Genomic DNA, 115343 nt, shown 5'->3' with positions numbered 1-115343 from the left:
CATTGTAATTCCTTCATTGAAGGAAGGTGCGTAGCAAACTGGCGACAGGAGGGGACGGATTGGGGCGCAGGCGGCGGGTGCCACATGCGGCATTGCCGCTGTCACAATGAGCCACTCTGGCGGCCTCCCTCAATCCTGAATCTATTGGAATCCTTTCTGTGCGCGGTCCTGAAATCTAGGCTGAAAGGAGACGAAGTCTATGCGCCAGATTGGCATCGGAGTCATTGGAACCGGCTTTATGGGCAAGGCGCATGCCTTTGCCTACCGGGCCGTGTCGAGCACCTTCCCGGGGCTGAGGCCTGAACTAGAGATCGTCGCGGACGTCAACGAGGCCGCTGCTGAGCGTGCGGCCACCCAGCTCGGCTTCCGGCGCTATACGGACAATTGGCAGGATCTTGTCGCTGACCCGGCGATTGGTATCGTTTCAATCACAACACCCAACATCTTTCATCGTGAGATGGCCTTGGCTGCAATCGCTGCTGGAAAGCACATTCATTGTGAAAAGCCGCTTGCCCCGTCCACGGCAGAGGCCCGTGACATGATGGAGGCTTCCGAAGCAGCTGGTGTGGTCACCCAGGTTGGCTACAACTACATCAAGAACCCTCTGCTCGGCCTCGCCCGTGAAATGATCGCGAGCGGTGAACTCGGAGAAATCACCGGCTTCCGCGGCATCCATGCCGAAGACTATATGGCCAATCCGGATGAGCCTTACAGTTGGCGTGTTGATCCAACGGGGGGTGCAGGCGCCATTGCTGATATCGGCAGCCACATTATCGGCATGGCACGTTTTCTCCTCGGTCCCATTGACGAGGTCATTGCCGATCTCGAAACCGTTGTTAAGAGCAGACCTATCGCCCCCGGAGCCAGCGAGCGACGCACGGTCGAGGTCGACGATATTGCCCGCCTGACGGTCCGCTTTGCGCGGGGCTGCCGTGGCACGATTGAAGCGAATTGGGTCGCGACCGGCCGTAAGATGCAACTCGGGTTTGAGATTAACGGCACAAAAGGTACGCTGGTCTTCAATCAGGAACGTTTAAATGAGCTGCACTTCTACCAGGCCGGCCGCGACCGTCGTCACGAAGGCTTCCTGAAGATCGAAGCCGGCCCTCAACATCATCCTTATGGCCTCTTCTGCGTCGCGCCTGGTCACCAGCTCGGCTTCAACGATCTGAAAACAATCGAAGTTGCGGATTTCCTGACAGCCATTGATGGCGGCGAACATCATGGACCGGACTTCCGTGAAGCTTATGAGATTCAGAAGATCGTCGATACGGCCGTCGAGTCATCGCGTGAGCGCCAGTGGAAAGCCGTGTCTTAGAGCAAAAGGCGTAGACGGGTCGGATGAGGTCCAGTGCATCGAGTGACTGCAGTGGACCGTACACTTGCGTCTGGCTGAATCTTTGATCACGCTTTCGAATGGAAGTGTGTAGTGATAGCTTCATGCGCACTTGAAGCTCCCGTCACCGGAATAGCAAAGCGCCTCTGTCCCATTCCTGTCCGCTAAAGTTCCCATGCTTCATGAGGTTCTTGCAACCGTGCTACCGAATCCTGGACCCAGTCCCGCCGAGTAGATACTCCAAGCAAAAAAGGGCCCTGCCAGATTGGAGAATTCCAGCAGGGCAGGCGGAGGATCACAGAGTTGTCAGAGAGGGGCAGCTGGTCTCGGGGCTGCATCATATGCCCCCCAGATCGATTGATCGTAATTGATCACGGAACCGGTCATCAGGCCTGACTCGTCACTTGACAGAAACGCCACGGCACGAGCCACCTCCTTTGGGTCGATCAGGCGTCCAAAGGGCTGCCGCGCGGCTGCCTCGGCAAGCCAGTTTGGATTGGCGTCATGGTACTGCTTCTGAGTGCGATCCTCGCCCTCGCTGGCCATCCAGCCAATGTTGAGGGCATTGACGCGGATGCGGTTCATGAGAAGGGCGTAAGCTGTGTTCTCGGTGAGGGTTGCAAGGGCCCCTTTGGAGGCGCAATACGCCGCGATGAAAGGCTGCCCGGCCTTTGCCGACATCGAGCAGATATTCACGATCGTGCCCTCAACGTGATCCCGGCGCATGAGCTTGATCGCGTCCTGCATCAGAAAGAAGGGAGCTCGCACGTTGACCGCAAACATGGTGTCGAAGAGATCCGGTGACGTATCGATGATCGTGCCGCGGTCCGTGATTGCCGCAGCATTGACAAGTGCGTCGACGCGTCCGAACTCGGCGTCCACTTTGGCAATGACCGCCCGGCAATCATCAACCCTGCTCAAATCGGCGGGCACAAACACGACGCGGGCATCGGTTTCTTCCTGAATGGCACGTGCCTTCGCTTCTCCCTTCTCGCGCGACCGGCCGCAGATGACGATGCCTGATGCCCCGCGTTTCGCGAACAGTTCAGCAATGGAAGCTCCAAGGCCTTGCGTCCCGCCGGTCACAACAGCGATCTTTCCTTCCATCTGAGTCATACTGGTGCTTCCTCGATGCGGTAACCGGCTTTGGTGAGCGCCGCGGTCAGGGCGCGGTAGCCGATCTTTGCGTACTCTGCAGGTGGGGCTTTGGCAGGATCCTGCTCGGCCTCGACGACGAACCAGCCTTCATATCCCACATCGGCGAGGCGCTGGATCACAGCTGCGAAATCAATCGCCCCATCACCGGGAACCGTAAACGCACCTTCCAGCACCGCATCCAGGAAAGATTGGCGGTTGCGATCAAGGCCTTCAATGACAGGGCCACGGACATCCTTCGCGTGGACGTGAATGATCCGGCTCCCGTGCTTGTCGATGACGCGAAGAACATCGCCGCCGGCAAAGCGCATGTGCCCGGCATCAAACAGCAGACCCACGGCCTCGCCGGTGTGCTTCATCAGCCAGTCAAGGTCCTGCTCCGTCTCAATGGCCGTTGCCATATGATGGTGGAAGCCCAGCGGCACGCCAGCATCGGCGCAATGCTCGGCAAAGCGCGTCAAACGTCGTCCATAGACCTTGATCTCGTCTTCAGAGAGCCGGCGCCGGGTGGCCAATGGAGCATTGCGCTTGTTTTGAATGGTTCCGGCCGTCTCACCGTAGGCCAGACAGGCGGCGCCGAGAGAGCGAAACAGCTCAAGCTGCGACGCCACCTTGTCCTTTTCCTCGGCGAGATCGTCGGGCGCATCAAGAACAGTGCCGGAGTACCAGCCGGATGCGAGTTCAAGGCCGAACGTCTCAAGCTCAGGGCGCAACTCGGCGGCGGATTTCGGGAACTTGCCTCCTGTCTCCACACCTGTGAAGCCGGCCTCTCTGCTTTCTCTTAGACAGGTCTGAAGGCTGGTGTCTCCACCCAGCTCCGGCAGGTCATCATTGGACCAGGCGATGGGCGCTATTCCCAACTTGGCTCTCATCGTTGTCTCCGGAGGCTGCAGTCAAATCTTGGCCTAGATGTGGAGTCAGACGCCGACACGCTGGCGCTTGCGACCATCCAACTGTGCTTTGGATGCCTCGATCACCTCGTCTCGGCTGCTGACCTGCGGCACACCGACATCCCACCACGCGTCACCAGGGGTCCAGGTAAAGGCGTCCGAGACAATGGTGATGACGGTCGTCCGGTCGGTGGTTTGTGCCCAATCCACAGCTTGGCCGAGATCCGCCAAACTCTCGACGCGTCGCGTCAAGGCGCCCATCGCTTCCGCATGCTTTGCAAAGTCCACCGGGAAGGGCTCCTTCACGCGACAGTCTCGGATCAGATTATTGAACGATGCGCCGCCTTTGGCATTCTGCAGGCGGTTGATGACCGCATAGCCGCCATTGTCACACACGATGATAATCATCTTGTGACCAGCCAAGACTGACGAGTAGATATCGGAGTTCATCATCATGTAGGTGCCGTCACCGATCATCACGATCGGCGTGCGGGTCGGATCCGCCATGGCAGCGCCCCATCCGGCAGCTATCTCGTACCCCATACACGAGAAGCCAAACTCACAGTCAAAGGTATTGGGCTCCTTGACGCGCCAGTTCTTCATCACCTCGCCCGGAAGCCCGCCTGCAGCGGCGATGAGGAGATCCCGTTCGCCTGCCTTGGAATTAACGATGCCCACAACCTGGGCGTAGGTCGGAATTGGATCGTTGGTCGGACGCTGGAAGCCGTCGAGCATCGAGTTCCATCTTGCGAACTCGACGCGGCCCCGTTCCGTCCAGGCCGCATCAGCCTTCCAGTCCTGCACGGCTTCCCCAAGTTCCAGGATCGCTTCGCGTGCGTCGGCGACAACGGCTAGGGCACGGTGCTTGGTCGCATCGTAACGGGCCGCATTGATGGAGATGAACCGCGCGTCAGGCGAGAAACAGGTCCACGAGCCCGTGGTGAAATCCATGAGCCGGGTTCCCACTGCAAGGATCACGTCGGCCTCAGCGGCCAGAGCATTGGCGGACGTCGATCCAACGATGCCGATCGGCCCAACATGGGCTGGATGATCGTGCGTGACGGCGCCCTTGCCGGCGATCGTCTCCGCAAGCGGAATGCCATGTTCTTCAGCAAAGCGTCCCAGCACAGCTTCGGCGCCGGAATAGCGCACTCCGCCACCGGAAATAATCAAGGGACGCTTGGCCGACTTGAGCAGTCGGATGGCTTCGGCGAGCCGTTCCCGGTCCGCCCGGGGGCGCGGGATCGTGTGGACGGTCGGCTCGAAGAACGCGGTCGGATAATCCCAGGCAATCTCCTGCACGTCCTGGGGCAGACCGATAAAAGCCGGACCGCAATCGGCCGGGTCAAGCAGGGTCGCGACCGCCTGCGGCAGGGACGAGATGAGTTGTTCGGGGTGAACGATCCGATCCCAGTAGCGCGTGACGGCCTTGAACGCGTCGTTGACGTTGATTGTCGGATCGCCGAAATGCTCAACCTGCTGCATGACGGGGTCAGGCCGGCGGTTGACGAAGGTGTCGCCGGCGAGAAGCAGAACCGGGAGCCGGTTGGAATGGGCCACACCGGCCGCCGTTACCATGTTGAGAGCGCCCGGTCCGATCGACGTAGCGGCTACCATGATCTGGCGTCGCCGCTTGGCCTTCGCAAAGCCGATAGCGGCGAGCGCCATCGATTGTTCGTTCTGTCCACGCCACGTCGGCAGGGTGTCCTGGACCGCTTCCAAAGCCTCCGAGAGGCAGGTAACGTTGCCATGTCCGAAGATTGCGAAGACACCGGGAAACAGTGGAACCTGCTCGCCATCGACGATGGTGAACTGGTTGCACAGATAGCGAACCAAAGCCTGGGCCATGGTGCAGCGAACGGTCGACATGCAATCTCCTCCCAATCAGCAGGCGCTTTTATGGCAGCGCATCCGGTTTCGGAAAAGATTATTGCAGATTAATAAAATCTGCAAGATAAATTGCTAAAATTGCTGCGCTGCCTGATTACGGCTTGGCCGGAGCCTTTCCGCGCCGCTTGGGTTCCGTGCTTCTGTCACGGGCTATTCCGGTGACGGTTGGAATGCGCGGGGCCTCGTCGCGACTGGGCTGGAGGAGCGCTGCCGTTGCCACCGCAATGCACTGGACAAGGCACATGGGAGCAGCCAGTGAGCGCGAGAACGTGTACTCGTCCTCCGGGACCGTAAACAACACCCGAGCATCCTTCGCCAGGGGCGACAACTGACTATCGGTGATGGCGATGATCGGAGCCCCGCTGCCCACCGCCACGTCGGAAATCGCCACAACCTCCTTTGCATAATGTCGGAAGGCGATCGCAACGAGCACATCGCGCTCGGATATGGTTGCAGCCATTTCCTGAGCTAAGCCGCCGGCTGGATCAAGGAGGACGACCCGCCGACGCAACATTGTCAGAACATAGCGAAGAAACGATGCAATCGGCTCTGACCGGAGTTGCCCAGCGATATAGATCGTTTCCGCTTTTGCCAGCAGCTGCGCTGTAGCCGCGAGTTCTTCCTCGGCGACTCCTTCGAGAAGGTCTTGGAGGGCCGCAATGTCGCGCACGACCAGTTGCCGCAAGTAGCCAAGGTTGCCGCGCTCCTCATTGCGAGACAACTCGCTCTCAAGCGCGCTCAAGCGCTCGCGAAAGCCTGGAGCAGCGGTCGCCAGACGGGTCTGAAATACCGCCTGAAGCTCCTTGAAACCTGAGTAGCCAAAGTTCTGGGCAAAACGAACGAGACTCGAGGGGTGAGTGCCGCATTGGGCCGCAATGGCATTAATCGACTCAAGCGCAATGACGTTCGGGTTTTGGGTGAAGAACCGCGCAATCTGCTGGAACCCTTGGGACAGGTTCGGGTATTCCTGGGCAATCAGATTGACGATCCCCTCATAGTTTTTCGGGGTCGGGTCTGTCTGCCGGTTGTCCTTTCCTGGCATTTTGGCTCCGCTCTTCTTTCTTGTCTGTGGCGCCACTGGTTCTCGATCCTTCCTGCTGCTCAGCCTGACTTGCGGCTCGGATGCCGGGCAGGTCTTGCCCGATGGTCTCTCACAGACTGTCCTCATCTGCCCAAGCGGAGCCGTCAATGCCTGGGCCTTGTGCTCTTGACATACAATTTTTATTGCGCAAAATATCAATAAGCAATAATAATTGCAAAAGACGTTGGTACAAGCGCTGTGCGCAACGATGACAGGGAGAGGATCTTGCTGAACCAGCAAAGCCCAGCTGCCCGAGCCCAAAACCGACATGGTGGTCCTTTGCTCATCACCGCGCTCAGATGAGCACCTGGTCCTATGGTTAGCATGCTTACGCCAGCAATCTCCTCAGCGTCTGTTGCAACGATTGTTGCAGCAAACATCATAGCCAAGCAAGGGATCGCGTCTGATGTATGAAAATTTCGGCCTGTTCATCGACGGCGACTGGCGTGCTCGCGGCGGGCACGGCGCCCTGGACATCGTGGATCCGGCCACCGGGGAGACCCTCGGGGAGGTTCCCGCCGCCGCCGAGGCCGATGTGGATGACGCCATTGCGGCGGCCGACCGAGCCCTGAAGCGCTGGCGGTCAACCCCGGCCTGGACGCGGGCGGATCTTTTGCACGCCGCGGCCGATCGCATGCAGGAGCGAACAGAAGAGGCGGCACGCCAAATCACCCTCGAGGCGGGCAAGCCCCTGGCTCAGGCCAAGCGGGAATGGGCCCTCTCCGTCGACCAGTTCCGCTGGAATGCGGAAGAAGCGCGCCGGATCTATGGCCGCATCGTTGAAAGCCGGGCGCCCGGCGGGCGCATCGAGGTGCTGCATGAGCCCGTGGGCGTTGTCGCTGCATTCACGGCCTGGAACTTCCCTGCCGTTCTCATTGCGCGCAAGGTCGCTCCTGCCTTAGCGGCAGGATGTTCCGTCATCGTACGCCCGTCGAGTGAAGTTCCTGGGGCCGCAATGATCATGGTGGATTGCCTGAGGCAAGCGGGTGTGCCCCAGGGAGTGGTAAATCTCGTCATCGGACCGACGGCGACAACCTATACGCGCCTTATGGCGTCGCCCGTGGTGCGTAAGATAACGCTTACCGGATCCACGGCAGTCGGGCAGCAGATGATCCGGGATGCTGCCGCGACAATGAAGCGGGTCAGCATGGAACTCGGTGGTAATGCACCGATGATCGTGTTCGACGATGCCCACGTCGACACGGTGCTTGATCTGGCGGTTCCAACCAAATTCGCAAATGCCGGACAGGTCTGTGTCACACCAGATCGCTTCTATATTCATGAGTCTCTGCACGACGCGTTTGTATCCGGATTCACGAAACGGGCGAGTTCCCTCAAATTGGGACATGGCCTCGATGAGGCATCCCAAATGGGACCTCTGATCAACCAGCGCCGCATTGACGCGATCGAGGGGATCGTTGCCGATGCAAAGAAGCGCGGTGGACGCATTGAGACTGGAGGCGGGCGACCGCAGGGCCAAAATAAGGGCTTCTTCTTCGAACCGACAGTGATCTCCGGCCTTCCCGATGAGGCTATGGCTCTCGCGCAGGAGAATTTCGGGCCCGTCGCGGCGATCACTCCCTTCTCGGACAAGGACGAGGTGTTCCAGCGGGCCAATGCGGGCGATTTCGGCTTGTCTGCGTACGTCTTCACCCGTGATCCGGCCCGCATGCGAGAGGCGGTGTCGCGGATTGAGTCCGGCATGGTGGGTGTCAACAGCTTCGCTCTTGCCGCAGCCGAAGCGCCCTTTGGCGGGATCAAGTTGAGCGGGATGGGGCGCGAAGGCGGATCGGAAGGAATTCTCGATTTCCTCAACGTCAAACTATCCCAGATTGTGGTCTAACGCGGCGAGGCAACATGCTACCCAACGGAATTCGCGCGCAGTGGAGCGCGGGCAAGCCAGTGATCAACGGATGGTTGTCCATTGCGTGTCCCTTCACGGCCGAGATCATGGCCGCGCAGGGTTACGACTCGATCACGATCGATCTTCAACACGGGCTCGTTGGCTACGAGGTCGCCACCACCATGCTTCAAGCGATGCGGGCGAGTGCCGTCACCCCGCTTGTCAGGGTGCCTTGGCTCGATCCGGCGGCAATCATGAAATCCTTGGATGCCGGTGCCTACGGCGTGATCTGCCCGATGATCAACACACGCGAGGAGGCCGAGCGTCTGGTCTCTTACGTCCGCTATCCTCCCCATGGCGTGCGGAGCTTCGGTCCAACACGGGCCAATTTCTCGGCAGGCGCCGATTATGGTCAGCACGCGGACGCCGAGGTTCTGTGCTTCGCCATGATTGAGACGGCCGATGCTGTCGCCAATCTTGATGACATCGTGTCAACGCCTGGTCTCGATGGTGTCTATATTGGGCCCGCCGATCTGACGCTAAGTTTGACGGGACGACGCTACCCGACCGGGTTTGACCGTGAGGAGCCCGAGGTCGTCGAGGTCATTCAGACCATTCTGCACAAGGCCCATAAGGCCGGAATCCGCGCTTGCCTCCACAATGGCACCCCGACCTATGCCGCGAAAGCTATTGGCTGGGGATTCGATCTTGTCACCATCTCAAATGACGTGCGGCTGTTAGCCGGCGCGGCTCAGGCAAGTGTTGCCACGGCTCGCAAGCTGATCGCCGACCAGGAATCGTCGCCTGCCGCAACCGCCACGGGAGGATACTGACATGCCCCATGTACTCGTCGCCGGGCGCATCCACGATGCGGGTCTGGCCCTCCTGCGGTCGGCGTCCGGCGTGACGTTCGATCTGGTTGAGGAGGTCTCAACCGAGTCCTATTCCCCTCTTGTTGAGCATGCGGATGCCGTACTCATCCGGACCCAGCCAATGCCGGCGGCCGTGATCAATGCAGCGCCCCGTTTGAAGATCGTATCACGGCACGGCGTTGGATTCGACGCGGTGGACATTGCGGCCTTGAACAAGCGTGGAATCCCGCTGGCCGTTGTCGGTGATGTTAACTCCCAATCCGTGGCCGAGCATACGATGATGCTCATTCTGTCCCTTGCCAAGCGGACGCTCACTTATGACGCCAAGACACGGCGGTCCGAGTGGAACTATCGTAACAGTTTCGATGCCACGGAGTTGGCTGGCAAGACGCTTCTTTTAGTCGGGTTCGGCCGTATCGGGCGCTCTGTTGCCAAGCTTGCTGAGGCCTTTGGCATGGAGGTTCTGGTTCACGATCCCTTTGTTGATGAGACAACGATCAGAAGTACTGGCGCCATTCCCGCTCCGGACATGAATTCAGCGCTTGCGCAGGCAGATGTGATCTCCGTGCACATCCCATTATCCGCAGGTGGCGCCTTGATTGGGGCTCCGGAGCTTGCCAAGCTGAAGCCGACGGCCGTGGTGGTGAACACCGCCCGTGGCGGTCTCATTGACGAAGAGGCCCTCGCCACCGCTCTTGAGGAGGGTCGGTTGGCCGGCGCTGGGCTCGACGTGTTCACGGCAGAGCCGCCTCAGCGCGATCACCGGCTGTTTGGGAATGATCGCGTGATCCTCAGTCCCCATTCGGCCGGCCTGACACTGGAGAGCGCTATCCGCATGTCGGAGTCCGCCGTCCAGAACATCCTGGATTTCTTTGCCGGAAGCCTCGATCCGAAGCTTGTGGTGAACGCAGCGAGTGTGTCGCCGTCGGCTAAGGAACTGCTGAGAGCATAACGATTCCTGTGGCCACTAGGCTACGACACCGACAGGAGCTTTACCGATGTTGCGCGTTGCAGTGCTCGGTGCCGGACGGATCGGCAAAATCCACGCCGCCAATGTGGCGATGAACCGAAACGCGAGGCTGGTCGCCGTGGCCGATCCGTTCGGCAGCGCCGCATGTTCTCTCGCAGATCTTCTCTCGTGCGAAGCCTCACTGGACCCAATTTCGCTCATTGAGCGCGAAGATGTCGATGCCGTCGTGATCGGTACGCCGACGGATACCCATGTGAGCCTCATGCTCCATGCCGTCAGGCTGGGAAAAGCCGTTCTGTGTGAAAAGCCGATCGATCTCGATATCGCCAAAGACGATGAGGCGCTGACGGAGATCGAGCGCCAGAATGGTCGTGTCATGCTGGCCTTCAATCGCCGCTTCGATCCAAGTGCCCAGCGACTTCGCCGCGCCATCGATTCTGGGGAGATCGGGGACGTCCGGCAGGTCATTATCACCAGCCGTGACCCGGGGTTGCCCTCGCGCGAGTATCTCAAGCATTCCGGGGGCATTTTTCGGGACATGGTCATCCATGATTTCGACATGGCCCGCTGGTTGCTGGGCGAAGAGCCCACTGACGTGCTGGCCACCGCGAGCCGCCTAGTCGATCCGGCACTGGCGGAGGTTGACGATTTCGACACCGTGATGGTGCAGATGCGAACCGCATCGGGGCGTCAATGCCATATCAATTGCTGCCGCGAGGCTGTGTACGGTTACGATCAGCGTTTCGAGATCTTCGGATCGGCAGGGATGCTGCAGAATGAGAACTTGCGGCCAACGACAATCCGCCGCTGGACCCGCCATGAAACCGAGGCAGCTGAGCCACTTCTGAACTTCTTTTTGGAGCGCTACGCTGATGCGTATCGTCACGAACTCGACGCTTTCATTTCCGCGGTTCGAGCGGGCTCGCCCATGCCGGTCACTCCCTTCGACGGCCGCCAAGCGCTGCGGCTTGCGGATTGCGCCTTGGAGTCGGCTTTGAGCGGCCGATCTGTCAGCGTTTGAATCACGAAGTGAGACGCCACATCGACGAGCCAAAACTCGTCGACACGATGAACCTGTGGCGAAAGGTCCTGTCAAGAACCGCACTGTCTACAAGCGCTCCGACAAGAGAGCGATTGACATTAGCAACGTTCGTTGCAAATATCGAATATAAGCAACATAAATTGCGAACGTGGGACCCTGAGAGTGGATCCTGAACATCCGCCGCACGAGGAGGACGCCGATGAAACGCACCACTGGTCCGTTCGTATCTGAAGCCCGTCACCTGGCTGCAGCTGAAGCCTGAATCATCGATCCATGGCGAGGCGGACATCATGTACTCAACCACAATCCCGCACAGGATCGGGCGAACGACACCAGCATTGGCGCAGGGCGCGGCACAAGTGGGGCGCCAGGGCATGACGCTGCTCCGCACGAACAGTATCCGTAAAAGCTTCGGGCCGGTTGAGGTGCTGAAGGAGATCGATTTTGCTGTGTCGCCCGGTGAGGTGACAGCGCTGGTCGGTGAGAACGGCGCTGGCAAGTCAACGCTCATGAAGATCATTGCGGGTTATGAGAAGCCTTCGTCCGGCCATCTGCTCGTCGACGGGTCTGATGTCTTCTTTGAGACCAATGTGGATGCTGAAGCATCCGGCATCGTCCTGGTTCACCAGGAGTTTTGCCTCATCCCGCATCTCACCGTCGCCGAGAACATCTTTCTCGGTTACGAGCCGACCCGCCGCCGCGCCCTCGACTACGCTGCGATGGAGCAACGTGCCGCCATCTTGCTGGAGGAACTCGGATCCACGATTCATCCGCGGACGCTTCTGTCGAAGCTCGCCGTGTCGGACTGGCAGATGATCGAAATCGCCAAGGCTCTGTCCCGCCGGCCACGCCTCTTGATTATGGACGAGCCGACGGCCGTTCTCGGCCATCACGAGACGGATCACCTGTTCGAGCGCGTGGATCGGTTCAGGCAGGATGGGGGAGCCGTTATTTTCACGTCGCACAAGCTCGACGAGGTGAAGCGGCTCGCGGACCAGACGGCCATTCTTCGCGACGGCCGGATAGTGATCGTTGCTCCGACGAGTTCGCTTACCGAGGACGAAATGGCGAGTCTGATGGTCGGGCGCCCACTGTCCGACCTTTACCCGACCAAGCACCCGAAGCCTGACCAAACGGCTGTTCTGTCGGTGCGCGAGCTTGAAGTGCCGGGTTACGTGGAGCGCGCGAGCTTTGACCTCAAGAAGGGAGAGATCCTTGGTTTCTCAGGTCTGGTCGGTTCGGGCCGTACGGAACTCTTCGAAGGGCTCTTCGGCCTACGACCTGCGCACTGCAAGACCTTTGCTTACCAAGGGCGGGGGCGCCATCTTCCGACGCCGCGGGAAGCCTACCAGATGGGAATGGCGTATCTCACAGAGGACCGCAAAGGACACGGGCTCCTGTTGGAGAAGTCCCTGGGCGAGAACCTGACGCTCCTCAAGGGGGCATTAGTAGGCGGTACGGTCATCGATCTCAAGGCCGAACGGGCTGAACTGGATCGTGCGATCACAACATACGAGATCAAGGCACCCAAGCCGTCAGCCCGTGTGGGCACGCTCAGCGGGGGCAACCAGCAAAAGCTTCTGATCGCAAAAACCCTGCTCGCAGAGCCCGACGTGATTGTCTTCGATGAGCCGACCCGCGGCATCGATATCGGGACCAAGCAGCAAATCTACCGTCTGATTCAATCGCTTGCTGCTGCAGGGAAAGCCTGCGTGGTGATCTCGTCAGAGATGCAGGAAATCATCGGTCTTAGCCACAGGGTGATGATCATGCGTCAGGGCCGCATCGTCGGCGAGGTGGCAGGCGACGCAATGAACGAGGACGAAATCGTCCGGTATGCCGTGGGCCTGAAGGAGGCACCGATCCATGTCTGATACGATTGCCGTTCCAAACAAGCTTCCTGCCACAAGCGGCCGGTACAGGATCAGTGATCATCTGACATCCTTTGGCCCGTTGATCGCGTTGGCCGCATTGCTGCTCATCGGCGGACTCATCAATGAATCATTCCTGAGTTCGGCAAATATCAGCAATGTGCTGACACGCAGCGCGCTCATTGGCATCATTGCGATCGGAACGACGTTCGTGATCACGGCCGGCGGTCTCGACCTGTCCGTCGGCGCCATGTCGGCGCTCGTTGCAGGCCTCATGATCATGTTCATGAACGCTGTTGCCCCGACGCTCGGCACAGGTTGGGTCACCGTGCTGGCCGGCATTCTGTTCGCGCTGCTCCTGGGAACGATGGCAGGGCTCGTCAATGGCGTGTTGATCACCCGGTGGCGCATTGAAGCCTTCATTGTCACGCTCGGCACGATGGGGATCTTTCGTTCCCTTTTGACCTACCTTTCAAATGGCGGCGCGATCTCCCTGGAATCGGGTCTTCGTTCGACGGCAAGACCGATCTACTACGGAACCCTGTTCGGGATCGCCTATCCGATCATTGCCTTGGCCATCCTGGCCATCGTTGGTGAGTTCGTTCTCTGGCGCACCCGCTTTGGCCGCCACTGTGCCGCCATCGGTTCCAATGCCGCGGTCGCCAAGTATTCGGCCATCAATGTAAGCCGAGTCCGGATTGCAACCTACATTCTCCAAGGGCTGTGCGTGGCCGTGGCGACTCTTATTTACGTGCCACGTCTTGGCGCGGCGACGCCATCCACCGGTGTCCTTTGGGAGCTCGAAGCCATCGCGGCCGTCATCATCGGTGGAACGGTTCTGTCGGGGGGCTATGGGAGGATTTGGGGAACCATCGTCGGCGTCCTCATCCTCGGCCTAATCCAGAACATTCTCAATCTCACGTCTTGGTTCAGTCCGCATCTGAACGGCTCCATCCAGGGCGCGATCATTATTCTGGCTGTTCTCATGCAGAAGGGACGAGCGGCCCGATAACAAGGCTCAGCAGTTTACCCGAAGAGAGGAAGATATGTTATCAAGCCTACGTTCATTTCTAGGTATCGGCGCCATGGCCCTAGCGACGGTCGCGGCTTCATCATCCATAGCACTGGCAGAGAAGGCGAAGATCGGCGTCTCCATTCCGGCCGCAACTCACGGCTGGACAGGTGGCTTGAATTACCACACCAAGCGCACTGTGGACGCCCTGAGGAAGGCCTATCCCGACCTCGAGTTCGTGATCACGACGGCTGACAGCGCAACGAAGCAGGTGAACGACATCGAGGATCTCGTTGCGGTTCAAAAAATCAATGCTCTTGTCGTTCTCCCCTTCGAATCCGATCCGTTAACGGAGCCGGTCAAGGAGGCGAAGAAGCAGGGCGTCTTCGTGACAACTGTTGACCGTGGCCTGTCGGAGGAAGGGATCGAGGACCTGTATGTCGGCGGCAACAATCCCGAGTACGGGCGCATTGCCGCCGAGTATTTCAAGACGAAGCTGAAGGGCAAAGGCAAGGTCGTCGTCATGCGCGGCATTCCCACCGCGATCGACAACATCCGCATTGATGCATTCAAAAAAGCCCTGGATGGCACGGGCGTTCAGGTTCTGGACATGCAGTATGCGAACTGGAATCCGGACAAGGGCTTCGAGGTGATGCAGGACTATCTCCAGCGCTTCCCCCAAATCGATGGCGTGTGGGCGGGCGATGACGATGCCGCCCTCGGCGCCATCGAGGCCATCAGCCAAGCCGGCCGCGATAAGGGCATGATCGTGCTTGGTGGATCTGGCATGAACAAGGTTTTCAAGCGCATTATGGATGGCGATAAGCTGATCGACGCGGACATCTTTTACCCGCCGACCTTGATCATTCCCGCTATCGGAGCAACCGCCATGAAGTTTGCCACCGGCGCTCCCGTCAGCGGCCGGTGGGTTCTGGGAAGCCCGCTGATCACCAAAGAGAATGCCGAGCAGTACTACTTCCCCGAGTCGCCGTACTAGCAACAACTCAGCCTCCGTGCAGACAAGCGATGAAGGCGAGGGCAAGTCCTCGCCTTCATTTTTGCGTCTTGAGATGTACTCCCTCGTCGGTCGCTGTTTGATAACCCCCGTCGTTACTACCCACGGGCTCCACGTCCCGGTTTGGGCATCTACAGCGAACATCCACGGCATATAGGAGGATACCAGTTCCGCCCATTCCCTGCGTGCGACGAGACAAGCGGTATTGCCAAAAATCACTTTCGCAATATTCGTTGCAGTGTTTGACATAGCGCAAATAAACTTGTAGGATTTTGCGAATAGGCCACAAAAATCGGCTGCAATGGGAGGAATGGATGGTGCATACGACGCAACAGTTCCCTTACCACTTTGAGCACCGGCAGCCTTTGGCGTCCGGTCGTCAGCGACCAGAGGCTCGGCTGGCCACGCCGCCGCTGCTTCCGTATCGGCCACGCTTGGGGCGCGTCTCACCTGAATCTCAATAGTGTTCCGGCCACCTGGAAGGGCCGGCTTGGTGATGAGCCTTCGGCATCCTCGCGGCCCAGCGGAGAGTGCCATGAGCCAGTTGGGCAGAAGATCATCATCGGTGCCGAGGACATAAGAAAATCGGGAGAAGGTCCATGCCGTGGAGCAGTGCGCCGTTTCGCAAACACTCCTTATCCATCAGCACCGGACGGCGCATCACACCGCAAGGGAGCCCGGCGCGTCCAACGTGACTGGTGCGTGGCTGCCAAAGGCATGGCCTAGACAAAGGAGAGAGCCGTCAATGCCACTCTTGGAACTCAATGGAATTGCTAAACACTTCGGTGCAATCGAGGCCCTTAAGGGTGTCGATCTAACGATTGAGCCCGGTGAGGCCGTTGGCCTGATGGGAGACAACGGCGCCGGCAAATCCACGCTCGTCAGAGTAATTGCGGGCAACTTCCGTCCCTCAGAGGGGGAGATCCGCATCAACGGCCAGGTGCAGCACTTTCACAAGCCCGTTGACGCCCGGGTGGCTGGGGTCGAAGTTGTCTATCAAGACCTTGCCTTGTGCGACAATCTCACGGCAGCGGCGAACGTTTTTCTTGGCCGCGAGCTCAAGCGCCAGATCGGTCCGCTCAAGATCCTGGATTACCCAGCCATGTACGCCAAGGCTGCTGAATTGTTCAAGGAACTCAAGTCGGAGACCCGTCCCCGTGATCTCGTGAAGCAAATGTCCGGTGGTCAGCGGCAAGCCGTCGCGATCGCCCGGACCCGGCTTGCTGACGCCAAACTCGTTCTCATGGATGAGCCGACAGCCGCGATCAGCGTGCGTCAGGTGGCCGAGGTGCTGGATCTCATTCACCGCCTCAAGGACCGAGGCATTGCTGTCGTGCTGATCAGCCACCGTATGCCGGACGTATTCGCGGTTTGCGACCGCGTCGTTGTGATGCGCCGCGGTCGAAAGGTCGCTGACAAAGCCATTACCTCTAGTTCGCCCGAAGAAGTGACCGGACTCATCACCGGTGCGATCCACGTTGCCTGACGGTTGCATAGGAGCGTTCCATGTCAACAACCCAACTCCCGACCACACCGAGCAGCGTCGAGATAGAGGACATCACTGGGCTCAAGGAGCGCAGCCTCTCGCACAAGCTCTTCGCAAGCCAGCCGTTCTGGGTCACGGTCGCCCTGGTCGTCATGTGTGCCGTGATGACTTGGGATCAGCCCGACGCTTTTGCCTCCGCCGATAACTTTTACAACATCACGCGCAACTTTGCCTTCGTGGGCATCATGGCCATCGGAATGACCGCCGTTATTCTCACCGGCGGCATTGACCTGTCGGTCGGCTCGATCATGGGACTTGTCGGCGTCATTTGCGGTCTTGTGCTCCAGGCTGAAGGGCATTGGGGAATTGCGGTCCTCGCCGGACTGGCAGCAGGTGCTCTTGCAGGGGCCGTGAACGGCGTCCTGGTGGCCTATGTCGGGCTTCCGGCGTTCGTTGTGACCCTCGGCATGTTGTCGATCGCCCGCTCGCTGGCGATCGTTTTGTCTGAGAACAAGATGATCTACGAGTTCGGTCCTTATGGCGATACGTTCATTGCGATTGGCGGCGGAGCGATCCTGGGCGTGGCCAATCCAGTTTGGGTGCTGATGATCCTCGCCCTGATCTTTGGATTCATCCTGAACTTCACGAGCTGGGGCAACTACTTGTACGCCATCGGCAGCAACGAGAATGCCGCCCGCCTCACAGGCGTGCCCACCCGTCGTATCAAACTCCAGGCGTACATCGTTTCAGGCCTCACGGCGGCTCTGGCATCTGTGCTCATCGTCGGCTGGCAAGGATCCGCCATCAATGCTCTCGGCCAAGGCTACGAGCTGCGGGTAATCGCCTCAACCGTCATCGGAGGCGCCGATCTGATGGGAGGGCACGGCAGTGCTTATGGGGCTGTCATCGGCGCTGCCTTGATCGAAGTCATCCGAAACTCGCTGCTCATGGCCGGCGTCGATGCAAACTGGCAGGGCGCCTTTGTCGGCCTGTTCATCGTGTTAGCGGTTCTGCTGCAGCGGATCCGCGGCAAGCGTTCGGCTTGAGGGAAGCCGGACATCACAAGGAGGAAGCCCAATGAAAGTTCTAGCTTACAGTGTCGCCGCGGTAGCCTTGCTTGCGACTGCAGCCGGCGCCCAAGCCCAGGGCAAGAAATATACACTCGCTCTGGTTCCCAAGAACATGAATAACCCGTTCTTCGATCAAGCGCGGGATGGTTGCAAGAAGGCGGAGAAGGAGCTCAACGGTGCGATTGAGTGCCTGTATATCGGACCCGGTGAGCACGGAGGTGGCGAAGAGCAGGTCCAGGTGATCAATGACCTGATCGCCAAAAAGGTTGATGGCATCGCCGTTTCGCCGGCCAACGCCGCCGCTGTCGGCAAGGCGCTTGAAGGCGCAAAGAAGGCCGGCATCCCAGTCCTCACCTGGGACTCTGATCTTCTGGAGAAGGATAAAGGCCTTCGCGCCGCCTATGTCGGAACCTACAACTATGACATTGGCGTCAATCTTGCCAAGCTCGCACAGCAGATCAAGCCAAAGGGTGGGACTTTGTGCATCCAATCGGGGGGAGCCGCCGCCGCAAACCACAACGAGCGGATGCAGGGTATTCGCGATACTCTCTCCGGTGCGAAGTCAACGGCGGCTCCTGGAACAAAGCTGACCGGTCAGAACGGCTGGACGGAGGTAGCCGGCTGTCCACTGTACACCAACGACGATTTCCCGCTCGCCGTGCAACAGATGGAGGATACACTCGGGAAGAACCCGAAGCTGGATGCGTTCATTCCAACCGGCGGCTTCCCACAGTTCATCCCACAGGCTTACCGGAAGGTTGCGGAGAAGTATAAGGCCCGTATCGATGACGGTTCTTTAGCTCTTGTCGTCGCTGATACCTTGCCGGCCCAGATGGACCTTCTCAAAGCCGGCCTGTCCAAGGGGCAGGTGGGACAGCGTCCCTTCGAGATGGGCTACAAGTCTATGATGTTCCTAAAGGACATGAAGGACGGAAAGCCCGCTCCTAAGGATCCAACCTATACCGGTTTGGATGTCTGCACTCCGCAGAATGCGACAAGCTGCGTGGGATCGGGCACCTAGACGAGTAGAGCTAGGCTCGCGGCCAAGTCCATTAAGGGGAACAGGGGCATGCGATCCAGAGGAGAGCATGCCCTTTCACCTAGCTCCGGAATGGTGTTCGGCCAGCCCGGAGCACACCATGCCCGGTTCACGAAGAGGGGTGGAGATCTGAGAGGTTGACCGGGACACCTTGAGGATTCTCGCTTCCCTTGCGGTAGCGATGAACGCTTGTGCCTGTCGCAAGCACTGAGCCGTTGAGGTCGAGGATCTCGGATTGGGCAAAGTAGATGTTACGCCCTCCGGCCGTTCGCCGGCCTGTAGCCACGATACTTCCACTTCTCGATTGACCTACGAAGTTGCATGTGAGGGAGAGAGTGACGCAAAAGCGTGCGTGAGCGGGGGTGGTACAGTACAACCCAGAAAAGCTGCCAACGTGATCGAGAAGCGTTGTCAGAATGCCGCCATGGACCACACCTGAACGATTTTGATGATCCGGACGGAGGTCAAGGCGGGTGCGAATATAACCGTCTTCCCAGTGTTCATGCTGAACACCCAACAGATCGATGAACGGGTTGTTGATGAGGGATTCTGACATAGCAACCTATCCGCTGAGTTTGATCAGCAAAGCTCGGGTGACGGTGTCGGGTTCGTCCGTAACAATGCCATACCATTCACGCAGACTATAGATTGATCACAGGAATTGGTCCGGAAGGAATAACGATATGGTCGCAACCTACAGTGATCTGAAGAACAAGGTTGTGCTGGTCACCGGTGGAGGATCAGGCATCGGTGAAGCGATCGTTCGACGCTTTGCCGACCAAGGATGCAAGGTCGCGTTCATTGATATCGCGACCGAACCATCCGTGAAGCTTGCCGGCGAATTATCAGAACGCGGTCTTAGCGTACGGTTTGAACACGCGGATCTCACTGATATCAGCGCCTTACAGTCTGCCGTTGCCCGGGTCCGGGAAAGCCTCGGGCCAGTCGAGATTCTCATCAACAACGCCGCTCATGATGAGCGGCATCCGACACCGGATGTCACATCGGAATACTGGGACGACCGCTTTGCGGTAAACCTTAAGCACCAGTTCTTTGCTGCGCAAGCGGTGCTGCCTGACATGCAAGCCGCGAGTGCTGGCGTGATCATCAACTTCGGATCATTTTCGTGGATGATCGGTCAAGGAGGCATGGCGGCCTACACGGCGGCAAAGTCTGCCATTCTCGGGCTGACCCGCTCTCTCGCACGCGACTATGGCCTGTACAATATTCGCGTCAATGCGATCGCGCCCGGTTGGATCATGACTCAGCGCCAACTGGAGAAGTGGCTCACCCCGGAGGCGGAACGAGAACTGATGCAGCGTCAGTGCCTGAAGCGGAAGCTCGTGCCTGACGAGATTGCGCGGTTCACCGTCTTTCTCGCGTCCGACGAGGCGTCGGCTTGCACCAATCAGCAGTATGTCGTGGATGGAGGCTGGTCCTAACCGATACTCACTGACGACGCACGGTGTTGATGGGAACCGCACGCGAATCGGCACCGGCTTTTTAGGGAATGTGAGATCCGGGATCGAAAGCCGGCGCGTCGTTGACGCCAAACCGAAGCCAGACTTAGTACTGCCAGCAATCCACGTCAGTTCCCAAGGAGTCAGCGTGCCTGCACTGCTGGGACTTTGATAGTGGAAGAAACTGAATTTGACGGTCTGAGACGGGTGGCAAGGGTGATCCTCGCCACTCTCCATATCTGGAATAAAAGTTGACGATTTGGCAGTGGCTGCAATAATTATTGCATTGTCCAAAGGCAATGGACCTCAATGGTCAAGCAAGTTGTGCCCTTAGGGGCGAGCGGCTCATCATCGGGAGATCGGCGTCGGCATCCGATTGCCCTCGACGCCGAGGCAATCTCGGCCTCAATCAAAGCACACGCCACCTGTATTGCCCTATAGGGAGGGAGCATTGAAAAAGGTTCGTTATGCCGTCGTTGGGGCAGGTTGGATCTCACAAGAGGCCTTCATGCCCAGTGTCGACCAAACCGGAAACTCGGTCATAACGGCTATTGTGACCGGAAGCAGGGCCAATGCACTCAAGCTGGCTGACTTTTATGGCATAGAGCATGTCTTTGGCTACGATCAGTACGAGGAGATGCTCGGCACAGGGGTAGTGGACGCTGTCTATATTGCGCTCCCAAACTCGATGCATGCTGACTACGCGATCAGAGCTGCTAATGCAGGCGTACACGTCTTGGTCGAAAAGCCCTTGGCGACGTCAGTCGCGGAGTGCGAGGCCATGATCGCCGCTGCCGATCGGTCGGGGGCCAAATTGATGACCGCATACCGCCTTCATTACGAACCGGGGACTGTTGAAGCCTTGGAGGCGATCCGCCGTGGTGACATCGGCGACCCACGGGTGTTCATCTCCGTGTTCAGCTTCCAATCAGCCGAGTCGAACCACCGCTTGAAAGGCGAACATTGGGGAGGCCCATTGCAGGACATTGGCGTCTATTGCCTCAATGCTGCCCGCCATGTCTTCAACAGCGAACCTTGTGAGGCGGTCGCTATCGGAGGGCACGGCGACAAGGATCTGCGGTTCGCCGAGGTGGAAGAGACGATCTGTGCCACGCTCAGATTCCCCGGAGACCGGATCGCCACGTTCGTTGCAAGTTTCGGTGCGGCCCCTCTCGATATGTACCGCGTCATCGGCTCAAAAGGGGAACTCGAAATGTCGCCGGGTTTCAAATTCGAAACTGCGACGCGGATGAGGCTGACCAGGGACGGCCAGGTTACGGAGAGATCCTTTCCGCAGGTTGATCACTTCAGTGGCCAAGTCGCATACTTCTCTGATTGCATTCTTCAGGACAAACCGCCTGAAGCGGATGGTCAAGAAGGGTTGGCAGACGTTCGAGCTCTTCTGGCGATCGAGGCTGCGGCTCGAACAGGACAGTCACAGCGGATTGAGTCACCGCCGAGCCTCTCACAAGTGGTACAAAGCGCGGTTCGCGCATTTCCGCCGGTGGAACGAAGGCTCGTTTTATGAACAGGGCGGCGTCTCGGCGTCTTGAGGTCAGCACAGGATATCGTGCCGCTATGCATCCAATATGAAGGCCGGTTTGACCGTTTCAGGAAGGGTCAGTTGACGAAAGTCGGCATTGGACCTGAACCATAGGCACTGGCCAGCAAACTGTATGTGGAAGGACATGCTATGAGTATTGGGGTTGGAGTCATTGGTGCTGGCGTGATGGGTTCGGATCACGCCCGCCTTATCCGCAGCCATGTATCCGGGGCACATCTCGTGGCCGTGGCAGATGCCGATCCAGCTCGGGCCAGGGAAGCCGCAGGCGACGCACTGGTTGAGACTGATCCACTTAAGTTGATCGACAGTTCAGACATTCAGGCTGTCATCATTGCCTCGCCTGATCATACGCACGGCGATTTTGTTCTCGCGGCTATCCATGCTGGAAAGCACGTCCTTTGCGAAAAGCCCCTCGCTGCAACGTCCGAAGATTGTCTTCGCATCGTCGATGCTGAGCGCGCTGCTGGTCGGAAGCTCGTTCACACCGGCTATATGCGTCGGTATGACCCGACCTACAGAGAACTAAAAGCTACTCTGCAGGCGGGAGCCCTTGGCAAGATCCGCATCCTTCACAATCAGCATCGCAATCGGGCCGCGCCGGACTGGTTTACCGCAGACATGGCGGTCACAAATTCATTCGTGCATGAAATCGACATCAGCCGCTGGTTGCTCGGCACGGAGTTCAAGGCTGTAACTGTTGTGGCGTTCACCAGCGACCGGTCCGAGGCTGCTGCCGACCCGCTCCTGATTACATTGGAGGCCGAGAATGGCGCGATTGTCTCGACAGAAGTCTTCTTGAATGCGGGCTACGGCTACCACGTCCATGCAGAAGCGGTGTGCGAACGGGGAGGGGCCCGCATGGGCCAACCCGCCCTGACGTCCGTCCTCTACGAGGGATCTGATAGGGCAGCCTTCCCAGCGAACTGGATACCCCGTTTCGCGGATGCGTATCGCCTGCAGGATCAGGCGTGGGTCAATGCTATTCATGCCGGTTCCCTCGACGACAACGCATCGTCGTCTTGGGACGGCTATATGGCGAGCTACATTGCTGAGAAGACTTTGGAGGCATTGAAGACCGGTCGGCGTACCGAGCTGCAGGTGCCTCAGCAGTCAGGATAGGGGCCTATGATAAAGACGTCTCCAAGAATTTCTATCCATTTACCCGTGAGCCTTTGAAAGGTCAGCGTGATCGATGGTTTGAGCTTGGAAGGTATCCCGTTGGCACATGAGCGAAGTAGAGACCGAATGTCCGCATCAGGCGGGAGGACCGGACGTTCCGGACGGACCGGATTCATCCTTTCCTGACCGAGAGTGTGTCAAAACGCGAACGGGTCGGTCCGTAGAGCAATTTAATTTCTTGCAAGCCTCGATAGACAGTGAAGTCTCCGGTACACGGGGGCGAAGTTGTACAAATACTTCGTCGAAGTGGGACTTGTTCGAGTTTTGACACAGCCTCGACCCTATGCAGCCCTTCGAGGGCTGGAAGTAGTTGGGCAGAATTGAACAGCGGCTACATACCGCAAATTCTCAGGCTGAGAGGTGGAAAACAAGGATGCCCTCAAGACCACCCTCGGCCGCTCCCACGAGCCGGGCGCCCGTCCGGCGATGGTCCTCGTTGTTCTGGTAGGCCTCCAGGGCGGCCGACCATCGAACTCTACGATGAACCCGTGTCGGAATCCCTTCTCGAATTTCTCGAGCTCAAGGCTTTGTCCGAAGACAACCCGGAGCATGCCCGGGACGCGCGGCTGGAGAGCTTCGATTTCGCCGAACAGGGCCGCGATCTGGTGCTCATCGACCTCTTTCCGAAACTGGACGAGTACGATGTGTCGGATCATGGGTTGAAGTCCGGACCTGCGATCTTGCGGGGAATGCTATGCGGTCAGTCGGGTGATCGTCTCCCGGATTGCCTCGGTCACAAGGCGATGGTCTTCGAGTTGGGGAAGGCCACTGACGACGACCGCACCGATACAACCGGTCTCCCCGACGAATATGGGGAACCCACCGCCTGCTGCCGCATACTCCTGCTCGGACAGCCCGTAACGCTGCAAGAACGGGCGCCCCTTCACCTCTGCCTCGACGGACATGTAGAGGGAGCTGTGGTGGAAGCGTTGTACGACCGCCCGTTTCCGGCGAATCCACTCGGCATTGTCCGGCGTTGCTCCAGGCAGTGCTGCAAAGAACAGTTGCTGGCCATTCCTCGAAACCTCGATTGCGATCGGAAGGGAGGCGGCTTTCGCACGCTGGTAGATGTGGCTGCCGAGTGTCCAGGCGACATCGGCGCTGAAAGACGGAAACTGTAACTCCTGTTCCTCTGCCAGGAGAGCATCAAGACTATTGCTGTCGTTCATCGTAGGTCTCCAAGCCCCTGAGGCCGATCGTTCTTGCCCTCGAATGCAATCACCTGATCAAGATGGCACGAAAGTCGTTGACGTTGGTCAAGGCGGGTCCGGTCATGACGAGTTGGTCGAGCCTCGAAAAGTACCCGCAGGCATCATTGTTTGCCAGGAACGCGGAGGCGTCTAGGGTCGGGACGGCGGGAGATGGACTGCTATGGTCGAGCTGACGAAATACCGGGGCTGACGCAGATCCATTGATATGTTTAGTCAATCGTAAAACCTAGAACAATATATTGGACCCAGGTAAATTCGGCAATGTATGCACTGGTGGCAGGCCACATGGATGCGGAGACCAGAATGTTGCTGCAACCTAACCGCTTGATGCTGACCGGCATTCTGCCGATGGGCTATCGCAGCGAGGTCACATTAAACGAAGAGCTTGAGGCCCGGTCGGTCCGCACGATCACTCACATTGTCAACCGATCGCGGACAGCGCCGTGGGTTCGCGCGGTGGCAGCGGCCACAAGCCATTGAGGCGAAGGAACACCTGCCATGAACATTCAAGTCCAACCACATCTAGCGGCCGCCAACCGACACCTCCCGTTCGAATGCGTCGCATTGGTGTTGCAGGGTGGCGGTGCGCTCGGGGCCTATCAGGCCGGCGTCTACGAAGCTCTCGCGGAGGCCGGGATCGATCCCGACTGGGTCGCCGGCGTCTCGATCGGCGCCATCAACTCTGCAATCATCGCGGGAAACGAGCCGACCGAGCGTGTCGCCAAGCTGCGCACATTTTGGCAGGAGATCTCTGCCAACCCGCTGCTCGACTGGTCCAGCGCCCTCCATACCATCACCCCCAAAGGTGACCTCGCGCGCGCCCTCTTCAACCAGGTGAGCGCGACCTGTGCCCTCGTCAGTGGGGCTGCGAGCTTTTTCACGCCCCGGCTGCCGGTTCCCTGGCTGCACCCGGATGGTGTCCCCGAGGCGACGAGCTTCTACGAGACCAAACACCTGAAAAGCACGTTGGAGCGCGTTGTCGACTTCGACCGGATCAATGCGGGCGCGATGCGCTTCAGCGTCGGGGCTGTGAATGTGCGCACCGGCAATTTCGTCTATTTCGATAACACCACGCACACAATCCGACCTGAGCATGTGATGGCGAGCGGATCGCTGCCGCCCGGCTTCCCAGCAGTGGAGATCGACGGCGAATACTATTGGGACGGCGGGCTCATCTCGAACACGCCGCTCGACTGGGTGGTCGATGCGGGCCGGCGGCAGGATACGCTCGCGTTCCAGGTCGACCTGTGGAATGCCCACGGCGAACTGCCCCGCAACTTGGCCGAGGTCGGGACGCGGCACAAGGAGATCCAGTATTCCAGCCGGACGCGCGCCAGCACCGACCAGTTCAAGCGCGTACAGCATCTGCGCAATGCGCTCGCAAGCCTCCTGTCGAATCTGCCGGACGATCTGCGAACCAGCGACGAGGCAAAGCTACTCAGCCCGGAGGCGGACCGCAAAGCGTACAACATCATCCAGCTGATTTACCGGTCGAAACACTACGAAGGCCACTCAAAGGACTACGAGTTTTCCCGGTTATCGATGGAGGAGCACTGGCGCGCCGGTTATCATGATGCGGTGCGCACGTTACGCCATCCCGAGGTGTTGCGGCGCCCCGACGATCAGGAGGGGGTTCGCACATTCGATCTCGTTAAGGATGGGCGGGAGTAGCGCGCAACGAGAGTATCGAGCGCTGGGAACATCCTGCGCCGAAAGTGTCAAGCGCGGCTGATCTGCGCACCAACCTCTGTGGTCTGCGAGTCGGTCTGCCGCACTCGCGACCCGCTCAATCGAACACAGATGAGTTTAGCTATGCACGAAGACATTGTTCGGACCAGAGCATTCGCAATGCCCCTGACCAGCCCGGCCTACCCGATCGGACCCTATCGCTTTCGCAGTCGGGAGTATCTGATCATCACCTACCGGACCGACCCAAAGAAGCTTCGGGTGCTCGTCCCGGAACCGCTCCAGATCGACGAGCCGCTGGTGAAGTTCGAGTTCATCCGCATGCCGGACTCGAATGGCTTCGGCGATTACACCGAGAGCGGACAGGTCATTCCCGTCTCGTTCCGCGGCCGCAAAGGTAGTTACACCCATTGCATGTTTCTCAACGACCATTCGCCCATTGCTGGGGGGCGTGAGCTGTGGGGTTTCCCCAAGAAGCTTGCCAATCCCACCCTGCGCACGGAGGTCGATGCCCTGGTCGGCACGCTCGACTACGGTCCGGTTCGCATCGCGACCGCTACAATGGGCTATAAGCACCAGGCTGCCGATTTCGCAAGCGTCATGACCTCGCTTCGCGAGCCTAACTTCCTGCTTAAGATCATTCCCCATGTCGATGGCACCACGCGCATCTGCGAACTCGTTGAGTATTACCTGGAGGACGTCAACTTGAAAGAGGCCTGGACCGGTCCGGCATCCCTGAACCTGTGGTCGCATGCCTTGGCGCCGATCGCGGAGCTGCCGATCCTGGAGGTGGTCTCGGCGACCCACATCCTGGCCGATCTGACGCTCGGACTCGGCAAGGTCGCGCATGACTATCTGGCGCCATCCGAGCCGTCTCACTGGAAACAGAGACGCTACGAACCTGCGGAATGAAGTTTCCCCCAGTGCAGCCATCATCACCAGTGGCTCGCATACGATGCAGGACAGCAAGTATGCATCCCGGAACTGAGACGGAAAGCGAAAAAGGGTGCGCTGATGGGCGAAAGAGTCCTCGGCGTATTCCGGAGAGCACCATGAGCGCGGTTAAACCTCAACGGATCCTCATTGCCGACGACAACCCGATTATGCGGGAGACACTCGCGCAGTGGCTGAGCGCCCAAGCCCATGAAGTCATTACGGCGGATACGGGCGAGAGGGCCTTTCTGGCCTTGCGCGACTGGAGCCACCCCATCGGCTGGCTGTACACACGTGCCGTGCTGCCCGGCCTGGTCGACGGCTGGATTCTCGCTGACCAGTACCATGAGGTGCACGAGAACAGGGTCGTGATTTTGGCTGGCGCGGAGCAGGAAGTGTCTTCACGCGGCGATCTTGTCTTGAAACAGCCGACCGCGGTTGCGGTATTCAACGCCATTCAACAGGCCCTTGTGGCCGCGAAGACGGCGACTTTCACAACGGACGTGGCCGAGGCAAGCCAGGCGGCCTGAGAAGCCGTGTCGCTAGCGCCGGTCCAAGACCGAGATTTCACTGCGTGATGGCTCACAAGGTGGCCAACGCGTTCAGGAAGGCATGGCATGACAGGCAACACAGTGTCATTTGCCTTGGGGCTGTTGCCCCGCTCGCATTGGTTGGGTGGGTGTTGTTCTTCCACTGATAATGTCCTGCAAGGGCTTGGTACGATGCCGAAGATGAAATGTCGTTCCGTCATCAGGACCCGCGAGACATGCGGAGTGAACGCATACGAGCAATGGTCGAACGCCAGCTCGTACAAGGTGCCACAGTCGATGGGTTGAGGATCGTAGGGAGATTCCTACTCAAGGCGAGTGCTTCAGACTGAACGATTGGATACAGCAACAAGGAGGCTTCATTGATGTTTTGCTTCAAATCCGCTGTTGTGACCGGCTCGACCAGCGGCATCGGCCATGCCATCGCCCTTGCCTTCGCAAAGGAGGGGGCGAATGTCGTCCTCAACGGCTTCGGCGATGCGGGCGAGATCGAGAAGATCCGCGCCGGGATCGAGAGCGAGTTCGGGGTCAAGGCGATCTATTCGCCGGCCGACATGACCAAGCCGCAGGAAATCGAGGAGATGGTGCGTCTCGGCGAAAAGACCTTCGGCAGCGTCGATATCCTCGTCAACAATGCCGGCATCCAGTTCGTCTCGCCGATCGAGGACTTTCCGGTCGAGAAGTGGGACCAGGTCATCGCCATCAACCTGTCCTCCGCCTTCCATGCGACCCGCGCGGCGGTGGCGGGCATGAAGGCGCGCGGATGGGGCCGCATCATCAACACGGCCTCGGCCCATTCCCTCGTCGCCTCGCCCTTCAAGTCGGCCTACGTGGCCGCAAAGCACGGCATCGCGGGCCTGACCAAGACCGTGGCGCTCGAGATCGCGACCGACGGCATCACGGTCAACTGCATCAGTCCCGGTTACGTCTGGACGCCCCTGGTCGAGAAGCAGATCCCCGACACCATGATGGCACGCAACATGACAAGGGAGCAGGTCATCAATGACGTCCTGCTCAAGGCACAACCGACGAAGCAGTTCGTGACGGTCGATCAGGTCGCGGCGCTCGCCGTTTTCCTGTGCTCGGACGCGGCAAGCCAGATCACGGGCACCAATCTGTCCATGGATGGCGGTTGGACGGCGGAGTGACAGGGCGAGCCAGGAAGCCGAATGGGGTGCCCTGCCGCCTCGCAGGGCTGCGGGCAGATTGAAAGGAATTTTCTGCCCGAGGCCACAACCCGCAACACTGAGGAACCATGATCCAGGCCTGAATGGGAACGCTCCGTCGGCGAACCTTGACGTATCTTTGGTTTTTCCTGAGGGATCACGTGCCTCGGTGTCGCTTTCCTTTGGTATCATGCTGATCCGGCTGGACGATCTCCAGGAAGTTGACCACGGCTGGATCGTCAGCGTCCCGGCGGAACACGACGTCGGTTCCGACCTGCGTCGTGTTGCCAGAGATGGGCCTGTAGACGACGTGCTCGCCGATGCTGACCGAGCTGACCGACGACGGAACGATGGCCACTCCCAACCCGGCTCCGACAAGGCTCACGATAGAAAACCCGCTCCGCACTTCATATGCGACACGCGGCATGAACCCGATCACCATCTGGATCAACGAGCGGTCCTGTTCAATGTCTGATCCGACGTAGACAATGAACGGTTCGTCCGCGAGTGCCTCTCGCGGAATTCGGCTCCGCTTCGCAAGAGGATGGTCCGCTGGAAGCGCCACCCTCAGCGGCCATTCCGCCAAGCGGATCGCATCCAGTTCTGGCGGCAGCTTCCCGGTAGGGCTGTCAACAAAGTTGGCTATGAACCCGATATGGATACGACCTTCCAGGAGCTGTGCGATCTGTGTGCTCGGATGGAGTTCGTGGAGCCCGAGTTCGACGTCGGGAACCCGTCGCTTGTACTGCCGCAGGACTCCTGACAGTACCCCGGAATAAGACGTGTCTGCGGAGTAGCCGATTTCGATGCGACCGATCTCGCCGCGTCCGGCCCGACGGGCCACGACGGCGGCATGCTGCGCCTGTTCAAGGGTGCGGCGGGCCTCCTTGAGGAAAAGGCGGCCCGCCTCTGTCAGGGTCACCACCCGGTTGGTCCGGCTGAGGAGCTGGACACCCAGCATGTCCTCCAGGGCCTTGATCTGGATGCTCAAGGCCGGCTGCGCGATGTGGACCCGCTCCGCAGCCCGGCCAAAATGCAGTTCCTCCGCGGTCGCGACGAAGTACCGGAGCTGGCGCAGATCCATTGATAGGTTTCTCTAATCGTAAAGCTAAGAATAATATATTAGATCTGGGCCATACGGGCAACTAATCCCTATCCATGCCTTCGCACAGGATAGATTGATGCCCATGATCTCCCGCCCGCGCACCGTCGACAACAAGCTCGTCGGACTACCGGCTAAAGAAAGGTTGACCGGCCGGAGCGTCATCGACACCTCAAAGCTCGATGACCGGACAGGGATGCTCACTTCCGATCCGGGCTTCACATCGACTGCAGCAACGGAAGAGAAGATCGCCCATATCGACGGCCAGACAAGCATTCTGCTCTCTCGTGACAGCCCGATCACCCAGCTCCGGAAGCACGGCGACTTCCTTGAGGAAAGCGAGGCTCGTTTCCGTACCCTTGCCAACATGATCCCAACCATCGTCTGGATCGCGGCTCCCGACGGCACGATTACCTTCGTCAACGATCAATGGTTCAGCTTCTGTGGCATCACACCCGAACAGAATGTCCGCTGCTGGCCCGAGTTGGTGCTCCATCCCGATGATCAGGCCTGCTGCATGGAGGCATGGACCGCCGCGCTGCGGAGCGGATGCAACTTCGAAATTGAGACCCGCATCCGTCGCAATGACGGTGAGTATCGCTGGTTCCTTACCCGGGCCATTCCGGTTCGGAATGCCGAAGGAGCCATCACAGCTTGGTTTGGGACAAGCACCGACATCCATGACCGCAAGCTCGTCGAAGAGGCCCTGCGTGCCAGCGAGGCGCGGTTCCGCACCATTGTCGAGACCGCCAATGATGGGATCTGGTTGATCGGCGTGGATGCTCGGACGCAGTTCGTGAATGCCCGCATGGCGGCCATGCTGGGCTGTACCCCGGACGAGATGATCGGGCGTTCGGCGCTGGAGTTCACCTTCCCCGAGGATGAGCCGAACCACCGCGAGCGGGTTGGCCGCAATCTTGCAGGCGAATTCGAGCAGTTCGAGATCCGCTTTCGGCGTAAGGACGGTGCGGCCATTCCCGTCTTGGCCGCCACCAGCGCCCTGCGTGACGAGTTGGGGCAGGTCTCGGGTGCATTGGGCATGTTCTCTGACATGAGCGAGAAGAAGCGTCTGGAGGAGCAGCAGGCCTTGCTCATGCGCGAGCTCCATCACCGGGTGAAGAACACACTAAGCACGGTGCAGGCCTTGGTGAACTCCACGGCCCGCAACGCGCCCTCGATTCAGAACTTCAGGGATTCCTTGACCCAGAGGATCATGTCCCTCGCACAGACCCACACACTCTTGTTCGACAACGAAATGGCGGGCGTGCAGCTACGGGATATTCTGCGCAGTGAGCTCGAGCCTTATGACGATCAGACCGGCACACGCGGCATCCTGACCGGGCCGGACCTGGACATGCCTTCCCACCTCACTCTGGCTGTTGGGATGGCGGTACATGAGCTGACGACAAACGCGGCGAAATATGGAGCACTTTCCAGTCCGCAGGGACGCGTTCATGTCACATGGAGCTTGCCTGCCGCGGACGTCGAGAAGAGCAAGATCCGGTTCGAATGGATGGAGCAAGGCGGCCCCCCCGTGGCCGTGCCGGACCGCAAGGGCTTCGGAACAACGCTGCTGGAGCGAGTGCTCAGCCGTCAGCTCGGCGGGGAGGTTGAGGTAGCCTTCGCACCAGAAGGATTGCGCGTGCGGGTTGAGGCGGCCTTCGTGGATGCGGCGCGGTCATGATTGCCCGCACAGGGTGAGGCATAACCCCTGTCGCTGTCGCCTTTGGACAACCAATCCAGCGGGCGCGCGAGTCCCGGAGCTAACCCAGATCCATTAATATATTTTTCCAATCGAAATTCCAAAAACAATATATTGGACCGACCAACATAATAAATCTATCCCGACCTCATGGGCAGTCGTTCCTGACCACACCAGCGGAAGGGTATGCGATGCAATATGATAGTCGATGGCGCAGTTCGGTCCTGTGGACGGCAATGCTTGCCGTGACGGGTTTGACGGCCTGTCAGCAACAGACCAGCCGCCCGGAGAATCCTCCGATCATGATTCAGGTCGAGACGGCTCGGCTGAGCGACTATGCACCAACGGTGCGGCTGACCGGCGAAGTCCGCGCACAGGTCGAGAGCGACCTGTCCTTTCAGGTGGGCGGTCGCATCACCGAGCGCCTGGTCAACGTTGGCGACCGCGTGACTGCCGATCAAGTGCTGGCCCGACTCGACCCGCAGCAGCAACAGGCGACGGTGACCGCCGCCGCTGCCGCCGTCCAGTCCGCCGAGGCCATTCTCCGCCAGGCGACCTCCAGCTACGAACGCCAGAAGGCGCTGCTCGCCCAGGGCTACACAACAAAGCGGGAGCACGATCAAGCTCAGGAAGCGTTCCGTATGGCGCAGGCCGCACTCGACACCGCACGGGCCCAGTTCGGCACCGCCCGCGACCATCTTTCCGACACGGTGCTGAGAGCAGGCGCCCCTGGGGTCGTCACGGCCCGCAATGCTGAGGCTGGGCAGGTCGTGCAGGTGGCGCAGACCGTCTTCTCGATCGCCCAGGACGGGCCGCGCGACGCGGTCTTCAACGTCTACGAGTCGATCTTCACTCGCGAGCTCGGCAATCCCACCATTGCGCTGACGCTGGTGTCCGATCCGGCCGTGATGGCCAAGGGCACCGTGCGTGAGATCTCCCCGACCGTGGACAGGGCAACCGGAACCGTCAGGGCCAAGGTCGCCATCGAGCATCCGCCGGCAGCGATGACACTCGGGGCCGCCGTGGTCGGCGAGGGCCGGTTCCAGACCCGCAAGCTCGTGATGGTGCCGTGGAGCGCTCTCTCGAGTGGAAACGGCCAGCCGGCCTTTTGGATCGTCGACCCTCGGACCAAGACAGTGTCGCTGAGGCCGATCACGGTTGAAGGCTATGAGACCGGAAAGGTCATCGTGCGGGAGGGGCTCCAGCCCGGTGAGATCGTCGTCACCGCGGGGGTGCAGTTGCTGCGGCCCAACCAGGTTGTTGCCTTCACCGAGGGAGCGACCTCATGAACCCTATCCGGACATCCCTGACTGCTCTGAGTATGATCGGCCTGCTCGCCGCCTGCCAGGAAGAGCATCATGCCGAGACGACGGCGCCCCGACCCGTTCTCACCGTTTTCGCTGCCCCGCAGACGGCGCGGACCGTGGGTTTCGCCGGAATCGTCGAGCCCCGGTACAAGTCCGATCTCGGCTTTCGGGTGCTCGGGCGCGTCATCAGCCGTGACGTCAATGTGAGCGACGTCGTCAGGAAGGGGCAGCGCCTGGCCACGCTCGACCCGCTCACCTATCAGCTGGCGGTGCGGTCGGCGCAGGCCGACCTGGCCAGCGCGACCGCCCGCCTCGAGAATGCCGCTTCGACCGAGGCCCGCCAGCGCACGCTGCTGCAGCAGAACATCACCACCCAGGCGCAGTACGATGCTGCCAAGCAAGCCCGCGAGTCCGCGGAGGCCGGCGTCACGAGCGCCAGGGCAAACCTCGACAAGGCCGAGGAGCAGCTCGGCTACGCCGAGCTTCGCGCCGATTCCGACGGGGTGGTCACCGCCACCGCGGCGGAACTCGGGCAGGTGGTCCAGCCGGGGCAGGCGGTCGTCTCGGTCGCTCGCCCGGACATCCGGGAGGCGGTCGTCGACCTGCCCGAGAGCATTGGGCGGGATCTCAGGCCGGGAGCCCGCTTCGACATCGCCCTGCAAGTAGATCCCTCGGTGCGGGCTGCCGGGTCCGTGCGGGAGATCGCGCCACAGGCGGATCCCGCCACCCGCACGCTGCGGGTGCGGATCACCCTCGACAGCCCACCCGAGAGTTTTCGGCTCGGAACGACGATCACCGCCTCGGTCACGAGACAGGCTGCCTCCCGCATCGAGCTGCCGGCCTCGGCCCTGCTGGAACGCGACGGCAGGACGATGGTCTGGGTCGTCGATCCGGCCACCCGGACGGTGTCGACCCGGGACGTGACGATTGTCGCCCGGGACGGATCCTCCGTCTGGGTTCTGAACGGACTTACCCGCGGCACGCGCGTGGTTACCGCCGGCGCGAACAGCCTGACCCCCAATCAAACAGTCAAGATCGCAGACGAGTCCTCCCAATGAACAGCCGCTTCAACCTGTCCGACTGGGCGCTCGAGCACCGCTCCCTCGTCTGGTACTTCATGATCGTGTTCGGCATCGCCGGCATCTTCGCCTACATCAACTTGGGGCGTGAGGAAGATCCTTCCTTCACCATCAAGACGATGGTGATTGCGGCCCAGTGGCCCGGTGCGACCGTCGAGGAAACCTCGCTCCAGGTCACCGATCGGATCGAGAAGAAGCTCGAGGAGCTCGACTCCCTCGACTACACCCGCAGCCAGACCACGCCGGGCCAGACCGTGATTTATGTCAACCTGAAGGACACAGTCAAAAGCCGCGACGTGCCGGGTGTCTGGGTAAGAGTCCGGAACATGATCAACGACGTCAAACGGGAGTTTCCCCAAGGCGTCGTAGGTCCCGGCTTCAACGACGACTTCGGCGACGTGTATGGCAACGTCTACGCGTTCACCGCGGATGGGCTGACGCAGCGGCAGATGCGCGACTATGTCGAGGGCGTGCGGGCCAAGGTTCTCACGGTGCCGAATGTCGGCAAGGTCAACCTGATCGGCGCCCAGGACGAGGCGATCTTCCTGGAATTCTCGACGCGCGAGATGGCGGCCCTCGGTATCAGCCAGCAGGACGTCATCCAGACGCTCCAGGCCCAGAATGCGATCACCCCGTCCGGCGTCATCCAGGCCGGTCCTGAGCGCATCAGCGTCCGGGTGACCGGGCAGTTCACCTCGGAGGAGAGCCTGCGCGACCTCAATCTGCGCATCAACGACCGTTTCTTCCGCCTCAGCGATGTCGCCGCCATCAGCCGCGGCTACGTCGACCCGCCGCAGGCCTTGTTTCGGTTCAAGGGCCAGCCTGCCATCGGCCTGGCCATCGGCATGAAGACAGGCGCCAACCTGCTGCACTTCGGCGAGGCGTTGCAGGAGCAGATGGACAAGATCATCGCCGAATTGCCCATCGGCGTCGGCGTGCATCTCGTGGCCGATCAGCCCATCGTGGTCGAGGAGGCAGTCGGCGGCTTCACCAAGGCCTTGTTCGAGGCCGTCGCAATCGTGCTGGTGGTCAGCTTCCTGAGCCTGGGCATGCGAGCCGGGTTCGTGGTCGCGCTGTCGATCCCGCTCGTGCTGGCCATGACCTTCGTGGTCATGCAGTATACCGGCATCTCGCTGCAGCGCATTTCGCTTGGCGCTCTCATCATCGCGCTCGGCCTCCTAGTCGACGATGCTATGATCGCCGTCGAGATGATGGTGGCGCGGCTGGAGGCCGGCGACACGCTGCGCAAGGCTGCCACCGCCGTCTACACCTCGACCGCGTTCCCAATGCTCACCGGCACGCTCGTCACCGTTGCAAGCTTCATCCCGGTCGGTCTCAACAGCAGCAACGCGGGCGAGTTCACCTTCACGCTGTTCGTGGTGATCGCGGCCTCGCTGTTGCTGTCGTGGATCGTCGCGGTGGTGTTCACGCCCCTGCTCGGCGTGACGCTGCTGCCGAAGACGATGAAGAAGCATCACGACAAGCCGAGCCGCCTCATGACGGCGTTCTCGCGCGTCCTCGTCGGCGCCATGCGCTGGCGCTGGCTAACCATCGGCGTGACGGTGGCGATGTTCGGCGTCTCCCTCTACGGCATGAAGTTCGTCGAGCAGCAGTTCTTTCCGTCTTCAGATCGCAACGAACTCCTCGTCGACTTCACGCTGCCGCAGAACGCCGCGATTACCGACACGAAGGCACAGATGGACCGCTTCGAGGCCAAGCTCGCGGGCGATCCTGACATCGATCACTGGTCGTCCTATGTCGGCCAGAGCGCTGTGCGGTTCATTCTCGCCTTCGACCCGCAGCCGTCGAACCCCAACTACGGCCAGATGGTCATTGTGACCAAAAGCATCGAGGCCCGCGAGCGCCTCCGGGCCAAGATCAAGACCTGGGCCCGACAGGAATTTGCCGGCCTGGATGTGTACACGGATCTTCTGGCGGTGGGGCCGCCGGCCGGACGCCCGGTGCAGTACCGGCTCAGTGGGCCGGACGTCCAGAAAGTGCGCGACCTGGCGCAGCAACTCGCAGCTCTCGTGGGCGAGCACCCCCGGGTCACCAACATCGGCTTCAACTGGAATGAGCCTGCCCGGGTGGTGAAGGTCGACGTGCTCCAGGATAAGGCCCGCCAGCTCGGCGTGACCTCGCAGGACATCGCAGGTGCCCTCAACAGCGTCGTCGGCGGCACGAGCATCACCCAGGTCCGCGACGCGATCTATCTGGTCGACGTGGTGGGCCGGGCGCGCGCCGCCGAGCGGCAATCCATCGAGACGCTCCAGAACCTGCAATTGCCGGGCAAGAATGGCCAGTCCGTGCCGCTGGCGGCGGTCGCGACCTTCCATTATGAGCTCGAGCAGCCTGTCATCTGGCGGCGCAGCCGCCTGCCGGCGATCACGATCCGGGGCAGCATCGTCGATGCAACCCAGCCGGCGACGATCGTCCAGCAGCTTGAGCCGAAGGTGCAGGAGTTCGTTCGCACGCTTCCGGCTGGCTACGGGGTGGCGGTGGCTGGCCCCGTGGAGGAGAGCGCCAAGTCCCAGGGGCCGATCACGGCGGTGGTCCCGCTCATGCTGTTCGTCATGGCAACGATCCTGATGCTTCAGTTGCAGAGCTTCTCGCGGCTGTTTCTGGTGGTGGCGGTGGCTCCGCTCGGGCTGATCGGCGTGGTGGCGGCGATGCTGCCGAGCGGGGCTCCCATGGGCTTCGTGGCCATCCTGGGGGTACTGGCGCTGGTCGGCATCCTGATCCGCAACTCGGTGATCCTGGTCGTGCAGATCGAGGATCTGCGGCGGGAGGGCCGGGCCCCGTGGGAGGCCGTGGTCGAGGCCACCATGCACCGGACGCGGCCGATCCTGCTGACCGCGGCGGCTGCGAGCCTGGCGCTGATCCCGATCTCACGCGAGGTGTTCTGGGGGCCGATGGCCTACGCCATGATGGGCGGGATCATCGTGGGCACGGCGTTGACCCTCGTGTTTCTGCCGGCGTTGTACGTAGCCTGGTTCCGGATCAAGGCGCCCTCCCAGTCCAAGGCGGAACCGCCAACCACAGAAGCGGTGCATGAACCAGAGAAGACGCATGAGCCGGCGTAGACCGCGCTGACCCGATTGGCAGGCGTTCCGGACCGTGGCCCTGCGCCCCCCGCGCCTTGGTCCGCGCGAACGTCCGCCCAAGCCCCGGCGGCCGCAAGCCGCCGGGGCCACACCCCCTGCATGCAAAAGAGGAGCGAATCCCATGCCCAGCAACAATCCGCCTCACAGCGACAGGCGCCCTCATGATCTCAGGAGCACGCTCACGAAGAGTAAGATCCTGGACGGCGCCCGTCAGGTCTTCCTTCTGAACGGCTATGCTGCCGCAAGCATCGACCAGATCATCAATCAGTCCGGCGTCTCGAAGGGGGCGATCTATCACCACTTCGAAAGCAAGGATGTCCTGTTCAACTCGCTGGTTGCCGCAGAAGCGGAGAGGATCGCGCAGGTGCTGCCGAGCATCGATCCGGACGATCCCAACCCGTGCTCCGCCTTGCAGCAGATAGGGATGGCCATGCTCGACACCCTGAACAATCCGGCCACCATCTCCACCTTGCGCCTGATCATCGGAGCGCTTGGCCGATTTCCTCAACTGGGAGAGGAGTTCCTCCGGAAAAGTCTAGGCCAAACCGTGGAAGGGATCGCTGCTTATCTCGACGTCAACTCGGCTTCCAACGGTATTCAGATCATCAACAGCTATGCCGCGGCGGAGGAGTTCGCGAGGCGATGCCTGACGCATGTGATCGAGCGTGTTCTGGTGCCGCACCAGCCTTTCATGACGGAAGCTGAATGCACGGCCGTGATCAAGGATACTCTCCGCAACTGCGGCATTCGGTGGCGGAATGCCGTTCCGAACGACGAGAGCGCGCGTATCATATCTCCCTATGACTGGGAAGCATGATGTCCCGGTGGTTCCCGCTCATCATCACAATGTCGATCTCCTGCGGCACGCTTTACGTCGCGTTGTTCCGCTAGCCAAACGCTGAAATCTCAGCTGACAGAACAACTGGAAGCTCATACCACGGATCAGAACGATGGATCTCAACCCACAGTGGATCACTCTCATCTCGGCCTCCACCGCGATGATCGCTTCGATTGCCGGACCGTTTGTCAACACGCGGATCGCCAAGTTCGAGTTCAAGACGAACGTTCTGTCGGTCAACCGCCAGAAGTGGATCGATACCATGCGCGACCTCGTGGCGAGCCTCAACTCCCAACTCTTGATCGCGGCCGCGCTCCGTCAGACCATGAACGAACCGTCCGGCATCCTCATTGCCCGAGATCCCGAGCTTTCCAGGCGTGTGGAGAACCTGCTGCGGACCGTCTCCAAAATTGAGCTCATGCTCAACCCCTTGAAACAGGATCATCAGCAACTCAATGTCCTGATGAAGGAAGCGATCGACCATCTTCGCTCTCCTTTGCTGGAGGATCGCGTTGAGGACCGCATCGAGGTCATCAGCCATGACATCATCCAAGTCTTGCAAGGAATCCTCAAGCGCGAGTGGGCTCGGGTCAAACGGGGCGAGTAGCGGCTGGGACTGCGGGCTGCTTTCACCGCAAATTCCGTCAGCGGGAGGGGAGCTTAAAGCATGCCGACGATGCAGCAGCGGATTATTCATTATTGCTCACTCACCGTATGGCCGAGAGGAGCACGGGTAGGGTTATCGGAATGCAATTGTTTATGATGCGGCATCGCGAGGACATTAGTCCATACGTCGGTCCTCCCAAGACAGGCTGGCGCGTTGCGCTTCTCGTCTGCCCCATGCTCGCCTCACTGGTTGCAGGGCCTGCTGTCTTTGCCGATGAGTTCGATGCTCTCGTCGTCTATGAGGAGGCAAAGGTTCTGAACGACCAATGGCAGGCTTGCGCCGCCTCGTTCGTAAGGGGAAGGATCCATTCGCGTCAGGATCCAGAGATCCTTGCAAAAGAGGCTTTCGAGCAATGCAAGGCACGCGAAGATGGGCTGAGTAGCTTCCTGGTTGCGAGAGTAGGGGGAACAGGAGCGGGCAACGTGATGGCACTGTTGCTTGAGAAGTACCGCTCGGGTCTGCCCGCTGCCATCGTGGAACTGCGTACACGCCACTAGATCATCGAACACAATAATGGGTTTCACTTTTGGGACTAAGCCGATCCCGTGAATCTATCGGCCCAGTTCGTGGCGAGAGAGAACGATCACCGGGGTTGAACAGTGAGGCTCGTAGCACTTCCTACGGTTTGCGCGGCTCCCGCCGCCACGGCTTCCAATCGGTCGCGAACGCTGGTTTTGTTCCCCGAAATCGTCTGCCCTGCCATGAGGCGCTCGCCGAGCAGCCTGACCACCTCAGGGCATTCCGCGAACTTGCCATGATTGAGCGGATCGCCGCTCTTGAGCGCCGTCAGGTCGAGAACCGTCACCCCGGCCGTCTCCAGTTCGGCTGATAGGGCTCGGCACCTGGGTTGATCTGGCCCAGCCGGTCGACATCGCCGCCGATAAGGCGCGACACGCTAAGGGCCTGATCGTCCTGGGAGACGAAAAGCGTAAGCTTCGGACGGGACGGGCCCAGTTCCTGCGACTGCCGGCGAAAGACATCAATGTCGAGATCCGGGGATGCCAGAATGACGTTCCTGATCTTCGGCGCAACACCACCATCGCGGATCGCCATCTGACGCAGGGCCTCGGTACCGCAATCGACGCTGCCGTCATGACATCCCATTTCGCGAAATCCAAGACAGCGCATCGAGGCCCCGGCATGTTGGTGAGCCCATTAACGGACTTTCGACAGGGCTACACCCGGTGCGTTCAGCTGCCTGTTTTGCACCCAAAGTACGATTGCTCGTCGAGGGTCAAGGCATGTCTGAAGTCTGCCCTGCAAAAGGTAAAGCAGCCGGCTGCTCATAGGCCGCAGTTACCGGTGCCGGCTTCGTGGGTTGCGGGCACAGGCCTGCCACCTGGATCAGGCCGAACCCGTACGTCGGATCCCACCCGGGCTTCCCAAGGTCGCGGGTGCGCGCTTCCAGGCCGGACTGAACCACTTTAGGGTCCAACGTGGGGTTGGACGCGAGCAACAGGCTTGTTGCGGCGGACACGAAGGGGACAGCATAGGATGTGCCTGACTTCAGGGTGCCACTGCCCTTCGACGATGCTGTCCAGATATTCACCCCGGGTGCAGCAAGGTCAACATATCCGCCCTGCGTGGCGCGCCGGTACACATTCAGTTCCTGATCCACTGCGGTGACCGCGATGACTCCAGGATAGGCGGCTGGATATGACGGTTCGGCGCCGGGGCCATTGTTGCCCGCGGCCGCAACGATCACGATGCCCTTGGCCTGGGCGGCCTCGATGGCGTTCTGGAGGACCTCATTCGGCGGACCTGACAGGCTCAGGTTCATGACCTGCACACCACGCTCGGCCAATGCCTCAACGCCGGCCACAAGGGACATCACGTCCGTCCGATCAGCAGTGCCGCCGTCGCGGTAGAAGGCATCCACCGCGACGAGCTTCGCGTCCGGCAGGAGACCAGGCGTTTGGCTCCCCCGCCGTCCGACAAGGAGGGCCGCAATCGCGGTGCCATGATCCTGCAACGAGGCATCAGCATGGGATGCAGGAGCTGGCAATACCTCGATCGCCTGGTCCTTCAAGGCTTCGTGCTCGAGGTTGATGCCCGTGTCGATCATGCCAATGAGAGGCGTCGGACCGCACTGAGCTGCGTTGGACGCTGACCAGTTCACGAGAGCAGTTGCCCTGCAATCAGGACCAGTGCACGTACCTGCGCCTTCATCGAGATAGTAGTAGTGATCGAAATCCGCTGAAGCCTGGGCATCGACGAGACGGACTTTCTGCCGCGCCTGCGTCAGGGAGGCGCCTTGGGGAATGCGCAGCCTGACCACCTGTGGGGTGATCCGGCCTTGCGTCCGGGTTTCGACGTGAAAGCCTTGAGCGGTCAGCTTGGTCAAGTCGTCCCGCGACAGGCCTGATGCCAGGATGAAGCTGGTGGATTGCCGCGGCTTGGGGCGGGGGTCGACAGCATCGGCCACACTCGCGGAGGCACTGGCGGTTTGCACGGACTCTGCCTGGGTCGATGCCCGTGAGGGAGCCTGCGCTGAAGCGGCTGCCTTAGAGGCTGCCTGAGCCGGGCTCGAAGTCTGCTGGTCCGATGCGGCGGCCACACCTTGGCTCGTCGGCGTTGGACTGGTGCTCGCCGCTGCCGGCGAGGGAGCTGGCGCCGGGCTCCCGATGGGCTCGGAGGATGCAGGGGCTGTGCTCTGGCTCGTCGGCGTTGGGCTGGTGGAGATAGCTTCTTGTGCAGTCTCTGTCTGGGGTGAAACGTCAGATGCTGCCGGTGCCGGTGAGGGGGCTTCGGTCGGGCTTGATGTTTGCTGGTCGGGTGCGGGAGCTGCGCTCTCGCTCGTTGAGGCCGGGCTGGCCGGAGCATCCGCTTGCACAGACCCTGTCTCTGAACCTTGGGATGCCGAAGATACTTGAGGGACGGCTTGAGGTTGGTCCGCTGTTGGCTGGTCGGGTGCTGTGGCCGTGACCTCGCTCGTGGGGGCTGGGGAGGCCTCCGGAGTTGGGCTCGATGCTGCTTGATCAGGCGTGGGAACTGAGGCCTGGCTCGTCGGGGTGGCGCTGGCGGGGGCATCTGTTTGCACAGCCTCCGCTTCGGCTGGTTCCTGTGAACTCGTCTGGGCCGGCGCGGGTGCTGGGGCAGGGCTCGTCGTTTGCTCGTCAGGTGTAGCCGCCATGTCCTGGCTCGGCAGGGTCGGACTGGAATTCACCGGGGCTGGAGAGATTGCGGAGGGCTGTGTCCCTGTCGGCAGGTCAGGTCCGGGGACCGTATCCTGGCTCGTCGGAGCAGCGCTGGTGGGCGCCTCTGCCTGTACGGTCTGTGTCTCGCTTGACGGCAGAGATGTTTCCTGCGCCGGGGTGGCGGGTGCCTGGTTCGTCGGTGTCGGGCTGGCGCTCGCCGATGTTAGAGAGGCCGTGGGGGTCTCTCCCACTGCCTGCTCGGTTGTGGGGGCTGAGCTCTGGCTTGTCGGCGCGGCGTTGTTGGGGACACCTGCCTGTGAGGCCTGCATCTGGTTTGAAGCTTGTGAAGTCGCAGGCGTCGGGGCGGCTGTTTGATCGATCGTGGGGGCCGGGCCCGCCGTTGACTGGTCGGGCGCCGTGGTGGTGGCCCTGCTCGTCGGCGTTGAGCCAAGGGGGGCACCTACTTCAGCCTTCGCCTGAGTTGAAGCCTTTGATGTTGCTGCTGGTTGAGAGGCAGCTTTCGTCCGGCCGGTCGTTTGCTGGTCCGATGCGGCGGCCTTGCCCTGGCTCGACTGGGTTGGGCTGGCGTTCGCCTGCGCCTTCGCGCTCCCGCGTAGGCTTTCGCTGTTACCTGCCTTACTTGTCTCAGCGGAGCTTCCCGTACTGCTCGCAGAGGTAGCCCTGTCCCCAGCCTTCTGGGCACCGTTGGCTCTCTGCGCCCCAGCCTTATCCTTGCTGGCGCGTGCGCTGGCGGTGCTGCCGGCTACGCTGCTGCGTTCACTCGTCCTCGTGCTGCTGTTCCCGCCCGCACTATTGCCTTTGCCTCCGGCTTTGCCGCTGCTGCCTTCAGCATTGCTGCTGCCCTGACCCGTGCCGAGGCCGCCACCGACACCGCCAGGACTGCCTTTCGAGTTCCCTTTGGTGGCGCCGTTGCCTTTACTGTTCCCCAGGCCGGATCTCGCTTCGGCCGAGCCGGTTCCCTTGCTATCTCGGGCACTCCTGTTCCCGCCCCGTGCGTTGTCAGCCTTGCCTGGCCCTTTGCCGCCTCGTCCCTTGCCGTTCCCGTTGTTGCCTGACTTTCCGTCACCGGAGCCTGCGGACGAATTGCCATCCGCGTTGCCTCCTTTGCCCTGGCCCTGGGAGTTGCCTCCGGCGCTGCCGTTACCGGCACTCGCCCCAGGGCTGGTGCCTCCTCCGGCACCACCGCCTGGACCTCCGGAGGGGCCGCCGCTTGGACCGCCCCGGCCAGGGTCGCCTTTGCCCCCGCCTTGACCGTTACCGCGCTCTCCGCCTTGGTTGCCCGCGCCTGGGCCGCCTGCGCCTGCATTGCCTCCGCCCGGATTGCCCCCAGCTTGGTTGCCTCCAGGCGAGCCGCCCTTGCTGCCTCCGGCATTCCCGTTCCCGCCGCCTGCTCCTCCAGCGTCGCCCGACCTGCCATCGCTGCCTTTTCCGCCGCGGTTTCCATCGGCACCACCTTTGCCACCCCCGGCGCCTTTCCCGCCTCCATTGCCCTCGCCGCCGCGGCCTCCACCCCCATCGCCCCCGGAGCGATCACCGCCCTTGGCGAAGGCTGCCCCATCGAGGACGGGCAAGCTGGAGCTATGGCCGAGGTCAAGCTGAACCCGAAGGGGGAGAGCGGCAGCGGTGCTTGCTACCGCAATCAGGATATGTCGCCAGCAACGTGCCATGATCACCTCATGACGGCTTCAATGCTCAGCTTCGCAAATTGCAGCGCGGCGAGGTAATGAACAGAGGCCGGCTCGCTGATGCGCAGCATAGAGCGCTGAAAATGCGACCTCTACCATATCCGAGATGAACGAGAGCGATCTAATCACTTATTGTGTCAGGCGATAAGCTAAGCAGTAACTCCGCTGTGCTTTAAGTAGTTGGGGCAGGTGCCTTCGCTGTCCTGCGCTAACGACAGCTAACTGGCATATCCCGGAAGTAAGTCGAATGTCCGTTATAGCAGGTAATATCTGACGTTCGTGACCGGCGGGGTATTTCCTGGATTGAACTGAGACGCTGTGCAAAGCCCTGCGTCATGTCCTTGCGATGCGGTAGGTGCTGCCGAGGATGTCGAACATGTCCATCAGGCGGGCGACGTAGGGATCGTGAGCCACAAATTCGTCATCTTCGCGCTCGGCCTCCCACTGCTTCTCTACGGCGTCGATAAGCCTTTGCAGCCGACGATGATGGAGCTCCAACCCGCGAAGGCGGACGCAATCGACGTAGCCGCCACGAGCCCTCCGGTCACGCCCCGACCAGTACGGGGAGACCGCAGCAGGAAAGATGCCGTGGCATTGTCTGTCTAGCTTTGCGCCTGTGAGGCAGTTGAGCCCCGTTGCTTCGTCGCAATCCAGATAGTGTGTCTTGCGCCACCACGTGCTCCATTGGCGCGCGCACCTACCTCATCCACACCAAACCCCACCTTACGCAGGCGCTGGGTGAAAGCTTTATTCGGTGCCGATGACCACACTGCCAGGACGCCACCAGGTGTCAGCGCCGTCCGGGCGGAGCTAAGCCCTGGCAAGTCGTAGAGGCTGTCATTGGCCTTGCGTGTCAGGCCCTCGGGTCCGTTGTCGACGTCGAGCAGAATAGCGTCGTAAGCAGACCGGCCAGACCTGATCAGACGCCCAACATCGCCTTCGAAAATGCTGACGCGCGGATCCTTAAGACTACCGCCGAATACTTCGGCCATGGGACCTCGCGCCCATGCCACAACAGCGGGCAGAAGTTCAGCCACGGTAACCTGAGCCTCAGAGCCGAGTTCAGCAAGCGCAGCGCGAAGCGTGAAGCCCATCCCCAAGCCACCGATAAGGATTTTTGGTCGCTCGCGGCCCCGAAGTCTCAGGCAAGACAGTTTGGCGAGAGCCTCCTCGGAACCACTAAGGCGGCTATTCATCAGTTCGTTGCTGCCCAACATGATGGAGAACTCGGCACCGCGCTTCTTGAGACGCAGTTCGCCCCCGTCACCAGGGATTTTTGCCGTGTCGAGCAAGATCCAGGGGATCATGAATAGCTCTTAGGACAGTATTACCTATTTCGCGCAGGATCATGCACGGTTGAATGTACCTGTTAGGAAGGACCGGTCAATTGACGGACGTTCATGAATGCGTTCGGCCAACGCAGCGTATTCTCTTGCATGATCGTGTTCAAACAATGCATCGAGCGGGGCCGTTCGCAGGTCGATGCGCCAGGACGCTATCGCTTGCCACTGGATGGCTTCGCCGGGGTGCTTGCCTTGATGCGCGAAGGGTGAGGTCGGGATCGCTTCCTTTGGCTTTTCCTTCTTCGGCTTCTTCGCTTCGCGGACGCTTGCCTACGCTGAACACGTGTGCATAGATTTCTTTCGTCAGTTTCGAGGCATCCCAACATCGGCCATCGGACGCACGCAGAGCATCAATGGACGCGGAGCAACCCCCCTTAGACGTGTCTTCAGATCGTGAAGACCATCTGAAACGTGAGCGCACAGCGCGAAGCTTCGTCACGTCCGAGGACGTCGCCCGGCTCGCCGGCGTCTCACGCTCGGCCGTTTCGCGCACCTTCACGCCCGGCGCCAGCGTCTCGGCCGATGTGAGGCACCGCGTCCAGGAGGCGGCCAGGACTCTTGGCTACCGTGTCAATCGCCTGGCCCGGAGCCTGATCAGCGATCAGTCCAACCTGGTCGGGGTCGTCGGCGCCAACCTGTCTCTGCCCTTCATGGCACGCCAGCTCGACGAGTTGAGCCGTGCGCTTCTCAGGCGCGGCATGCAATGTCTGCTCCTGAACGCCGCCGAGGCGGAGCAGGGGATCACACCGCTGATCGAACTCATCCTGGAATTCCGCGTCCGGGCCATCGTGGTGATGTCCGGTTCGCCACCCTCGTCGATCATCGACGAGTGCATGGCCAACGGCGTGCGGGTGATTCTGGTCAATCGACAGGCGGACGACACCGAGGCTGATACGATCATCAGCGATGATCTCAGTGGAGCCCGCATTGCGGCCGAGCGCCTCCTCCGAGCCGGCTGCTGGCGGATCGGCGTCGTCGGCAGTGGGGCTCAGACACCCACCCAGATCCGCCGCCGGGGCGCCTTCGTGGACTGCGTCAAGGAAGCCGGGATCGAACCGGTCGTTTGGGCTTCGGGCGAGACGACCTACGAGACTGGAATGGACGCGGCGAGAGGCTTGCTTTCCGCTCACGATCTCGATGGCGTCTTCTGCGTCACCGACCTCATGGCGCTGGGCTTTCTCGACGGCGCCCGCGCGATGGGACGGCGCGTTCCCGAGGATCTATCGGTCATCGGCTTCGACGATATCCTGCAGTCTGAATGGGCTGCCTATCGCCTGACCACCGTCAGGCAGTCGATGAGCGATCTCACCGAATCCGTGCTGGCGGCGATCGAACGGGAAATGACGGGGGAGAGGGGGGGCCTCGCGCATGAGGTTCTTCCCGTCGAGCTCGTCGAGCGAGCGACTGTCCGCACCGTCGCCTAATTCAAGGCCTGTTTTTCTTACTCAGAAGACCTCTTGCAACCGTTGCACACGTGTGCAAATCTTTCGAAGCCTCACCCACGGCGGGGCGAGGCTCAGCGAACTGACTGCCCTTTCGGCCCGGCCGGATGAGAGCATCCAGACGTCAGACGCAGGGGAAATGCTTTTGGACCGGTCTCCGGCTCCGGGAAGGACATGGCGGAATGACAAGTTCGGCGGCATCAGCACAGACCCCATCGAACGCATCCTCGGCAGGGGCCGTCGCGGGCCGCCTCTGGCATTCCTTCACCCAGCCCGAACGCCTCCTGGGCGTCCTCCTCGCCATCGTGCTGGGGGCGCTGGTGCTCGTGCCGCTGTTCGAGCTGATCCGCGAGACCCTCACCGTTCAGCCCTACGATCGGGCCTATCTGCCGAAGGCGCAGCCGGGTGAGTTCACGCTTTTTCACTACGAGCGGGTCTTCGCCGGGCGTCTCTCCTGGGCAATCTTCTACAAGCCGTTCTTCAACTCGCTGGTCACGGCCTTCGCCGCCACGATCATCTGTCTTGCTTTCGGGGCAGGCTTCGCCTGGCTGATCGTGCGCACGAACATCCCGTTTCGGAGTTTCCTGCACACGCTGGTGATGATCCCCTACATGCTTCCATCGTGGGTGATGGCGCTCGCCTGGATCACGTTCTTCAAGAACGACCGCATCGGCGGAGCGTCGGGCGCCTTCGCGTACTTCTTCGGCGTGCAGCCGCCGGACTGGATCGCCTATGGACCGATCCCGATCATCGTCTGCCTGTCTCTGCACTACTACGTCTACTCCTACCTCTCGGTGTCGAGCTCGATCACGAGCGTCGACAGCCAGCTTGAGGAGGCCGGGGCGATGGCCGGTCTCTCGCGCCTCAAGCAGTTCCTGTGGATCACCGCTCCGCTGCTGCTGCCCGCCATCGGCTCCGCGGTGGTAATGACCTTCATCCGCGTGGTCGGATCATTCGGCACGCCCGCCGTGCTCGGCATGCCGGTGCGCTATTACGTGCTGCCGACACAGATCTATGCCGCCATGGGCACGCGCAATGCGGGCGACGGCTTCCTGCTGGCGTTGGTGCTCGTCGTCCTTGCCTGCCTATTCATCTTCATCAACCAGCGTCTCATCGGCGTCCGCAAGGGCTTCGTGACACTGTCCGGCAAGGGTTTCCGCAGCAAGGAAATCGACCTTGGACCGTGGCGCTGGCCGCTTTTCATCCTCGTCATGCTGCTCATGACGGCGGCGGTTGCATTCCCGCTCGTCCTCCTGGTTCTGCAGTCGCTGGTCAAGACGGCCGGCAATTACAGTCTCAGCAACCTGACCCTGCATTATTGGATCGGCGGAGGAGGCGAGGGCGTCGATCAGCTGCAGGCGGCCCTCGTCGACAACAGCAATATCATCGATGCCACCTGGAACAGCCTCAAGCTCGCGTTCCTCACGGCCATGACGACTGGCATCTTCGGCTTCCTTATCGGCTATGTCGTGGTCAGGACCCGCGGCTCGCTCACTTCGCGGGCGCTTGAGATGGTGGCCTTCCTGCCATACATCTTCCCGGCTCTGGCCTTCGGTGCGATCTATATCGGCATGTTCGCCCGGCCGTTCGGGCCGATCCCGGCTCTCTACGGCACCTTCGCCCTTCTCGTGCTGATCTGCTCGGTCAAGACACTGCCCTTCACCTCGCGCACCGGCATCGCGGCCCTGCTGCAGATCGACAAGTCGCTCGAGGAGGCCGCCCGTGTCCAAGGCATAGGCTGGGTTCGGCGCATGATGCGGATCATCGTGCCCATTGCGGCCGGCGGGCTTCTCTCCGGCATGCTTCTGAGCTTCATCAGCATCATGCGCGAGCTGTCGCTCATCATTCTGCTTGTTACGCCTTCGACCAACGTGCTCGCCGGCGTCATCTACAACTACCAGAACCAGGATATGCCTCAGCTCGTCGGCGTCGCGACCGTGCTGCTCGTCGCCATCGTGATTGCGGTCAACCTGGTCGTCCGTGCCTTGTCAACGAAGGCGAGGGTCGGAGCGGCCTGACCGCTCCGTCCAGATCGACATAACGAGAAGCGAAGGAGGAAGCCCATCATGACATCGACATTTCGCAGCGCAAAGGCCTGGCTCGCGGCTGGCGCCCTGACTCTCGCATTGGCGGCGCCGGCCCTGGCGCAGCAATCGGACCCCAAGTGGGACGCCTGGCTGCAGAAGAGTCAGCTCGGACCCTACCAGAAGAGCGAGAAATGGGACGAGGTTGTCGCCAATGCGAAGAAGGAGGGTGAGGTCGTCGTCTACTCTTCCTCCGGCACGATGCTGAAGGTGGCCGAGGATTTTGCGAAATTCTATCCGGAGATCAAGGTCAAGGCTTACGATCTCGGTTCCGAGAAGACCATCGAGAAGGTCGTGCGCGAGCACCAGGCCGGCATTTATGCGGCCGACGTGGTCTATTCGGGCGGTACCGAGCAGATGGTGTTTGACCTGCTTCCCAACCACCGTGTTGTCAACTACGTGCCGTCCTACCTGACGGACAAGATCCCGGCCGAGCACCGTGAGCCGCTTCTGACGCACGTGATTGAGGCCTATGGCGTCTTCTACAACGCGGAGGCGCATCCGCAGCCGCCGATCAAGACCATCTGGGAGCTGACAGAGCCGCAGTGGAAGGGTCGCTTCTCCATGAAGTCGCCCGCCGGTTCGCTCACCACCCTGATGATGCTGGCTGCCATCGTCGAGCACTCGGACGAGATGCAGAAGGCCTATGAGCAGCATTACGGCAAGAAGCTCCAGCTCTCGTCGGGCGTCGAGAACGCGGGCTACGAATTCCTGCACCGGCTGGTCGGCAATGACATCGTCATCTCGGACAACAGCTCGAAGATCGCGACCGCTGTTGGCCTGCGGGGCCAGGCCAAGCCTCCGATGGCATTTTCGGTCATCCACTATCTGACCAAGAACCAAAGTGACAACTACGCGAACGCGGTTCCCTACGATCTGACGCCCTCGGCGCTGTTCTCCTATCCGACCTATGTAACGGTTGCCGGGCAGGCGCCGCATCCGAATGCGGCGAAGCTCTTCGTGGCGTTCCTGATGGGTAGCAAGGATCTGAACAGCAATTCGGACCTCAAGGCGCCGTTCCGGTCCGGGAAATCCCTCGAGCTTCTGCAGGGCATGGCGGCCTTCTATCAGGTCGGCACGTTCTCGCCGCGCACCGACGTTCCGGCGCCGCCCTACAGCGAGATGTGGCCCAAGGCCAAGAAGCTCACCGCATCGCCTGAATTCGTAAAGGACAACATTGCGAAGATCAGCGACTTCTGGATGGCCGAGACGAGCCGATAACCTGACCTGAATGGCTTCCGCACGAGAGAGTGCCTATGTCTGAAATCACCCTCAGAAACATCACCAAGTCGTACGGAAGCCATCTGGCCCTTCCGAGCCTCGACCTCGACATCCCGAAGGGAAGCTTCGTGACCCTTCTCGGGCCGTCGGGCTGCGGCAAGACCACGACCTTGCGCGTCATCGCTGGCCTCGAGCAGGCGACGACGGGCGAGGTCGTGCTCGGCGGAAAGGCGGTCTATTCCAGCCGAACCGGCGTCTTCGTCCCGCCCGAGCGGCGCGGCCTTGGCTTCATCTTCCAGAGCTATGCGCTTTGGCCCAACATGAAGGTCGACCGGAACATCACCCTGGCGCTCTCGGAGGCGAAGCAGCCTGCGCAGGTGGTCAAGGATCGGCTCGCCGAAGCGCTCGCGAAAGTCCAGCTGACCGGGCTTGCCGACCGCTACCCGTCCGAACTGTCTGGCGGACAGCAGCAGCGGGTGGCCGTGGCCCGCCTGATCGCAGCACGCAACTCGATCCTGCTCATGGACGAGCCCCTGTCGAACCTCGACGCGAAGCTCAGGACGGAGATGCGGACGGAACTGAAGCGCATGCATCGCGAGTTGCAGGCGACCACGGTCTATGTCACGCACGATCAGGTCGAAGCGCTGACCATGTCGGATATCATCGTAGTGATGAAGGACGGGGTCATCCAGCAGCAGGGCTCACCCTATGAGATCTATCACAATCCCGCCAATCTCTTCGTCGCCGAGTTCATCGGCGATCCTAGAATCAACCTCTTTGACGGGATTCTGAGCACGATCGGAAGCGAGCGGTTTGTACGCTTCGAAAACATGGACATTCCCGCTCCTGCGGGTTTGCAGGCTTCGGACGGTCCGGTGACATTTGCCATCCGTCCGGAGAACATCGCGCTTGTCGAGCGGCAGGGCCCCTACAGCCTTCCGGCCGAGGTCGACATCGTTCAGCCCACCGGATCTCAGACGATCATTTCGCTCTCGGTCAAAGGGCACCGTGTTACAGCGCTCATCCCGCGCTTCGAAACCTCCCTGCCGAAGAAGAACATTTGGATCGAGTTTCCCGCCGACCAGCTCACCTTCTTCGACAAAGGCAGCGGAAACCGCATCCCGTTGGAGCAGCCTGCTCTCGGAGCTTCCCACGCGGCCTGAAGGCACCCAAGACGAAGGTCGCGCGGAAACACAAGAAAACCCTGCGGCTCGCCGGTAGGCGCGTCGCAGCTGTACGATGACGAATTCAGGATCTGAGATTTTATGGCAACACAGTTCAACTTCCCACGCCCCCCGATGAGCCTGATCGTCGACGACCTTCCATCATTCGGCGTCAAGCTCTTCGTCGGTGATGCGAATGCGGCATCGGACAAGGAACTGCTCGAGAGCAACGACATCGCCATCGTGGTGAATTGCGCTGTCAATCTCGACATCGATTACACGGCTGGCGTTGGAGCCTCAGACATCGCCTCGCCGCACGGACCGGTGCGGAACTACAAGCTGGGTCTTATCGACGATGCGGGTAACCCCGATACCATGCTGCTCGCGGGCTACTACCTGCTCGACGGCGCCCTGCATCAGCAGCTGCCCGACCGCTTCACCTACCCACATCGCCGCCGCGGCAATGTCCTGCTGCACTGCCGCGGAGGGCGCAGCCGATCCGTGATCCTCGCCGCCCTGTACATCCACATCCAGTTGCCCGACCGATTCCCGACCCTCGATGCGGCCATCGATCATCTGCGCGTCAAGCGCGAGCTCCATCCTGACGAATGGATGGAGACGCCAAAGCCGATGCTGATCGAGGCCGCACGCCACGCGGCTGCATGGATCCGGCGGATCGAGCATGAGAAGCACCCAGCACCACAGCCCGTTTCATCAAACCAGTAAGCAGGATCAAGCGTCATGCCTGTCTCCACCATCGCCAGGGCCGCGGACCCCGCCTCTTTGCCCGCGGCCGAGAAATCCGACCTCAGACTCTCCGTTGCATGCGCGGTGGCGCGCGAGGCGGGCGCCTTAGCCCGCCGCCGGTTCGATGGGCGACCCGGCACGACGGGCATCAACCTCAAGGGCAATCAGGACTATCTCTCGGCTGTCGATGCCGAGGTGGAAGGCCTGTTGCGCAGACGGCTGCTCGAGAGCTTTCCGGACGATTCCTTTTTCGGTGAGGAGGGTGGGGGATCGTTCGACAACGACGTCTGGGTGGTGGATCCGATCGATGGCACGGCAAACTTCGTGCGCGGGATCTCGCAGTTCTGCATCTCCATTGCCTATGTCCGCGGCGGCCAAACGCAGATCGGGATCATCTATGATCCGATGCACGAGGAACTCTTCGCAGCGGAGCGTGGCAAGGGGGCGACTCTTAACGGTGAGCCGATCCGAGTCAGCGGGCTGAGCGACATGCAGTCCGCCACCATTGAGGCCGGCTGGTCGACCAGGCTGCCGCTCAGCCAATATGTCGAGCTGGTGGACAGGATCCTGGCGGATGGAGCAGGCATCCGCCGTGGCGGATCGGGCGCTCTCGCCCTGGCCTATGTGGCCGTCGGGCGGATCGACGGCTATTGCGAGTTGCATATGAACTCGTGGGACGCCTTGGCGGGGCTGCTGTTGATCGAGGAGGCGGGCGGCTGGGTGAACGACTTTCTCGCCCAATCGGGACTACGGGAGGGCAACATCGTGCTCGGCTGCACGCCCGATCTGAAGAACACTCTCGTTCGATTGACGGGAATAGACTAACGCCACTCGCGCGCATGTTTGAAAGCGATCCCATATGCTGCTCTCGACCCGCGATGTCCAAGCCGTGGACCAGATTCTCCAAGAGGCTGCGAGAGTCGAGATCATGCCTCGGTTCCGAAACCTCGCAGCCCATGAGGTTCGGCAGAAATCCTCGGCCATGGATCTCGTGACGGACGCCGATGAGGCTGCCGAACGGCTGATCGCCAAGAGACTGAGGCAGATCTTCCCGCATGCTGTCGTGATCGGTGAGGAGGCCACGGAGCGTGACCCGACGCTGCTGAACGCGCTCGCGGACGCAGACCTCGCCTTCCTGATCGACCCGGTGGACGGCACCAAGAATTTTGCCTCGGGTCTCCCCTTGTTCGGGGTGATGGTAGCGGCTGTGAGGCGAGGTGAGGTTGTTGCCGGCTGGATCCATGATCCGATTGGAAACGATACGGCGGTGGCCGTTCGCGGAGAGGGGGCCTGGATCGAACGGGCCAGCGGCAGCCCGGTCGAACTTCAGGTCGCGACCCCGGTTTCTGTCGCGGAGATGTCGGGGTGCGCCTCCTGGCATCATTTGCCCCAGCCTATGAGATCCACGGTCGCGGCGAACCTCGCGGGTTTCGGGGCTGTTGCATGCTACCGCTGCGCGGCGCACGAGTACCGTATGGCGGCCGCCGGGCATTGTCACTTCCTTGTCGCCTCAAAGCTGATGCCGTGGGATCACGCGGCTGGCTGGTTGCTCCATCGGGAAGCCGGCGGTTACTCCGCACGTTTTGACGGATCGGCCTATCAGCCAACTCTCCGCGAGGGAGGCATTATTTGCGCGCCGGACGCAGAAAGCTGGAGGATCATACGCGAGACGCTGTTCTGACCTTCAGGGATTTTATCCCTCGGCGCCGCGTCGGAACAACGATGCGTGCGCTAAAGCGATTTTGATATGGGCTTGAATCCGGCCAGGTGGGCTACGCGTTGACCTAGCATGCGGTCCAGGAGGCCCCCATGTCCCAGCCCTATTCCGCCGCTTCCGGGTCTGCCCCGCCACCATCTCCATCTGGCGCCGCCAAGCCCGCGAGGAGGGGTGGAGAACGCCCAAGCCGCACAGCGGCGGCGTGCAGCCGCGTCTCAATGCACGCGCTCTTCAGGTGCCGCGCCAACTCGTAGCCGAAGACAATGACGCGATGCTGCGCGAGTACCGTGAGCGCTTGACCGAGCGCACCGGCGTGACATGGTGTCTGGCGGTAATCTGCGGGGCGCTCAAGCACCTCAAGCTGCGTCGAAAAGACCCTTCGGGCGGCCGAGTGGATCCCTGAAAATGGCTGCCGCCGTGTACCTGCCGGCTACCAAGCGGGCTCGATCAGGAAACCGAACAGGATGCGATGGAGGCAGTATGGGGGATGCCTCTTTCCAGCAGGACACGCCCGTTTCCGGCAAGAACGGTGGCTGGGTTCCTTTATCGGGGCGCTTCGATCCTTTATCGCGGCTGTACCTGCCCTAGTTAGTTTCCGTCCATAAACGTGCGCATTTCGGAGCATTTACAATAGGTTGTGCCGAGTTTGAGCGGCTTTGACGAGGATAGGCAGGGTGAAGAGCGCTGAGTGTCGACAAAAATGGTGTCGTGGGCGCGGTTAGGCGCACGTCCCGAGGGCCGACTGTGGCCGGCGTGACGCAATCGCGATGCCTGCTCGGTTCAGGTCGCTTTGAGGCGGGTGAAGAGAACGAGGTTATAGGCCACGACCGAGGACCAGACATAAGCCTTGAAATGATCGAGGCCGCGCCAGGTACAACGCGCCAAGCCGTAGGCGCGTTTGAGGCATGAGATGCCGGCTTCGATGCCGGCGCGGAAGTTGCGCAGCTTGCGATAAACCCACTTGCTTCTGACCATGTCCTCGATCCTGAGGCCGGCTTTCTTGTGGAAGGCCATGTCGCAGACGCCCCACGCCTTCGCTGTGGCCAGGTTGTTGCGCGTGGCGAAGCCGCCATCGGCTGCCGCCTGCCGCGGCGCTTGGCCATAGAAGGCGACGTGGCGCGCCAGCATCGGCAGCAAGCGGTCGCTGTCGGCCGGGTTGCCGGCTTCGATCACCAGATCGAGGATCATGCCACTCCTGCCGGTGGTCAGGTTGAGTTTGTGACCATACTCAGTGTCGCGACTGCCTTTGACGATGATATCAGCATGCTCTTCGAACAGGCTCACCACCTTCTCGTCGGCGGGGACCGGCTCGCCGGCCAACACCCGCCGCTCGCTCTGCCTGATGATGCGTTCGACCAACGCCCGATAGTGACGAACCTGGACCTGCCACAGGGCGATGAGCGGCGTGCTTGCCACGGCCAAACGCTCGCTCGCCTGCTCCAGATCGGCCAAGGTCGCGCGCGTGATGGCGATCAGCTCGCGGTAGAGCCGGACCCGATTGGGTCGACCGCGCGTGAACTGGATCTTGTGAGCGCGCTTCTTGGCTGCGCGGCAATGATTGCGCCATGAGCCGGCGCCGCCGACCAAGGAATCGGCCCGCTTCAGAAGGCGCACCATGATCCGCACAGCATCCCACAGCAGGCTGCTGTCGCTCGGCTCGTGCATGAGCGCCGAGGTCACCGTGCTGTCCAGCCGAACCGCCGCACCGTCTTCGAGCTTCGCCTGCCGAGCGACCGACAGCAGGGCCCGATTGATCTGCTCCCAGGTCTCGGGCCGGATCGCGCTGATCGTCTTCTGCAGCACCGACTTCTGCGGGCTCCACGACCACGGCAGTCGGGCAAAGGCGCGAAATGAAGCGGAGTCCTCGAGGTGGAAGGCCAGCTCCTGGTAGCTCAGTTGCCGGTACTGCTTGAGGATCGCGCAGCGCAATACGGCTTCGGCTGGCAGACCTTGCCGTCCGGTCGCCTTGATGCCGCCCCGACACAGGTCTCGCGCCACCACGGCAAACAGATCGCAATGCTCATCCAGCCATTGCGACATCGCCTTCAACTCGCAGCCGATCTCGTGCGTGGCGAAAAGATCGAATATGCTGGCTTGGACGGTGCGTTCTTGGCGCATTGTCGGCTCCGGCGGTGGCAGGGCTTTGGACTCAGTGGCATGATCCAAGATACCTGAAACCGCCGGGCCTTGCTCGCGCAAAGATATGATTCACGTAATGAAATCAAACGTTTGCCGTTTGTGGACGGAAACTAGTTAGCAAGCCTTCACCCGATCAACACGTCACCAACACATCATGGACAGTCCTACCACTGCCGTTCGATCGGCTCCCTTCGAGGATGTCCCTCGTCATCGCCAGCGACAGCCCCGGAGGGCGCCGGTGCCTGGAGCTGACACTTGTGCCCTACAAGACATAAGATAGTGGAACGGGCACAGAAGAGGACACTTCACGTGAGCGGACGCGATGCACGGCGGGCCTAAACCAAGCAACAGGCTGGACTTCCTTTCGGGCGGCGGGGAAATGGGAACCCTTATGCGCGCGCGCAATTGGTCTGCCACGCCGCTCGGACCGCCGGAACTCTGGCAAGAGGGCCTCAGGACTCTCGTGGGAGTCATGCTGGGATCGAATCAGCCGATGTTTATCGCCTGGGGACCGGAACGGACGCTGCTCTACAACGACGCCTACGCCGAGATCCTCGCCCGCAAGCACCCGGCCGCGCTCGGCCGACCGTTCCTCGACGTGTGGTCCGAGATCCGCAACGACCTCCTGCCTATCGTCGAGCGGGCCTATGCAGGCGAACCCGTTCACATGGATCATATCACCCTCGTCATGGAGCGGCGGGGGTATCCGGAGGAGGCGCACTTCTCCTTCTCCTATACCCCTGTGCGTGACGGGACCGGAGCCGTCGCCGGCTTCTTCTGTCCCTGCACGGAGATCACGGGCCAGGTTCTGGCCGAGCGCCGGGTCGCGACTGAGACCGAGCGGCAGCGGCGCCTGTTCGAACGGGCACCGGGTTTCATCACGATTCTGAGCGGTCCCGAGCATGTCTTCGAGTTCGTCAACGATGCCTATGCCGGGCTGTTCGGCCGGCGCGACTTCGTGGGCAAGACCGCTCGTGCGGCATTCCCGGAACTTGAGGGTCAAGGCTTCTTCGAGCTGCTCGATCAGGTCTACAAGACCGGCCAGCGCTTCATTGCTCACCACATCCCGATCCGCCTCCAAGCGACGCCAGACGCCACGATTGAGGAGCGATTTCTCGACTTCATCTACGAACCCGTAATCGACGACACCGGTCAGGTCACCGGTATCTTCTGCGAAGGCCATGATGTCACGGAGGCACACCTCGCGCAGGAGGCTTTGCGGTTGAGCGAGCAGGAATTGCTGCTGCTCACCGATGCGCTTCCGGTGCTCGTCTCCTACATGGACGCGGAGGTGCGCTACCGGTTCGTGAATAAGATCTATGAAGAGTGGTTTCCGCGGCCGCGCTCGGAACTGATCGGAAAGCGTGTGCGGGACGTCGTTGGCGAAGAGGCCTACTCGAACGTCAAGCACTGGATCGACGCGGCACTGGCGGGCCAGCGTGTAACGTTCGAGCAGTTCATGCCCTACAAGGAAGGACAGGCACGCCATATCCGCGTCGAGTACGTGCCTAGAACTGACGAGAGCGGACAAGTCGAGGGCTTCTACTCACTTGTCGAGGACGTGACCGATCAGAGGGCTACTGAAGCGGCACTGCGCGAGAGTGAGGCACGTCTGCGCGAACTGAACGCCGACCTGGAGCGTCAGGTGATCGAGCGTACGCAGGCGCGGGGCCTGACATGGCAGGTCAGCCCGGATCTGATGGGTGCGCTCAACTCACAGGGCTACTTCGAAACCTCCAACCCCGCATGGCAGACCATACTCGGCTGGTCGGAGGATGAGGTCGCCAGCATGTCGATCTTCGAAATGCTCCATCCGGACGATGTCGAGCGCACGCGGGGTGGGTTCGAATTGACCCAGCAGAACCAACCGGCGATCCGGTTCCCGAACCGCTACCGGTGCAAGGACGGATCCTACCGCTGGATCTCCTGGGTCGGCGTTCCGGAAGAGGGCATGGTCTACTGCACGGGGCGGGACATCACCGAGGAAATGGCGCAAGTCGCTGAGCTGGCGAAGCGGACCGCCGAGCGCGATCAGCTCTGGACACTCTCCGAGGACATGCTCGCGCGCGCCGGTTACGACGGGCGGATGTCCGCCGTCAGCCCGGCCTGGACCCGCGTCCTTGGGTTTACCGAATCCGAGTTGTTAACAAAGCCTTACGCCGACTTCATGCATCCGGACGATGTCGGAGCAACGGTGGCCGGGCTTGCCCGTATTGGGGAGACTGGAAAGCCAACCCGTTTCGAGAACCGGATTCTGACCGCAAGCGGCGAGTGGAAACCGATCGAGTGGACGGTCGCCCCTGAACCGGATGGGGTGAATTTCATCGCGATCGGCCGCGATATCACGGCGGAGAAGGAAGCAGCCGTCGAGCTGGAGCGCGCGCAGGAGGCGCTGCGCCAGGCGCAGAAGATGGAGGCGGTGGGCCAACTCACCGGTGGCATCGCGCACGACTTCAACAACCTGCTCGCCGGCATCGTCGGCTCGCTCGATCTCATGCAGACCCGCATCGCTCAGGGCCGGATGGAGAACATCGAGCGCTATGCCAAGGCCGCCATGAACTCAGCCCAACGCGCTGCCGCCCTAACCCACCGACTGCTCGCCTTCTCGCGCCGCCAACCGCTCGATCCGAAGCCGGTGAACGCCAACCAGCTCGTCGCCTCCATGGAGGACCTGCTGCGCCGGACCATCGGCCCGTTGCACGCCTTGGAGATCGTCACGGCAGACGGGCTCTGGACAACCCTGTGCGACCCCAACCAACTCGAGAGTGCAATCCTCAACCTCGCGATCAATGCCCGCGACGCCATGCCGGACGGCGGCAAGCTCGTCATCGAGACGGCAAATGCCCATCTCGACAATGCCTATGCGGCCAGCCAGCGCGATGTCGTTCCGGGGCAGTACGTGGCGATCTGCATCACCGACACCGGAATGGGCATGCCACCCGACGTGATCGAGCGCGCGTTCGAGCCGTTCTTCACCACCAAGCCCCTGGGGCAGGGCACCGGTCTTGGCCTGTCGATGGTCTACGGCTTCGCCAAACAAAGCGAGGGCCATCTCAGGATCTACTCCAAGGTGGGGCAGGGCACGACGATCAAGATTTACCTGCCGCGGCATCGCGGCGCCCCCTTGGAGGACCAGCCTGCCGATCTGGCGCTTGAGGCGCCGCGTGCGGAAGCGGGCGAGACGGTGCTGGTCGTTGAGGACGAACCGGTCATTCGGGACCTGATTGTCGAAGTTCTTCGGGAATTGGGTTACCGCGCGCTGGAGGCTGCCGATGGAACTGCGGGCCTCAAGGTCCTGCAATCGCGCAAGCGCATTGACCTGCTTGTCACAGATGTCGGGTTGCCCGGAGTCAACGGGCGCCAGCTTGCAGATCAGGCGCGGGTCACGCGTCCGGACCTGAAGGTACTGTTCATCACAGGCTACGCCGAGAATGCAACTCTGCCGAATGGCTTCCTCGACCCCGGCATGGAGATGATCACCAAGCCCTTCGCGATTGAAGCGCTGGCGACTAGGATCCGGAATATGATCCAGGGCAGTTAGGTAGGTAAAATCTTTCGGCGCGGTGCTGTTTGCTGCCGCTGTCGAACTGCGAAATTGGAACCAGAGGTCATCCCGGGCGAACCGTCACTGGTAACGAGCATCTGCTCCGGCCCATCAGGCCGCAACTAAGCAGGTTTCAGCGGGGTGGCCAACGGATGCTGTCTGTGATTCCATCTCATAGTTTGGTTCGGGATGCGGATCATGGCGGGCAAATCCCCTGTTGTCGCAAGCGCCGCGCAGCGGCGTGAGCTCATGGCTCTCAGCCACTCGCGCGATCGGGGCGAGGCGGATCGGGCGCGGGCGCTCCTGCTGACCCTGGCGGGCTGGACGAGCCCGCGGATCGCCGAGGCCTTCGGCGTGCGCGAGGATACCGTGCGGCTCTGGCGCAGCGCTTTCATGACGGGTGGGGTCGACGCGCTGCGGCGATCCGTTGCCCCGGGACCGGCACCGGTCAAGGCCGAGCGGGCGCTCGCGGTGGCCGAGGCGGTTCTGGCGGGATCGGTCGCAAATCGCCCCAACTGGACCTTGCCGCGGCTGGCCGACGAGATCGAGAAGCGCTCCGGCGTGCGCATCTCGCGCTCACGGCTCTCGGTCGTGTTGCGCCAAAAGGGGATTTCCGCTGGCGCCGGCCGCGCCATACCCTGAAGGGCCGCCAGGATGCAGACGCCGTGGACCGCGCCGGCCTGCGCCGCAAGCTCCTGAAGGCGCAGGCCGAGGCGGGCGATATCGTGCTCTTGTTCGGGGATGAATCCGAAGCGCTCACCCACCCCTATCTCGCCCATGCTTGGGCCAAGAAGGGCGCGGATCTGCGCATTCCAGCGCCCGGCCAAGCCGCCAAGGTGGCGATGCTCGGTCTGCTCGACTGGGCCCCGCGGGACCTGATCGTGCGCACCAGCCGGAGCAAGCGCAGTGCCGATTTCATCGCGCTGCTGGACCAGATCGACACGCAGTATGGCCCAACGTCCGCTCGTGCGACGAAGCCGATCGTGCTCGTCCTCGATAATGGCCCGATCCACACCAGCAAGGCGACGCGCGCCGCCCTCGCCGAGCGGGCGCCCTGGCTCACGGTCGAATGGCTGCCAAAGTACGCTCCCGAACTCAACGCCATCGAAGAGCTCTGGCGCGATCTGAAGCAGCATCATCTTGCTCACCAGACTTTCGCGGGTCCAGAGAACCTCGATGATGCCATCCACGAGGCGGTCGCGATGCTCAATTGCGAGCGAAGTCGCCATCCGTTGGCCAACCACCGAATCGCTGCTTAGCGTTTTAACCCGGCATCAGCCAACTCGGACATCCAAGCTCTGTCGCTTCTCGGTCGCATGTCCGCACGAACAGCCAGTGTGTCTTCGGCCGCGGTCCCCCCGGCCCGCCGGTTTCGGGCGCGCCGTCGACCCGGTCGTCACGTCGAAGGAATCCTCGCGTCGGTATCCGCGTCATGGTCGGACAAGTCCTCCTGTCCCGGTCGGTCAAGTCATTGTCCTGTTCTGTCAAGCTGGGCGCCCGCTTTCGTGCGAAGCTGCTGGCGTCGGAGTCATTCCTGTCGCGATCACGGGCCACCAGGAGAGAAGCAATGCAATTCCCATCGATACTGACGCTTGGCGTGATCAGCCTTGCCCTGGCCGCGTGCCAGACCCCGCAACAGGCGGTCCAGAGCAAGGAGAACCTGCTGGCGGCAGCCGGGTTCACGCTTCAGCCGGCCAACTCGCCCGCGCGGATGGCCGCCATGAAGAAGCTCCCGCCGAACAAGTTCGTCCGTCAGACCTCGGGCGGGACCGTGGTCTATGTCTACGCCGATCCTGCCGGCTGTCAGTGCGTCTATTTCGGCAACCAGACGGCATGGTCGAATTATCGTGCCGCCGTCTTTGCCAAGCAACTGGCCGATGAGCAGCAGATGACCGCGATGATGAACCAGGACGCCTTCGACTTCGGACCGTGGGGTCCTGGCTTCTGGTAGGTACCCCGCGCTCCGATGCGCTGAAGTCTCACCTGCTGCGAGGAACAGGGCTGTCGCGCCACAGACGATCAGCAAGCCCAAGTCATATAGTGCGTTTCCTTGATCCGGTCGCTTATTGGTCACTTATTTAGGTGTATAGCGATGATGTATTGAAGGAGGGTGTGATGGCCGTCAGACCTATCTTGGTTCTGGTCCTGGTCTGCGGAGCCGGGCTCATAGGCTCGATCGTTCGACCGGCCGACGCCGCAGCTTTCATCTGCCCGGACACCATGACGTCGGATGCGCCAAGGAATGCTCCTCCCCTGAGTGATCTTTACTCGGGAGCAAATAATCTCGCTGGAGGCAACCGTGTTGGCGAGCTCGTGGCTGATCTCCGCAAGAGCGGGATGAAGCCCGCTCTCATCGTCGACCACCTGGTTGGCGCCTATTGCCCGCTTGTCGCAAACGACGGCAGCCTCTCGGACAAGCAGAAGGCCGACCATGTTCGGCGGTTCGCGCGGCAGGTGACGGGATTGGCCTACGGATCGTCAGACCAGGGCGAGTTGGATGTTCTCGTCGACGTGCCCTTGATGCCAACGCTGCTTGGCCAGGTGGACCAAGCGGCGGCCGGCGCCGGGATGTCACGGGACGCCTGGATCGAGCGGGCGATCAAGCAGCAGTTGACGGTGCCGTAATGCAGTGGCCTCGATTTCGACCTCGTGCCGACGCCATGGCCAAGCGGGCCTGAGGCGCCTGCATCGCAGCACTCTGAGCCGCGGCATCTGCATGGGCCGACTCAGTCCGGCCAGCGACGTCCTCGATCGCAGGAACGGGCTTGATCATGGACCGGATCGTAGGATCAGGGATCGCCCTCGTGACGATGCTCCTTCTCTTGGCTGGCGTATCGTTCGGCGCGGCCCTCTGGGTCCGCACGATGCGCTAGCAATCCGAGCAGATCCCCTTATCGACCTCACGGTCGATCCGACGATTCTGCCGTTCCATCTGTCGGATCGCGGTCGCATCGTTCGTCGAAAAGTCGTTCCGCGGTTGCGTCACCGCATCCCGCTCGAGGGTTTGCTCCGTCGGGATGACGATCTCACCATCGCGGACGGGAGGCCTGGGATCCTGAGCCCAGCCCGGCGTGGCGGTCGCAAGTATCCCGAGTGCGGCGAGCAATATGAAGCGTTGCATTGCCGTCCCTCCTGTCCTGGAAGCCGTTGCACAGCCAGTTTGCCACCAGCAGCAGGGAGCCGCTTGACAGAAGTAGACAGGGGCTTGACCCGTGTCGACTTGCCGGTCTTTTGCCGACAGTGCATCGCCCGCGATCAGAACCGGGCGCTGACGCCGAGGATCGGTCCATGCTGGAGCATGTCGAACTCGTAGCGCTGCCGGCCCTCGCCCTGGACATAGTCGACATAGAGCGCCCGATAGCCGATCACGCCCGAGAATTTGATTCCATTGTAGGTGCCGAACTCGAAGCCGTAGGCGCCGATGGCCTGCCAGGAGAAATCGCTGCCGACGCCGAAGCCGCCGATGTCGCCGCGCAGGAGGAGTTCATGGCCCGGCGCCACAGTATAGCGCATCCGGGCGCCGATCACGGGATCGAGCCAGTCGACGGATCCGGGTTTGTCCGTGAATGCTGATTTGCCGATATGATGATCGGAACGCGGGCAGTCGCCGTCAGCGCGAGCGAGGGACCGTTCGCTTCCTGGGGAGCTTCCGGCTCCGGGCATGGCTCACCCGCCAGGCCGAGGGAGGCTGCCCCGACCAGCGCCGGAAGGCCCGCGTGAAGGCGCTCGGTTCCGAGTACCTCAGCATGACCGAGATCTGGTCCAGGGCGATGTCGGTGTTGGCCAGCAGGTCACGGGCGATCGCGAACCGGACCTCGTCGGCGATCTGCTGGAACGTGACTCCCTCGCGGGCCAGATGCCGGCTCAAGGTGCGGTGGTGCATCGAGAACTGGCGCGCGATCTCAATTGAGGTGCAGGGCCCCTTCAGCAGTTCGGTCTCGAGCACCCGGCGCAGGTCCTCGCTGAAGCGGCTCGAAGCGTTGCCTGTCCGTGACACGGCGTCCACATCGCGTCTTGAGGTCATCGCCGTCGGCCGAGGCCGGCGAGCCCCCATCGTAGCCGCGCCGCGCCCGTGCGCTTGATCGATCAGGACGTTCCGTTGACAGATCCGGACATCCGGCTCCGACGGCCGCACTTCGAGCGCGGGCATGATGGGATCGGCACCCCGCTCGCGGCGTCGGTGGATGCGATCCGGCGGAGGCGGCATCCGGGAGGGCTGTCTGGAAGTGTCAAGTCGGTGTCCGGCCCGGTCAAGCAGGCCTTCCTCCACACGCCTAGGATGACCGTCGTATTGCCGCGAAGATTTCTTGCGTGCCGCGTTGGTCGTCAAACCTGCGCCATCCGTCGCCCGCCGGGTTCGGCTCCGCTCCCGGTGCGGTCATGGGCATGGCTGCCATGGAGATCCCCATGAGACAAAAGTTGCTCACGCTTTGCCTGTCGTCGGCCTTGCTCGCGGGTTCGGCCCTTGCCGCCTCCGCCCAGGCCCCGCCCAACCAGGCCCCCGGCAAGCGGCCGAACGTCGTCATTCTGATGACCGACGACACCGGCTGGAACGATTTCGGGGCCTATTCCGGAGGCGGCGCGGCTCTCGGCCATCCGACCCCGAACATCGACCGTATCGGGCGGGAAGGCGCAGTCTTCACGAACTGGTACGGCCAGGCGAGCTGCACGGCCGGACGCGCTTCATTCATCACGGGACGCATCCCGATCCGCTCGGCGCTCTCGATCGTGGTCGCCCCCGGCGACGAGAATGCGCTGCGCAAGGAGACGCCGACGATTGCCGAATTCTTCAAGCGGAACGGCTACTCGACCTACTTCTCGGGCAAGTGGCATCTCGGCGACAAGCCGGAATCGTATCCGATCGAGCACGGCTTCGACGAGATGAAGGCGTTCGCGGCCTACTATCCCGGCGTCTATACCTACAGCGATACGTCGAAGTGGTTCCACCCGTGGTTCCCCTCCTACAACGCGGAATTCTCGCGGGGCTACTTCGACGTGGTGAACATGTTCGAATGGGAGGGCGTGGCGGGCCAGCCGGCGACCAAGGTCGCGACCATCAGCTATGACTACCTCGCCGAGTTCGACGTCCGGCAGACCGACTATGCGGTCGACTACATCAAGGCGCATGCCAACGACGACAAGCCGTTCTTCATGGACGTCAACTTCATGAAGATGCACAACCCGACGAACGCCTCCGCGAAGTTCGCCGGCCGGTCGCGGCTGGGCGACTATTCCGACTCGGTGATGGAACTCGATGACGACATCGGCCGCATCATGGACGCGATCCGGGCGGAGGCGCCGAACACGATCGTCGTGCTGACCGCCGACAATGGCGCCTGGCAGGACGCCTATCCCGATGCCGGGACCACGCCGTTCCGCGGCGAGAAAGGCAGCGCGTTCGAGGGCGGCTGGCGCACGCCGGGCCTGATGTGGTGGCCAGGCCACATCCCGGCCGGCGCGAACTACCACGAGATGATGTCACACATCGACTGCTGGTCGACGCTCGCGGCAATGACCGGGCTCACGCCTCCGCCGCACGGAGCCTGGACCGGCGACGACGGCAAGCCGATCTACTTCGACAGCATCGACAACAGCGCCTACATCCTCGGGCAGGCCCCCCATTCGGCGCGCCGGTCATGGATCTACATCGACGGCGAGAGCTTCATGGGAGCGCGCGCGGACGTGGCCGGCGATCCGGCCAATCCAGATCTCAACATCGCATGGAAGTACCTGTGGACGGCCAAGGACACCTGGCTCGGGCCCGAGCAGAACCTGGGCGCGATCGGCTCGGTCTACAATCTGACCATGGACCCGTTCGAGAAGTACGACATGACGTTCAACGGCGCGATGTCGTCACGGATGGCGACGTCCTCGCCGGGCAAATATGCCGGGCAGGACAACGGCTGGGTGCTGGCCCTGATCTACCCGGTCCTGATCGATTTCGACAAGTCGATCATCGAGTATCCGAGCATCAAGCGGTACCCGGGCGGAGCCTCGAACGATCTCAGGCCCGATCTCCAGCGTCCGGACAATCCGGTCCCGTTCCTCGATCTGAGGAACCCGCCTCGTGTGAAGTCCGGCGGTGGCTAGCTTCCTTCCGTGGCAATCGGGCGGGGCGCGCATCACATGCGTCCCACCTCGGTCAGCCTGATGCGGCCACCGACAGGATGGCTTGTTAGGGGTTAACCAGCCTGTCGGTGGCAAGCACACCAGCTCCTCGGAAGGGAATGAGAGGCTGACATCCAACCGATCGCCGACGGGTTACGCCTTCGGCTGGGCTCCGATTTCGACGGTCACCGTCCGCTCCTGGCCCTGGCGGAAGAGCGTGAGCGACACGGACTTGCCCGGGGCCACGTTCGCGATCTTCCGCGCCACGTCCTTGGCATCGCCGATCCGTTCCCCGTCCACGGCGACGATGGTGTCGCCGATCCGGACGCCCGCCTTGGCCGCAGGGCTGTCCTTCTGGGCCTCGGCCACGAGGACGCCCTTGGGCTCTTTGAGGCCGATGGCCTCGGCGAGCTCCTTGGTCATCGGCTGCATCTGCACGCCGATGAAGCCGCGGGCCACCTGGCCGCCGTTCTTGAGCGAGGTCACGATCGTGTCGACCGTGCTGGCCGGGATGGCGAAGGCGATGCCGACATTGCCGCCCGACGGCGAGAAGATCGCCGTGTTCACGCCGACCACTTCGCCCGCGAGATTGAAGGTCGGACCGCCCGAGTTGCCCTTGTTCACGGGAGCGTCGATCTGGATGTAGTCATCATAGGGGCCGCTGCCGATATCGCGGTGCTGGGCCGAGACGATGCCGGCCGTCACCGTGCCGCCGAGGCCGAATGGATTGCCGATCGCCATCACCCAATCACCGACCCGTGCCTTCTGGGGCGCGAGGCGAACATAGGGGAAGTCGTTGCCCTCGACCTTCAGCAGAGCAAGATCGGTCTTGGGATCTGTGCCGATCACCTTGGCGTCGTAGGACTTGCCGTCATCCAGGGTGACCTCGACTGCCGACCAATTCTCGATGACGTGGTTGTTCGTCACCACGTAGCCGTCGGCCGAGATGAAGAAACCGGAGCCCATGGACTGGCCGAACTGCTTCGGCTGCTGGCTCGGGCCCTGCTGGCCGTCGCGGAAGAAGCGCTCCATCGGGTGACCCTTGGGCAGGTCGGGGGTCGAGAGCCCCGGGCCGTCTTGATCGCCGTCGCGGCTGGCCACGTTCTGGACCTTCACCTTGACGGACACCACCGCGGGCTTCACCCGCTCGATCACGTCGGCGAACGATGGGGCGCCCTGCACGGGCTGCGCCATGGACCGCAGTTCCGCATGAGCCTCGTTCGGAGCGATGAGCCCGGTCTGGACCGCGCCGCCGGCAATGAGGGCAGCCACGGCGGCGGCGCCGAGCCACTTGGCGGTGCGCTTGTGGGCGCGACTGGAATTCACGTTTGGCATCTGGTCTTCCTCCTTGAACCCCTCGGGTTCGTCATGAGACCTGGATGCCAGAGCCGCCGTTACGGCGTCCTGACGCAGACATGAAGACTTCGTAAGACTGGAGTGGTGTCGCCCGAGCAACGCGCTGTCTTGCGATTCGGCCATTGGAACAATGTCCACATAAACCGGTGGGGTGCGCAAAGGCTTGTCGAACACAAAATTCACCGAATTCGCTTCGGTTGCCGATGCGTGTCTCGATATGTCAAGCCGATGGCTCGGAAGGTCAAGCAGATGGTGTAGGCTGATAGTACCGAATTCTTTCGACCACGCCGTAGGCACGTTGATCGTCTATTGGACCGCGTTGAATAGAACAGCAAGAGACGACAACGAAACCCGCAATAGCCGATCCCTCACAATTGACGACCAACCCCGTGAACATGGAACGCCTGTTATGATCCTTGCAAATAAACTGAACATTGCCGCGCTTGCCCTGAGTGCCGCCTTCCTCGCGTCGGCGGCACCCGCTCTTGCGCAATCCTCCGTCAGAGTCGGGACGCTCGCCTGCGATGTCTCGGCCGGTATCGGCCTGTTCGTCGTCCAGAAGCAGACCCTTCGCTGCACCTTCACACCGAACGGAGGCGGACTCGTCGATGCTTATACCGGCAAGATCGACGAGTTCGGTGTTGCCCTTGGCGAAGTCGCGGCGGGACATCTTGTCTGGGGCGTCATCGCCGCAGCGCCGGGACTGCCCAAAGGTGCACTGGCAGGAACCTATGCCGGCCTCGGCGCTGAGGCCACGCTTGGCGTCGGGCTCGGCGCAAATGTGCTCACCGGCGGCACGGGGCGTGCGTTCTCGCTACAGCCCATTTCAGTCGAGGGGCAAACCGGTCTCAACATCGCCGGTGGTGTGACGACCGTGACGCTCGTGGCGGCCAATCTGTAAATCGTTGAGGACGACCCACTGGTGCGCCTCGCTGGATGAACCACACGGTTGGCGGAGATGTTGTTAATACCGCGCAGCGCCCGGAGCAGATCGGCAAGGACAAGTCATCGGCACAGCGTCCTTTCTGCCATGGTTTCAGCGTCCATCCGGGCCATCGCCGAGACCAGGGGCCGGGGGAAGGTCCACTTCATCGCGCATAGCCGCGGCACGGACGTGCTGGGCCCGGCGCTCCAGCAGCTCGGCATCAAGTCCTACATTGCGCGGACTTCGGCGTCCGAGCGCCTGTGGATTGCCAGCGTCGTCCTGTTCGCGCCTGACATCGACCTTGACGTGGCCTCGTCCAAGATCTTCAGCGCGGTCTTCGACCCGACCTGTCCTACGGCTCGATGCGGCGGCCCTTCTGAGCCTTCCCGCCGGGGAACCTGCACGTGACCGTCTATTTGTCGCCGGGCGACAAGGCGTTCGGCCTGTCGGACCTGCTGTTCGGAAGCGTACTCCGCCTCGGACAACTCGCCCCGGCACAGTAGGCTCCCGTATTCCATATGCTGATCGCTCCCGGCGTAAGAACCGCTTATGGCACGGGGCTGACCTTAGCCGTACTTCCGCACTGCTGGGATGAGCAGACCTTCGTTCAGGCCTGCGGTACTACCGAGCTTGACCCGCTGCGGACCTTGGCGCTGTCCATCGCATCGGCCGGAACGGCTCCTTCAGGGCAGCGTTGCCGCTGAGAGGAGAGCATCATGCCGACGAGACTGCCTAACGAGACACCGCTGCGCACACCTGGATCAATGGAGCTCGACCCATCAGGCGAGGGCGTGGCCATTGAGGAGACGCGGCGCCTGATCGCCTCCAGCAAGGTTGAGGGTACGCCCGTGTTCAACCGGGCAGGCGAGCAGCTCGGGACCGTGTACAATTTCATGGTCGACAAGATCTCAGGCCAGGTCGCCTATGTGGTGATGAGCTTTGGGGGCTTTCTCGGCATTGGTGAGAGCTATCATCCGCTACCGTGGCGGGCACTGACCTACGACATCCGGCTCGGCGGCTATGTGGTCGACATCGACAAGGATCGGCTCGCCGACGCTCCCCGCTACGACGCCAACGAAGATCCGTTCAGGGATGATGAGTATGGCGCACGGGTGGATGCCTACTACAGGATCACGCCTACGTCCTGAACGCTCTAGCGCTCCCGGGGTCAGATCGACGTGCGCAGCGATGTGGGCGTGACGGTGACGATGTCGATCCCGGAGGCGTCCCAATAGGCGGCAGAACACAGTTCAGATGACGCAATAGGTGGTGCCGCGGATTGAGGCCGTGGGTCGCACCAGTCGATTAACATCGTGGCCTTAGGAACGAACGGGATCGATCCCCCATTCCATTTGGCATGCTTGAGAAAAAACCCGACATTCGCGCGCTCATTCTCGTTGTCGAGGACGAAGCTCTTGTCCGCATGATGCTGGCGGATGTGCTGGATGACGCTGGCTTCAAGGTCATGGAGGCAGCTCACGCGGATGAGGCGCTTCATATTCTCGCCGCCGTTCCTGACGTCCAGGTGGTCGTGACGGACGTGGAAATGCCACGCGGGAGCATCAATGGCTTCGAGCTGGCCCGCAGGGTGCGTGATGATCGACAGGATATCGGTGTTGTGATCGCATCCGGGCGCGTTGCCCCCGCACCCAGGGAGTTGCCGGACGGGGCCTATTTCGTCGAAAAGCCCGTGCGTCCCGAAAAACTGCTTGAGCTGATCCGAGCATTGCTCCTTCAGGACTGAGAGCGCCACGAACGAGCGGTCATGGCGCTGAGGCATGGGCGAGAGCCTGTACTCGGTTACGGGCGACCTGCAAAGAGCGCATCGTTCCGGGTGCGCCATGCGTCATCCGACAGCCACTTGTAATCCTGATCAGGCATGTGCGGGATGGCCCTTACCTTCGCCTCCGGCATGGGAAGAAAGAAGCTGTCGCGCTCCTGAGAGACCTTGAGGGACCGTATCGGCACGACGATGCTGTCCTTGCCGGGGGTGAAGAACCCTCCTGACGCCACGATCGCATAGTCGCGGCGGTCCTTCGTGCCGAACACGACGTTCCGAACTTCTCCCACGATTTTGTCGTCGGCACTTCGCACCTCAGCACCGATGATCTGGTCCGCCCGCAGGCCCGGAGCAAGCTCGTCAATGTGGATGAGCGGCTTGGCGTCCTTGTCAGCACGGCGCCCTTGAACGGCGCCCCGTTGGACCTTCGGCTCGCGCGCGCTCATCTGGGTGTCTGCATCCTCCTCGTCGTTGCCGCCCAAGGAGTTTATTGGAGGGCCGGCGAGAAGTTCGCGGATGTTGCCCAGGAGGCGCTCGCAATCGTCATGACGCCCGTAGGACCAGAGCGTGATCGCTGCGTCGCGCAAGTTGCGCAAGTCACGAACCGTCTGACGGTTAGCCTTCCCGCGAAGTTCGGGCTTTTGCAGGATAGCTTCTTCGAGTTTGGCGTCCGCGATCTGGCAGTCGGCGATCGCTTGCGTAATACCGAGCACGCTGAGGAGAGTAACCGCGAGGAGAATTCGTGCCGATTTCATCATTGGTCCGATCTGTAGGAAAGGCTGGTTGCCAAGCAGAAGCCGCCCTCTGGCGCCAGCCATACATGTCCGGAGCTCTAAGCTGCATCGCGGCGTCGGCAGAGTTTATATTGTCACTCCACGAGTGATGCTGCGCCAATGCGAGCATTGTGCTCAAGAAAGCCAATTTATAGAAGAAGCTTTATCTATGTATCATACATACTTTCGGTACCAATGATATCTAAAAATACTTTAATTATATTTATAATACTTCCTATCTGCCATCGATAAGCCATCGTGCGGATCGTATCCTTCTGGAGGGGAACGAAGGAAGGACAGTGATATGGAACAGCATGCCGATGAGACACAGGACCGGGTAAGACAGCGCGCCTACGAGCTTTGGGAGCAACACGGCAGCCGCGAGGGCCATGAGACAGAATTTTGGCACCAAGCCGAGCGTGAGCTGAGGGGCGAGGCGAGCCGTAGCGACACCAGCAGAGGCGTCAGCGCGAATTCTCCTTCGGCGAGGAGCGGTTCCGGATCGGATGGTCCAGGCAAGGTGTAATGACCGAAAGCGCGCAGAGGTTCATGTTGGGCGAAATGGTCCGCAACATTCCTCCGCGTCATCGTTGCGACTGGTCCACGCGCCACGCGTTTTCTGGCTTATGATCCCGACAAGTCGTCGGGCCCTGGCGTGCCCGCCCCGATGTGACAAAACCTCCGATTCCTGGCCACCGCTCCTGAACCGCGCGGGCCAGTGCAAGGCCATTCATCGAGCTGGGGCATCCCAGTGTCCGTGACGACAGCCTGCACATTCGGGTGGGCCTGAAGGACGGTCACAGCCTCGAAGACCTTGAACCCGGTCTCGTCAAGGAAATCGGACACAAACATGCGCACCAGGGTCTGGTCCTCGACGAGGATCCCCATGCGAGGCTCGGAATTTGGCATTAGGGTGAGTTCTATTTGCAGCGGCACACGACAGCAACGGGAGGCGGCTGAACTTCGTTCCTTATCCTTCTGAGTTGACGCGGTTCTCTAAATACGCCCTGCCTCCTAAGTCCTGGGAGCCCACTTCCATAAAGGGTATCACGCGAAATTCGCGGCCTTTATTCCTAACGCGCGCGGGGGCTGCGGCGGCGGCTCCAGAGCCCAGAAGGTCTCTTAATCGCACTTCTCGGAAGTTGACCCGACCCGAACCTTGGTGGGCTGTCTTGAGCCATGAACACGGGCTCCAAGGCCCGTGAGGGCTCGCTTGATGCCGAGTGGCTGATGTAATATTCCGTGTGTTGAAAATGGGAGTAGGCACACCTAAGTAGGCCGGCTGAATCGCAAAGCTTGCGGCCGGTCACTTGACGAAACAACCCTACCGACGGTCTTTGGAATTCCATGGAGTACCCATGTCTGCCGTTCTGACCCGACACAATGTTAAGGTTCTGGGCCAGGGCGAGCAGCCCATGATCTTTGCCCATGGCTACGGTTGTGATCAGAACATGTGGCGCTTCATCACCCCTGCTTTCCAGGATCGTTACAGGATCATCCTCTTCGACCATATCGGGCATGGGCAGTCCGACGCGACGGCGTTCGATAGGACAACATACGCCTCGCTCAAGGGCTATGCCGACGACGTCCTGGCGATCTGCCGCGAGTTGAACCTCGAGAACGCCATCTTCGTCGGCCACTCGGTCAGTGCCATGATCGGGGTTCTGGCCGCCATCGAGGACCCCGAGAGGTTCGACCGCCTCGTTTTGATCGGCCCCTCACCACATTACATCAACGATGGCGACTACGTCGGTGGGTTCAAGCAGGAGGACATCGAAGGCCTGCTGGACTTCCTCGACAGCAATCATCTCGGCTGGTCGAGCACGATGGCTCCGGTGATCATGAGCAATCCAGACCGCCCTGAACTCGGCGAGGAACTCACCAACAGCTTCTGTCGCACGAATCCCGAGATTGCCAAGCACTTCGCGCGCGTGACCTTTCTCTCGGACAATCGGGCTGATCTTCCCAACGTAAAGACGAGGGCGCTCATCCTCCAGTGCTCGCAGGATGTGATTGCTCCCGAGGTGGTCGGGCGCTACGTGCATCAGAGCCTCCCGGGCAGCGAGTTCGTCCTGATGAAGGCTACAGGCCATTGTCCGAACCTGAGTGCACCTGAGGAGACGATTGCCGCCATGGACGCCTTTCTGCGCGGTTCAGCCTCCAACTAGACGGCGACCGAGTGAGCATAGACCCAAAGGCGTTGACCGAAAGCCCGGAGGAACTCTACGAGAGCGCCCCCTGCGGCTATCTCTCGACCCTGCCGGATGGCACCATCATCAGAGCCAACCAAACCTGCCTCACCTGGATCGGCATGGAGCGACAGGACCTCGTCGGCCACAAGTGCTTCCAAGACCTTCTGAGCATCGGCGGCAGGATCTTCTACGACACCCATTTCGCGCCGCTCCTGCGGATGCAGGGCTTTGTGAATGAGATCGCCTTCGATCTGATCTGCGCCGATGGCCGCTCCTTGCCGGTTCTCGCCAATGCTGTCCAGAAGCGGGACGCAGACGAGAATCCTGTCGTCAACCGCATCACCCTGTTCACTGCCACCGACCGGCGAAAGTACGAGCGAGAGTTGCTTCGCGCCCGCCGGCAGGCCGAGCAGGGCGCCGAGGAACTCAAGCGCCTGAACGAGACCCTAGAAGAGAGGGTGACGCACGAGGTCGCCGAGCGGCTGAAGGCCGAGGAGGCGATGCGCCAGTCCCAGAAGATGGAGGCGGTGGGCCAGCTCACGGGGGGCGTAGCGCACGACTTCAACAACCTGCTCACGGTCATCAAATCGTCGACTGATCTCCTCAAGAGACCGAACCTGTCGGAGGAGCGGCGTGCCCGCTATGTCGGCGCCATCTCCGATACCGTGGACCGCGCCGCCAAGCTCACGGGCCAGCTTCTCGCCTTTGCCCGGCGCCAAGCCCTCAAGCCTGAGACGTTCGATGCGGGGCAGGCCGTTTGCATGCTCAGCGACATGGTCAGCACGCTGACGGGGGCACGTATCCGGATCATCACACACCTGCCCGACGAGCCTTGTTTCATCAGCGCCGATCCAAGCCAGTTCGACACGGCGCTGATCAACATCGTGGTCAACGCGCGCGACGCGATGAACAGTGAGGGCCGGATCACGATTACGGTGCGGCCAATCGAGGAAATGCCCGCCATCAGGAGGCATGCGGCGGTCATGGCCCCTTACGTGGCACTTTCGATCGCCGACACCGGCTCAGGCATCCCTGCGGATCAGATTGATCGGATCTTCGAGCCATTTTTCACCACAAAGAGCGTTGGCCAGGGCACCGGCCTCGGACTGTCCCAGGTATTCGGGTTCGTCAAGCAGTCAGGGGGACAGGTGATTGTCGAGAGCGAGGTCGGCCAGGGCACCACGTTCACGCTGTACCTGCCCCGTGCCACAGCGCCGCTCGGAGTGGCGGCTACAGAGGAAGAGCCTGTCGAAGACGGGTACGGCACCTGCGTGCTGGTAGTCGAGGACAACCGGGACGTCGGCACGTTCGTGACGCAGACGCTGGCGGAGTTGGGCTACCGCACGACGTGGGTCGAGAGTGCACAAGCCGCGCTGGACGAGCTAGGGATGTCTCCGGGCGCCCATGAAATCGTGTTCTCGGACGTGGTGATGCCGGGCATGAACGGTGTGGAGTTGGCCCGCCACGTGCGACGGCTCTATCCCGATCTGCCGCTGGTGCTGACAAGCGGGTACAGCCAAGTGCTTGCTGAGGGCGGGCACGGGTTCGAGCTGTTGCAGAAGCCCTATTCCGTTGAGGCGCTGTCACGCGCGCTTCGTAAGGCGTCACAAAAGTTGCGCAAGCAGTTACAGGCCAAATAGCTCAATCCTCTGGGGGCTATTCGAAAAGCTTGAGGTCTGGCTTCGGCTCACTATCCAATTCCTTATGCTCCAACCTCTGCCCCAGTCCGATGCTTACGGCCCGACGCTCGTAGTTATGAATGCTATACTTTGACCATGCTTCGGCGGGGAAAAGCATCAAGGCAAGCAATCAGCATGAAAGTTGTGTGATGGCTCTAATAGGGGACGAGGGACACGTGGCTTTGTCTCTCTAGTGGTTAAATTCAAGGCTTGGTACCAGCGGCCAGTTCCGACGCTTTGGGTGGAGGCGGACATCCCCTTATTCTCTATGTACGATCGGATCTTGCCCCAAGACCTCCAGATCGAGACCCCTCTCATGACCTTGCGAGAGAAGAATGGTCCTATCGGCGATCACTGAACAGCATGACTGGAGACGACGCCGTGCAGGCGCGGTTCCACCCCTAACCTCTGATCAGATTTCTAGTTCTGGTACGAAGCTTCCGTTTGCACCTTCCGTTCTGCATTTAAGCAGGGCATCGCGGATTGGGTGCCAGGTGTTAGATTCTAACCACTACGGTGAGCCTGCGGGAAGGTTAGCTACCTTGTTTGGTCGCAATCCAAATAGTGTGTCTTGCGTCCCCACGTGTTCCGTTGGCGCGAACACCTACCTCATCCACACCAAATCCCGCCTTGCGCAGTTGCCGGGTGAAGGCTTTATTCGATGTTGATGACCACACAGCGAAGATGCCACCAGGCGTCAGCGCTGTCCGAGCTGAGCTAAGTCCCGACAAGTCGTAGAGGCTATCATTTGCCTTGCGTGCCAGCCCCTCGGGTCCATTGTCAACATCCAGCAGGATCACGTCGTACGCGGACCGGCTCGATCTTATCAGACCGCGGACGTCCCCTGCGAAGATGCTGACGCGCGGATCGGTGAGACTGTCGCCGAATACTTCGGCCATGGGACCTCGGGCCCATGCCACGACGGCGGGCACCAGCTCAGCCACCGTGACCTGAGCATCGGGTCCGAGTTCAGCCACCGCAGCGCGAAGCGTAAAGCCCATCCCCAACCCACCGATAAGGATCTGTGGTCGTTGGCGGCCCTGAAGTCTCAGACAAGACAATCTGGCGAGCGCCTCCTCGGAACCACTGAGGCGGCTATTCATCAGCTCGTTGCTGCCCAACATGATGGAGAACTCGGCCCCACGTTTCTTGAGGCGCAACTCGCCGCTGCCGTTCGGGACTTTTGCCGTGTCAAGTAAGACCCAGGGAATCATGAAAAGCTCTTCAGGCGGCATTACCCATTTTGCAGGACCATACACGGTAGAATGCACTTGTCGGGGAGGCCGATCAATGGACACACGCTTATCCATCCCTCTGGCGAGCGCGTCACATTCTCTTGCTCATGATCTTGTCCAATCAATGCGTCGAGCAGGGCCGTTCACAGGGCGATGCGAGAGAGTTCTATCGCTTGCCGCCGGATAGTTTCGCGGGCGCCCCGCCTTTGCCCTGGATTGCGAAGGGCGAGGTCGGGATTGCATCCTTCGGCTTGTCCTTCTTCGGCTTCTTTGCCTCGCGGTTGCCGCGTTGTTCGCCTCTAGCCATGGCTGGTCTCCATTGCCTGTCAGTTCGTGGGTGAGATCATCTCAATCGTGAGCCGACTTGTCGAGCAAATGGTCGAAGTCGGCCAGCACGCGGTCGATCAGCTTGCGGCGGCGTAGATCGCTTGCATCCAAGCTCTGCGCGAAGAGGCCAAGCAGATAGCGTGCCTTCTCGACCGCCTCTGCCCAGTCGGCGGCGGGTGCGCCTGCCAGCAGGTCTTCGAGTTCGACCTGTCTCGTGCGCAGTGCTTCCTGGTCGGCTTCGACCTCGGACCGGAGACGGCGAAGGTCAGTTGCCTTCTGAGCCGCCATGCCTCGATGAGCATCGAGATTGGTCGGTTGATCGGCCATCGTCTGGTTCCTCCGTGTCCGGTACCCGCGCGTCCACTGGTAAGTCGACCACCTAAGCGCGTTCGATCAGCCGGCGGGCCAGCGTCTTGACCAACCGCTCATTCCGTCCAACGGATTCAGGCGTCACATGTTGCCATTGATGTGCTCGAAGCGACCAGCCGATGTCCGAGAGGCTCTTACGGCCAAGCAGGCTCGCCCGTAGGCGTCAGGATCATAAACTGCCGTGAAGCCTTCATGCCGACGCGGGCGACGTACAGGATCCCTCATCTCGTCGAAGCAGTGCGACCGGATCGTAAATCTGGGATCCGCGGAAGAAGTGCGCACCGCTGGTCAAATAGCCGATGCCTTGGCTGCGATCTCGCTTTCACGCACGGCGCGCTCGCCGAAGCCGGACGACTTGACGCGGTACGAGACTTCACCCGTCTGGTCGGCCGGCATGAGACGCGTCACCTCGTAGATGCCGCTGGCACTTGCACGCTTATCCGAAATACGCGGATGGGTGATGCGGACCAACTGATGAACCTGATACTTATGGGACATTCATTCCTCCTGGAGCTTAACTGTCATGGGGCAGGGTAACGTGGGTAACCGCTGCTGGCTGTTAGCCGGTACAAACGAAAAAACCGCCCCACGGGGGAGCGGCTTCAAGGCTTAGCGGCGCAGGTCTGTATCCTGCGTCAACCATCGGCGATTACGCCATCTCGATGTTGTTCACGGCGATCTTGCCGGAGCGGCGGTCTTCGGCCGTATCGAAGGAAACCTTCTGGCCTTCGACGAGGCCGCGCATGCCGGCGCGCTCAAGAGCGGTGGCGTGAATGAACACGTCTTTGCTGCCATCATTCGGCTGAATGAAGCCGAAGCCCTTCATGTCGTTGTAGAATTTAACGGTGCCCATAACCATTGGGGTAGCCTTTCGCGATTGCTGTAGATGCACGTGAGCGAAGGCGCGCAAAAGCGCGGCTTCAACTCGGTTCGTCGATGTAATGGTAAGAAAGTTCGAACGTGCGCCTGGCAATGCCGAAAGCGAAACGACCCGATTGTCCGGCCAAAATCCGATAAAGATGTTATAGGTGGTTTCTTTAACAATAGCAAGCGCTGCCCAATATTTCATTTGACTTAGACAGAAATTGATAGCGTTCGACGCGATCGAGAGACAAAACTTTCTTGGCCGGGACCGCGGCTGCTGGGTATTATTAAGCCCATCCCAAGGCTCTGTCTCACCTTAGGTCACTGGAGGTGCCACTTTGTGCAATCAAAGGCATTCCAACTTGGATGCTACACCTACTGCGAACCGGGAATGTCGCTTTCTGGCACGACGCGGAAGTAGACTGAATGTCCGCTCAAGCAGGGAGCACCGGACCTTCATGCCGAGCAGTGAATTTCCTCGGATGACCCATTCCGGACCATCCTGTGGTTAGGGCACATTGATCCCATTGGCACGAAGGTTCATAAGTCCGTTCCGCGACGCCGCTTCCCTTGCCGTCCTCTGTGGAACCGCCCCGTCGCGTGGGAAAATGCTTCGCCTGAGATACGATGGTTGCCCTGCAAGAGGACCGTGCGGAGGCAGCTATGATGTCTTGGCTTGCGTCTGGAGCATCGCCCCCTGCTGCTCCCCAACCAGGCGGGGAGAGATCGAGAAAACGTGCTCATCTCGGCCTCTCCCTCGCCGAGCATTCGCGCGTATTTACGCGCTGGCTGAAGCCAGCTTCGAAGCGAATTTACTGATAGTCGGCGCGGCCTACCTCAAAGCCGCAGGAAGACTTCCCGAACACTTCAAAACGGGATCCATACCACCGGTTATGCGAAATTGCGTAGACGGTCCTCCCGCGCAAGGGTCTATTCAATGACCTCATCAGCGCTGGCGAGGACCGCGACTGGGATCGCGAGACCGAGGGCCCTCGCAGTCATCAGATTGACGACCGTGATGAACGTGCTCGGCCGCTCAATCGGAAGGTCCTCAACTCGGGCTCCCTTGAGGATCTTGTCCACATAGGCTGCACCCCGCGCAGCAAGAGCTGGAACGGATGGCCCCATGGCGAACAGGGCGCCGTCCCGAGCGTAGTTCTGGTGTGAGGATGTCACCGGCTTCCGGTTCGCCATTGCAAAGCGCAGCACCCGCTGTCGAACAGGAGGGTCAACCGCGATCCGCGGATCATCAGCGACAAACAGCGCATCAACGTTCTCCGACAGCGCTTGTGCAAGAGCTATGTCGATATCCGCAAGTCCACCTGCTTCCAGCCGAACCAGCGTAGCATCCAGTCTTCCCACCCTGGTGAGGGCTGCTGGATACTCCCGTTGCCCGGGGTTCCGGGGATTGACTAAGATTCCGATACGTCGCACCGCAGGAGCGATCTCAATCAGCACCGAAAGACACTTGGCGTCAATTTCAGGTGAAGTCAGCACAACTCCAGTGACGTTCGTGCGTGGCTGCGCCAGGGTTCCTCCTGCCAGTTCGTACAGGACGAACTCACCGGCAGGGCCGACGACGACGGGAATGGTTCGCGTGGCTGCGGCAGCGGCTACGGCCCCCGCGTTGGTGTTTGTGAAGAGAACACGGGGCTCCAAGCTGACAAGTTCAGCGGCCAATGTCGGCAGACGTCGCTCATCGCCATCGGCAAACCGCTCGGCTAGTTCGATGTTACGCCCGGGCGAATACCCGAGATCGGTCAGGGCCCGTTTGAACGGCTGGTTGACCAAGCTGCTCTCGGCGCCATGCTGGGACGCGGGCGACAGGACGCCCACGAGCGGAGCTCTTTCTTGCGCATGAGTAGGTCCTATGAGGGAAGAGATGGCCAGCCCGAATACGACCTCCCGCCGCCTCATGTGATCGCCTCCGCATCGGATCACCTAAGGCTAATCTTAGCCCCTCCCAAGCAATGTGGCGAGGCCGGTTCCATAAACGACTTATCGGAAATTCGCGGCCGTGAAAGCCGAAAGCCCCGGATCTCTCCAGGGCTTAGGCTGTGGGCGGTACCTTACACCCGACTTGCACCGGGCCAGATCCCTCTCTCCACGCAGGCCGTCACGATGCGCCTGTCGTTAGCCGGCGTCAATTCACGCCCGCGCGACTATGGCCCAGGTGCTCCCACAGCTTTTGTTGGAATGCTTCGCCGACAACGAAACGCCCTGGCCAAGGAGAGTCGTGAACCCTCAGCCAGGGCGCCTTCCACGCTTCGGGGCGATGGAGCCTGATCGGGCTTATCCGCAGCACGCCCGGTGCAGGCATCATGGAACGGCCAAGGTAAAAATTCCGTAGCAGCAAGCGCCTTCCATACTGACGATTATGCGAAATTCCCGGCGAGTTTCTCACGTGTGGGCAAGAGCCAGAGCGCTCAAGAAAAGGGTCGCGCCCAGTCTTGTGACCGTGTTCGCGACCCTTGAGCCCGTATTTGCCCCTACGGGTCGGCTCCTGGAGCGCTCCTCGGAAGAGTGAGCGCTTTCTTTTTGTCGGATTAGATTTTCAGGAAAATTAGCCCCGCGCCTCGACCTATCCCATCCTGGAGTTTATGCGAAATGGCGAGCTAACAGCCGCCCCGCACCGCGACCACCTCACGGCCCTTCTCGGTCAGGATCGCCACGTTCCGGTTACCAGGGCTGAGCATGGCATATCCGCTGCTGAACAGCCTGTGCAGCGTTGGGGTGAGCGCAATGCGGGAATCCTCATGCGTCCAGGTATAGTCATCGGCTCGCTGTGAACGGTAAACGCGATGAGCGGCTTGCTGGTCAAGAAGCCTGAGCGTGCGCAGTTGCGCCTCACTGATGGTCATTCGTACTGCCCCTGGCCTAGTATTGGTTTTGTTGAAGACTCTTAAAACGCTATACCCAATGTACGAGGAGGGTCCTGCGAGGAAAGAAAAAGCCGTGCTCAGGGTCGATCCCCGAGTTCACGGCCTTGATCCCACATCTGCCCCCGCTGAATAGGAAGTTAAACTTCTAATATATTTGTTTTCTTGCCGCAATTGATTGATCAATGCTTGTGATCGTATGGCGATTCGGAGTTAATCAAAAGGTAGTAATTAGGCTTAAGCCCTTTGGCCTAGAAGGCGCGTTCAGGCCCAAGGTCCCTCGTCGCAAAAGTTCATCCTTGCAACCAAGGTGGCACGAGCGGGTCGCTGCCTATCACAGGCCCAATTCTGCCCCACGGGTCAGCACCTTCGAAGCGCCCCTTATGGGACGCTATTTCTTTAGCCGCCTCGCGCGAACAATGCTTCTCGAGTGAATGCTTTATGTGCTGGCTCGCGTCGCCAAGCGCGAGCAACCGCTCTGTGGCATGGCAAGTTGCCCCCACTACAAAGAAGGCGGCAAATGATCATGCGATAGGATGAAAATCAATACAGGAATCATGCGGCGCACAAGCGCATGAATCCTGGGTTTATACTGCCAGGCTTAAGGCGCCAGGATTTCCGCAGCCCGATCCGCTCCATAGGCCTGCTCTGCCGCTGCACGAGGCTCGGTCAGAACTCATCCGATGAGGTGAAAAGCTGGACGGCCTTGCGAGCCGATCCCGGCCCGCCGATGTGAAGAGGAATTCCGGGCGAGCCAGAGGCGGGCTAACATCTGTCCAGATCGTGATTCTGAAGGGGCAGATGGTGACAGCACTGCACGACAAGGAGATCGAGGCTAAGGCCCGCTCCATGCTGCGCGAGACGATCGAGCGCTCGGGCTGGTACCCGGCTCTGCATGGTCCGAAGCGCAAGCAGCTTATCGAGCGTGATGTGGAGCAACACTGGCACCTGATGACGACCGATGCGAGAAAGTGCTTGGAGCAGTGCCGGAAGAGCCCGTGAGCCTCCGCGATGTCAATTGAGGCTGTGCTTTTCCGAGAACCCAGGCCATGCTTAGGCTAAAGGAGCACTATGGAGCGCCTGCCTGATCCGCTACTCTAGGTCTGCGGCCTCTCATGGCTGGTTCTTAGGACCGCCCCGATCGCGAGGCCCGAACACCAGCCAATGTGGGATCTGCCTAGCTACGCCGGCGTCCCTGTTCAGCTGTATACTACCATCATGGGTTTGGTTGGAGGCCGTAGGCCATGCAGCAGCATTCCCATCATGACCAAGTGGCGGAGTATCGCCGGCAGGCGCAAGAGATCCGGACCATGGTTCAGAAGCTCTCGATCGACGAGGCACGCGAGCAGCTCCTTGAGACAGCCGAGCGCCTTGAGAGGCTGGCGGAGGAAGAGGAGCATAAGGTTCAGGCGAACAACTCCCGGCCAAAGCGTCAACCAGAAGCATAGTTTCAGTAGCCAGTCTGTGAAAGCCGCTGCCTCAACCGCAAAAAATCGAGCAGCGGGCTGCCAGTTTCCGACAACCCCTGATAGAATTATGGTGGTTGTATGTTCGGTAACGGCGTATAACAGGCTATCGCCGGCTTGAATGATCCGGGCTCCGACGGCTGGGAGATGCGTGTGCTTCCGCCGGCAAGGCTTAGGAGGTTCCTATGCCCCATTTTTATGACACCTGCGCAGGACACATTGAGGGTCTCTATCTGCCTCCCGTCGCCTGGGAGGTGCTGCGGAGAGAGAATATCCAAACCCTTGACCAGCTCAGGGCGAATGCCGACCAGCTTGAGCAGTTCGATGGCATTTCGGTCAGGATCGCGCAGGTGATCAGACTAGCGCTCGCCTATGTCGCCCCCTTCGAAGAGCAGACAGCGAGCACAACGCATTATGACTCGTGGAGCGCGTAGTTCCGATCTGTATTCTCGTTCACGATTGCGACCATAGGGTCTGTAGCTCCTCGCTGATGTCGGGAATGTCTGCCAGGGCGGTGTTCTGCGCCCTCTTCGCGGCCCAGTAATCCTTCCAGGCCTGGTGTCTCTACGGGTGGGATCGTTTGGCTGTATCGGCCGCCCTTCCATGCCCCATTACGCTCGCCAGCTGGCGCACCGCTGCCAGGCGCACCACCATGGAGACGGCACTGGCCTTGCCTGGAGCCGGAGAACGCCTGCACGGCTCTCCTGAGCGGGTTTTTGCGCCACATTGGCGGGTTCCGGGGTCATTCATGGGGTTGGCATGGGGTTGGTCCGATACAAATTCTGAAATTTGCGGCGTCGCGTGTTTTTGGATGGGCGCCGGTCCGGAGCTTGAAGTATCCTGACCTTCGAGGCCGCCCCCTCGGGTGAGGACATGCATCATGCGACAGCCCACGATGCAGGAGATCAAGTGCCGGAAGTATCATTCAGCTAATGACAACTGGGCGGGAGCGAGAGCAGGGCCTGCCGCTCGAACGCCACGTCGCCGCTCAAGATCTGCAAGTCTTCCTTTAAGGCAAGGCCATCAAGGGGTTCTGTATCAATGATGCCCATAAGCTGGGGCAAGTCATCGAGCATTTGGCGGGATGCCTTGGTCCAGTGTGCAATGACCCGGGCCGGCACGTTGTCCAGTTCGAACTTCATGTCGGACTCGGGCATCAAAGCCGTTTCAGCCACAGTCGCAGCGCTACTTCGCCTCTCATTTCATTGGTCTCAACGCGGAATGCGTTGTCTCAGTTGTACTCCCTCAGCTCTGGCACTCGGTGCACCTACCCATCTGCAGTGCTGAACCCTCGGCGTGACCTCGTTCTCGTTGAAGGCCCCAGAGGATTGGACCCAGCGCCAGCTCAATGATCAGTTCAGGAAGCGCGAGAGCCAGGTGACAAACTTTTCGCGCGGCGCTGCCACTTTACGGGCTGAGGTGCCAAACTCAGCCCGTCTTCACACAGAGGTCCCAACGCGGAATAACTAAGAGCACCCGGTCGTCCCACCGCAGTAATAATAGGGGGTCAGGCATATTCGTGTGTATGTAGAATGGCTTAGCTCTCCGCATATTCCGTAAGTCTTATTCCAACCAGTTTAACACGGAGTAGGGAACTCGATGGATTGTAACCCCCTGATAAGCCAGAGGTTTTGTTGATTTAGATCGTCAAACGACAGTCGCAGATGTCGAGAGTTTAACCAGTCATGCAGCCTGTGAAGGCGACTCCCGTGGCTTCAGGGATCGATCTGAATGAACTCAGGCCATAATGTAGAATGGGCAGCCATCCGAGGTCGCCTTTGTCAACAAGCTGTTGGCAAATTTATCCTCGATGCTGTGCCGCCTTCTCAGAAGACGTGAAACGCTCTGGTGGCCTATCGCCAGCCGATTTGAAGCGGCAATATGGACGTTCAAGAAGAATTGGGGAGGCACGGCTTGTCCCCGTAGCTACCGCCACGATCGATCTTCAGGGCCATACGAGTTCTCCGCGGAAAGCTGACCTAGAGGGACGCAGGGAACGGCTAGACGCCCCCGGCATCCTCTTAGGCAAGGCAGCCATTGAGCGGCGTCCGAAGCCGGAAGGAGATACTTTTGTGGTCCGCGTAGTGGCATTAAGCCTTTTACCAATCGATCAGCCGCCCACTCGGTTACCGGGCACAGCACTTGGTCAACTCGAAAGCTAAAGCTTTCGAACGGTGCGCTCAGGGCTCATCAGAGGTCAGGAGAAACTCTCGCGCAGGCACAGTACCGGCGGCTCGCTTAGGATCGCACCAATTGTGAACCTGCCAGCCGGCTCACAGGTTACATTTGAGACACGTAGTTGTAGTTCTCTATCTCATTCGAGATACGTCTCACTGCTTAGCTCCGTTCGTCGCAGACTTTAAGTAAAATCGTCAATCACATTTCAGACATGTGCCAATATTTTCTATGCTGTTGGTTGCATCGCATCACTTTTTAACTGTCATCGCGGCCCATTTTTTGATTTAGAACGTTGTCCACAGAGGATAAGTCGTTCACGCTGGCGTAGTGTTTACGATTCATTTTAAGGAGAGCTGGGGTTCTTATTCTAACTGTTGAGATCAAGGGCAATTATTTGCTCGTGGTGAGCTAGGAGTTTGACGGTGAAGTCGCTGTTGAAGGGTATGGATGGTCTTGAGGCGCCCCGGCAAACTGAGGCTACAATGCCGCTCAACATAGCGGCCGCGAAGATCAAGGTGCGGCCAGGCACCCTGCGTACGCTCCTCGCGAACGAAGGCAAAATCAGGCCCGAGAAGCGAAAAGGGGTTTATGTTCCGGTCCGATATGATGACGCGGAGCGGCTCGCGACAGATTATGCTGACTCGGTGGCTTTCGCCGGGATCGAACCTATCCTTGGAGTGGGCCGCAAGATTGCTATGAGCCTCCGCGATGCCGGTAAGCTGCCCGTTTGGATTCCAGGTGGAAAGATGGGCGACAAGCACCGGTACATCTTTCGTCGGAAGGATATCGAAGGATGGGTCGACGGCTTAATGGGCGATGTCGTTGAACTGGATGCCGTGCCCGAAGGATGCATTGCCCTCGCTGAGACCCCACTCAAAATCAAGGTACCTACCGAAGTGCTGGTTGACGCAATTAAAGAGGGAAAGGTGACACCCGTAGGTCGACTGCGAGGAAAACCGAAGTTTGGTGGGACCATTATCAAGAGGACTGATGCATTTGCAATTCGCCCCGAGGAAATCACCCGCAAGCTCAGTGAAAAGCGCGGGGGCGCACGGGGACCGTATAAAAAGCGCGAAAGGAAGGAGGGCTAAACGACCCTCCTGACCTCTATTTCTTTCTCACGGTTCAAATTTTATCGGCTGCCACCGAACCACGTCTTGGCAATGTTCCGCTGCTGATAGCACTTGGAGTGGTTGGGTGATCGTGTCAGGACTCCCCACAATGACGACCTGCTTCCCGGTCTTCGTCTCCACCGTATAGAGCCATCACGGATCGAGGAGGCGGGACAGGGCTAATGGGATGATAGGATGTAACGCTCTTCTATAGCGAGTTCAAATCAAAAACTATTCCCTTTTTATAGGAGGGGAGGGCTGAGAGATGTTAGACGGTATCAGTCCCAAGTGACGTGCCTTATCCAACTGCCGCTTTACGGACGACGCGGACCATCTGCTTCCGCCCCGTGGCGTCCGCTCTCGCATCCGTTCCAGCCGGGCACCTATATCTCGGAGTGCAAGATCGGGATCTGTCATCGCAATACCCGCGATCAGAACTGGCAGCCGGTCGTCCGCATTCCGGCGTGGAGCGGGTTTGAGCACGCTCGAATCTGCCATGCGCTCTGACACCATTTTGCCGACCGCTCGGCGTAGCCGCTCTACGGTCCAATCTTGACCTTTGGCGTTGAGAACACGGACAACATCATGCCACGTGTGTAAAGGCCGCATCTGCCGCACAGTTGGTATCCATCTGTCGGCCGATGAGAGGAGCTTGTTTAGATACCCGTTCTGGTGAGCCGCAGAGAGCTTCCGGAGTGTCTCGGGATCGCGATTCACAATGCGGGGGTTCCCTAGTGACTTGCCCTTAGCTTTGGCTGCTCTAAGGCCCGCTTTCGTGCGTTCGGAAATCAAGGATCGCTCCAGCTGCGCTACGGCACCGAGGACTTGAAGCGAGAACATGCCCTGAGGTGTTGAAGTGTCGATCGGATCCTGAAGAGACTTGAAATGGGCCCCTTATATGGGCCGATACGTCAGTCAAGTGCTGGTCGCAGATGTTGCCGTGATCTCCGAGGTTGAGCCCGATGGCGCTCATGCGAACCGGTCGTCCGCATCACCTTATATCCGGTTGGGCCATAGCCCTGACCATGATCCCGCATGCGACGGGCACGGGCTCCAAGGTGAGCGCGACCATTCTTTTTTGCGGCATTCTTCCAGCCAGGGGGCGAAAGCGGTCGCGCTCCCCTCAGACATCACGCGCTGACAATCCAGCGCCAGCGCGCAACGAGGTTCAGGGCTTCACGACAACATCGGCCGGAAGGGCGCCTGTTTCGACATAGCGCCACAGCAGGATCAGCAGCTTGCGGGCGAGCGCCACAATCGCAATGCGTCGGACCCGACCGGTGGCTGAACCCACACGGCTGCGGAACCAGCCCGCGAGCGCACTGTCAGGTTGGTTGCGCACCCACAGCCAGGCGAGTTCGATCAGCGCCTTGCGGGCGCGGGCATTCCCGGCCTTGGTGATGCCCTGCTCGCGTGACCTGCGGCCGCTCGCAAACGGACTGGGGGTCAGCCCTACATAGGAGGCCACGTGGCGCCGGCTGGCAAAGCATCGGTAGAACACCTCCTTGGCGAGGACAGTTGCAAGCTCAGGCCCAATGCTCTTCACGTGCAGCAAGGCCCCGAGCTTGGATGAGGTCGCTGCTTTCGCCGCCGCCGCTTCGGCATCGCGCCTCGTCTCGACCTCTGCCAGCTGCCGCAGCACGAGTTCGAGCCAGTCGAGCTGATGGGCGATCTCCTCCGACAGTCGCGGTGGCAGGGGCCGACCATCCCCCGTGATTAGCTGCGGCAGGCGCCGACGGCGATCCGGCCGCAGCGGCTCGTAGTCGGCGATCCCCTGCGTGGCGCACAGCCCCTGGATCCGGTTGACGAGGCGGATGCGCTCCTGCAGCAGCGTGGCGCGCTCGCGGCTCGGACGACGCGCATCCTCCTCATCCGGCGACGGCGGGCGGACCATGGAGCAGACCTTCGGCTCGCCGCGGGACCAGGCCATCAGCGCCCGCAGCAGAGCCTGGGCATCCAGGCGGTCTGTCTTCGCCCGCCGCGCACGGCGGTCAACCTGCAGAGAACTTGGGTCCATGACATGGCTGCTGACGCCGTGCGCCTCGAGAAGGCGGTGCAGCCAGAACCCGTCGCGGCCGGCCTCGTAGCAGCATGACACGTGCGGGCTTGCGCTGGTGCGTCGTTCCACACGGGTTTGGATGCGGGCGAGCAGGTCGAGCACCGCCTGTCCGTCACCGGCGGGGAGCCGATGCAACTCGATCTTGGCGGCATCGGGCGCATGTAGCGCCACAAGCCAGGAGCGGCGGCTGAGTTCGAGAGCCAGAAAGATCGTGTGGGTGCTGTCCGAGAATGAAGCGTCGGCTGATGGAGAGTGGAACATGAGCGACCTCCAGAGGTGAGGTGACCGCCTTACTTCACCAATCTGGCGGTCCCTGGCCCATGAGATCTTTTTTCTCCAGCGCCTCAATGACCTCGAGTAAGTGGCTAACTGATCGCGCTAAGCGATCAAGGCGCACGACCACCAAAACGTCCGTTGGTCGTATCTCTTTGACAAGCTGCGATAAGACGGGCCGAGCCCGAGAGGCACCAGAGCCGTGTTCCTGGTGGATGATCTCACAGCCGGCTGCCCTCAGTTCAATGAGCTGAGCATCCGTTATCTGATCCTCGGTGGACACGCGGGCATAACCGATGAGGCGTTGTTTAGGGTCATGCGAGGACACTGCAGATCCAATTCGGTGCGCGATAGGGGATTGACATGCGAGACTACCCAGCTTGGCACGGGTTTGTACAGATGCGTTTGATGCTAATAAACGACCGTTTCTTCGCGTGGTTGGAGGCCTCCGGAGCTATAACATAACCTACACTTCTGACGCCCTCCGTAGGGAGAATGGCCTACGGGAGGCCTTCCAGGGCCTCAAAATGCGGATTCCGGCCTGTCTGGACCCTTGGGGCGGCAGGAGGGGCTTTAAGGGGCAAAACAGGTCGCTGGAGTGTCTAACGGAAGACCGTAATAAAGCTTTCATTCCTTTGTCCTAATCGTCATGTTAGCATATAAATCAACCGGTTAGGCAGGGAAGAAAAGCGATGTCGAACGGTAAGTGGGGTAGATTGGGGGGCATGGGACTCCTGCAGACCGGCCTTCGTGATTCAATCTATGGATGACCGTGCCGACTGGTAATTCCGACCCTCCACCTGTGCAGACGGGAACCCTCCCGACCCTGACTTTTCCCCATACCCGTAAGCGATCATCACAAACAGCACTGCGGCCAGGGCAACTACCAGCCCCATGAAGATGAGGACCATCGCAGTGCGGGTGTTGGGACTGTCCTCGTGCATGGTGTGTCTCCGTGGCAGGCTGATGAGCGGATAACGCCTGAACGTCAGCAGAGCAGATTGCAGGCGGCGGGCCTCAGGCTGCTTGGATGACAAGGTCGGCGAGCGGCGGAATCCTCGGCTGACCCGTGTTCAATCCGAGCCGGTCCCCGAGATAGGTGAAGAAGGACAGGCCGAGCTTACGGCAGGTCTTCGAAAGCCCCAGCATCACATCGCGCGCCACGCGGCCATCCGCGCTCATCGTGCCGCCGGAGATCTTGCGCTTGATCACGCAGGCCCGCAGGTCGTTCTCCGACGCGTTGGTGTGCAGCGGGATTTCCGGCCGCTCGAGCACCCGCAACAATTCGTTCTTCCTCCGCGCCAGGCGGGCCAACAATTCGTCAAGCTCCTTGTAGCCCGTGCGCTGGCCAAAGATTCGGTTGAACTGGCGCCGGAATAACGCCTCAGCGCCCGGTGAGGGGCTTTGCTTCCACAGCTTCAGACCGCGGTAAAAGCACCAGATGGTCTCACGGACCAATTCCACCGCCTGGGCCTGCTTGGGCGAGGCCGGCATCAGCTTCTGCAGGTGCCGCTCGGCGTGAACCCAGCACAGGGCGTGCTGGGCAACCCGGAACTGGCCAGCATCGTCGGACACAACGACGGTGGTCTCCATCAGCCCGTGATGCCGGAGCGCACCCCACGTGGCGGCTTCGTTCAGCAGCTGAAGCAGAGGCCGGTCGAAGATGTTGATCGAACACCGCGCCACGTGCTCCAGCCAGTCCATCTGCGAGCGGAACACGTGGCCCTGGAGCGTCGTCAACCGGGCGATCACGGCGGCCTCGACCGGCTGCCGGCGCAGGTAGTCCAGCGCAGCCGCGTTGACGACGTAGTCCTCGCAGCCACCCCGCAGCAGCGACAGGAAGTTCAGGCGCGATTTCGATCGACTGGTGCGGAAGACGCAAAAGCGCTCGCCGCCAATCTGCGTGGTCACCCCAGGGCGGCGGGCATGCCGTGCGCCGGTATCATCGACGGTGATGTAAGGGGAGGAAGCGAGGCCTGCTTCCAGGATCGCGTGGTCTTCCTGCGCGAATGGCTCAAGATCGGTGGTGAGCAGGCGCACCACCTCTCGCTTCGAGATCGACAGGCCGATGCCGTTCAACAGATCGGTCAGGCGCTCGGTGGTCACCTGGCCTTGTGTGTGCAGGGCGAGGCAGAACCGCCGCACGCCGGGTCCGTAGCCGCCCGCGATCCCCTCCGGCAGCGGCGCGATGATGGTCTGGCCCTGCGGTGTGAGCCAGCGCTCCCGCTTGTAGCGCACGACCTCGGCGACGATGACGAGATCCCGCCGCACCACTGTCTTGTAGCCTTTGAAGCGCGAGCCTGCCGGCACCTCGGCCCGGATCGTGACCTCGCGGGTGACCCGATCTCGTTTGGCACCGCGGCCTGGACGCCGTCCCGGACCGGCAGGGCGCGGCTGGGTGGCCTTGTCCATGCCGGAGGGTTTGAACGGCGGGCGCGGCGGCAGGTTCTTGAGCCTTGCGATCTCATCCTTCAAGGCTTGGTTGTCGAGGCGCAGGTTGCTGTTGTCGAGGCGCAACTGCTCGACCTCTTGCTCCAGTCGATCGATCTTGCCGGCCAGATCCGAGACCAGCTCGCGCAGGACCGTCGAGGACAGCGGCTTGTTGGAACCACCAGGCGAGGTCATGCCGGGATTGAATCATGAATGCCCGAAGGGAGGAATCCCTCGCCCCCTAAAATGCCCCGGTTACTGTCGAACGCGCACTTCGGACCGCGGTTCTCAATTCCCGACGAGGAGACGGGAAAGGTCTTTCCGCTCCCGGAAATTCCGTGGGAGAAGATCGTCGGCCGGCTGGAGAAGATCGCGCTCGAAGTTAAATCCTTCGACGCCCGGCTTGAGGTCTCAGGATTATCCGCCGGCTGGCAATCCCGGTGCGACATGAACGAAGCGGTGAGATCCCTTCTGCTGGACGGTCATCTGGTCGATATCGGCGACCTGGTGCTGCATGACGCTGGCATGGATGTGCGGAGCCCTACTCACGAGCTCACCAGGGCTGCATCGGCTCTTCGGGCGCGACGGGCTGCAATGGTCAGAAAGGCGCCCTGGCCAATTTCATACGACGGCTTGGCGGCTCTGCGAGGAATTGGGCCGGTGAAACCCGATGAGCCGAAGGCCAAGGGCAAAAGGAAGGTCGATCCGGACGATGAGGAGGCCTATCCAGCCTTCGCCAACGATGCCGATCCGTGGGAAGCGCACTTTGCGGAAATCGACGCCCTGCTCGATCGGACGGACAAGGTTCTGGCCGGCGAAACCCCGCTGCCTAAGAGCCGATCGCATTTGGTCTACGATCCGGACGTGGACGAGGCCGAGAATGAAGACGCCTGGCTTGATGTAGTAAAGAGGACTTCGCACTGGCCGGCAGCAGCCGCGGCCGCCGTCGCGTGGGACGCTTGGCTCGATCTGAACCTCTATACCCGGCAACCATGGCTCGGATTAATCATGGCCGCGTCGATCCTCCGGGCTCGAGGACTGACAAGTCGTCTCCTGCCGTTGGCCGCTGGGTTCAAGCAATCGAAATTCCGGCCGCAGGGGAGGGAAGGAATCCTCGAAAAGCTACAGGGCTTCTGCCAGGTGCTCGAAGAAGCCGTTGAAATCGCGAACAAGGATCTTGAGAGACTGATCCTTGCCCGGGAGCTGATGAACCGGGTGGCCGATAAATGCCGCAGCAATTCCAGCCTGCCCGAGCTCGTGAACCTGTTCCTGTCGCGCCCTCTTGTGACGGTGCCACTGGGCGCGAAACTGCTCAAAGTGACACCCAAGGCCGTGGACCTGATGCTCGTGCAGCTGGGAGGGGCGCTGCCGAGGGAGTTGACCGGCCGGAGGCGTTATCGGGCTTGGGGAATCGTCTAACTCCTGCTTGTAAGCCAAATTATCCAATTCTGGCTTACCTGATCCGACTGCAGCAAATGCTGTCACCGCGTGCGACCTGAGTTCAAGAGCAGCTTTCCTCGGAGAACCGGACATTCCGGAAAGTCCGCAAATTTCGCCACCTGACCCACTGCGGACAGTACGGGAACCGGCGAAGCTATCGCAACGACCTTGCGACCGAGAGGCGCACGAAACCCGCGCCTCCTATGAGACCCGTTTCACGCCGGGCGGCTGCCATGTGCCTTCGCCCGCTGGCAAGATCGAAGGCGGCGTCGGCTTCGGCCAATAGAGGCGCATCACGAGATAGATCGTGTCATTGGGCGCCGGAAGCCAATTGGCTTCCTTGTCCGCACCGGGGCTGTCCTTTTGAAGGTACAGCGTCAGCGAGCCGTCCGCGTCCTTCTTCATCGCCGACACCATCGGCGAGTTGATGAGGTAGCGATTGATCGGGTTCTTGACCAGGAACTGGCTCTTGCCGTCGTACATCGTCACCGACCAGAACGCGTTCACCGGCGGCAACTGACCAGGCGGGAAGGTGATGGTGTACTTGTGCTTGCTGCCGTCGAGCCGCTCACCGGTCGCGTCGGTTCGGGTATACGGATACATGGCTTCGACGGCATCGTTGCCCAGGAGACCGCCCTTGGCGGCGCCGGCCCGCATCACCCAATCGCCGTTGTAGAAGGCCTCGTCGCCAAAGAACGCGCCGACGTTCCAGCCGTTGATGTCTTTGTTGCCGCTGGCCAGCCACTTGTCGACCTTGTCGTCACCCTGCTTCATGGCGACCAGGATTGCGGCTTTGTGTTCGAGCGATAGATCCTTGAAGTCAAAGGTCCTGCCGGGGCCGATGCCAATCTTCGCAAGTCTCGCGCGGATCGCCTTGTCCCGTGGCGTCTCAGGGACGTATTGCAGGGCTGCATCGAGATACTGGAAGAAGTTATCCTTGATCCCGGCAGTGGTGGCAGGAACGAACTCGATCTTCGGCGCGGCGGGCGGGGCCGGGTGTTTGAGGAAGGCAGAAAGCGGTTGCCCCTTGTACCCGGCCTGGATCCTCTCGACGTTCGGCATATCATCGGGATTGAAGAGCTGGGTGCGGATAAGAGCGAGCGGGAACGGTGTCGTCGATCGGAAGACTTGCTTGATCCCGGTGGGCGCATCGCCTTTCCAGTCGGGACCGACCACGAGATAGTCGCCCGCCTCGGTTCCCGTGGCGCGTGTGCCGATATAGCCGAAATTGTAGGTGTTGCCGTCGATCAACTGCACCGAGTAATAGCGGTCCCTTTCGATCGTCGGCACCGAGATCACCATCGGTTCGGCGCGCACATCCAGCCAGATGAACGAGTAAGGGGTGTCGCTGTTCGGCGTGATGACGGCCGTGTCCGCCGGGGTTGCGACGTGGTGCTGGTTGTTGATCTCGTTGAACGGTGCCTTGAACTGCCCCGAGTTCCTGTCCACGGCGAACTCCTGCATGACCGCATAAAACATCACGAGCGGCAGGCCGTAGATGAAGCCTTCCTCGGCGATGTCCTTGGCCTCCAAGAGGTTGGGCCATTCGGCCCTGGTCTGCGCCATGGCCGGGGTGGGCTTCGCCATCGTAGCGGCGAGTGCGGCCATCGCAGCCGAGCAAAGCAGATCGCGTTTCGTCAGCATCGGAACACGTCCTTCGGGGTCACGGGTTCCGGTCGAAGAGGATAGGGCTGTGATGATGGGTGGCATCGAGATGATCATGATGACCTTTGTTCCAGATAAACGTGCCTTCCCGGGCACGTCGCGTTGGGACCGCCAGTGCCCGGGCGGCCAGCCCCCCGACGAGCTGGGCAGACGAAATCGTCCCCGGTTGAGGCGAGCGACTTCTCAGGTGCCCAAGGGATATCAGTTCGCGGGAACGTGCTTGATAGAAGCGGACATTGGCTTGACAATAAAGGACAGGTGCCTGCGTCTAATTCCAAAGAGCTCCCGGTTCAGCGTCTCGGGCGTGACGGGCCGGATCTCTGTTCCCTTCGGCAATGCCACTTGCCGGAGTTCTGGCCTTAGCCTGACCAGAGGACGCACATCACAACCGTGTTGAATGCAGTGGGAAGGGCCGCTTGTGGCACATCTGCGACCTAGGGCTAAGGGCAGCTAACCAGGCTGAAGCGGACCATTGAATGGGACCGAGGAGGATGTCGCTTGTCCCAACCAGACGTTCTCCGACGCGCTGCGGTCCAAGTGCCTGCGGCGGCACCCGCACCTAGAGCGATCACGATAGCTCGCTGCCCAATCACAGTTCAGGACTGGGCCCACGTTCTAAAAACGTCGATAGCGCAATGTAGCTTCGAGTGGCCTCCACCCCTTCGATGCTCTCTATGCGTGCCAATAGCTCTTCTAAACCTTCAGTATCACGAGGGCGCACTTTGAGCATGACTGCGCTATCGCCCGCTACTGTATGAATTTCCTCAACTTCCGGCAGCGAGGACAGAGCGAGGAGCCGCTTAGTGCTTGCGACCCCATTCGTGGTGACAAGCACGAACGTCAGCAACGTGCGCCCGACTTTGCAGCCATCAAGCTTGGCTTGAGTGGCTACGATAACTCGATCGCGCTTGAGCCGCTTAACCCTCTCATGAACGGCGGGCGGTGAAAGGTTCAATAGATTCCCTAGTTCAACGTAGCTTCGCGAGCTGTCCTCAGCCAACAAGCTTAATAGCTTTCGGTCTGTGGCATCCAAAGCCACAGGACCGGACGATATGGGTTGAACCGCATTCGTTTTTTTCGCCATCACGCACTCGCCTCGTGTGACCTGAACCGTATTCAATATAATAGTCTTCGCGCTGAATATCACAATGCTTGCGCAGCGAGGAAAATAACTCCGCCCCAATCCCCCTTGTTTATTTTGCTTAGGAGAAGTTGATCTGGCTCCTGCGAATGTACATGTCGGCTGCAATTCGCGCTCAATAAAGCAGCTATGGCAGATGAGTGCTTGGCCTGTTGGATGGTAATCTATTTTTAAGCTCGAAATGACGCGTAGTAACAAGTTATGAACTTACATATTTTTGCTCATAACCCGTGAATTCCGGCCTGCGCCCGCCTCTGAATGCGCCTTTGTCGCAACCTCCTCATGTTGACGCAATCCGAAATTGGTGCAGAATATGCACATTGTTCATATAACGCACATGACAAACGGCAGGGAGGAAACCAGCCATGGTTCTCGGTGCAGCTAAATGGACGGAGCGCAACCTTATGAAGAGCGTATCGGAAGCCCTCGCGTGCTTCGCGCTGTCGAACGCTCCGAGGCACTGCATCGAACCCGAGCTGAGGGACGAAGTTATCCTCTCGAAGGTGGGTGTGGTCCGATGACACCGTTCACCTATAACGCCAACCCTGCCCGGGTGATTTTCGGCTTCGGCACGCTTGAGCAACTGCCCGCTGAAGTCGAGCGACTTGGCCTCCAGCGCGTCCTCGTCCTTGCAACCCCGCAGCAGGAAGCCGATGCTCAAGCGACGGCCTCCCGATTAGGTGCACGATCCGCCGGCGTATTCGCAGGGGCAACGATGCACACGCCCGTCCATGTGACGGACGAGGCGATGAGAGTCGTGGCCGAGCGGCACGTCGATGGCCTCGTGGCAGTTGGTGGCGGTTCGACAACTGGCTTGGCAAAGGCGATTGCACTACGCACCGATCTGCCTCAGATCGTCGCTCCAACGACCTATGCCGGTTCGGAAATGACGCCGATCCTTGGCGAGACCCGGGATGGTGCGAAGGTCACGCAGTCGAGTCCAAAAGTGCTGCCGGAGGTGGTGATCTACGACGTTGATCTCACTCTCACACTCCCGCCCGCGCTATCAGGTACCAGCGGTATCAATGCTATCGCGCATGCAGTCGAAGCCCTCTATGCCAGGGACCGCAATCCCGTGATCAGCCTCATGGCGAAGGAAGCGATCCGAGCTCTTGCTCGTGCCTTGCCCATCATCGTCGAGAGCCCCCAGGATCGCGAAGCCCGCTCCGACGCGCTCTATGGCGCATGGCTGTGCGGGACATGCCTGGGCGCAGTCGGCATGTCTATCCACCACAAACTGTGCCACACGCTCGGGGGCTCGTTCGACCTGCCGCATGCTGAGACCCATACCGTTGTCCTGCCCCACGCCCTGGCATACAACGCCCCCAACATCCCAGGTGTCGTGGATGAATTGGCTGGCATTCTGGGAACGCATGATGCCGCCCGCGGGCTTTATGACCTCGCGGGACGTGTCGGGGCCCGCAGAGCCCTGAAGGACCTCGGGATGCCAGAGAGCGGCATCGATGAGGCCACTGACCGCGCATTGTCCAATCCGTATTGGAACCCGCGCCCGTTGGAGCGTGAGGCAATCCGCGAACTGATTGCACGTGCCTACGTCGGCGATCCGCCCGACTCGATCGCGGCGTAATCCAGCGATCAGCGCCGGTACGAGACGACCAAGCGGCTACCAATAACACGAGTCGGGGGCGCCGAACGATTGGGCGCGGCAACCGATCGGTAACTGATGAAGTGAGGAAGCGCCATGGATGAGATCAGAGGCGGCCGGTCCGCCAAGAAGTACCCATACTTTGAGGAAGAAACTTCCGTCGAGGTGGTCAACGCCCGCATGGGAGCCGATATCGACCCGCGCCTGCGGGAGATCATGGGAGTCATCGTCAAGCACCTGCACGCGGCGGTCAAAGAGATTGAGCCAACCCATGAGGAATGGCTCAAGGCCATCCAGTTCCTCACCGAGGTGGGTCAGACATGCACAGAGTGGCGTCAGGAGTTCATCCTGCTCTCCGATACGCTCGGTGTCTCGATGCTGGTCGATGCTATCAATCACCGACGTCCGAGCGGTGCCACCGAGAACACGATTCTCGGTCCATTCTATGTGCCGGAGGCACCCCGCTACGAGCATGGAACCAACATCTGCCTTGACCACAAGGGCGAGCCCACGGTGGTGCGCGGGCGGGTGCTCGACACGGCCGGTAATCCAGTCGCCGGGGCCTTGATCGACGTCTGGCAAACCAACGACGACGGGTTCTACGACATCCAGCAGAAAGGCGTGCAACCGGACTGGAACCTGCGCGGTGTGTTTACGTCCGACCAAGAGGGAGCCTACTGGTTCCGGTCGGTGAAGCCCCGCTACTATCCGATTCCTGACGACGGGCCTGTGGGCAAGATGCTGGCCGCGCTGGGCCGCCATCCCAACCGGCCGGCCCATATCCACTTCATCGTGACGGCACCAGGCTATGATCCGGTCATCACGCACATCTTCACGCCGGATTGCGAGTACCTGTCGGAAGACGCGGTGTTCGGCGTCAAGGAAACCCTGATCGCCGATCTTCAAAAGATTGAGGATCCCAAGGAGGTCTCCCGCTTAGGGATGACCGCCCCGTGCTGGCTGATCAATTGGGACTTCACCCTCTCCGCAAAGGCTCCATCCGCCTGAAGGATGAAACACGCGGTCTGATGCGGGATCGCTCCGATGCCAACAACCAAGAGGAATCTGTCATGGCGAATAACATCGAACTCCTTGCTGCCTACTTCACCATTGCCGGGGATGTTTATCCACTTGGGCCAACCGAACTAAGCCCTTTCCCGTTCCGCGATCGGATCGAAGCTGCCGCTCGCGCCGGCTACCGCGGTGTGGGTCTCATCCATGAAGATGTGATGGCCACTGCCGGCAAGATCGGCCTGCCCGAGATGAAACGCATCTTGGACGACAATGGCATCAAGTACGTCGAAATGGAGTTCCTGCTCGATTGGTTCGCCGACGGCGAGCGCCGCAGGGAATCCGATAAGATCCGTGCGGAGATGCTTGAGGCCGCTGCTGCCTTGGGCATGCGCGATCTCAAGGTTGGACCTGGCTTCCACGACCCTGTCGCCGACATTCCCCGGATGAGGGATGAGTTTGCTCAGCTCTGCCGCGAGGCCGCCGACCATGGAACATCGATCGTGCTGGAGATCATGCCGTGGAGCAATGTCAGAACAATCGACACCGCTCTTGGCATCGTTGAAGGCGCAGCGCAGCCCAATGGTGGAATCCTGGTCGACATCTGGCACCTCGCTCGTGGGGGCATTGACTACAATGAGGTCTCCAAGATTCCCGCCCAGTACATTGGTGCTGTCGAACTCGACGATGCCCCCAAGAACGTCGTAGGCGCGGACCTGTGGGAAGATACCATTCATCATCGTCGCCTCGCGGGAGAGGGCGATTTGAATCCGCCGGCCTTCATCAAGGCGGTGCAAGCTGCTGGGTATAAAGGACCCTACGGTGTCGAAATCCTCTCGGCAGAATTTCGGAAGCTGCCCCTTGAGGAAATGGCACGGCGATCCTTTGAAACGACGATGCGGCAGTTTGAAAAGCTGGCTGTGGCAGCCTAGTCGACACGGATAAATCAAACCAAACACCGTCAACAGAACACCAAGCACCGGCACGGCCCACACTGTGGGCCGGCCCATAGAACAAAGAACCAGGCTAACAGCCGGCGTGTGTTGACGGGAGGAAGCGATCCTTAAGGAGGCTTTTATGAAGGCCGTACGTTTCTATGGCAAACACGATGTCCGCATTGATGACGTCGACGAGCCAAGCACGATAGCAGACGACGAAGTCCTGGTACGCTCGACCTATTGCGGCATCTGCGGAACCGATCTCCACGAATACACGGAAGGACCGATCTGGACCTCCGCGACGCCGAATAGTTTCAGCGGCTCGGCCTTGCCTCAGATCCTCGGTCACGAGTTTGCCGGACGGGTCGAGGCGGTCGGCCGGAGCGTAACGACCCTCCGACCTGGCGACCGCGTCTCGATCCAGCCGCAGCTCGGCCCTCGGGACGGCTACTTCGGCAGCCGCAACTTGGCCTTCCTCAGTGGCCGTGGCGCCACCATCGGGCTCAGCTGGCCCTGGGGTGGAATGGGCGAGTTTGCGGTTGTCAAAGATTACAATGCAATCAAGCTGCCGGACGACGTGACCGATCAACAGGGCGCATTGATTGAGCCCGCAGCCGTAGCAGTTCACGCGATCGACCGGAGCGGCCTCAAGCCGGGAGGCACCATCCTGATCACAGGAGCCGGCCCGATTGGAGCTCTCGCGGTCTTGGCAGCCCGCGCCGCTGGGGCCGGGCGAATCTTCGTAAGCGAGCCGAACCCTAATCGTCGGTCACGCATCGAACAGCTCGGCGTCGGCGCGGTGCTCCTCGACCCTACGACGGAGTCGGTTGTAGACCGAATCCGCCAGGAAACCGATGAAGGCATCGGGGTCGATGCAGCGGTGGAATGCGCCGGCAACGGGCGTGCGCTCGATGCGTGCATCGACGCGGTTAGGGCCCAAGGAGTCGTTGTCGTCGTCGGTTTGATGCAAGGCAAAACGCCGGTCGAGCCCTTCAAGTGGATTATCAAGGATATCACGATCCAGGGTTCGCTCTGCTATCCGCTCACGATCTGGCCGCGTGTCATCGACATGATCCGAAGTGGACTGTTCCCGGTCGAAACCATGATCGACGACGAGATCGAATTGACTGACATCCTTGAGAAGGGTTTCAAGCCTCTGCTCGATCCAACGGGCGCAATGATGAAGGTTTTGGTTCGCGTTTAGAGAAGCGACCCGTCTCTAGAATGCTCATCACAGGGTCTTTGCCTAGGGAGGAAACCTATGTCGATTAAGAAGTGGCTTCTCGGAAGTACGTTTGCCGTCGCTAGCCTTGCCTCGGCTTCGTCGGCTTTTGCCGCGGGAGAAACGATTGCGGTCAACTTCGTCAGCCTCACCATTCCCTTCTACCAGTTTATGCGACAGGAGGTTCTGGATGAGGCCAAGAAGCTGGATGTCAAACTCCTCATTCAGGATGCGCAAAACAGCACCCCTAAACAGGGCTCCGATCTCGAGAATGCGCTGAACCAAGGCGTTGACGGAATCATCGTCGCACCAACGGACATCAAGGCGACGGCGCCGGCGATCAACGTCGTCCTCAAAGAGAAGATTCCAATCGTCGCGGTCGACCGTCATGTCGAGGGCACGTCATCGCCCGTACCGTCGGTCAGGGCTGACAATGTTGCGGGCGGCCGCTTGCAGGGGGAATGGGTTCTCAAGAACATGCCGAACGGCGCCCGGGTAGCCGTCATCGCCGGACAGTCGGGATCGAGCACCTCGATTGATCGAGTCCAAGGTATCCACGAGGCGCTCAAAGAGGGCGGCGAGAAGTACAAGATCGTTGCGGAACAGCCGGGCGACTGGGACCGGGCGAAATCACTCACCGTTGCTCAAAACATTCTCACATCCCTCACGGGTAACCCTCCCGACGTCATGTTGGTCGTTAACGATGACATGGCTCTCGGTGCCTTGGAGGCCATCCGCGGGATGGGACTGAGCGGTAAGGTGAAGCTCGTAAGCTATGACGCTTATCCAGAGGCCCTCAAGGCCGTGAAAGCCGGCGAGATGATCGGCACTGTCGATCAAGGCCCCAGCAAGCAGGTCAGAACTGCGTTGCAGTCGATCGTGAACAACATCCGGAACAAGACGGAGCTGAAGACAACTCTGATCACGCCGACCCTGATCACAAAAGACAATCTCGAACAGGCCGAACGCTACAACGAGATCAAGTAGCCGCACGATTGCAACCGGGAGCGAGGGCGTCTGTCCTCGCCCCCTCATGATGGAACCCGTCGTCAGTTGCCGAGAGAGGCCAGCAATGCAAGACGCTCTGCTTCGCATACGAGACATCAGGAAGACGTTTCCGGGTGTCGTTGCTCTAAATGGAGTTCAGCTTGAGGTCGGGCGAGGCGAGGTGCACGCGCTGCTCGGCGAAAACGGCGCAGGCAAATCCACCGTCCTCAAGATTCTGGCGGGTGCACAGCCACCGGATTCCGGTCAGGGTACGATGGAATTCGACGGCCGGCCGCTCGATCCTGCCGATACCCCGATGCGACGTCAGCAGGTCGGCATAGTAACCATCTACCAGGAGTTTAACTTACTGCCCGCGATGTCGGTCGCCGAGAACATGTATCTCGGACGTGAGCCACTGCGCAATGAGTTGATCGACTGGGGACGCATGTACCGCGACGCCCAAGCGATCATCGATGGCCTCGGACTTGAGCTGAGTGCCCGAGCTCTCGTGCGTTCTTTGAGCGTGGCTGAGCAGCAGATGGTCGAGATCGCGAAAGCTCTGACGATGAACGCGAAGCTCATCATCATGGACGAGCCGACTGCCGCATTGAGCGGCCGCGAGGTCGACAAGCTTCACGAGATCATTTGCGACCTGAAGGCGAAAAGGATCAGCATCATCTACGTGTCGCACAAGCTGAATGAGGTGAAGGCCTGCTGTGACACCTACACCATCTTTCGTGACGGTCGGTACATTACGAATGGAAATGTCGCGGATGTCACGGTCAGCGACATCGTACGACTGATGGTCGGGCGTGCCGTCGAGTTCGTCAGGAAGCCTCTGACGGGCGTGCCCGGAGAGGTTGTGCTTAAGGTACAAGGCGTGTCCCGGGCAGCAAACGTCAATGACCCGCACGCAACAGTCCTCCGCGATATGTCACTCGAAGTCAGAGCTGGAGAAATCGTCGGCTTTGCGGGGCTGGTTGGCGCGGGGCGTACAGAACTTGCTCGTGTCATCTTTGGCGCCGACCCGTGTGATGAGGGAATCGTCTATGTCAACGGTCATCAGGTCTCGCCACTCCGCTCACCTAAAGAGGGAATTCGGGCCGGTATCGCGCTTGTCCCCGAAGATCGCAAGCAGCAAGCCTGTTTCCTCAGCCATTCCATCCGCCGGAATATGAGCTTGCCGAGCTTGGGAACCCTGTCGAAATGGCGGTACTTCGTCGACGACAAGGCCGAGACCAAGCTGATCGATGAGTACCACAAGAAATTGCAGATAAAGATGGCTCACGATCAGGTTGCCATTGGAACATTGTCCGGCGGCAACCAGCAGAAGGTCATTCTCGCCCGCTGCATGGCGCTGAAGCCCAAGGTTCTCATCGTCGATGAGCCCACACGCGGTATCGACATCGGTGCAAAAGCTGAAGTGCATCAAGTCCTGTTCGATATGGCGCGTGCCGGCGTCGCCGTGATCGTGATCTCCTCTGAGTTACCTGAGGTCATGGCGATCAGTGATCATATCGTCACCTTCCGCGAGGGACAGATTACCGGAATATTGTCGGCTTCAGACGCGACCGAAGAGAAGCTGATGACGCGTATGGCATTGGGCGCTGGCGATCATCACGTGCATGCAGAGGCGGTGTAACTCACCGACTTGCCCCACCACAGGGAGGAATAGAAAATGGCTAACGCAACACTCGATAGTAACTTGGTACCGCCAGGGAAAAGTTTCAATCTGATTGGTTTTCTGGAGAAATATGGCGTCCTAGTCTTTCTCCTGCTCCTCATCGTCGTGTTTGCGGCGTATAACCCGCGTTTCTTGTCGACGCGTAACATCACCAATATTTTGACGGAGGTGTCGATCTACGGGATCATCGGCGTTGGCATGACCTATGTCATCCTTGCGGCCGGGATCGACCTGTCGGTTGGCTCACTTCTTGCGTTGTCGACTATGTGCGGCGCCTTTGTTGTCCGCGCCCTCGGAGGCGACTTCGCTCTGAGCTGGCTTGTCGCCTTGCTGGTATCGTGCGCGGTTGGCACCGCGGCCGGGTATATTCAGGGTAAGATCACAACCAAATTCAGCGTGCCCGCCTTCATCGTGACCCTCGGCGGAATGACGGTATGGCGTGGTGCGACACTGATCATCAACGATGGCGCTCCGATCAGCGGCTTCGATGAGGGTTACCGCTTTTGGGGCCGTGGCGATATTCTCGGTGTTCCTGTGCCGGTCATCGTCTTCTTTATTGTGGCCGCTGCAGGTCACATCGTACTCCGCTACACCCGCTATGGTCGTCAGGTCTACGCCGTCGGCGGCAACGCAGAAGCTGCCCGCCTCTCTGGCGTAAACGTAAGGCTCGTGGTGTCGAGCGTCTACGTCATCACGGGGCTCCTGACGGGGTTAGCCGGCTTCTTGCTGTCCGCCCGTCTTGGTTCTGCTGAGGCGGTCGCGGGGACTGGCTACGAGCTGCGGATTATTGCATCTGTTGTCATCGGCGGAACAAGTCTGTTCGGCGGGATGGGGGGTGTCGGAGGCACGATTATTGGTGCGTTGTTGATCGGCGTCCTGCTCAACGGTCTCGTGATCATGAATGTGTCCCCGTACTACCAACAGGTCATCATCGGCTGCATCATCATCCTGGCAGTTGGCTTTGATACTTACGCCAAGTCGCGGGGCGGCGGTAGGAAATAGGCGCGCTCGTAACAAAGGTGGCCGACCACCAGCAGGATTTCTAGATACAGGGAGGAACCCGCATGCTCCAGGCTGTGACAAGACTCGTCATCAGTGTCGCCATGGTGACGTCCCTCATGGCGATGGCGTCAGCACAGGCTCAGGACAAGACGATCCTGATCAGTTTTCCGAAGGCATCCTATCCGTTCTTCCAAGCCGTGCGAGCGCATGCCGAGGACGAGGCGCGACAGCTAGGTATTCGCCTGCTGGTCGAGGATGGCAAGGGAGACTCGATCGATCAGGCCTCCGATATTGAGAACGCCCTCGCCACTGGTGGTGTTGACGGCATCCTTGTCGCGCCAAACGATGTCTATGCCTTGGTCCCGACGATGAATTACGTGCAACAACGTGGCATTCCAGTCGTCACGTTTGACACCCACGTCTATGGCGCGACAAGGGAAGTGCCTCATGTTGGGATTGATAACGTTGATGGCGGGCGGCTCCTGGGGAACTGGGTCGTCAGGCACTTTCCGGCTGGGGCCAAGGTCCTGCACCTGACGGGCCTGTCAGGAAGCAGTTCGGGCATTGAGCGGGCGAGGGGTGTGCGTGAGGGCCTGAACACGGGCGGCAGTCAGTACCGGATCGTGGCGGAGGCGAGTGCCAATTGGTCCCGCACCGAGGGTATGATGGTGACGGAGGGCCAATTGACGTTCCTTCCCGAGTTGCCGGATGCGATCGTCGCGGATAATGATGATATGGCGATTGGCGCGGTGGAAGCCCTTCGGCAAACCGGTCATAGTCAGCAAGGTGTGCAAGTGATTGGATTCGACGCACTTCCATTCGCACTGCAAGCTATTCGGGACGGGGTCATGGCTGCCACAGTCGATCAGAAACCGGGTGCCCAGATCCGTACGGCCCTGCGAATGATGAACGAGCATTTACGCAGCCAAGCGCCGCTTCGGTCGATCAAGATCGAGCCCGTTCTGATTGAGAAGAGTAATCTGCAGGATGCAGAGATCACACCATCGCAGTAGTTGCCGCTAAGTACATGGCGAGGCTCTGAACAGGTCTCACATGTCTGAGAGTCCGTCCCGTAATTCATGAGTGTCGTCCCAAGCGGCGGACGAGGAGCATGACGGAGGCGGCATAGAGGAAAGCCCGCGCTGAGGTGAGTGTCGCCTCCGGGTCTTTCCAGAGCCTGCGATTGCGGCTGATCCACGCGAAGAATCTCTCAATGGTCTAATCACAAATGACAAGTTCTGCCTGACGCACATGGGGCAGCTCCAGCTCAGCTGGCCGCGGGCGCGCCATCGGCTCCGGAGGGCTGTGGCGCCCCAACTCCCCGGTGAGGTCACTCACCAGGGAGGACAGCATGCGGGATCAGTGGCACCACGCCTGGCAGGTTCGGCGCACCAGCGTGTCGACGCCCACGACCCAGCGCACGTGTTCCGCGACGACGGCTACAGCGGCGCGATCCTCGCCCGCCCGGGGCTGGACCGCTTGCGCGATGCCGTGAAGGGCCGCGAGATTGACCGCGTGCTCGTCACCGCCCCCGACCGCCTCGCCCGCAACTATGTGCACCAGATGGTCCTGCTCGAGGAATGGGCGCAGGCCGGATGTGCCGCCGAATTCCTCGACCGCCCCATGAGCGACGATCCGCATGACCACCTGCTGCTGCAGATCCGGGGCGCTGTTGCGGAGTACGAGCGCACGCTGATTGCCGAGCGCATGCGCCGGGGCCGGCTCGCCAAGCTGCGCGCCGGGTTGCTGCTGCCCTGGACCCGTGCGCCCTATGGCTACCACATGAGCCCCGACCGGCCCCGCGACCCGCGCGGCGTCACCACTGATCCGGCGGAGGCGGCCGTCGTCGCCGAGCTGTTTGCCCTCTATCGCGAGCCAGGCACTTCGCTCCTGCAGCTGGCCCAGCACCTGGATGCCCGCGGCGTCCCCACTCCGTCGGGCACACCGCGCTGGTCAAGCCCGACGATCCGCGGCATCCTGCGCAACCCGACCTATACGGGGCAGGTCTATGCCCAACGCACGCGCTATCGCGCCCCCACCCACCGCCGCTCGGCCACGCACCCGATCGGCCGGCCTCATGGCTCGGCCGTGCCGCAGCCGGCCGACAGCTGGATCCCGGTCGGGCCGGTGCCTGCCATGGTGAGCCGGGTGCACTTCGATGAGGTGCAGGCGAAGCTGGCGACCAACCGCTCCTTCGCGCGGCGCAACAACACCGCCCATCGGTATCTCTTGCGTGCGCTGGTGAGCTGCGGTTGCTGCGGTCTTGCCTGCACGGCGCGGGCCATCAACGGGCGGAATTTCTACTATCTGTGCAGCGGCAAGGGGCACAGCACCTTCTCGCACCGCGCCACATGCTGCCCGGCGCGCCACACCCCCGCCAATCAGCTCGACGCGCTGGTCTGGAATGATCTGTGCAGCCTGCTGGGCTCGCCCGAGCCGTTGGCTGCGGCCGTGGCGCGGGCCCATGGCGGAGCCTGGCTGCCGCAGGAATTGCTCGCCCGTCGCGAGACGCTGCGCCGGGCCCAGGCCCATCTCTCGCAGCAGATCGAGCGGCTGACCGATGCTTATCTGCGGGCGGTCCTGCCGCTCGATGAGTATGAACGGCGCCGCCGCGACCTGGAGCACCGCATGCAAGCGCTGGCTGACCAGGAGGAGCTTCTGCACAACGATGCCCAACGCCAGCAACACCTCGCCGGTGTAGTGACCTCACTGGAGGCCTTTCGTGAGCGGGTGCAGCACGGGCTGGCGAATGCCACCTTCGAGCAGCGCCGACAGCTCGTGCTGTTGCTGGTTGACCGAGTTGTCGTCACGAACGACGAGGTCGAAATCCGGTACGTGCTGCCCACCAGCCCGGAGAGTGAGCACGTCCGCTTTTGCCTATTGCGTAAAGACTACTTCAACCACCCAGCGGCGAGGATGCACCGCAAAGCCCACCTGATCAGGCGGCTTTCTAACAATCTCGATGGTGATGGAGGTGGCCTGGACCGGAGCCTCTCCGGCATAGCCACTGTCAGCGAATGCTGTGACGATGAACGGGAACGAGGCCCGCGACAGGCGTAGGACTATAGGAGCGCCGTCCCGGTCCTGAATGTCCGCGGGCTGCGGCTCCAGGATCAAGCCACGCCCGTCAGTGTCGACCATCACCTGACGCTTGCGGCCCTTGACCTTCTTGCCGGCATCATAGCCTCTGGGGCCGCCGCTCTCCGTCGTCTTCACGCTCTGACTGTCGAGCACCGCTGCAGTAGGCGAAGCATCCCGTCCCACCCGCTCGCGATCGGCCATGACGAGCAGGTGGTTGATGGTCTCAAACAGACCGGTGTCGCGCCAGAGACGGAACCAGCGAAAGACGGTGCTCTTGGGCGGCAGATCAGAAGGCAAAAGTCGCCAGGCAATACCGCCACGCAAGACATAGAAGATCGCGTTCAGGATCTCCCGGACAGGCCAGCGCCGCGGGCGGCCTCGGGCGTGGGGCTCGGGCAGGAGCGGCTCAATCACAGCCCATTCGGGATCGGTCAAATCAGTTTCGTAGCGCAAGCCGTCGCGGCTATACTGCCGCCGGGTGGTCGGGGTCCACATTGCGGTTCCAGATCAGGCTTCAGCACCCTCTTGGAATCATAGCGGCCTCGGCCACTCAACCCTTTTCGGGACGGGCTCTGAGACCAAACCAGCTCCGCCCTCACGCTTGAGCTGTCGTAGCATCGGATAGAAACCATGACTTATAGACATGCGTCGGCGATGACCCAGTCTCAGCCTGATATATACCGCGATTTATCGCCTGTTCATCCAGCCGTATCGATACGGTGAACATCCTCGGGTTAAATCACTGTATATCGATAACCTGCCGGAGCTCAGCTTGCGCCTTGAGCAGCCTCGGCAGAAACTCGTTCTTGAGGTCCTCAACGCTCACTCGCGACGTTTGTGCCCCGACATTAAGCGCAGCGACGACCTCGCCGCGTTTGTTGTAAACCGGAACGGCAACCGATCGAATACCGACTTCGATTTCTTCATCAATGATTGCGTAGTTCTGCTCTCTGATGCGGGCGAACTCGGCTATGAGAGCATCGACGTCGGTAACCGTCTTGGGCGTCAAAGGCTTGCGATCCGACGCCAACAGAATTTCCCGGGCTTTTTCTGGCGGGAGTGCAGCCAAGAGTACGTGTCCCATGGTCGAGCAATAGGCAGGAAGGCGACTTCCAACCCCTATATTGATCGAGACAATCCTCTGCTTGGTTGCACGGGCTATGAAGAGGATATCGGTCCCGTCCAACACTGCGGCTGAGCAACTCTCCTCGGTGTTTTTAGCAACCTGTTCGAGGTAGGGCTGAATGAAACGGGGCAATGGTGCGGACCGCAGGTATGCAAATCCAAGCCGCAGAATCCGCGGGGCCAGTTGGAAGAACTTGCCGTCGAATTCAGCATAGCCGGCACTCACCAAAGTCAAGAGCAGGCGTCTGCTTGCGGCCCGATCCAGTCCGGTCTCTTTCGCGACGTCGGAGATGGACAGACGTGAATGGCCACCATCGAAGGCCTCAATAACGGCGAGGCCTTTAAGGAATCCCCCCACGAGATTAGGACCCTTCGTGAGGCCGTTCAGAGGGTTTCGATCGAGTTGGTCGGACAAAGGAACCTGCTCAGGTTGAGAGGGTGACATTCTGTTCACATACCGCACGAAATTGTTTCCCGATACCATAATTTACATCGGGCCATGTCAATCGGAGATTGCTAAGCTTTGAAGACGATTTGGCTGCTCATAGGCCTTTCTCGCCTTGTAGGTACAACAAGGGTTTGCATTACGCCAAGCTCCGGCTAATAATGCACAAAGTTCACAGTTTGAACAGCGGTGTTGCAACTCGTCGGGTTTTCAAAGGCAAAATCCCCGAACGAAGGCCAGTTACAACATTCGGTTTATGCTAGCGGCAGAAGACGCGGTTGAGGCCGGCGTCGATCTGGAGGTGTCCACCCATCTGTCATGGGTCGCAGTGGCAAGCCGGACCTTCCCATCGCTGCCACATTGAGAGGCACAAAGGAGAAGTCCTATGCGGATCGTCGTACACTGCATGGATAAGCCGGACGCATTGCCCGTCCGGCTCGCGAACTATGAGGCCCATAAGGCCTACCTTGCTTCTGGCAAGGTCGCGACTGTGATCTCCGGACCCTTGCTCGCCGACGACCTTGAGACGATGATTGGCTCGATGTTCATCTTCGAGGCCGACACGATCGATGACGTGGTAGCCTTCAATCGGGAGGACCCATTCGCCAAGGCAGGCGTTTGGGAAACAGTCTCGATCCGTCCTTTCCTCATGCGCGTTGATAACCGCGGTTAATGGCCGAAAAGGTCGGCATGCTGCGTCTGCAACAATGATGAGGCCGCTCGTCAAGACGACAGGACGGATGAACTGTCGGGTCGATCTGCCAGCGCGCCTACGGCTGAACCGCGCGATCTGCAATCCATCCTGTCCCGAGGAACGCGGATGCCGGGATCGCCGGATAGATCCAGTTGACGACGACCTCCGCGTTAGGGAAGAACACGGCTGATGCTCGCCGCGGTTTGCTGCATTGGAGGCAGGAACTCATTGATCATGCGTTCTACTGCGACTCGCGCGGACTGAGTTCCCACGTTCATGGCGGCGACAACCTCGTTCCGCATGTTCCTGATCGGCACTGCTATGGACCGCAGGCCAAGTTCCAGTTCCTCGTCGACCAAGGCGTAACCTTGGCGACGAACCTGGTCCAATTCGGCCATGATGTCGCGGACGCCGATGCGGGTTTTCGGAGTAACGCGTGGACGATCCGCAGCTGACAGCGTTTGGCGGGCCGTCTCTGACTCCAGTGAAGCGAGGAGCACGCGTCCCATTGAGGAGCAGTACGCCGGGACCTTGCTGCCGACGCCGAGATTGATCGACATTACGCGCCTCTGTGACGCTCGGGCGATGTAGACGATATGGTCGCCTTCAAGAATTGCGCCCGAACAGCTCTCTTCTATCTCGCGCGAGAGCTTTTCGACGAACGGCTGAACGGTATTCGGGAGCGAAGCCGACCGAATGTAGGCATAGCCCAAGCGGAGAACGCTCGGCGCCAGCGAGAAGAACTTTCCATCGAATTGAGCATAGCCTGCGTGAACCAGCGTGAGCAGGAGACGACGACATGTTGCGCGATCGAGGCCTGTGGCTTTCGACACGTCGGCGATTGCCAGCCGTGATGTGTCAGAATCGAAGGCCTCAATAACGCTAAGGCCCTTCAGGAACCCTCCTACGAGGTTCGGATCGCGCTCAATGTCCACGGCTGGGTCACTCATGCTTTGCTGATTATGTGCGTTATTTGAACTCTGTTCACTATTGACAAAGAATAGCACCTCTGATGTGATGAGCGCTATAAGAATTTTGTGCACATACAGCACAACACTGGGAAGCGCTCTGAGGTTCTGACGCCATCAACGGCGATCCCAAACTCGACGATGCTGGCTTGCCATGTGGCCGGAAGCCGAGCCTGGCCGAAACCGCACCGGACAAGCCTGACTATGAAGCTGCGGCCTTTGCGTTGGACCGCTGGCGCGCAGCCGACCGCCAACAAGGCTCGTGGCTGGCCCGACCGGCTGGAGCAGCGACTGAGGCGCTCAGATTGACACGGCTAGAGAAGGGATCGAAATGGACGACGCCCAAGTTACCTACGCCAAACCTGTCGTGCTCAGCGCACGCAACCTTAGCAAGAGCTATGGCGGGATCCATGCTCTCGAAGACGTCGGACTTGACCTGAAAGCAGGCGAGATCCATGGCCTGTGCGGGGAGAATGGCGCAGGCAAGAGCACATTTATCAAGATCCTTGGCGGTTTCGTCCGGCCGAACACTGGGGAGATCCTGGTCAACAACACGCCCCTCTCGCTCGGGCACCCGACCGATCCTAAACTGGTCTCGATCGTCCACCAGGAACTGGCGATCGTTCCCACCCTTCCCGTCTTGGACAACATTCTGCTGGGCACCAAAGAATACGGTGAGCTCTACCTGCGGAACCGCTTCAAAGAGGTTGTCCGTGCCCAATTGGACGCTTCAAAGAGGTTGTCCGTGCCCAATTGGACAAAGTGGGATTGAGGCATATTCCCCTCGACATCCCCGCCGGTCGATTGAGCCTCGCAGAGCGGCAATTGGTCGAGATCGCCCGCGGCGTCTACCGGCAAGCAAAGGTTCTTCTGCTTGACGAGCCAACCGCGACCCTCTCGGATGCCGAAATCACACGGGTTTTTGAGACCGCGCGCTACCTGCGCGACCAAGGTACGGCGCTGGTGTTTGTCAGTCACCGCCTCGATGAGGTCTTTGCACTCACAGACCGCGTAACAGTTCTCCGCAACGGCCGTCATATCCTAACATCATCCACTCCCGAGCTTTCGGCCAAGGACCTGGTCAGAGCCATGATTGGGCGCGATGTGGCTCACGGCAATCATCGCCCGGCTCCGGCCGAGGCAGGTGCCGTCCCAAGGCTCCAAGTCTCCCGACTGTCGATCCCAGGCCAGCTCCGTCCAACGGATCTCTCCCTGGCGAAAGGCGAGATCCTCGCCATTGTCGGGCAACTCGGATCAGGCGCCGATGCGATTATGGACGAACTGGCAGGCCTGAACGGGAAGGTTTCGGCTGAGGTTCGGATTGACGGCAAGACCGTTCAGGTCAACGGCGTGCGTGAGGCCATGCAGCACGGGATCGCCTATGTTGCTGAGGACCGCGCCGGCAAGGGCGTGTTTCTTGATGCCACAATTGCTACGAACCTCACGTCTTCCGTCATGGCACAGTTCTCGCGTCGCGGCATAATGCAGGACCGCAACGAGGATGTGCGGTCGCAGGAGCTGGCGGCACAGTTCCAAATTGATGCCCGCCGTCTTCGCAGCGAGGTCTCGACACTGAGTGGCGGCAACCAACAGAAGGTCTCCCTCGGAAAAGCCGTCGCCCTTAAGCCGAAGGTTCTTCTCCTCAACGAGCCGACACGCGGTGTGGACATTGGTGCTCGCAGCGAGATTTACACCACCTTGCGCAAGATGGCTGATCAGGGCCTGTCGATCCTCTTCTATTCAACAGACCTTGAGGAGATCCTGGAGCTCGCAGACCGTGTGACCACGGTGTTCCGCGGCACCGTTGTGCGTTCCACCCGTCGGGAAAGCCTCACCGGCGATGACATTCTCCACGACATCATCAGCGGTCATTCCGCATCCGCAGCTGCGTAGGAGGCTCCGATGCATCCCACCGTTACTCCCCATTCTCCATCGCTAGAGCCGCGCCGGAGCTGGCTGCGTCATGGCGCCACGATCATGTCTTCATCGAGTCTTCATGCCACGTCCATTCGGGCAGCGACTCTCATTCTCGTCCTTGTTGCAAGCCTGTTCGTCCCACACTTCACGGACTTCGGAAACATCCAAGCGATCCTGTACTCCATTGCGCCTATTGCGATCGGCGCCATCGGCATGGCGATGATCACCTTGAACGGCAACCTCTTCATGCTCTCCATGGGTGCAACCGCGGCGCTCTCGACCGTCGCATTCGCGTCTCTTCTTCACCTTGGACTGTGGCCAGCATTGCTTTTGGTTATCATGATGGGCATCGGCATCGGGCTATCCCAAGGAGTCCTGATCGGAATAACCGGCGCGAACCCCATCATCACGACCATTGCGGCATCATCGATCATCGCCGGAGCCGGGGTCCTTTGGACAGGGGGTCTCACCGTTATCGGGTCCGGAGACGCGTCATCGCTCGGATCGGGGAGTTTGATGGCTCTCATCCCCAACCAGATCCTCGTAATGCTGTTGTTTGCGGCGACGACCAGCTTCGTGCTCGAACGCACCCGAATTGGCCGAGAGATCCGTCTGATGGGGATGCAGCGGAACGTCGCCCGCGTTGCCGGGCTGCGTCTTACCGCCGCGACGTTGGTGTCCTACGCGTTCGCCGGAGCCGCGGCGGCGCTCGCCGGAGGACTCATCGCTTCGTCCGCCGCCCGCGGCAACCTGACTTATGGCAGCGATCTCGACTTCAATGCGATCGCCGCAGTCCTTGTGGGTGGGATTTCGATCCAAGGAGGTCGAGGCCATGTCTCGGACGCGGTCGTCGGCGCGGTATTCCTCGGCGTGATCGGAAACATCCTCCTGGTGAGCGGTGTCAGCTACGAGCTCCAGCTGATTGTCAAAGGGCTCGTCGTCCTTGGTGCTGTGATCTTTGGCGTGGTTGCGGCTCGGTCCACGCTTCTGACTTTCCTGAAACCGTGAGGAGATCGCCATGGAACAGAACTCTCCTGAACGACTGAAGCTCGCTCTGCGCATCCTGTTGATCCTCGGAATGCCGATTGGCTTTGCTCTCGCCGCCGACCATTTCGTCTCGCAAGCAAACCTCTATGCGATGATGCAGTCCTTTGCCTTTCTCGGCCTCCTGACCCTCGGCCTCTCGGTTACGATGATCGCAGGAGAGTTCGACCTGAGCGTGGCGGCCGTCGCAACAGTCGCAGGTCTCATCACTGTCAAACTCGGCGGCGACAGTGCATTAATCGGGATCGGAGGTGCCGTCGCGTTTGGCATTGCTGTTGGTGTTGCCAATGCGGCCCTCTTACCCTGGCTTCAGGTGTCATCGCTGGTGACAACGGTAGGATCGATGATCCTCCTGACCGGGGTTGCCTTCTGGCTCGCCGGGGGCCGGGTTCTGAGTTACGACAACTTCGACGTCAGTGACTTTCTCGACCAGAACGTTGCCGGCATCTTTTCGATCCGTAGCCTGATCACGCTGGGGTGCTATATCCTGGTAGCGGGACTTCTACACTTCACGCGGATCGGGCGGGAGATCTATGCGGCTGGCGGGCATCGCAAGGCTGCCATCCAGAGCGGAGCCCGCGTCGGTCCTGCGTTAACAGTCTCCTTCATGATCTCAGGAGGGCTCTCGGCCCTCGGTGGATCTCTACTGTCTCTGAGCCTCGCGACTGCATCGGCAACGCTGAGTGGAAATGTTCTCCTGCAGGCAGCCTCGGCGGCCATCGTTGGCGGAGTGGCGCTTAGCGGTGGCATCGGAACGCCCATTGGCGTCGCCATCGGGGTCATGATCCTCACTATCCTGAACAACGGCCTGGGCCTTCTCAGTGCCTCATCGACGCAGATCCTTCTGGTGAATGGCGCAATTCTGTTGCTCGTAGTCCTGCTCGACGGGCGGCTCGGAATATCCTTGGCGAGGGTCTTGAGACTGAGGGAGCGCCAAGTCCTCACCCCTAGCTGACAGATTGCCGCTTCAAGCCCGGCGCCTGAAGCGACGAGCAGGACCCTGGCACCCTGCAATATCCGAAGTGCCACCTTGGAGCCAGGACGCAGATGGCGGTGAGCCAGCGACCTGAATCAACCAGGACTGACAAGACAACGAGGGAGAAACGACATGCCGACCATGACCAAATTGACTACTGCGGCCTTGACCATTGCGGGCTCACTGATCCTGGCACCGACCGTCACCAGCACGACAGCCGAGGCGGCAGCGAAAGGATCCAAGGTTATTCTCCTAACTGTATCCGAGTCGTGCGAGTATTGCGCCCTGCATCAGCGTGCCTTCACGAAGGCCGTGCGCGAAGCCGGGATCAATCTCGACGTCAAGATCAATGCCTTCAACGCCGCCGAACAAGCAAGCCAGGTGGATCAGGCAATTGCTCAGCGTCCGGATGCGCTTGTGGTTTGGCCGGCCGACGCAACGGCGATCGTGCCATCGCTGCGCAAGATCAAACAAGCCAACATCCCTCTGATCCTCACCAATTCCAAACCGGATCCGAAGTTTGAAAGCCTCTGGGTCACCTTCACCGGTCCAGACGATGTCGGTAACGGGCAAACCGCGGCAACCGTCATGAAGCAGGGGTTCCAAGAAAAGGGATTTGGCTCGGCCGGAAGTGTGTTTGTCATCCTGGGAGTGCTTGGGACGCCGCCTCAAATCCAGCGCCTTGACGGCTTTACGAAGGAGCTTGGCAAATCGGCCCCGGACATCAAGATCGTCGGGAGCCAGCCGGGCGACTGGGACCAGACAAAGGCGACTGACGCAGCCGCGGCGCTGTTTACCCAATACGGGGACAGCGTGAAGGGTGTCTATGCTGAAGCGGACAATATGCTGGCTGGCGTGATCGTTGCCGCACAGCGCGCCGGAAAGGATCCGAGCAAACTCGTCCTTGTTGGCAGCAACTGCAGCATTGAGGGCGTGAAAGCCATTGAGGCCGGGCAGCAGTATGGAACAGTGCTGCAGTCCCCCGTTGATGACGGACTCTACGCAGCGAAGGCGGTTGTCGACTTCCTTGACGGCAAGACGCTTGAGAAGAACCATCTCCTTCCTCATCCGGCCATCACGAAGACAAACGTCGCCGAGTGCAACGCCGCAGTTGGTCGCTGAGGGAAAGAGGATTAAGCAATGACTGATCGTGCAGCCCTCACTTTCAAACTTCCTGACGTGGTCGCCGTATCCGGTGCATCGTCGGGCCTCGGCCACGAACTGTGCCGGCTCCTGATCGGAGTCGGCGTGCAGGTCATCGGGGTTGACATTGCGAAAGCGCAACAAGATCTGGCGCCGCTGGACGGCTACAGCCATGTGACTGGAAGTGTCTCATCAGAAAACACATGGGCGGAGGTTGTCACATCGATTAAGGACAAAAGTCCCGAGTCGGTGGGTCTCGTGACCTCCGCGGCCATCCTCGATGTCGGAACCATCCTGGACGTTACACCCGCTGATATGACACGTGCGTTCGATGTCAACGTCGTCGGCACGGCTTTAGCAATCAAGGCGATCATGCCGCTTATGATTGAGAGAAGCGGAGGACCCATCGTGGCAGTGGCGAGTGTCGACGCCACGTTCGCGGAGCAGCAGCTATCCGTTTACGCGGCCTCCAAAGCCGCTGTGCGGCAACTTGCTCGCACGATTGCGATGGATCACGCCCGCCAAGGCATTCGTGTCAATGTCCTCAGTCCTGGGCCTATGCTCGCCGGCTTGTTCAAGCGGCATCTCGAATCTGCGGCAGACAGTGAGCGCTTCCTGGCGACTCGTTCGGCACGTCAGCCCGGTGGACGCATTCTTGAAGCGAGAGAAGTGGCACAGGCTGCGATGTTCCTGCTTTCAGACGGTGCCTCAGCCTTGAATGGTGCGGATCTGATCGCCGATGGCGGTCTGACGACGAGCTTCGACTTCCGCACCGGTGCAGAAGGTGCATCGGTCTAAGACGCGAGCTGATCGATCAGGCGAGCGATCAGACGAAGCGGTGACCGCAGGTTTCAAGAGTTCCAGGTTCAACGAAACGTGAGTAGGGAGAGAATACCATGGATATGGGATTAGCTGGAAAGATCATCCTGATCACCGGCGCTGCCAAAGGGATTGGGCAGGCCACTGCCCTCGCTTTCGCACGCGAAGGCGCAAGACTGGGCCTCCTCGATATTGACAGCGAAGGCCTTGAGGCCCTGAAAGGCGAAGTCAAGGCTCTTGGCAGCGAGGTGGTCACCGCGACTGCGGACCTTTCGACAGGCGGTGGTGTCTCGGAGGGTATCGACAACCTTCTGAAGGCGTATGACGGCCAAGTTGACGTCCTGGTCAACAACGTCGGGTCGGGCGCCATCAGGACGTTCGACCAGCTCAGTGATGAAGAGTGGGATCTGACGTTTCAGCTCAATTTCATGAGTTACGTGCGGTCATGCCGCAAAGTTCTGCCCATTCTCCGGCAGCGTGAGGGGGGCGTTATCATTAACAATGCCTCGGATCTGGCCCGTCAGCCTGAGCCGGTGCCGATCGACTACTCGGCGTCCAAGGCCGCGGTCCTGGCGCTCACGAAGGGGCTTGCCCGATCGGAAGGGCCGAAAATCAGGGTCAATGCCGTTGCCCCCGGCCCGGTTTGGACCCCGTTCTGGACCAAGCCAGGCGGCTTTGCCGAAACCATGGGCCAGTTTCACAAGATGCCGCCGCAAGAGGCGGTCGAGCATGAGATGAAGCTACGCCAATTGCCGCTTGCAAGGGTCGGTACGCCCGAGGAGGTCGCGAATGTCATCGTCTTCATGGCGTCAGATCGTGCGTCGTTCGTGACATCTGCCGTTTGGGGCGTTGACGGAGGCAGTATCCGCAACATCGCATGATCCATGCTCGCGCGAGCGTTGAAGCCAACATTCGCGCGGGCCAAGTACATTTCGCTTGCGGTGCAGATCACCCGTAGGCGGCTTCTCCAGAGGTTAAGATGGCTCCCGTCATTATTGCAGTCGCAATCACTGGTTCGGTACCACGCAAGAAGGATAATCCCGCGGTCCCGATTACTGTTGCGGAGCAGATCGAGTCGACACGCGAAGCCTACGAGGCCGGCGCTAGCCTGGTCCACATTCATGTCCGCAACGATGACGAGAGCTCTTCGTCCGATCCGGAACGCTTCGCCGCAGTCCAAGCGGGAATCCGGGAGCACTGCCCGGGTATGATCGTGCAGTTCTCGACGGGCGGCCGTGGGCGCGACCCGAGCGCACGGGGCTCCTCATTGTTTTTGAAGCCGGATATGGCGTCCTTGTCCACTGGCTCAGTGAACTTCCCGACCATCATCTACGAGAACCATACGACGCTCGTTGTTGATCTCGCTACCAAGATGAAAACCCACGGCATCCGCCCAGAGATCGAAATTTTCGATTTGTCGCACCTTCACCGTGCCTGGCGCCTGATCGACCAGGGATTGATCGACGAGCGGCCTCACGTGCAGTTCGTGATGGGCGTTCAAAATGCCATGCCCGCCGACGAGCATCTTCTTGATGTTCTCCTTGGCGAACTCAAGCGAATCCTGCCGAAGGCAACCTGGACCGCCGCCGGGATCGGCCGTCACCAAGCCGAGGTCATGGAGTGGGCTCTGGCCCGCGGCGCGGATGCCGTTCGGACCGGCTTGGAGGATAATATCCGAATTACGAAGGACCGGCTGGCGAGAAGCAACGCGGAACTGGTCGAGCACGCTGTTCGTGCCATTGAACGGCGGGGCCGGCGGTCGGCGACGCCGGAGGAGGCGCGGGCCATCTTAGGTTTACAACCTGCAACAGGGCCCGAGGTCGCAGCTCTCTCGACAAGCTCACCGGTCAAGAGCCGCCCGATCTAACAGCCATCCCAAACTGAAGATGGTCAGAGAACGAATCCAAACCATGGGAAGGGTGAACAGTGGACAAAGTCTATAAAGATGCAGCGTCGGCGATCGCCGACTTGGTCAAGGATGGCATGACCATCATGGCCGGGGGCTTCGGCCTTTGCGGCATTCCGGAGGCGCTGATCGAAGCAATTCGCGATTCGGGGGCGAAGGACCT

The 115343-nt window shown here is 60.6% G+C and carries 103 protein-coding genes and 7 pseudogenes (1 of these 110 only partly in view); 73 read left to right on the top strand and 37 right to left on the bottom strand.

Annotation, left to right across the window (positions count from 1 at the left end; genetic code table 11):
- Positions 1-199 precede the first annotated feature (199 nt).
- Positions 200-1318: a Gfo/Idh/MocA family protein gene (locus BB934_RS02725; RefSeq protein WP_099508256.1), complete on the top strand. Its 1119-nt coding sequence runs from the start codon at positions 200-202 to the stop codon at positions 1316-1318.
- A gap of 324 nt (positions 1319-1642) precedes the next feature.
- On the opposite strand, the gene BB934_RS02720 is transcribed toward BB934_RS02725, so the two are convergent.
- The 4 genes from BB934_RS02720 to BB934_RS02705 all read right to left on the bottom strand — a co-directional run bounded on the left by BB934_RS02720 (position 1643) and on the right by BB934_RS02705 (position 6622).
- Positions 1643-2452 (bottom strand): SDR family oxidoreductase, encoded by an 810-nt coding sequence (locus BB934_RS02720; protein WP_099508255.1) that lies wholly within the window; start codon positions 2450-2452, stop codon positions 1643-1645.
- The gene (gene iolE / locus BB934_RS02715) at positions 2449-3363 is read right to left on the bottom strand and encodes a myo-inosose-2 dehydratase (protein ID WP_099508254.1); all 915 of its coding nucleotides are present in this window, start codon (positions 3361-3363) and stop codon (positions 2449-2451) included. Before iolE ends, BB934_RS02720 begins: the two co-directional genes overlap by 4 nt.
- 45 nt (positions 3364-3408) lie before the next feature.
- On the bottom strand, positions 3409-5250 hold the full coding sequence (gene iolD, locus BB934_RS02710; RefSeq protein ID WP_099508253.1) for a 3D-(3,5/4)-trihydroxycyclohexane-1,2-dione acylhydrolase (decyclizing): 1842 nt from the start codon (positions 5248-5250) through the stop codon (positions 3409-3411).
- 115 nt (positions 5251-5365) lie between these two features.
- Entirely contained in the window at positions 5366-6622 is a 1257-nt protein-coding gene (locus BB934_RS02705; protein ID WP_237050157.1) for a MurR/RpiR family transcriptional regulator, read from the bottom strand.
- A gap of 136 nt (positions 6623-6758) precedes the next feature.
- Between BB934_RS02705 and BB934_RS02700 the strand changes: the two genes are divergently transcribed.
- The 10 genes from BB934_RS02700 to BB934_RS02655 all read left to right on the top strand — a co-directional run bounded on the left by BB934_RS02700 (position 6759) and on the right by BB934_RS02655 (position 18554).
- Complete coding sequence (locus tag BB934_RS02700) at positions 6759-8195, top strand: NAD-dependent succinate-semialdehyde dehydrogenase (protein ID WP_099508251.1); 1437 nt, start codon at positions 6759-6761, stop codon at positions 8193-8195.
- 14 nt (positions 8196-8209) lie between these two features.
- The gene (locus BB934_RS02695; RefSeq protein WP_099508250.1) at positions 8210-9028 is read left to right on the top strand and encodes an HpcH/HpaI aldolase family protein; all 819 of its coding nucleotides are present in this window, start codon (positions 8210-8212) and stop codon (positions 9026-9028) included.
- A gap of 1 nt (position 9029) precedes the next feature.
- On the top strand, positions 9030-10019 hold the full coding sequence (locus tag BB934_RS02690) for a hydroxyacid dehydrogenase (protein ID WP_099508249.1): 990 nt from the start codon (positions 9030-9032) through the stop codon (positions 10017-10019).
- 46 nt (positions 10020-10065) lie between these two features.
- Positions 10066-11058: an inositol 2-dehydrogenase gene (iolG, locus tag BB934_RS02685; protein ID WP_099508248.1), complete on the top strand. Its 993-nt coding sequence runs from the start codon at positions 10066-10068 to the stop codon at positions 11056-11058.
- Positions 11059-11369: 311 nt separating this feature from the next.
- On the top strand, positions 11370-12953 hold the full coding sequence (locus BB934_RS02680) for a sugar ABC transporter ATP-binding protein (protein ID WP_237050156.1): 1584 nt from the start codon (positions 11370-11372) through the stop codon (positions 12951-12953).
- Positions 12946-13962 carry an ABC transporter permease gene (locus BB934_RS02675; RefSeq protein WP_099508246.1) on the top strand — a complete coding sequence of 339 codons (1017 nt, stop codon included), beginning with the start codon at positions 12946-12948 and terminating at the stop codon, positions 13960-13962. The genes BB934_RS02680 and BB934_RS02675 overlap by 8 nt, the downstream gene beginning before the upstream one ends.
- A gap of 73 nt (positions 13963-14035) precedes the next feature.
- The gene (locus BB934_RS02670; RefSeq protein WP_237050155.1) at positions 14036-14959 is read left to right on the top strand and encodes a substrate-binding domain-containing protein; all 924 of its coding nucleotides are present in this window, start codon (positions 14036-14038) and stop codon (positions 14957-14959) included.
- A 763-nt stretch (positions 14960-15722) separates the two neighbouring features.
- Complete coding sequence (locus tag BB934_RS02665; RefSeq protein WP_099508244.1) at positions 15723-16463, top strand: ATP-binding cassette domain-containing protein; 741 nt, start codon at positions 15723-15725, stop codon at positions 16461-16463.
- A gap of 20 nt (positions 16464-16483) precedes the next feature.
- Positions 16484-17509: an ABC transporter permease gene (locus tag BB934_RS02660; RefSeq protein ID WP_099508243.1), complete on the top strand. Its 1026-nt coding sequence runs from the start codon at positions 16484-16486 to the stop codon at positions 17507-17509.
- A 31-nt stretch (positions 17510-17540) separates the two neighbouring features.
- Positions 17541-18554: a sugar-binding protein gene (locus tag BB934_RS02655; RefSeq protein WP_099508242.1), complete on the top strand. Its 1014-nt coding sequence runs from the start codon at positions 17541-17543 to the stop codon at positions 18552-18554.
- Positions 18555-18681: 127 nt separating this feature from the next.
- Here BB934_RS02655 and BB934_RS02650 read toward each other — a convergent pair whose 3' ends face one another.
- On the bottom strand, positions 18682-19128 hold the full coding sequence (locus BB934_RS02650) for a PaaI family thioesterase (protein WP_099508241.1): 447 nt from the start codon (positions 19126-19128) through the stop codon (positions 18682-18684).
- Between the two features lie 127 nt (positions 19129-19255).
- On the opposite strand from BB934_RS02650, the gene BB934_RS02645 reads away from it, so the two are divergent.
- The 3 genes from BB934_RS02645 to BB934_RS02635 all read left to right on the top strand — a co-directional run bounded on the left by BB934_RS02645 (position 19256) and on the right by BB934_RS02635 (position 22715).
- Positions 19256-20014, top strand: a complete 759-nt coding sequence (locus BB934_RS02645; protein ID WP_099508240.1) for an SDR family NAD(P)-dependent oxidoreductase — start codon at positions 19256-19258, stop codon at positions 20012-20014.
- A 469-nt stretch (positions 20015-20483) separates the two neighbouring features.
- Positions 20484-21560 (top strand): Gfo/Idh/MocA family protein, encoded by a 1077-nt coding sequence (locus tag BB934_RS02640; protein WP_099508239.1) that lies wholly within the window; start codon positions 20484-20486, stop codon positions 21558-21560.
- Positions 21561-21725: 165 nt separating this feature from the next.
- Entirely contained in the window at positions 21726-22715 is a 990-nt protein-coding gene (locus tag BB934_RS02635; RefSeq protein WP_099508238.1) for a Gfo/Idh/MocA family oxidoreductase, read from the top strand.
- 341 nt (positions 22716-23056) lie between these two features.
- Here BB934_RS02635 and BB934_RS02630 read toward each other — a convergent pair whose 3' ends face one another.
- Genes BB934_RS02630 through BB934_RS50505 form a run of 3 tightly spaced genes read right to left on the bottom strand, consistent with a single transcriptional unit; the run spans position 23057 to position 24203 of the window.
- Positions 23057-23431, bottom strand: coding sequence for a Dabb family protein (locus BB934_RS02630; protein WP_237050154.1), 375 nt, complete (start codon positions 23429-23431; stop codon positions 23057-23059).
- A gap of 36 nt (positions 23432-23467) precedes the next feature.
- The gene (locus tag BB934_RS02625) at positions 23468-23944 is read right to left on the bottom strand and encodes a heme-degrading domain-containing protein (RefSeq protein WP_099508237.1); all 477 of its coding nucleotides are present in this window, start codon (positions 23942-23944) and stop codon (positions 23468-23470) included.
- A 49-nt stretch (positions 23945-23993) separates the two neighbouring features.
- On the bottom strand, positions 23994-24203 hold the full coding sequence (locus tag BB934_RS50505; protein ID WP_099508236.1) for an MOFRL family protein: 210 nt from the start codon (positions 24201-24203) through the stop codon (positions 23994-23996).
- Positions 24204-24271: 68 nt separating this feature from the next.
- Between BB934_RS50505 and BB934_RS46780 the strand changes: the two genes are divergently transcribed.
- The 5 genes from BB934_RS46780 (at position 24272) to BB934_RS02600 (ending at position 28301) form a co-directional block, all read left to right on the top strand.
- Positions 24272-24466: a hypothetical protein gene (locus tag BB934_RS46780; protein ID WP_157933987.1), complete on the top strand. Its 195-nt coding sequence runs from the start codon at positions 24272-24274 to the stop codon at positions 24464-24466.
- 18 nt (positions 24467-24484) lie between these two features.
- Complete coding sequence (locus BB934_RS02615; protein ID WP_099508235.1) at positions 24485-25657, top strand: patatin-like phospholipase family protein; 1173 nt, start codon at positions 24485-24487, stop codon at positions 25655-25657.
- A 141-nt stretch (positions 25658-25798) separates the two neighbouring features.
- Positions 25799-26584, top strand: coding sequence for an acetoacetate decarboxylase (locus tag BB934_RS02610; RefSeq protein ID WP_099508234.1), 786 nt, complete (start codon positions 25799-25801; stop codon positions 26582-26584).
- Between the two features lie 140 nt (positions 26585-26724).
- Positions 26725-27135 carry a response regulator gene (locus BB934_RS02605; RefSeq protein WP_099508233.1) on the top strand — a complete coding sequence of 137 codons (411 nt, stop codon included), beginning with the start codon at positions 26725-26727 and terminating at the stop codon, positions 27133-27135.
- Positions 27136-27518: 383 nt separating this feature from the next.
- The gene (locus BB934_RS02600) at positions 27519-28301 is read left to right on the top strand and encodes a 3-hydroxybutyrate dehydrogenase (RefSeq protein ID WP_099508232.1); all 783 of its coding nucleotides are present in this window, start codon (positions 27519-27521) and stop codon (positions 28299-28301) included.
- A 175-nt stretch (positions 28302-28476) separates the two neighbouring features.
- Here the strand turns inward: BB934_RS02600 and BB934_RS02595 are convergent, their stop codons facing one another.
- Positions 28477-29403: a LysR substrate-binding domain-containing protein gene (locus BB934_RS02595; protein ID WP_099508231.1), complete on the bottom strand. Its 927-nt coding sequence runs from the start codon at positions 29401-29403 to the stop codon at positions 28477-28479.
- 97 nt (positions 29404-29500) lie between these two features.
- Here BB934_RS02595 and BB934_RS02590 point away from each other — a divergent pair, with 97 nt between their 5' ends.
- The 7 genes from BB934_RS02590 (at position 29501) to BB934_RS02560 (ending at position 38615) form a co-directional block, all read left to right on the top strand.
- Positions 29501-31105 carry a PAS domain S-box protein gene (locus tag BB934_RS02590; RefSeq protein WP_099508230.1) on the top strand — a complete coding sequence of 535 codons (1605 nt, stop codon included), beginning with the start codon at positions 29501-29503 and terminating at the stop codon, positions 31103-31105.
- A gap of 320 nt (positions 31106-31425) precedes the next feature.
- The gene (locus tag BB934_RS02585; protein ID WP_237050153.1) at positions 31426-32412 is read left to right on the top strand and encodes an efflux RND transporter periplasmic adaptor subunit; all 987 of its coding nucleotides are present in this window, start codon (positions 31426-31428) and stop codon (positions 32410-32412) included.
- Positions 32409-33488: an efflux RND transporter periplasmic adaptor subunit gene (locus BB934_RS02580; protein ID WP_099508228.1), complete on the top strand. Its 1080-nt coding sequence runs from the start codon at positions 32409-32411 to the stop codon at positions 33486-33488. Before BB934_RS02585 ends, BB934_RS02580 begins: the two co-directional genes overlap by 4 nt.
- On the top strand, positions 33485-36592 hold the full coding sequence (locus tag BB934_RS02575) for an efflux RND transporter permease subunit (protein WP_099508227.1): 3108 nt from the start codon (positions 33485-33487) through the stop codon (positions 36590-36592). The genes BB934_RS02580 and BB934_RS02575 overlap by 4 nt, the downstream gene beginning before the upstream one ends.
- Positions 36593-36734: 142 nt before the next feature.
- A complete protein-coding gene (locus tag BB934_RS02570; RefSeq protein ID WP_099508226.1) occupies positions 36735-37430 on the top strand; it encodes a TetR/AcrR family transcriptional regulator in 696 nt (231 codons plus the stop codon).
- Positions 37431-37563: 133 nt separating this feature from the next.
- Positions 37564-38058: a hypothetical protein gene (locus BB934_RS02565; protein WP_099508225.1), complete on the top strand. Its 495-nt coding sequence runs from the start codon at positions 37564-37566 to the stop codon at positions 38056-38058.
- A gap of 140 nt (positions 38059-38198) precedes the next feature.
- On the top strand, positions 38199-38615 hold the full coding sequence (locus BB934_RS02560) for a hypothetical protein (RefSeq protein WP_157933986.1): 417 nt from the start codon (positions 38199-38201) through the stop codon (positions 38613-38615).
- 98 nt (positions 38616-38713) lie between these two features.
- Here the strand turns inward: BB934_RS02560 and BB934_RS02555 are convergent.
- A pseudogene (locus BB934_RS02555) lies at positions 38714-39186 on the bottom strand (alpha/beta hydrolase); the annotation flags it as partial.
- A gap of 166 nt (positions 39187-39352) precedes the next feature.
- Positions 39353-40570, bottom strand: coding sequence for a S8 family serine peptidase (locus tag BB934_RS46775; RefSeq protein ID WP_157933985.1), 1218 nt, complete (start codon positions 40568-40570; stop codon positions 39353-39355).
- A 1953-nt stretch (positions 40571-42523) separates the two neighbouring features.
- Here BB934_RS46775 and BB934_RS46770 point away from each other — a divergent pair.
- Entirely contained in the window at positions 42524-43000 is a 477-nt protein-coding gene (locus BB934_RS46770) for a hypothetical protein (protein WP_157933984.1), read from the top strand.
- A 563-nt stretch (positions 43001-43563) separates the two neighbouring features.
- On the opposite strand, the gene BB934_RS02540 is transcribed toward BB934_RS46770, so the two are convergent.
- On the bottom strand, positions 43564-44268 hold the full coding sequence (locus BB934_RS02540) for a spermine/spermidine synthase domain-containing protein (protein ID WP_099508222.1): 705 nt from the start codon (positions 44266-44268) through the stop codon (positions 43564-43566).
- Positions 44269-44361: 93 nt separating this feature from the next.
- Here BB934_RS02540 and BB934_RS46765 point away from each other — a divergent pair, with 93 nt between their 5' ends.
- The 8 genes from BB934_RS46765 (at position 44362) to BB934_RS02505 (ending at position 52642) form a co-directional block, all read left to right on the top strand.
- Complete coding sequence (locus BB934_RS46765) at positions 44362-44514, top strand: hypothetical protein (protein WP_157933983.1); 153 nt, start codon at positions 44362-44364, stop codon at positions 44512-44514.
- A 143-nt stretch (positions 44515-44657) separates the two neighbouring features.
- Positions 44658-45728 carry a LacI family DNA-binding transcriptional regulator gene (locus tag BB934_RS02535; protein ID WP_099508221.1) on the top strand — a complete coding sequence of 357 codons (1071 nt, stop codon included), beginning with the start codon at positions 44658-44660 and terminating at the stop codon, positions 45726-45728.
- A gap of 200 nt (positions 45729-45928) precedes the next feature.
- Positions 45929-47764, top strand: a complete 1836-nt coding sequence (locus BB934_RS02530) for an ABC transporter permease (protein WP_099508220.1) — start codon at positions 45929-45931, stop codon at positions 47762-47764.
- Positions 47765-47812: 48 nt separating this feature from the next.
- Positions 47813-49051: an ABC transporter substrate-binding protein gene (locus BB934_RS02525; protein WP_099508219.1), complete on the top strand. Its 1239-nt coding sequence runs from the start codon at positions 47813-47815 to the stop codon at positions 49049-49051.
- Between the two features lie 35 nt (positions 49052-49086).
- Complete coding sequence (locus BB934_RS02520) at positions 49087-50214, top strand: ABC transporter ATP-binding protein (protein WP_099508218.1); 1128 nt, start codon at positions 49087-49089, stop codon at positions 50212-50214.
- 102 nt (positions 50215-50316) lie between these two features.
- Positions 50317-50940, top strand: a complete 624-nt coding sequence (locus tag BB934_RS02515; RefSeq protein ID WP_099508217.1) for a dual specificity protein phosphatase family protein — start codon at positions 50317-50319, stop codon at positions 50938-50940.
- Between the two features lie 15 nt (positions 50941-50955).
- Complete coding sequence (locus tag BB934_RS02510) at positions 50956-51786, top strand: inositol monophosphatase family protein (protein ID WP_099508216.1); 831 nt, start codon at positions 50956-50958, stop codon at positions 51784-51786.
- A 103-nt stretch (positions 51787-51889) separates the two neighbouring features.
- Entirely contained in the window at positions 51890-52642 is a 753-nt protein-coding gene (locus BB934_RS02505; protein ID WP_237050152.1) for an inositol monophosphatase family protein, read from the top strand.
- A gap of 139 nt (positions 52643-52781) precedes the next feature.
- Here the strand turns inward: BB934_RS02505 and BB934_RS46760 are convergent, their stop codons facing one another.
- Positions 52782-53033, bottom strand: a complete 252-nt coding sequence (locus BB934_RS46760; RefSeq protein WP_157933982.1) for a hypothetical protein — start codon at positions 53031-53033, stop codon at positions 52782-52784.
- A gap of 425 nt (positions 53034-53458) precedes the next feature.
- A complete protein-coding gene (locus BB934_RS02495; RefSeq protein WP_099508213.1) occupies positions 53459-54796 on the bottom strand; it encodes an ISNCY family transposase in 1338 nt (445 codons plus the stop codon).
- Positions 54797-55289: 493 nt separating this feature from the next.
- On the opposite strand from BB934_RS02495, the gene BB934_RS02490 reads away from it, so the two are divergent.
- From BB934_RS02490 to BB934_RS02470, 5 genes and pseudogenes are all read left to right on the top strand, one after another.
- Entirely contained in the window at positions 55290-58358 is a 3069-nt protein-coding gene (locus BB934_RS02490; RefSeq protein ID WP_237050151.1) for a PAS domain-containing protein, read from the top strand.
- Positions 58359-58550: 192 nt separating this feature from the next.
- Positions 58551-58742: pseudogene (locus BB934_RS50810) on the top strand (helix-turn-helix domain-containing protein); the annotation flags it as partial.
- A complete protein-coding gene (locus BB934_RS02480) occupies positions 58682-59620 on the top strand; it encodes an IS630 family transposase (protein ID WP_418294744.1) in 939 nt (312 codons plus the stop codon). The pseudogene BB934_RS50810 and the gene BB934_RS02480, both read left to right, overlap by 61 nt.
- 308 nt (positions 59621-59928) lie before the next feature.
- Complete coding sequence (locus BB934_RS02475; protein WP_099508209.1) at positions 59929-60312, top strand: hypothetical protein; 384 nt, start codon at positions 59929-59931, stop codon at positions 60310-60312.
- Positions 60313-60476: 164 nt separating this feature from the next.
- Positions 60477-60986 (top strand): glutelin, encoded by a 510-nt coding sequence (locus BB934_RS02470; protein WP_099508208.1) that lies wholly within the window; start codon positions 60477-60479, stop codon positions 60984-60986.
- Between the two features lie 244 nt (positions 60987-61230).
- On the opposite strand, the gene BB934_RS02465 is transcribed toward BB934_RS02470, so the two are convergent.
- The 3 genes from BB934_RS02465 to BB934_RS02455 form a co-directional block, all read right to left on the bottom strand.
- Positions 61231-61482: a hypothetical protein gene (locus BB934_RS02465; protein ID WP_099508207.1), complete on the bottom strand. Its 252-nt coding sequence runs from the start codon at positions 61480-61482 to the stop codon at positions 61231-61233.
- A gap of 134 nt (positions 61483-61616) precedes the next feature.
- Positions 61617-61874, bottom strand: coding sequence for a hypothetical protein (locus tag BB934_RS02460; RefSeq protein ID WP_237050150.1), 258 nt, complete (start codon positions 61872-61874; stop codon positions 61617-61619).
- A 97-nt stretch (positions 61875-61971) separates the two neighbouring features.
- Complete coding sequence (locus BB934_RS02455; RefSeq protein WP_237050149.1) at positions 61972-62511, bottom strand: helix-turn-helix transcriptional regulator; 540 nt, start codon at positions 62509-62511, stop codon at positions 61972-61974.
- Positions 62512-62768: 257 nt separating this feature from the next.
- Here BB934_RS02455 and BB934_RS02450 point away from each other — a divergent pair, with 257 nt between their 5' ends.
- Entirely contained in the window at positions 62769-64451 is a 1683-nt protein-coding gene (locus BB934_RS02450) for an arylsulfatase (protein WP_099508206.1), read from the top strand.
- Positions 64452-64622: 171 nt separating this feature from the next.
- Here the strand turns inward: BB934_RS02450 and BB934_RS02445 are convergent, their stop codons facing one another.
- Positions 64623-65804, bottom strand: a complete 1182-nt coding sequence (locus BB934_RS02445) for a S1C family serine protease (RefSeq protein ID WP_099508205.1) — start codon at positions 65802-65804, stop codon at positions 64623-64625.
- Between the two features lie 430 nt (positions 65805-66234).
- On the opposite strand from BB934_RS02445, the gene BB934_RS02440 reads away from it, so the two are divergent.
- The 5 genes from BB934_RS02440 to BB934_RS02425 all read left to right on the top strand — a co-directional run bounded on the left by BB934_RS02440 (position 66235) and on the right by BB934_RS02425 (position 68494).
- Complete coding sequence (locus BB934_RS02440) at positions 66235-66726, top strand: DUF992 domain-containing protein (protein ID WP_099508204.1); 492 nt, start codon at positions 66235-66237, stop codon at positions 66724-66726.
- 129 nt (positions 66727-66855) lie between these two features.
- Positions 66856-67158, top strand: coding sequence for an alpha/beta hydrolase (locus tag BB934_RS48370; protein WP_162299136.1), 303 nt, complete (start codon positions 66856-66858; stop codon positions 67156-67158).
- Positions 67155-67253, top strand: a complete 99-nt coding sequence (locus tag BB934_RS50145; protein ID WP_162299135.1) for an alpha/beta hydrolase — start codon at positions 67155-67157, stop codon at positions 67251-67253. Before BB934_RS48370 ends, BB934_RS50145 begins: the two co-directional genes overlap by 4 nt.
- Before the next feature lie 213 nt (positions 67254-67466).
- Positions 67467-67898 carry a PRC-barrel domain-containing protein gene (locus BB934_RS02430; protein ID WP_099508203.1) on the top strand — a complete coding sequence of 144 codons (432 nt, stop codon included), beginning with the start codon at positions 67467-67469 and terminating at the stop codon, positions 67896-67898.
- Positions 67899-68107: 209 nt separating this feature from the next.
- A complete protein-coding gene (locus BB934_RS02425) occupies positions 68108-68494 on the top strand; it encodes a response regulator (RefSeq protein WP_173909415.1) in 387 nt (128 codons plus the stop codon).
- Between the two features lie 56 nt (positions 68495-68550).
- Here the strand turns inward: BB934_RS02425 and BB934_RS02420 are convergent, their stop codons facing one another.
- Complete coding sequence (locus tag BB934_RS02420) at positions 68551-69285, bottom strand: PRC-barrel domain-containing protein (protein WP_099512596.1); 735 nt, start codon at positions 69283-69285, stop codon at positions 68551-68553.
- Between the two features lie 322 nt (positions 69286-69607).
- Between BB934_RS02420 and BB934_RS02415 the strand changes: the two genes are divergently transcribed.
- The 3 genes from BB934_RS02415 to BB934_RS02400 all read left to right on the top strand — a co-directional run bounded on the left by BB934_RS02415 (position 69608) and on the right by BB934_RS02400 (position 73135).
- Positions 69608-69829 carry a DUF2934 domain-containing protein gene (locus BB934_RS02415; RefSeq protein WP_099508202.1) on the top strand — a complete coding sequence of 74 codons (222 nt, stop codon included), beginning with the start codon at positions 69608-69610 and terminating at the stop codon, positions 69827-69829.
- Between the two features lie 832 nt (positions 69830-70661).
- On the top strand, positions 70662-71471 hold the full coding sequence (locus BB934_RS02405) for an alpha/beta fold hydrolase (RefSeq protein WP_099508200.1): 810 nt from the start codon (positions 70662-70664) through the stop codon (positions 71469-71471).
- An 11-nt stretch (positions 71472-71482) separates the two neighbouring features.
- Positions 71483-73135, top strand: a complete 1653-nt coding sequence (locus BB934_RS02400) for a PAS domain-containing hybrid sensor histidine kinase/response regulator (protein WP_173909414.1) — start codon at positions 71483-71485, stop codon at positions 73133-73135.
- A gap of 572 nt (positions 73136-73707) precedes the next feature.
- Here BB934_RS02400 and BB934_RS02395 read toward each other — a convergent pair.
- From BB934_RS02395 to BB934_RS02370, 7 genes are all read right to left on the bottom strand, one after another.
- A complete protein-coding gene (locus BB934_RS02395) occupies positions 73708-74388 on the bottom strand; it encodes a spermine/spermidine synthase domain-containing protein (protein WP_099512595.1) in 681 nt (226 codons plus the stop codon).
- Positions 74389-74575: 187 nt separating this feature from the next.
- Positions 74576-74716: a hypothetical protein gene (locus tag BB934_RS48525; protein ID WP_173909413.1), complete on the bottom strand. Its 141-nt coding sequence runs from the start codon at positions 74714-74716 to the stop codon at positions 74576-74578.
- A gap of 41 nt (positions 74717-74757) precedes the next feature.
- Positions 74758-75063: a hypothetical protein gene (locus BB934_RS02390; protein WP_099508198.1), complete on the bottom strand. Its 306-nt coding sequence runs from the start codon at positions 75061-75063 to the stop codon at positions 74758-74760.
- Positions 75064-75393: 330 nt separating this feature from the next.
- Complete coding sequence (locus tag BB934_RS02385) at positions 75394-75603, bottom strand: hypothetical protein (RefSeq protein WP_099508197.1); 210 nt, start codon at positions 75601-75603, stop codon at positions 75394-75396.
- A gap of 151 nt (positions 75604-75754) precedes the next feature.
- Positions 75755-75964: a cold-shock protein gene (locus tag BB934_RS02380; RefSeq protein WP_099508196.1), complete on the bottom strand. Its 210-nt coding sequence runs from the start codon at positions 75962-75964 to the stop codon at positions 75755-75757.
- Between the two features lie 935 nt (positions 75965-76899).
- On the bottom strand, positions 76900-77760 hold the full coding sequence (locus BB934_RS02375; protein WP_162299134.1) for an ABC transporter substrate-binding protein: 861 nt from the start codon (positions 77758-77760) through the stop codon (positions 76900-76902).
- Positions 77761-78584: 824 nt separating this feature from the next.
- Positions 78585-78830 (bottom strand): hypothetical protein, encoded by a 246-nt coding sequence (locus BB934_RS02370; protein ID WP_099508194.1) that lies wholly within the window; start codon positions 78828-78830, stop codon positions 78585-78587.
- Between the two features lie 819 nt (positions 78831-79649).
- Here BB934_RS02370 and BB934_RS02365 point away from each other — a divergent pair.
- The 3 genes from BB934_RS02365 (at position 79650) to BB934_RS02355 (ending at position 80748) form a co-directional block, all read left to right on the top strand.
- Positions 79650-79850, top strand: coding sequence for a hypothetical protein (locus BB934_RS02365; RefSeq protein ID WP_099508193.1), 201 nt, complete (start codon positions 79650-79652; stop codon positions 79848-79850).
- Positions 79851-80092: 242 nt separating this feature from the next.
- The gene (locus tag BB934_RS02360) at positions 80093-80296 is read left to right on the top strand and encodes a hypothetical protein (protein ID WP_099508192.1); all 204 of its coding nucleotides are present in this window, start codon (positions 80093-80095) and stop codon (positions 80294-80296) included.
- Between the two features lie 203 nt (positions 80297-80499).
- Positions 80500-80748 carry a hypothetical protein gene (locus BB934_RS02355; protein WP_099508191.1) on the top strand — a complete coding sequence of 83 codons (249 nt, stop codon included), beginning with the start codon at positions 80500-80502 and terminating at the stop codon, positions 80746-80748.
- A gap of 495 nt (positions 80749-81243) precedes the next feature.
- On the opposite strand, the gene BB934_RS02350 is transcribed toward BB934_RS02355, so the two are convergent.
- On the bottom strand, positions 81244-81456 hold the full coding sequence (locus BB934_RS02350; RefSeq protein ID WP_237050148.1) for a phage major capsid family protein: 213 nt from the start codon (positions 81454-81456) through the stop codon (positions 81244-81246).
- 1458 nt (positions 81457-82914) lie between these two features.
- Here BB934_RS02350 and BB934_RS02345 point away from each other — a divergent pair.
- Positions 82915-83583 carry a hypothetical protein gene (locus BB934_RS02345; protein WP_157933980.1) on the top strand — a complete coding sequence of 223 codons (669 nt, stop codon included), beginning with the start codon at positions 82915-82917 and terminating at the stop codon, positions 83581-83583.
- A 252-nt stretch (positions 83584-83835) separates the two neighbouring features.
- Here BB934_RS02345 and BB934_RS02340 read toward each other — a convergent pair.
- The 4 genes and pseudogenes from BB934_RS02340 to BB934_RS02320 form a co-directional block, all read right to left on the bottom strand.
- Positions 83836-84498 (bottom strand): annotated as a pseudogene (locus tag BB934_RS02340) (recombinase family protein); the annotation flags it as partial.
- 274 nt (positions 84499-84772) lie between these two features.
- A complete protein-coding gene (locus BB934_RS02335) occupies positions 84773-85924 on the bottom strand; it encodes an IS110 family RNA-guided transposase (RefSeq protein WP_099508187.1) in 1152 nt (383 codons plus the stop codon).
- A gap of 67 nt (positions 85925-85991) precedes the next feature.
- Positions 85992-86276 (bottom strand): annotated as a pseudogene (locus BB934_RS02330) (recombinase family protein); the annotation flags it as partial.
- 677 nt (positions 86277-86953) lie between these two features.
- On the bottom strand, positions 86954-88561 hold the full coding sequence (locus tag BB934_RS02320; RefSeq protein ID WP_099508185.1) for an IS66 family transposase: 1608 nt from the start codon (positions 88559-88561) through the stop codon (positions 86954-86956).
- Positions 88562-88612: 51 nt separating this feature from the next.
- Here BB934_RS02320 and BB934_RS02315 point away from each other — a divergent pair, with 51 nt between their 5' ends.
- Positions 88613-89785 (top strand): RHE_PE00001 family protein, encoded by a 1173-nt coding sequence (locus BB934_RS02315; protein ID WP_237050147.1) that lies wholly within the window; start codon positions 88613-88615, stop codon positions 89783-89785.
- A 222-nt stretch (positions 89786-90007) separates the two neighbouring features.
- Here BB934_RS02315 and BB934_RS02310 read toward each other — a convergent pair whose 3' ends face one another.
- Complete coding sequence (locus BB934_RS02310) at positions 90008-91450, bottom strand: DUF1254 domain-containing protein (protein WP_099512593.1); 1443 nt, start codon at positions 91448-91450, stop codon at positions 90008-90010.
- A 610-nt stretch (positions 91451-92060) separates the two neighbouring features.
- Positions 92061-92555 carry an Lrp/AsnC family transcriptional regulator gene (locus BB934_RS02305; protein WP_099508184.1) on the bottom strand — a complete coding sequence of 165 codons (495 nt, stop codon included), beginning with the start codon at positions 92553-92555 and terminating at the stop codon, positions 92061-92063.
- A 574-nt stretch (positions 92556-93129) separates the two neighbouring features.
- On the opposite strand from BB934_RS02305, the gene BB934_RS02300 reads away from it, so the two are divergent.
- The 8 genes from BB934_RS02300 to BB934_RS02265 all read left to right on the top strand — a co-directional run bounded on the left by BB934_RS02300 (position 93130) and on the right by BB934_RS02265 (position 102075).
- Positions 93130-94200: a maleylacetate reductase gene (locus BB934_RS02300; protein WP_099508183.1), complete on the top strand. Its 1071-nt coding sequence runs from the start codon at positions 93130-93132 to the stop codon at positions 94198-94200.
- Positions 94201-94314: 114 nt separating this feature from the next.
- Positions 94315-95226, top strand: coding sequence for an intradiol ring-cleavage dioxygenase (locus BB934_RS02295; RefSeq protein ID WP_099508182.1), 912 nt, complete (start codon positions 94315-94317; stop codon positions 95224-95226).
- Positions 95172-96161 carry a sugar phosphate isomerase/epimerase family protein gene (locus BB934_RS02290; RefSeq protein WP_237050146.1) on the top strand — a complete coding sequence of 330 codons (990 nt, stop codon included), beginning with the start codon at positions 95172-95174 and terminating at the stop codon, positions 96159-96161. Before BB934_RS02295 ends, BB934_RS02290 begins: the two co-directional genes overlap by 55 nt.
- 145 nt (positions 96162-96306) lie before the next feature.
- On the top strand, positions 96307-97371 hold the full coding sequence (locus tag BB934_RS02285; RefSeq protein WP_099508181.1) for a zinc-binding dehydrogenase: 1065 nt from the start codon (positions 96307-96309) through the stop codon (positions 97369-97371).
- Positions 97372-97428: 57 nt separating this feature from the next.
- A complete protein-coding gene (locus tag BB934_RS02280; protein ID WP_099508180.1) occupies positions 97429-98376 on the top strand; it encodes a substrate-binding domain-containing protein in 948 nt (315 codons plus the stop codon).
- An 85-nt stretch (positions 98377-98461) separates the two neighbouring features.
- Positions 98462-100018, top strand: coding sequence for a sugar ABC transporter ATP-binding protein (locus BB934_RS02275; RefSeq protein WP_099508179.1), 1557 nt, complete (start codon positions 98462-98464; stop codon positions 100016-100018).
- Positions 100019-100054: 36 nt separating this feature from the next.
- Positions 100055-101062 carry an ABC transporter permease gene (locus tag BB934_RS02270; protein ID WP_099508178.1) on the top strand — a complete coding sequence of 336 codons (1008 nt, stop codon included), beginning with the start codon at positions 100055-100057 and terminating at the stop codon, positions 101060-101062.
- A 62-nt stretch (positions 101063-101124) separates the two neighbouring features.
- Positions 101125-102075 (top strand): substrate-binding domain-containing protein, encoded by a 951-nt coding sequence (locus BB934_RS02265; protein ID WP_099508177.1) that lies wholly within the window; start codon positions 101125-101127, stop codon positions 102073-102075.
- Between the two features lie 64 nt (positions 102076-102139).
- Here the strand turns inward: BB934_RS02265 and BB934_RS02260 are convergent.
- Positions 102140-102277 (bottom strand): annotated as a pseudogene (locus BB934_RS02260) (IS5/IS1182 family transposase); the annotation flags it as partial.
- A 36-nt stretch (positions 102278-102313) separates the two neighbouring features.
- Between BB934_RS02260 and BB934_RS48925 the strand changes: the two are divergent.
- Positions 102314-103414: pseudogene (locus BB934_RS48925) on the top strand (recombinase family protein); the annotation flags it as partial.
- 534 nt (positions 103415-103948) lie between these two features.
- Here the strand turns inward: BB934_RS48925 and BB934_RS48920 are convergent.
- Both BB934_RS48920 and BB934_RS02245 read right to left on the bottom strand, forming a co-directional pair.
- Positions 103949-104638: pseudogene (locus BB934_RS48920) on the bottom strand (IS5 family transposase); the annotation flags it as partial.
- 244 nt (positions 104639-104882) lie between these two features.
- A complete protein-coding gene (locus BB934_RS02245) occupies positions 104883-105683 on the bottom strand; it encodes an IclR family transcriptional regulator (protein WP_237050145.1) in 801 nt (266 codons plus the stop codon).
- Positions 105684-106098: 415 nt separating this feature from the next.
- On the opposite strand from BB934_RS02245, the gene BB934_RS02240 reads away from it, so the two are divergent.
- Positions 106099-106386: a YciI family protein gene (locus BB934_RS02240; protein WP_099508175.1), complete on the top strand. Its 288-nt coding sequence runs from the start codon at positions 106099-106101 to the stop codon at positions 106384-106386.
- A gap of 191 nt (positions 106387-106577) precedes the next feature.
- Here BB934_RS02240 and BB934_RS02235 read toward each other — a convergent pair whose 3' ends face one another.
- A complete protein-coding gene (locus BB934_RS02235; RefSeq protein WP_099508174.1) occupies positions 106578-107357 on the bottom strand; it encodes an IclR family transcriptional regulator domain-containing protein in 780 nt (259 codons plus the stop codon).
- 349 nt (positions 107358-107706) lie between these two features.
- On the opposite strand from BB934_RS02235, the gene BB934_RS48790 reads away from it, so the two are divergent.
- From BB934_RS48790 to BB934_RS02195, 9 genes are all read left to right on the top strand, one after another.
- Positions 107707-108147, top strand: coding sequence for an ATP-binding cassette domain-containing protein (locus BB934_RS48790; RefSeq protein WP_210422128.1), 441 nt, complete (start codon positions 107707-107709; stop codon positions 108145-108147).
- On the top strand, positions 108144-109268 hold the full coding sequence (locus BB934_RS02230; protein ID WP_210422127.1) for an ATP-binding cassette domain-containing protein: 1125 nt from the start codon (positions 108144-108146) through the stop codon (positions 109266-109268). Before BB934_RS48790 ends, BB934_RS02230 begins: the two co-directional genes overlap by 4 nt.
- Before the next feature lie 9 nt (positions 109269-109277).
- Entirely contained in the window at positions 109278-110300 is a 1023-nt protein-coding gene (locus tag BB934_RS02225) for an ABC transporter permease (RefSeq protein ID WP_173909412.1), read from the top strand.
- 10 nt (positions 110301-110310) lie between these two features.
- Entirely contained in the window at positions 110311-111291 is a 981-nt protein-coding gene (locus BB934_RS02220) for an ABC transporter permease (RefSeq protein WP_099508173.1), read from the top strand.
- A 153-nt stretch (positions 111292-111444) separates the two neighbouring features.
- Positions 111445-112434 (top strand): sugar ABC transporter substrate-binding protein, encoded by a 990-nt coding sequence (locus BB934_RS02215; protein ID WP_237050144.1) that lies wholly within the window; start codon positions 111445-111447, stop codon positions 112432-112434.
- Positions 112435-112452: 18 nt separating this feature from the next.
- Positions 112453-113253: an SDR family NAD(P)-dependent oxidoreductase gene (locus BB934_RS02210; protein WP_099508172.1), complete on the top strand. Its 801-nt coding sequence runs from the start codon at positions 112453-112455 to the stop codon at positions 113251-113253.
- 98 nt (positions 113254-113351) lie between these two features.
- A complete protein-coding gene (locus tag BB934_RS02205; RefSeq protein WP_099508171.1) occupies positions 113352-114155 on the top strand; it encodes an SDR family NAD(P)-dependent oxidoreductase in 804 nt (267 codons plus the stop codon).
- A 98-nt stretch (positions 114156-114253) separates the two neighbouring features.
- Positions 114254-115141, top strand: a complete 888-nt coding sequence (locus BB934_RS02200; RefSeq protein ID WP_099508170.1) for a 3-oxoadipate:acetyl-CoA acetyltransferase — start codon at positions 114254-114256, stop codon at positions 115139-115141.
- A gap of 59 nt (positions 115142-115200) precedes the next feature.
- On the top strand, positions 115201-115343 hold the 5' end (the start) of the coding sequence (locus BB934_RS02195) for a CoA transferase subunit A (RefSeq protein ID WP_099508169.1). 592 nt of this gene lie beyond the right edge of the window; the window shows 143 of its 735 coding nt (coding positions 1-143); its start codon is at positions 115201-115203; its stop codon lies off the right edge, out of view.

Source organism: Microvirga ossetica (assembly GCF_002741015.1).
Taxonomy (GTDB): domain Bacteria; phylum Pseudomonadota; class Alphaproteobacteria; order Rhizobiales; family Beijerinckiaceae; genus Microvirga; species Microvirga ossetica.
This window is presented reverse-complemented; position numbering and strand designations above follow the sequence as displayed.

Coding starts and splice junctions, on each gene's coding strand:
- BB934_RS02475 (WP_099508209.1), top strand. CDS start 59,929: ATGCAATTCCCATCGATACTGACGCTTGGCGTGATCAGCCTTGCCCTG.
- BB934_RS02275 (WP_099508179.1), top strand. CDS start 98,462: ATGCAAGACGCTCTGCTTCGCATACGAGACATCAGGAAGACGTTTCCG.
- BB934_RS02490 (WP_237050151.1), top strand. CDS start 55,290: ATGCTGGGATCGAATCAGCCGATGTTTATCGCCTGGGGACCGGAACGG.
- BB934_RS02380 (WP_099508196.1), bottom strand. CDS start 75,964: ATGGTTATGGGCACCGTTAAATTCTACAACGACATGAAGGGCTTCGGC.
- BB934_RS02690 (WP_099508249.1), top strand. CDS start 9,030: ATGCCCCATGTACTCGTCGCCGGGCGCATCCACGATGCGGGTCTGGCC.
- BB934_RS02440 (WP_099508204.1), top strand. CDS start 66,235: ATGATCCTTGCAAATAAACTGAACATTGCCGCGCTTGCCCTGAGTGCC.
- BB934_RS02240 (WP_099508175.1), top strand. CDS start 106,099: ATGCGGATCGTCGTACACTGCATGGATAAGCCGGACGCATTGCCCGTC.
- BB934_RS02210 (WP_099508172.1), top strand. CDS start 112,453: ATGACTGATCGTGCAGCCCTCACTTTCAAACTTCCTGACGTGGTCGCC.
- BB934_RS02610 (WP_099508234.1), top strand. CDS start 25,799: ATGCACGAAGACATTGTTCGGACCAGAGCATTCGCAATGCCCCTGACC.
- BB934_RS02695 (WP_099508250.1), top strand. CDS start 8,210: ATGCTACCCAACGGAATTCGCGCGCAGTGGAGCGCGGGCAAGCCAGTG.
- BB934_RS02295 (WP_099508182.1), top strand. CDS start 94,315: ATGGATGAGATCAGAGGCGGCCGGTCCGCCAAGAAGTACCCATACTTT.
- BB934_RS02595 (WP_099508231.1), bottom strand. CDS start 29,403: ATGGATCTGCGCCAGCTCCGGTACTTCGTCGCGACCGCGGAGGAACTG.
- BB934_RS02200 (WP_099508170.1), top strand. CDS start 114,254: ATGGCTCCCGTCATTATTGCAGTCGCAATCACTGGTTCGGTACCACGC.
- iolE (WP_099508254.1), bottom strand. CDS start 3,363: ATGAGAGCCAAGTTGGGAATAGCGCCCATCGCCTGGTCCAATGATGAC.
- BB934_RS02370 (WP_099508194.1), bottom strand. CDS start 78,830: ATGACCATCAGTGAGGCGCAACTGCGCACGCTCAGGCTTCTTGACCAG.
- BB934_RS02655 (WP_099508242.1), top strand. CDS start 17,541: ATGAAAGTTCTAGCTTACAGTGTCGCCGCGGTAGCCTTGCTTGCGACT.
- BB934_RS02725 (WP_099508256.1), top strand. CDS start 200: ATGCGCCAGATTGGCATCGGAGTCATTGGAACCGGCTTTATGGGCAAG.
- BB934_RS02315 (WP_237050147.1), top strand. CDS start 88,613: ATGCCCCGGTTACTGTCGAACGCGCACTTCGGACCGCGGTTCTCAATT.
- BB934_RS02215 (WP_237050144.1), top strand. CDS start 111,445: ATGCCGACCATGACCAAATTGACTACTGCGGCCTTGACCATTGCGGGC.
- BB934_RS02580 (WP_099508228.1), top strand. CDS start 32,409: ATGAACCCTATCCGGACATCCCTGACTGCTCTGAGTATGATCGGCCTG.
- BB934_RS02450 (WP_099508206.1), top strand. CDS start 62,769: ATGAGACAAAAGTTGCTCACGCTTTGCCTGTCGTCGGCCTTGCTCGCG.
- BB934_RS02285 (WP_099508181.1), top strand. CDS start 96,307: ATGAAGGCCGTACGTTTCTATGGCAAACACGATGTCCGCATTGATGAC.
- BB934_RS02265 (WP_099508177.1), top strand. CDS start 101,125: ATGCTCCAGGCTGTGACAAGACTCGTCATCAGTGTCGCCATGGTGACG.
- BB934_RS02495 (WP_099508213.1), bottom strand. CDS start 54,796: ATGCGCCAAGAACGCACCGTCCAAGCCAGCATATTCGATCTTTTCGCC.
- BB934_RS02660 (WP_099508243.1), top strand. CDS start 16,484: ATGTCAACAACCCAACTCCCGACCACACCGAGCAGCGTCGAGATAGAG.
- BB934_RS02615 (WP_099508235.1), top strand. CDS start 24,485: ATGAACATTCAAGTCCAACCACATCTAGCGGCCGCCAACCGACACCTC.
- BB934_RS02530 (WP_099508220.1), top strand. CDS start 45,929: ATGACAAGTTCGGCGGCATCAGCACAGACCCCATCGAACGCATCCTCG.
- BB934_RS02575 (WP_099508227.1), top strand. CDS start 33,485: ATGAACAGCCGCTTCAACCTGTCCGACTGGGCGCTCGAGCACCGCTCC.
- BB934_RS02425 (WP_173909415.1), top strand. CDS start 68,108: ATGCTTGAGAAAAAACCCGACATTCGCGCGCTCATTCTCGTTGTCGAG.
- BB934_RS02225 (WP_173909412.1), top strand. CDS start 109,278: ATGCATCCCACCGTTACTCCCCATTCTCCATCGCTAGAGCCGCGCCGG.
- BB934_RS02420 (WP_099512596.1), bottom strand. CDS start 69,285: ATGAAATCGGCACGAATTCTCCTCGCGGTTACTCTCCTCAGCGTGCTC.
- BB934_RS02305 (WP_099508184.1), bottom strand. CDS start 92,555: ATGGCGAAAAAAACGAATGCGGTTCAACCCATATCGTCCGGTCCTGTG.
- BB934_RS02415 (WP_099508202.1), top strand. CDS start 69,608: ATGGAACAGCATGCCGATGAGACACAGGACCGGGTAAGACAGCGCGCC.
- BB934_RS02445 (WP_099508205.1), bottom strand. CDS start 65,804: ATGCCAAACGTGAATTCCAGTCGCGCCCACAAGCGCACCGCCAAGTGG.
- BB934_RS48790 (WP_210422128.1), top strand. CDS start 107,707: ATGGACGACGCCCAAGTTACCTACGCCAAACCTGTCGTGCTCAGCGCA.
- BB934_RS02645 (WP_099508240.1), top strand. CDS start 19,256: ATGGTCGCAACCTACAGTGATCTGAAGAACAAGGTTGTGCTGGTCACC.
- BB934_RS02335 (WP_099508187.1), bottom strand. CDS start 85,924: ATGTTCCACTCTCCATCAGCCGACGCTTCATTCTCGGACAGCACCCAC.
- BB934_RS02405 (WP_099508200.1), top strand. CDS start 70,662: ATGTCTGCCGTTCTGACCCGACACAATGTTAAGGTTCTGGGCCAGGGC.
- BB934_RS02505 (WP_237050152.1), top strand. CDS start 51,890: ATGCCTCGGTTCCGAAACCTCGCAGCCCATGAGGTTCGGCAGAAATCC.
- BB934_RS02395 (WP_099512595.1), bottom strand. CDS start 74,388: ATGATTCCCTGGGTCTTACTTGACACGGCAAAAGTCCCGAACGGCAGC.
- BB934_RS02515 (WP_099508217.1), top strand. CDS start 50,317: ATGGCAACACAGTTCAACTTCCCACGCCCCCCGATGAGCCTGATCGTC.
- BB934_RS02300 (WP_099508183.1), top strand. CDS start 93,130: ATGACACCGTTCACCTATAACGCCAACCCTGCCCGGGTGATTTTCGGC.
- BB934_RS02365 (WP_099508193.1), top strand. CDS start 79,650: ATGGTGACAGCACTGCACGACAAGGAGATCGAGGCTAAGGCCCGCTCC.
- BB934_RS02680 (WP_237050156.1), top strand. CDS start 11,370: ATGTACTCAACCACAATCCCGCACAGGATCGGGCGAACGACACCAGCA.
- BB934_RS02560 (WP_157933986.1), top strand. CDS start 38,199: ATGCAATTGTTTATGATGCGGCATCGCGAGGACATTAGTCCATACGTC.
- BB934_RS02590 (WP_099508230.1), top strand. CDS start 29,501: ATGCCCATGATCTCCCGCCCGCGCACCGTCGACAACAAGCTCGTCGGA.
- BB934_RS02390 (WP_099508198.1), bottom strand. CDS start 75,063: ATGGCCGATCAACCGACCAATCTCGATGCTCATCGAGGCATGGCGGCT.
- BB934_RS48370 (WP_162299136.1), top strand. CDS start 66,856: ATGGTTTCAGCGTCCATCCGGGCCATCGCCGAGACCAGGGGCCGGGGG.
- BB934_RS02635 (WP_099508238.1), top strand. CDS start 21,726: ATGAGTATTGGGGTTGGAGTCATTGGTGCTGGCGTGATGGGTTCGGAT.
- BB934_RS46765 (WP_157933983.1), top strand. CDS start 44,362: ATGAATGCGTTCGGCCAACGCAGCGTATTCTCTTGCATGATCGTGTTC.
- BB934_RS02670 (WP_237050155.1), top strand. CDS start 14,036: ATGGCCCTAGCGACGGTCGCGGCTTCATCATCCATAGCACTGGCAGAG.
- iolG (WP_099508248.1), top strand. CDS start 10,066: ATGTTGCGCGTTGCAGTGCTCGGTGCCGGACGGATCGGCAAAATCCAC.
- BB934_RS02350 (WP_237050148.1), bottom strand. CDS start 81,456: ATGAAGTTCGAACTGGACAACGTGCCGGCCCGGGTCATTGCACACTGG.
- BB934_RS02270 (WP_099508178.1), top strand. CDS start 100,055: ATGGCTAACGCAACACTCGATAGTAACTTGGTACCGCCAGGGAAAAGT.
- BB934_RS02280 (WP_099508180.1), top strand. CDS start 97,429: ATGTCGATTAAGAAGTGGCTTCTCGGAAGTACGTTTGCCGTCGCTAGC.
- BB934_RS02630 (WP_237050154.1), bottom strand. CDS start 23,431: ATGATCCGACACATCGTACTCGTCCAGTTTCGGAAAGAGGTCGATGAG.
- BB934_RS02460 (WP_237050150.1), bottom strand. CDS start 61,874: ATGCGCTATACTGTGGCGCCGGGCCATGAACTCCTCCTGCGCGGCGAC.
- BB934_RS02570 (WP_099508226.1), top strand. CDS start 36,735: ATGCCCAGCAACAATCCGCCTCACAGCGACAGGCGCCCTCATGATCTC.
- BB934_RS02510 (WP_099508216.1), top strand. CDS start 50,956: ATGCCTGTCTCCACCATCGCCAGGGCCGCGGACCCCGCCTCTTTGCCC.
- BB934_RS02205 (WP_099508171.1), top strand. CDS start 113,352: ATGGATATGGGATTAGCTGGAAAGATCATCCTGATCACCGGCGCTGCC.
- BB934_RS02470 (WP_099508208.1), top strand. CDS start 60,477: ATGGCCGTCAGACCTATCTTGGTTCTGGTCCTGGTCTGCGGAGCCGGG.
- BB934_RS02720 (WP_099508255.1), bottom strand. CDS start 2,452: ATGACTCAGATGGAAGGAAAGATCGCTGTTGTGACCGGCGGGACGCAA.
- BB934_RS02675 (WP_099508246.1), top strand. CDS start 12,946: ATGTCTGATACGATTGCCGTTCCAAACAAGCTTCCTGCCACAAGCGGC.
- BB934_RS02355 (WP_099508191.1), top strand. CDS start 80,500: ATGCCCCATTTTTATGACACCTGCGCAGGACACATTGAGGGTCTCTAT.
- BB934_RS02650 (WP_099508241.1), bottom strand. CDS start 19,128: ATGTCAGAATCCCTCATCAACAACCCGTTCATCGATCTGTTGGGTGTT.
- BB934_RS02585 (WP_237050153.1), top strand. CDS start 31,426: ATGATTCAGGTCGAGACGGCTCGGCTGAGCGACTATGCACCAACGGTG.
- BB934_RS02600 (WP_099508232.1), top strand. CDS start 27,519: ATGTTTTGCTTCAAATCCGCTGTTGTGACCGGCTCGACCAGCGGCATC.
- BB934_RS02310 (WP_099512593.1), bottom strand. CDS start 91,450: ATGCTGACGAAACGCGATCTGCTTTGCTCGGCTGCGATGGCCGCACTC.
- BB934_RS02525 (WP_099508219.1), top strand. CDS start 47,813: ATGACATCGACATTTCGCAGCGCAAAGGCCTGGCTCGCGGCTGGCGCC.
- BB934_RS02665 (WP_099508244.1), top strand. CDS start 15,723: ATGCCACTCTTGGAACTCAATGGAATTGCTAAACACTTCGGTGCAATC.
- BB934_RS02605 (WP_099508233.1), top strand. CDS start 26,725: ATGAGCGCGGTTAAACCTCAACGGATCCTCATTGCCGACGACAACCCG.
- BB934_RS02540 (WP_099508222.1), bottom strand. CDS start 44,268: ATGATCCCCTGGATCTTGCTCGACACGGCAAAAATCCCTGGTGACGGG.
- BB934_RS02705 (WP_237050157.1), bottom strand. CDS start 6,622: ATGTCGGTTTTGGGCTCGGGCAGCTGGGCTTTGCTGGTTCAGCAAGAT.
- BB934_RS02625 (WP_099508237.1), bottom strand. CDS start 23,944: ATGAACGACAGCAATAGTCTTGATGCTCTCCTGGCAGAGGAACAGGAG.
- BB934_RS02360 (WP_099508192.1), top strand. CDS start 80,093: ATGCAGCAGCATTCCCATCATGACCAAGTGGCGGAGTATCGCCGGCAG.
- iolD (WP_099508253.1), bottom strand. CDS start 5,250: ATGTCGACCGTTCGCTGCACCATGGCCCAGGCTTTGGTTCGCTATCTG.
- BB934_RS02700 (WP_099508251.1), top strand. CDS start 6,759: ATGTATGAAAATTTCGGCCTGTTCATCGACGGCGACTGGCGTGCTCGC.
- BB934_RS02455 (WP_237050149.1), bottom strand. CDS start 62,511: ATGCCCGCGCTCGAAGTGCGGCCGTCGGAGCCGGATGTCCGGATCTGT.
- BB934_RS46780 (WP_157933987.1), top strand. CDS start 24,272: ATGGATGCGGAGACCAGAATGTTGCTGCAACCTAACCGCTTGATGCTG.
- BB934_RS02535 (WP_099508221.1), top strand. CDS start 44,658: ATGGACGCGGAGCAACCCCCCTTAGACGTGTCTTCAGATCGTGAAGAC.
- BB934_RS02220 (WP_099508173.1), top strand. CDS start 110,311: ATGGAACAGAACTCTCCTGAACGACTGAAGCTCGCTCTGCGCATCCTG.
- BB934_RS02320 (WP_099508185.1), bottom strand. CDS start 88,561: ATGACCTCGCCTGGTGGTTCCAACAAGCCGCTGTCCTCGACGGTCCTG.
- BB934_RS48525 (WP_173909413.1), bottom strand. CDS start 74,716: ATGGCTAGAGGCGAACAACGCGGCAACCGCGAGGCAAAGAAGCCGAAG.
- BB934_RS02465 (WP_099508207.1), bottom strand. CDS start 61,482: ATGCAACGCTTCATATTGCTCGCCGCACTCGGGATACTTGCGACCGCC.
- BB934_RS02235 (WP_099508174.1), bottom strand. CDS start 107,357: ATGAGTGACCCAGCCGTGGACATTGAGCGCGATCCGAACCTCGTAGGA.
- BB934_RS02430 (WP_099508203.1), top strand. CDS start 67,467: ATGCCGACGAGACTGCCTAACGAGACACCGCTGCGCACACCTGGATCA.
- BB934_RS02520 (WP_099508218.1), top strand. CDS start 49,087: ATGTCTGAAATCACCCTCAGAAACATCACCAAGTCGTACGGAAGCCAT.
- BB934_RS02565 (WP_099508225.1), top strand. CDS start 37,564: ATGGATCTCAACCCACAGTGGATCACTCTCATCTCGGCCTCCACCGCG.
- BB934_RS02385 (WP_099508197.1), bottom strand. CDS start 75,603: ATGTCCCATAAGTATCAGGTTCATCAGTTGGTCCGCATCACCCATCCG.